107 protein-coding genes, 1 tRNA gene and 9 pseudogenes (1 of these 117 running past the window's edge) are annotated in these 113,015 nt (G+C 59.5%); 58 read left to right on the top strand and 59 right to left on the bottom strand.

Annotated features, from left to right (window positions below; translation table 11 throughout):
• The 6 genes from E8E78_RS16570 to E8E78_RS16545 all read left to right on the top strand — a co-directional run.
• Positions 1–254: the 3' portion of a TonB-dependent receptor gene (locus tag E8E78_RS16570; RefSeq protein ID WP_061202318.1), read on the top strand. It extends 2,212 nt beyond the left edge of the window; the window shows 254 of its 2,466 coding nt (coding positions 2,213–2,466); its start codon lies beyond the left edge, outside the window; it ends in the stop codon at positions 252–254.
• A gap of 27 nt (positions 255–281) precedes the next feature.
• Complete coding sequence (locus E8E78_RS16565) at positions 282–2,174, top strand: phytase (RefSeq protein ID WP_280311670.1); 1,893 nt, start codon at positions 282–284, stop codon at positions 2,172–2,174.
• A 67-nt stretch (positions 2,175–2,241) separates the two neighbouring features.
• Positions 2,242–2,952 carry a protein TolQ gene (gene tolQ, locus E8E78_RS16560; protein ID WP_049274897.1) on the top strand — a complete coding sequence of 237 codons (711 nt, stop codon included), beginning with the start codon at positions 2,242–2,244 and terminating at the stop codon, positions 2,950–2,952.
• Between the two features lie 13 nt (positions 2,953–2,965).
• Positions 2,966–3,409: a protein TolR gene (tolR, locus tag E8E78_RS16555; protein ID WP_049274896.1), complete on the top strand. Its 444-nt coding sequence runs from the start codon at positions 2,966–2,968 to the stop codon at positions 3,407–3,409.
• A 2-nt stretch (positions 3,410–3,411) separates the two neighbouring features.
• Positions 3,412–4,167 carry an energy transducer TonB gene (locus tag E8E78_RS16550; protein WP_041167761.1) on the top strand — a complete coding sequence of 252 codons (756 nt, stop codon included), beginning with the start codon at positions 3,412–3,414 and terminating at the stop codon, positions 4,165–4,167.
• Between the two features lie 125 nt (positions 4,168–4,292).
• Complete coding sequence (locus tag E8E78_RS16545; protein WP_061202320.1) at positions 4,293–4,754, top strand: hypothetical protein; 462 nt, start codon at positions 4,293–4,295, stop codon at positions 4,752–4,754.
• Between the two features lie 73 nt (positions 4,755–4,827).
• Here E8E78_RS16545 and E8E78_RS16540 read toward each other — a convergent pair whose 3' ends face one another.
• Genes E8E78_RS16540 through E8E78_RS16530 form a run of 3 tightly spaced genes read right to left on the bottom strand, consistent with a single transcriptional unit; the run spans position 4,828 to position 7,759 of the window.
• Complete coding sequence (locus E8E78_RS16540) at positions 4,828–5,787, bottom strand: lysylphosphatidylglycerol synthase domain-containing protein (RefSeq protein WP_280311669.1); 960 nt, start codon at positions 5,785–5,787, stop codon at positions 4,828–4,830.
• The gene (clsB, locus tag E8E78_RS16535) at positions 5,787–6,989 is read right to left on the bottom strand and encodes a cardiolipin synthase ClsB (RefSeq protein WP_049277927.1); all 1,203 of its coding nucleotides are present in this window, start codon (positions 6,987–6,989) and stop codon (positions 5,787–5,789) included. Before clsB (E8E78_RS16535) ends, E8E78_RS16540 begins: the two co-directional genes overlap by 1 nt.
• The gene (locus tag E8E78_RS16530) at positions 6,986–7,759 is read right to left on the bottom strand and encodes an endonuclease/exonuclease/phosphatase family protein (protein WP_049277928.1); all 774 of its coding nucleotides are present in this window, start codon (positions 7,757–7,759) and stop codon (positions 6,986–6,988) included. The genes clsB (E8E78_RS16535) and E8E78_RS16530 overlap by 4 nt, the downstream gene beginning before the upstream one ends.
• A 376-nt stretch (positions 7,760–8,135) precedes the next feature.
• Here E8E78_RS16530 and E8E78_RS16525 point away from each other — a divergent pair, with 376 nt between their 5' ends.
• The 7 genes from E8E78_RS16525 (at position 8,136) to E8E78_RS16495 (ending at position 15,054) form a co-directional block, all read left to right on the top strand.
• Positions 8,136–8,987, top strand: a complete 852-nt coding sequence (locus E8E78_RS16525; RefSeq protein WP_016500104.1) for an STAS domain-containing protein — start codon at positions 8,136–8,138, stop codon at positions 8,985–8,987.
• A 4-nt stretch (positions 8,988–8,991) separates the two neighbouring features.
• A complete protein-coding gene (locus E8E78_RS16520; RefSeq protein WP_016500103.1) occupies positions 8,992–9,354 on the top strand; it encodes an STAS domain-containing protein in 363 nt (120 codons plus the stop codon).
• Positions 9,351–9,755, top strand: a complete 405-nt coding sequence (locus E8E78_RS16515; RefSeq protein WP_016500102.1) for an anti-sigma regulatory factor — start codon at positions 9,351–9,353, stop codon at positions 9,753–9,755. Before E8E78_RS16520 ends, E8E78_RS16515 begins: the two co-directional genes overlap by 4 nt.
• Positions 9,746–10,762: an ATP-binding protein gene (locus tag E8E78_RS16510; protein ID WP_280311668.1), complete on the top strand. Its 1,017-nt coding sequence runs from the start codon at positions 9,746–9,748 to the stop codon at positions 10,760–10,762. The genes E8E78_RS16515 and E8E78_RS16510 overlap by 10 nt, the downstream gene beginning before the upstream one ends.
• On the top strand, positions 10,755–11,627 hold the full coding sequence (locus tag E8E78_RS16505) for an ATP-binding protein (protein ID WP_049277932.1): 873 nt from the start codon (positions 10,755–10,757) through the stop codon (positions 11,625–11,627). The genes E8E78_RS16510 and E8E78_RS16505 overlap by 8 nt, the downstream gene beginning before the upstream one ends.
• The gene (locus E8E78_RS16500) at positions 11,617–13,563 is read left to right on the top strand and encodes a response regulator (protein WP_049277934.1); all 1,947 of its coding nucleotides are present in this window, start codon (positions 11,617–11,619) and stop codon (positions 13,561–13,563) included. The genes E8E78_RS16505 and E8E78_RS16500 overlap by 11 nt, the downstream gene beginning before the upstream one ends.
• 150 nt (positions 13,564–13,713) lie before the next feature.
• The gene (locus E8E78_RS16495) at positions 13,714–15,054 is read left to right on the top strand and encodes a cation:proton antiporter (RefSeq protein ID WP_280311667.1); all 1,341 of its coding nucleotides are present in this window, start codon (positions 13,714–13,716) and stop codon (positions 15,052–15,054) included.
• A 37-nt stretch (positions 15,055–15,091) separates the two neighbouring features.
• Here the strand turns inward: E8E78_RS16495 and E8E78_RS16490 are convergent, their stop codons facing one another.
• Positions 15,092–15,328 (bottom strand): hypothetical protein, encoded by a 237-nt coding sequence (locus E8E78_RS16490; RefSeq protein ID WP_049277938.1) that lies wholly within the window; start codon positions 15,326–15,328, stop codon positions 15,092–15,094.
• A 186-nt stretch (positions 15,329–15,514) separates the two neighbouring features.
• Between E8E78_RS16490 and E8E78_RS16485 the strand changes: the two genes are divergently transcribed.
• Positions 15,515–15,787 carry a PepSY domain-containing protein gene (locus E8E78_RS16485; RefSeq protein WP_016500096.1) on the top strand — a complete coding sequence of 91 codons (273 nt, stop codon included), beginning with the start codon at positions 15,515–15,517 and terminating at the stop codon, positions 15,785–15,787.
• 68 nt (positions 15,788–15,855) lie between these two features.
• Here the strand turns inward: E8E78_RS16485 and E8E78_RS16480 are convergent, their stop codons facing one another.
• Positions 15,856–16,320, bottom strand: a complete 465-nt coding sequence (locus tag E8E78_RS16480; protein ID WP_049277939.1) for a hemerythrin domain-containing protein — start codon at positions 16,318–16,320, stop codon at positions 15,856–15,858.
• A gap of 139 nt (positions 16,321–16,459) precedes the next feature.
• Positions 16,460–17,317, bottom strand: a complete 858-nt coding sequence (locus tag E8E78_RS16475; protein ID WP_049277941.1) for a glucose 1-dehydrogenase — start codon at positions 17,315–17,317, stop codon at positions 16,460–16,462.
• A gap of 195 nt (positions 17,318–17,512) precedes the next feature.
• On the opposite strand from E8E78_RS16475, the gene E8E78_RS16470 reads away from it, so the two are divergent.
• Positions 17,513–18,037, top strand: coding sequence for a hypothetical protein (locus E8E78_RS16470; RefSeq protein WP_049277943.1), 525 nt, complete (start codon positions 17,513–17,515; stop codon positions 18,035–18,037).
• Between the two features lie 55 nt (positions 18,038–18,092).
• Here E8E78_RS16470 and E8E78_RS16465 read toward each other — a convergent pair whose 3' ends face one another.
• From E8E78_RS16465 to E8E78_RS16445, 5 genes are all read right to left on the bottom strand, one after another.
• Entirely contained in the window at positions 18,093–18,632 is a 540-nt protein-coding gene (locus E8E78_RS16465) for a type 1 glutamine amidotransferase domain-containing protein (RefSeq protein ID WP_059395601.1), read from the bottom strand.
• A gap of 137 nt (positions 18,633–18,769) precedes the next feature.
• Positions 18,770–19,972: a zinc-dependent alcohol dehydrogenase gene (locus E8E78_RS16460; RefSeq protein WP_059395600.1), complete on the bottom strand. Its 1,203-nt coding sequence runs from the start codon at positions 19,970–19,972 to the stop codon at positions 18,770–18,772.
• A 157-nt stretch (positions 19,973–20,129) separates the two neighbouring features.
• Positions 20,130–22,328 (bottom strand): xanthine dehydrogenase family protein molybdopterin-binding subunit, encoded by a 2,199-nt coding sequence (locus E8E78_RS16455; RefSeq protein WP_280311666.1) that lies wholly within the window; start codon positions 22,326–22,328, stop codon positions 20,130–20,132.
• On the bottom strand, positions 22,325–23,326 hold the full coding sequence (locus E8E78_RS16450) for a xanthine dehydrogenase family protein subunit M (RefSeq protein WP_061202325.1): 1,002 nt from the start codon (positions 23,324–23,326) through the stop codon (positions 22,325–22,327). Before E8E78_RS16450 ends, E8E78_RS16455 begins: the two co-directional genes overlap by 4 nt.
• The gene (locus tag E8E78_RS16445) at positions 23,323–23,853 is read right to left on the bottom strand and encodes a (2Fe-2S)-binding protein (RefSeq protein ID WP_049273873.1); all 531 of its coding nucleotides are present in this window, start codon (positions 23,851–23,853) and stop codon (positions 23,323–23,325) included. Before E8E78_RS16445 ends, E8E78_RS16450 begins: the two co-directional genes overlap by 4 nt.
• 110 nt (positions 23,854–23,963) lie before the next feature.
• Here E8E78_RS16445 and E8E78_RS16440 point away from each other — a divergent pair, with 110 nt between their 5' ends.
• Complete coding sequence (locus tag E8E78_RS16440) at positions 23,964–24,359, top strand: hypothetical protein (RefSeq protein WP_230676136.1); 396 nt, start codon at positions 23,964–23,966, stop codon at positions 24,357–24,359.
• 127 nt (positions 24,360–24,486) lie between these two features.
• On the opposite strand, the gene E8E78_RS16435 is transcribed toward E8E78_RS16440, so the two are convergent.
• The 3 genes from E8E78_RS16435 to E8E78_RS16425 all read right to left on the bottom strand — a co-directional run bounded on the left by E8E78_RS16435 (position 24,487) and on the right by E8E78_RS16425 (position 28,406).
• Complete coding sequence (locus E8E78_RS16435) at positions 24,487–25,668, bottom strand: ATP-binding protein (protein ID WP_061202326.1); 1,182 nt, start codon at positions 25,666–25,668, stop codon at positions 24,487–24,489.
• Positions 25,658–26,473, bottom strand: coding sequence for an alpha/beta hydrolase (locus E8E78_RS16430; RefSeq protein ID WP_280311665.1), 816 nt, complete (start codon positions 26,471–26,473; stop codon positions 25,658–25,660). The genes E8E78_RS16435 and E8E78_RS16430 overlap by 11 nt, the downstream gene beginning before the upstream one ends.
• Before the next feature lie 145 nt (positions 26,474–26,618).
• Positions 26,619–28,406 carry a thiamine pyrophosphate-requiring protein gene (locus E8E78_RS16425; RefSeq protein ID WP_049273869.1) on the bottom strand — a complete coding sequence of 596 codons (1,788 nt, stop codon included), beginning with the start codon at positions 28,404–28,406 and terminating at the stop codon, positions 26,619–26,621.
• A 146-nt stretch (positions 28,407–28,552) separates the two neighbouring features.
• Here E8E78_RS16425 and E8E78_RS16420 point away from each other — a divergent pair, with 146 nt between their 5' ends.
• Complete coding sequence (locus tag E8E78_RS16420; RefSeq protein WP_059395610.1) at positions 28,553–29,077, top strand: cupin domain-containing protein; 525 nt, start codon at positions 28,553–28,555, stop codon at positions 29,075–29,077.
• A gap of 514 nt (positions 29,078–29,591) precedes the next feature.
• Here E8E78_RS16420 and E8E78_RS16415 read toward each other — a convergent pair.
• From E8E78_RS16415 to E8E78_RS16405, 4 genes and pseudogenes are all read right to left on the bottom strand, one after another.
• A complete protein-coding gene (locus E8E78_RS16415; protein ID WP_049276946.1) occupies positions 29,592–30,053 on the bottom strand; it encodes a type II toxin-antitoxin system YhaV family toxin in 462 nt (153 codons plus the stop codon).
• The gene (locus tag E8E78_RS16410) at positions 30,053–30,370 is read right to left on the bottom strand and encodes a type II toxin-antitoxin system PrlF family antitoxin (protein ID WP_151325686.1); all 318 of its coding nucleotides are present in this window, start codon (positions 30,368–30,370) and stop codon (positions 30,053–30,055) included. Before E8E78_RS16410 ends, E8E78_RS16415 begins: the two co-directional genes overlap by 1 nt.
• 197 nt (positions 30,371–30,567) lie before the next feature.
• A pseudogene (locus E8E78_RS29105) lies at positions 30,568–30,687 on the bottom strand (His-Xaa-Ser repeat protein HxsA); the annotation flags it as partial.
• Between the two features lie 6 nt (positions 30,688–30,693).
• A complete protein-coding gene (locus E8E78_RS16405; protein WP_280311664.1) occupies positions 30,694–31,611 on the bottom strand; it encodes a LysR family transcriptional regulator in 918 nt (305 codons plus the stop codon).
• Between the two features lie 109 nt (positions 31,612–31,720).
• On the opposite strand from E8E78_RS16405, the gene E8E78_RS16400 reads away from it, so the two are divergent.
• Both E8E78_RS16400 and E8E78_RS16395 read left to right on the top strand, forming a co-directional pair.
• Positions 31,721–32,473: an SDR family oxidoreductase gene (locus E8E78_RS16400; RefSeq protein WP_059395591.1), complete on the top strand. Its 753-nt coding sequence runs from the start codon at positions 31,721–31,723 to the stop codon at positions 32,471–32,473.
• 39 nt (positions 32,474–32,512) lie between these two features.
• A pseudogene (locus tag E8E78_RS16395) lies at positions 32,513–32,752 on the top strand (hypothetical protein); the annotation flags it as partial.
• 58 nt (positions 32,753–32,810) lie between these two features.
• On the opposite strand, the pseudogene E8E78_RS16390 reads toward E8E78_RS16395, so the two are convergent.
• The 3 genes and pseudogenes from E8E78_RS16390 to E8E78_RS16380 form a co-directional block, all read right to left on the bottom strand.
• Positions 32,811–33,193 (bottom strand): annotated as a pseudogene (locus E8E78_RS16390) (MerR family transcriptional regulator).
• Between the two features lie 166 nt (positions 33,194–33,359).
• Complete coding sequence (locus E8E78_RS16385) at positions 33,360–33,938, bottom strand: NAD(P)H-dependent oxidoreductase (protein WP_003253953.1); 579 nt, start codon at positions 33,936–33,938, stop codon at positions 33,360–33,362.
• A gap of 751 nt (positions 33,939–34,689) precedes the next feature.
• Complete coding sequence (locus E8E78_RS16380; protein ID WP_060492524.1) at positions 34,690–35,124, bottom strand: PRC-barrel domain-containing protein; 435 nt, start codon at positions 35,122–35,124, stop codon at positions 34,690–34,692.
• Between the two features lie 580 nt (positions 35,125–35,704).
• On the opposite strand from E8E78_RS16380, the gene E8E78_RS16375 reads away from it, so the two are divergent.
• Positions 35,705–36,220, top strand: coding sequence for an MgtC/SapB family protein (locus E8E78_RS16375; protein ID WP_060492525.1), 516 nt, complete (start codon positions 35,705–35,707; stop codon positions 36,218–36,220).
• Positions 36,221–36,260: 40 nt separating this feature from the next.
• On the opposite strand, the gene E8E78_RS16370 is transcribed toward E8E78_RS16375, so the two are convergent.
• From E8E78_RS16370 to E8E78_RS16360, 3 genes are all read right to left on the bottom strand, one after another.
• Entirely contained in the window at positions 36,261–40,370 is a 4,110-nt protein-coding gene (locus tag E8E78_RS16370; RefSeq protein ID WP_063426138.1) for a CheR family methyltransferase, read from the bottom strand.
• A 121-nt stretch (positions 40,371–40,491) separates the two neighbouring features.
• Positions 40,492–41,589 (bottom strand): mechanosensitive ion channel family protein, encoded by a 1,098-nt coding sequence (locus E8E78_RS16365; RefSeq protein WP_060492527.1) that lies wholly within the window; start codon positions 41,587–41,589, stop codon positions 40,492–40,494.
• A 71-nt stretch (positions 41,590–41,660) separates the two neighbouring features.
• Positions 41,661–42,161, bottom strand: coding sequence for a DUF4142 domain-containing protein (locus E8E78_RS16360; RefSeq protein WP_060492528.1), 501 nt, complete (start codon positions 42,159–42,161; stop codon positions 41,661–41,663).
• Positions 42,162–42,377: 216 nt separating this feature from the next.
• Between E8E78_RS16360 and E8E78_RS16355 the strand changes: the two genes are divergently transcribed.
• The 6 genes from E8E78_RS16355 (at position 42,378) to E8E78_RS16330 (ending at position 47,060) form a co-directional block, all read left to right on the top strand.
• Entirely contained in the window at positions 42,378–42,563 is a 186-nt protein-coding gene (locus E8E78_RS16355; protein WP_060492529.1) for a hypothetical protein, read from the top strand.
• A 14-nt stretch (positions 42,564–42,577) separates the two neighbouring features.
• Complete coding sequence (locus E8E78_RS16350) at positions 42,578–43,903, top strand: iron-containing redox enzyme family protein (protein ID WP_060492558.1); 1,326 nt, start codon at positions 42,578–42,580, stop codon at positions 43,901–43,903.
• The gene (locus E8E78_RS16345; RefSeq protein ID WP_060492530.1) at positions 43,903–44,856 is read left to right on the top strand and encodes a class I SAM-dependent methyltransferase; all 954 of its coding nucleotides are present in this window, start codon (positions 43,903–43,905) and stop codon (positions 44,854–44,856) included. Before E8E78_RS16350 ends, E8E78_RS16345 begins: the two co-directional genes overlap by 1 nt.
• A gap of 7 nt (positions 44,857–44,863) precedes the next feature.
• Positions 44,864–45,970 carry a carboxylate-amine ligase gene (locus tag E8E78_RS16340; RefSeq protein WP_060492531.1) on the top strand — a complete coding sequence of 369 codons (1,107 nt, stop codon included), beginning with the start codon at positions 44,864–44,866 and terminating at the stop codon, positions 45,968–45,970.
• 106 nt (positions 45,971–46,076) lie between these two features.
• Positions 46,077–46,214, top strand: coding sequence for a PSPA7_2676 family Cys-rich small protein (locus E8E78_RS16335; protein ID WP_169725120.1), 138 nt, complete (start codon positions 46,077–46,079; stop codon positions 46,212–46,214).
• Between the two features lie 9 nt (positions 46,215–46,223).
• Complete coding sequence (locus E8E78_RS16330) at positions 46,224–47,060, top strand: Ku protein (protein WP_060492532.1); 837 nt, start codon at positions 46,224–46,226, stop codon at positions 47,058–47,060.
• Between the two features lies 1 nt (position 47,061).
• On the opposite strand, the gene E8E78_RS16325 is transcribed toward E8E78_RS16330, so the two are convergent.
• From E8E78_RS16325 to E8E78_RS16300, 6 genes are read right to left on the bottom strand one after another with little or no spacing between them, the layout of a single operon-like run.
• Positions 47,062–47,724, bottom strand: a complete 663-nt coding sequence (locus E8E78_RS16325; RefSeq protein ID WP_060492533.1) for a glycosyltransferase — start codon at positions 47,722–47,724, stop codon at positions 47,062–47,064.
• Positions 47,721–48,320, bottom strand: a complete 600-nt coding sequence (locus tag E8E78_RS16320; RefSeq protein ID WP_060492534.1) for an SAM-dependent methyltransferase — start codon at positions 48,318–48,320, stop codon at positions 47,721–47,723. Before E8E78_RS16320 ends, E8E78_RS16325 begins: the two co-directional genes overlap by 4 nt.
• Positions 48,317–49,087 carry a PIG-L family deacetylase gene (locus E8E78_RS16315; RefSeq protein WP_060492535.1) on the bottom strand — a complete coding sequence of 257 codons (771 nt, stop codon included), beginning with the start codon at positions 49,085–49,087 and terminating at the stop codon, positions 48,317–48,319. Before E8E78_RS16315 ends, E8E78_RS16320 begins: the two co-directional genes overlap by 4 nt.
• Positions 49,084–50,109, bottom strand: coding sequence for a hypothetical protein (locus E8E78_RS16310; protein WP_060492536.1), 1,026 nt, complete (start codon positions 50,107–50,109; stop codon positions 49,084–49,086). Before E8E78_RS16310 ends, E8E78_RS16315 begins: the two co-directional genes overlap by 4 nt.
• Complete coding sequence (ligD, locus tag E8E78_RS16305) at positions 50,106–52,112, bottom strand: DNA ligase D (protein WP_244965062.1); 2,007 nt, start codon at positions 52,110–52,112, stop codon at positions 50,106–50,108. Before ligD ends, E8E78_RS16310 begins: the two co-directional genes overlap by 4 nt.
• Positions 52,031–52,570: a DNA polymerase ligase N-terminal domain-containing protein gene (locus tag E8E78_RS16300; RefSeq protein ID WP_244965061.1), complete on the bottom strand. Its 540-nt coding sequence runs from the start codon at positions 52,568–52,570 to the stop codon at positions 52,031–52,033. Before E8E78_RS16300 ends, ligD begins: the two co-directional genes overlap by 82 nt.
• 154 nt (positions 52,571–52,724) lie before the next feature.
• Between E8E78_RS16300 and E8E78_RS16295 the strand changes: the two genes are divergently transcribed.
• The gene (locus E8E78_RS16295; protein WP_060492538.1) at positions 52,725–53,186 is read left to right on the top strand and encodes a hypothetical protein; all 462 of its coding nucleotides are present in this window, start codon (positions 52,725–52,727) and stop codon (positions 53,184–53,186) included.
• Positions 53,183–53,413, top strand: a complete 231-nt coding sequence (locus E8E78_RS16290) for a metallothionein (protein WP_081238088.1) — start codon at positions 53,183–53,185, stop codon at positions 53,411–53,413. Before E8E78_RS16295 ends, E8E78_RS16290 begins: the two co-directional genes overlap by 4 nt.
• Before the next feature lie 81 nt (positions 53,414–53,494).
• Here E8E78_RS16290 and E8E78_RS16285 read toward each other — a convergent pair whose 3' ends face one another.
• Genes E8E78_RS16285 through E8E78_RS16265 form a run of 5 tightly spaced genes read right to left on the bottom strand, consistent with a single transcriptional unit; the run spans position 53,495 to position 57,799 of the window.
• Entirely contained in the window at positions 53,495–53,923 is a 429-nt protein-coding gene (locus E8E78_RS16285; RefSeq protein ID WP_060492539.1) for a hypothetical protein, read from the bottom strand.
• Positions 53,924–53,950: 27 nt separating this feature from the next.
• Positions 53,951–54,910: a lysylphosphatidylglycerol synthase domain-containing protein gene (locus E8E78_RS16280; protein ID WP_060492540.1), complete on the bottom strand. Its 960-nt coding sequence runs from the start codon at positions 54,908–54,910 to the stop codon at positions 53,951–53,953.
• Positions 54,910–56,112: a cardiolipin synthase ClsB gene (clsB, locus tag E8E78_RS16275; protein ID WP_063426153.1), complete on the bottom strand. Its 1,203-nt coding sequence runs from the start codon at positions 56,110–56,112 to the stop codon at positions 54,910–54,912. Before clsB (E8E78_RS16275) ends, E8E78_RS16280 begins: the two co-directional genes overlap by 1 nt.
• Positions 56,109–56,882, bottom strand: a complete 774-nt coding sequence (locus E8E78_RS16270) for an endonuclease/exonuclease/phosphatase family protein (protein ID WP_060492542.1) — start codon at positions 56,880–56,882, stop codon at positions 56,109–56,111. Before E8E78_RS16270 ends, clsB (E8E78_RS16275) begins: the two co-directional genes overlap by 4 nt.
• Positions 56,879–57,799, bottom strand: a complete 921-nt coding sequence (locus E8E78_RS16265; protein WP_060492543.1) for a DUF72 domain-containing protein — start codon at positions 57,797–57,799, stop codon at positions 56,879–56,881. The genes E8E78_RS16270 and E8E78_RS16265 overlap by 4 nt, the downstream gene beginning before the upstream one ends.
• Positions 57,800–57,965: 166 nt before the next feature.
• Here E8E78_RS16265 and E8E78_RS16260 point away from each other — a divergent pair, with 166 nt between their 5' ends.
• Positions 57,966–58,346 (top strand): low affinity iron permease family protein, encoded by a 381-nt coding sequence (locus E8E78_RS16260; protein ID WP_060492544.1) that lies wholly within the window; start codon positions 57,966–57,968, stop codon positions 58,344–58,346.
• A gap of 83 nt (positions 58,347–58,429) precedes the next feature.
• A pseudogene (locus tag E8E78_RS16255) lies at positions 58,430–58,587 on the top strand (DUF6021 family protein).
• Between the two features lie 48 nt (positions 58,588–58,635).
• Here E8E78_RS16255 and E8E78_RS16250 read toward each other — a convergent pair.
• The 4 genes from E8E78_RS16250 to E8E78_RS16235 all read right to left on the bottom strand — a co-directional run bounded on the left by E8E78_RS16250 (position 58,636) and on the right by E8E78_RS16235 (position 63,379).
• A complete protein-coding gene (locus E8E78_RS16250) occupies positions 58,636–61,080 on the bottom strand; it encodes a TonB-dependent receptor (protein WP_060492545.1) in 2,445 nt (814 codons plus the stop codon).
• A gap of 137 nt (positions 61,081–61,217) precedes the next feature.
• Entirely contained in the window at positions 61,218–62,174 is a 957-nt protein-coding gene (locus tag E8E78_RS16245; protein ID WP_060492546.1) for a FecR domain-containing protein, read from the bottom strand.
• Positions 62,171–62,677, bottom strand: coding sequence for a sigma-70 family RNA polymerase sigma factor (locus E8E78_RS16240; protein ID WP_060492547.1), 507 nt, complete (start codon positions 62,675–62,677; stop codon positions 62,171–62,173). Before E8E78_RS16240 ends, E8E78_RS16245 begins: the two co-directional genes overlap by 4 nt.
• 162 nt (positions 62,678–62,839) lie before the next feature.
• A complete protein-coding gene (locus tag E8E78_RS16235) occupies positions 62,840–63,379 on the bottom strand; it encodes a type 1 glutamine amidotransferase domain-containing protein (RefSeq protein WP_060492548.1) in 540 nt (179 codons plus the stop codon).
• A gap of 167 nt (positions 63,380–63,546) precedes the next feature.
• Between E8E78_RS16235 and E8E78_RS16230 the strand changes: the two genes are divergently transcribed.
• Together E8E78_RS16230 and xth are read left to right on the top strand one after the other, a co-directional pair.
• Positions 63,547–63,789, top strand: a complete 243-nt coding sequence (locus tag E8E78_RS16230; protein WP_060492549.1) for a hypothetical protein — start codon at positions 63,547–63,549, stop codon at positions 63,787–63,789.
• Positions 63,786–64,583, top strand: a complete 798-nt coding sequence (xth, locus tag E8E78_RS16225) for an exodeoxyribonuclease III (protein ID WP_060492550.1) — start codon at positions 63,786–63,788, stop codon at positions 64,581–64,583. The genes E8E78_RS16230 and xth overlap by 4 nt, the downstream gene beginning before the upstream one ends.
• 115 nt (positions 64,584–64,698) lie before the next feature.
• Here the strand turns inward: xth and E8E78_RS16220 are convergent, their stop codons facing one another.
• The 7 genes from E8E78_RS16220 to E8E78_RS16190 all read right to left on the bottom strand — a co-directional run bounded on the left by E8E78_RS16220 (position 64,699) and on the right by E8E78_RS16190 (position 71,019).
• Positions 64,699–67,242: an EAL domain-containing protein gene (locus tag E8E78_RS16220; RefSeq protein WP_060492551.1), complete on the bottom strand. Its 2,544-nt coding sequence runs from the start codon at positions 67,240–67,242 to the stop codon at positions 64,699–64,701.
• A 148-nt stretch (positions 67,243–67,390) separates the two neighbouring features.
• A complete protein-coding gene (locus E8E78_RS16215; RefSeq protein WP_060492552.1) occupies positions 67,391–67,639 on the bottom strand; it encodes a hypothetical protein in 249 nt (82 codons plus the stop codon).
• Between the two features lie 78 nt (positions 67,640–67,717).
• Entirely contained in the window at positions 67,718–68,182 is a 465-nt protein-coding gene (locus E8E78_RS16210; RefSeq protein WP_280311663.1) for a hemerythrin domain-containing protein, read from the bottom strand.
• Positions 68,183–68,325: 143 nt separating this feature from the next.
• Positions 68,326–68,769, bottom strand: coding sequence for a YetF domain-containing protein (locus E8E78_RS16205; RefSeq protein ID WP_060494708.1), 444 nt, complete (start codon positions 68,767–68,769; stop codon positions 68,326–68,328).
• A gap of 9 nt (positions 68,770–68,778) precedes the next feature.
• Positions 68,779–69,285: a hypothetical protein gene (locus tag E8E78_RS16200; protein ID WP_060494713.1), complete on the bottom strand. Its 507-nt coding sequence runs from the start codon at positions 69,283–69,285 to the stop codon at positions 68,779–68,781.
• Between the two features lie 10 nt (positions 69,286–69,295).
• Positions 69,296–69,799: a CinA family protein gene (locus E8E78_RS16195; RefSeq protein WP_060494709.1), complete on the bottom strand. Its 504-nt coding sequence runs from the start codon at positions 69,797–69,799 to the stop codon at positions 69,296–69,298.
• A gap of 362 nt (positions 69,800–70,161) precedes the next feature.
• Complete coding sequence (locus E8E78_RS16190) at positions 70,162–71,019, bottom strand: glucose 1-dehydrogenase (protein WP_054881852.1); 858 nt, start codon at positions 71,017–71,019, stop codon at positions 70,162–70,164.
• A 196-nt stretch (positions 71,020–71,215) separates the two neighbouring features.
• Between E8E78_RS16190 and E8E78_RS16185 the strand changes: the two genes are divergently transcribed.
• The 6 genes and pseudogenes from E8E78_RS16185 (at position 71,216) to E8E78_RS16160 (ending at position 74,796) form a co-directional block, all read left to right on the top strand.
• Positions 71,216–71,740 (top strand): hypothetical protein, encoded by a 525-nt coding sequence (locus E8E78_RS16185; protein ID WP_004573937.1) that lies wholly within the window; start codon positions 71,216–71,218, stop codon positions 71,738–71,740.
• A gap of 99 nt (positions 71,741–71,839) precedes the next feature.
• Positions 71,840–72,133 carry a DUF6555 family protein gene (locus E8E78_RS16180; protein WP_060494710.1) on the top strand — a complete coding sequence of 98 codons (294 nt, stop codon included), beginning with the start codon at positions 71,840–71,842 and terminating at the stop codon, positions 72,131–72,133.
• A gap of 38 nt (positions 72,134–72,171) precedes the next feature.
• Complete coding sequence (locus E8E78_RS16175; protein ID WP_169725122.1) at positions 72,172–72,330, top strand: hypothetical protein; 159 nt, start codon at positions 72,172–72,174, stop codon at positions 72,328–72,330.
• 29 nt (positions 72,331–72,359) lie between these two features.
• Positions 72,360–72,794 carry a hypothetical protein gene (locus E8E78_RS16170; protein ID WP_060494711.1) on the top strand — a complete coding sequence of 145 codons (435 nt, stop codon included), beginning with the start codon at positions 72,360–72,362 and terminating at the stop codon, positions 72,792–72,794.
• Between the two features lie 82 nt (positions 72,795–72,876).
• A complete protein-coding gene (locus E8E78_RS16165; RefSeq protein ID WP_280311662.1) occupies positions 72,877–73,311 on the top strand; it encodes a response regulator in 435 nt (144 codons plus the stop codon).
• A gap of 142 nt (positions 73,312–73,453) precedes the next feature.
• Positions 73,454–74,796: pseudogene (locus tag E8E78_RS16160) on the top strand (cation:proton antiporter).
• A gap of 59 nt (positions 74,797–74,855) precedes the next feature.
• On the opposite strand, the gene E8E78_RS16155 reads toward E8E78_RS16160, so the two are convergent.
• Positions 74,856–75,074 (bottom strand): general stress protein, encoded by a 219-nt coding sequence (locus E8E78_RS16155; protein ID WP_060494690.1) that lies wholly within the window; start codon positions 75,072–75,074, stop codon positions 74,856–74,858.
• Between the two features lie 276 nt (positions 75,075–75,350).
• On the opposite strand from E8E78_RS16155, the gene E8E78_RS16150 reads away from it, so the two are divergent.
• A complete protein-coding gene (locus tag E8E78_RS16150; protein ID WP_060494691.1) occupies positions 75,351–75,629 on the top strand; it encodes a hypothetical protein in 279 nt (92 codons plus the stop codon).
• 312 nt (positions 75,630–75,941) lie between these two features.
• On the opposite strand, the pseudogene E8E78_RS29100 reads toward E8E78_RS16150, so the two are convergent.
• From E8E78_RS29100 to E8E78_RS16135, 3 genes and pseudogenes are all read right to left on the bottom strand, one after another.
• Positions 75,942–76,220: pseudogene (locus E8E78_RS29100) on the bottom strand (short-chain dehydrogenase); the annotation flags it as partial.
• Positions 76,221–76,252: 32 nt separating this feature from the next.
• A complete protein-coding gene (locus tag E8E78_RS16140; RefSeq protein ID WP_014859183.1) occupies positions 76,253–76,486 on the bottom strand; it encodes a PLD nuclease N-terminal domain-containing protein in 234 nt (77 codons plus the stop codon).
• 13 nt (positions 76,487–76,499) lie between these two features.
• Positions 76,500–77,702 carry a zinc-dependent alcohol dehydrogenase gene (locus E8E78_RS16135; protein ID WP_060494693.1) on the bottom strand — a complete coding sequence of 401 codons (1,203 nt, stop codon included), beginning with the start codon at positions 77,700–77,702 and terminating at the stop codon, positions 76,500–76,502.
• 424 nt (positions 77,703–78,126) lie between these two features.
• Here E8E78_RS16135 and E8E78_RS16130 point away from each other — a divergent pair.
• The 6 genes and pseudogenes from E8E78_RS16130 to cydB all read left to right on the top strand — a co-directional run bounded on the left by E8E78_RS16130 (position 78,127) and on the right by cydB (position 86,375).
• Positions 78,127–82,249, top strand: a pseudogene (locus E8E78_RS16130) (CheR family methyltransferase).
• Between the two features lie 646 nt (positions 82,250–82,895).
• Positions 82,896–83,288 (top strand): NUDIX domain-containing protein, encoded by a 393-nt coding sequence (locus E8E78_RS16125; protein WP_081238041.1) that lies wholly within the window; start codon positions 82,896–82,898, stop codon positions 83,286–83,288.
• Positions 83,289–83,441: 153 nt separating this feature from the next.
• The gene (locus E8E78_RS16120; protein ID WP_063425418.1) at positions 83,442–83,732 is read left to right on the top strand and encodes a hypothetical protein; all 291 of its coding nucleotides are present in this window, start codon (positions 83,442–83,444) and stop codon (positions 83,730–83,732) included.
• 90 nt (positions 83,733–83,822) lie between these two features.
• Positions 83,823–84,011, top strand: a pseudogene (locus E8E78_RS16115) (hypothetical protein); the annotation flags it as partial.
• Entirely contained in the window at positions 84,004–85,380 is a 1,377-nt protein-coding gene (locus E8E78_RS16110) for a cytochrome ubiquinol oxidase subunit I (RefSeq protein WP_060494600.1), read from the top strand. The pseudogene E8E78_RS16115 and the gene E8E78_RS16110, both read left to right, overlap by 8 nt.
• A 29-nt stretch (positions 85,381–85,409) precedes the next feature.
• Positions 85,410–86,375: a cytochrome d ubiquinol oxidase subunit II gene (cydB, locus tag E8E78_RS16105; RefSeq protein WP_240979211.1), complete on the top strand. Its 966-nt coding sequence runs from the start codon at positions 85,410–85,412 to the stop codon at positions 86,373–86,375.
• 33 nt (positions 86,376–86,408) lie between these two features.
• Here cydB and E8E78_RS16100 read toward each other — a convergent pair whose 3' ends face one another.
• The 4 genes from E8E78_RS16100 to E8E78_RS16085 all read right to left on the bottom strand — a co-directional run bounded on the left by E8E78_RS16100 (position 86,409) and on the right by E8E78_RS16085 (position 92,016).
• On the bottom strand, positions 86,409–88,607 hold the full coding sequence (locus E8E78_RS16100) for a xanthine dehydrogenase family protein molybdopterin-binding subunit (protein WP_060494602.1): 2,199 nt from the start codon (positions 88,605–88,607) through the stop codon (positions 86,409–86,411).
• Positions 88,604–89,605 carry a xanthine dehydrogenase family protein subunit M gene (locus E8E78_RS16095; protein WP_179027780.1) on the bottom strand — a complete coding sequence of 334 codons (1,002 nt, stop codon included), beginning with the start codon at positions 89,603–89,605 and terminating at the stop codon, positions 88,604–88,606. Before E8E78_RS16095 ends, E8E78_RS16100 begins: the two co-directional genes overlap by 4 nt.
• Positions 89,602–90,129, bottom strand: coding sequence for a (2Fe-2S)-binding protein (locus E8E78_RS16090; RefSeq protein ID WP_060494604.1), 528 nt, complete (start codon positions 90,127–90,129; stop codon positions 89,602–89,604). The genes E8E78_RS16095 and E8E78_RS16090 overlap by 4 nt, the downstream gene beginning before the upstream one ends.
• Before the next feature lie 99 nt (positions 90,130–90,228).
• Positions 90,229–92,016: a thiamine pyrophosphate-requiring protein gene (locus E8E78_RS16085; RefSeq protein WP_060494605.1), complete on the bottom strand. Its 1,788-nt coding sequence runs from the start codon at positions 92,014–92,016 to the stop codon at positions 90,229–90,231.
• A gap of 147 nt (positions 92,017–92,163) precedes the next feature.
• On the opposite strand from E8E78_RS16085, the pseudogene E8E78_RS16080 reads away from it, so the two are divergent.
• Positions 92,164–92,688, top strand: a pseudogene (locus E8E78_RS16080) (cupin).
• 42 nt (positions 92,689–92,730) lie between these two features.
• Here the strand turns inward: E8E78_RS16080 and E8E78_RS16075 are convergent.
• Complete coding sequence (locus E8E78_RS16075; protein WP_060494608.1) at positions 92,731–93,111, bottom strand: hypothetical protein; 381 nt, start codon at positions 93,109–93,111, stop codon at positions 92,731–92,733.
• A 762-nt stretch (positions 93,112–93,873) separates the two neighbouring features.
• Between E8E78_RS16075 and E8E78_RS16070 the strand changes: the two genes are divergently transcribed.
• Both E8E78_RS16070 and E8E78_RS16065 read left to right on the top strand, forming a co-directional pair.
• Positions 93,874–94,227 carry a hypothetical protein gene (locus E8E78_RS16070; protein ID WP_081238043.1) on the top strand — a complete coding sequence of 118 codons (354 nt, stop codon included), beginning with the start codon at positions 93,874–93,876 and terminating at the stop codon, positions 94,225–94,227.
• A 648-nt stretch (positions 94,228–94,875) separates the two neighbouring features.
• Entirely contained in the window at positions 94,876–95,166 is a 291-nt protein-coding gene (locus E8E78_RS16065) for a hypothetical protein (protein WP_060494606.1), read from the top strand.
• Positions 95,167–95,200: 34 nt separating this feature from the next.
• On the opposite strand, the gene E8E78_RS16060 is transcribed toward E8E78_RS16065, so the two are convergent.
• Both E8E78_RS16060 and E8E78_RS16055 read right to left on the bottom strand, forming a co-directional pair.
• Complete coding sequence (locus E8E78_RS16060; RefSeq protein WP_060494607.1) at positions 95,201–95,428, bottom strand: hypothetical protein; 228 nt, start codon at positions 95,426–95,428, stop codon at positions 95,201–95,203.
• Positions 95,429–95,525: 97 nt separating this feature from the next.
• Entirely contained in the window at positions 95,526–96,452 is a 927-nt protein-coding gene (locus E8E78_RS16055; RefSeq protein WP_063425424.1) for a bestrophin family ion channel, read from the bottom strand.
• 791 nt (positions 96,453–97,243) lie between these two features.
• On the opposite strand from E8E78_RS16055, the gene E8E78_RS16050 reads away from it, so the two are divergent.
• From E8E78_RS16050 to E8E78_RS16015, 8 genes are all read left to right on the top strand, one after another.
• Positions 97,244–97,335, top strand: a tRNA-OTHER gene (locus tag E8E78_RS16050).
• A gap of 871 nt (positions 97,336–98,206) precedes the next feature.
• Positions 98,207–98,941, top strand: coding sequence for a hypothetical protein (locus E8E78_RS16045; RefSeq protein ID WP_280311661.1), 735 nt, complete (start codon positions 98,207–98,209; stop codon positions 98,939–98,941).
• Complete coding sequence (locus tag E8E78_RS16040) at positions 98,838–101,996, top strand: hypothetical protein (protein WP_280311660.1); 3,159 nt, start codon at positions 98,838–98,840, stop codon at positions 101,994–101,996. The genes E8E78_RS16045 and E8E78_RS16040 overlap by 104 nt, the downstream gene beginning before the upstream one ends.
• A gap of 379 nt (positions 101,997–102,375) precedes the next feature.
• Positions 102,376–102,537: a hypothetical protein gene (locus E8E78_RS16035; RefSeq protein WP_155737851.1), complete on the top strand. Its 162-nt coding sequence runs from the start codon at positions 102,376–102,378 to the stop codon at positions 102,535–102,537.
• Between the two features lie 287 nt (positions 102,538–102,824).
• Positions 102,825–103,877: an MBL fold metallo-hydrolase gene (locus tag E8E78_RS16030; protein WP_063425428.1), complete on the top strand. Its 1,053-nt coding sequence runs from the start codon at positions 102,825–102,827 to the stop codon at positions 103,875–103,877.
• Complete coding sequence (locus E8E78_RS16025) at positions 103,861–105,168, top strand: ABC-three component system protein (protein ID WP_232876971.1); 1,308 nt, start codon at positions 103,861–103,863, stop codon at positions 105,166–105,168. Before E8E78_RS16030 ends, E8E78_RS16025 begins: the two co-directional genes overlap by 17 nt.
• Complete coding sequence (locus E8E78_RS16020) at positions 105,152–105,691, top strand: hypothetical protein (RefSeq protein ID WP_063425432.1); 540 nt, start codon at positions 105,152–105,154, stop codon at positions 105,689–105,691. Before E8E78_RS16025 ends, E8E78_RS16020 begins: the two co-directional genes overlap by 17 nt.
• Positions 105,681–108,812 (top strand): AAA family ATPase, encoded by a 3,132-nt coding sequence (locus E8E78_RS16015; protein ID WP_179027777.1) that lies wholly within the window; start codon positions 105,681–105,683, stop codon positions 108,810–108,812. The genes E8E78_RS16020 and E8E78_RS16015 overlap by 11 nt, the downstream gene beginning before the upstream one ends.
• Positions 108,813–108,869: 57 nt before the next feature.
• Here the strand turns inward: E8E78_RS16015 and mobH are convergent, their stop codons facing one another.
• Positions 108,870–110,624: a MobH family relaxase gene (mobH, locus tag E8E78_RS16010; protein ID WP_179027776.1), complete on the bottom strand. Its 1,755-nt coding sequence runs from the start codon at positions 110,622–110,624 to the stop codon at positions 108,870–108,872.
• A gap of 221 nt (positions 110,625–110,845) precedes the next feature.
• Between mobH and E8E78_RS16005 the strand changes: the two genes are divergently transcribed.
• Complete coding sequence (locus E8E78_RS16005) at positions 110,846–111,040, top strand: hypothetical protein (protein ID WP_081238047.1); 195 nt, start codon at positions 110,846–110,848, stop codon at positions 111,038–111,040.
• 128 nt (positions 111,041–111,168) lie between these two features.
• A complete protein-coding gene (locus E8E78_RS16000) occupies positions 111,169–111,534 on the top strand; it encodes a histone-like nucleoid-structuring protein, MvaT/MvaU family (protein ID WP_063425438.1) in 366 nt (121 codons plus the stop codon).
• An 86-nt stretch (positions 111,535–111,620) separates the two neighbouring features.
• Here E8E78_RS16000 and E8E78_RS15995 read toward each other — a convergent pair whose 3' ends face one another.
• Positions 111,621–112,559, bottom strand: coding sequence for a zincin-like metallopeptidase domain-containing protein (locus E8E78_RS15995; protein WP_179027775.1), 939 nt, complete (start codon positions 112,557–112,559; stop codon positions 111,621–111,623).
• Between the last annotated feature and the right edge of the window lie 456 nt (positions 112,560–113,015).

The following is a 113,015-nucleotide window of genomic DNA, read 5'->3' as shown; positions in this document are numbered from 1 at the left end:
CCAACTACAAGTCGGGCTACCTGCTGGAGCTGGGGGCCATCGACGACAAGGCCCACGACCAGTATGCCGATGACCAGCTGCACGTCGACTTCAAGGCAGGCTACTTCCTGACCCCCGAGCTGCAGTTGACCTTCGAGGCGCAGAACATCACCGACGAGTCCTATTACGTGTACAGCGGCCACCGTCGCTACAACGCCCAGTACGAAGAATACGGCCCGACCTACAAGGTCGGCCTGACGCTCACCCACTTCTGACCGCACCCTCAGGGATATTGCCTGCTCATGCGTATGTTCACTTTGTCCATGCTGGGGCTATACGTCGCCTTGGCCCACGCCGGTGCCAACGCGGCGCCGAGCTTAACACTCGACCGCAACGTCATCGACAGCGAAACCAGCCAGTGGCTTGCTCCAACGCCGGCGGTCAAGCAGGCCGAACGCCTGCAACTGACCGCCAGGGCGCTGCAGCTGGTTGACCGCCAGGGCCGCGTACTTGGCGAGTTGCCGGGGCGCTTCGAAACCCTTGACCACCGCACCGATGGCACCGGCCTGATGGTCGCCACCGTCGACAAGAAGCGTCAACAGGCGTTGCTGGCCCGCTTCGATGCACAAAGCGGTTGGGGCGCCCCGCGCTACCTGCCCAATACCCGCTATGCCATCGAGGGCCTGTGCCTGTACCGCGACAGCGCCGCCAACGACTTCCTGTTCCTGGTTGGCGAGGAGGGCATCGGTGAGCAGTGGCTGGTCGCCGAGCATGGCCAGCCGCTGGCCGAGGCACGCCAGGTGCGCGCCCTGAGCCTGCCGCCGCAGAGCGCGTTCTGCCAGGCGGATGATGCAAGCCATAGCCTGTACGTAAACGAAGAAAACGTCGGCCTGTGGCGCTACGAAGCTGCTGCCGAAGCACCCCTGGTGCGCGAGCCGGTGGACCTGGTGGCACCGTTCGGAAGCCTGGCCAAAGCTGCCGCGGGCGTGGCCCTGGTGCCCGGGGGCCTGATGCTGCTGGACCCGGTCGCCAACGCCTTGCACCTGTACCAGCACCGCGCCGGGCAATGGCTGCGTGATGGAGCCCTGAGCTTGCAAGGGCTGAAAGAGCCGGAGCAGATCAGCGCCCGTGTGAACGACAAGGGCCTGGAACTGCTGCTGGCCGACGACCAGGGTACGCACCTGGCGACGCTGGGCTGGAAGCCAACGCCAGCGCCGATTGCGCCTGCGGTGGTACAGATCAAGGCGCAGGTGCAGACCGATGGCGTGCCCAGCCTTGGCGATGCGGCGGACGACCCGGCGATCTGGGTCAACACGCGCCAGCCCGAACTGAGTCGGGTACTGGGTACCGACAAGAAAGGTGGGCTGCTGGCCTACGACCTGCACGGCAAGCAGCTGCAGGACTTGCGTGTGGGCCGCCTGAACAATGTGGACGTGCGCAAGGGGTTCCAGCTTGGCGAACGTAAGGTCGACCTGGCTGTGGCCAGCAACCGTGACCGCAACAGCCTGCACCTGTTTGCCATCGACCCGGCCAGCGGCCAGTTGAGCGACATCGGCCAGGTGCCGACGGAGCTCAAGGAAATCTACGGCCTTTGCCTTTTCAAGGATGCCGATGCGGCCATTTACGCCATCGCCAATGACAAGGATGGCCGCTTCGTTCAATACAGCCTCGACGGCAGTAGCGGCCAGGCAGGTGGCACCTTGGTGCGCAGTTTCAGCACCGCGACCCAGTCGGAAGGTTGCGTGGCCGACGACCGCAACCAGCGCCTGTTCATCGGCGAAGAAGACCTTGCGGTCTGGGCCCTGGACGCCCGTGGCGATGGCCCGACCCGTCTGGACAACGTGATCGGCGTGGGCGGCCTGGTCAAGGACGACATCGAAGGCCTGGCGCTGTACCACGGCAAGGGGGGCGATTACCTGGTGATCTCCAGCCAGGGCAACGACAGCTATGTGGTGGTCGACGCCAAACCACCTTACCGGGTGCGCGGCAGCTTCCAGGTAAGCCTGGACGCCCAGCGCGGTATCGATGGCGCCTCGGAGACCGACGGCCTCGACGTGACCTCGGCCAACCTCGGTGGGCCCTGGGCAAAGGGCCTGCTGGTCGTGCAGGACGGTCGCAAGCGCATGCCCGAAGGCAACCAGAACTACAAGTACGTGCCGTGGGCGGCAGTGGCCGAAGCCTTGGGCCTGGAGTAACGGCCGCCTGTCATGCCACCGCAACCTGATTGCCTTTGACTAAAACTCACATTGAAAGGACACCCCCATGCAAACCCCAACTCCGCTCGAACACACCACCGTCTGGGGCCTGGTCAGCGAAGCCAGCCTGGTGGTCCAGGCCGTCATGCTGTGCCTGGCCCTGGCCTCGCTGCTCAGCTGGTACCTGATCATCCAGCGTGGCAGCCGTCTGCGGCGTAGCGAAGCGCACAGCCGGGCATTTCTCAAGCAGTTCCGCGAAAGCGAAGTCGGCCAGCTGTATCAGGGCATCAAGGCGCAACAGCCTCACGCCGATGCCGGGCTGCAGCAGCTTTTCGTTTCCGGCTACCAGGCGTTCCAGCAGCTGCAATCTAGCCAGCAGCCCGACAGCGTGCTGGAAGGCGTCGAACGCAGCCTGCTGGTGACCATCGCCGAGCAGGAAGAGCGCCTGGAGCAGGGCTTGCCGTTCCTGGCTACGGTCGGCTCGGTCAGCCCCTACATCGGCCTGTTCGGAACCGTGTGGGGCATCATGAATTCGTTCCTGGGTTTGTCCCAGGTGCAGCAGGCGACCCTGTCGACCGTGGCCCCCGGTATTGCCGAAGCGCTGATCGCCACCGCCATAGGCCTGTTTGCGGCGATTCCGGCAGTGATGGCCTACAACCGTTACTCGGCGCGCAGCCAGACCTTGATCAGCCGCTACTACGCCTTTGGCAACGAACTGCAAGGCCGCCTGCAACGGCGTTTGCAGGGCCACGCCAGCAACCTGGCGGCAGCGGCCTGAGGAGGAACACGCGATGCTCGCCAGACCCGTCCGCAAGCATGGCCTGAAGGCCGAAATGAACGTGGTGCCGTACATCGATGTGATGCTGGTGCTGCTGGTGATCTTCATGGTCACTGCACCGATGCTGGTGCAGGGCGTGCAGATCGAGCTGCCCAAGGTGGCCGCCGAGGCGCTGCCGGCACCCGGCCAGCAGCGCATCGTCACGCTCTCGGTGAAGGCCGATGGCAGCTACTACTGGAGCCTGGGCAGCGAGGTCGACACCCGTAGCCAGACCGACAGCGCCGTCGACACTGCACAGATGCGCGACAAGATTGCAGCTATCGTCGCCCAGGACCCGCAGACCCAGGTGTACCTGCGCGCCGACCGCAACACCGAATACGCCGCAGTGGTGGCCGGTATCGCCGAGTTGCAACGCGGCGGGGTCAGCCGCCTGGGCCTGATCACCGAGGCGCCGTGACCATGAGCAACCTGACTTTTGACCCTGCCAGCTGGCGCGACCACGGTGTGGCGTTTGGCGTGGCGTGCGCCTTGCACGCGGGGTTGGCTTACCTGCTGTTCAACCTGTCGCATACGCCAGAGCTTGCGGCTGTACCAGCGGCCGTGATCCACACCCAGCTGGTGAGCTTGCCGGCACCCGTAGTGGTGCCTGAGCTGCCAGCGCCTGAGCCCGAGATCCAGCCTGTTGTCGAGAAACCTTCGTCGCCGCCACCAAAAGCCCAGGCACCGGTCGTGGATGAGGCTGCGTTGGCCCTCAGGCGTGTGCAGCAGCAAAAGCGCGACCTGCAACACAAGCGCGATCAACAACAGCGCCAGGAACAGGAGCAGGCCCGCAAGCAGCGCGAAGAGGCTGAGCGGCGCGAGCAGCAACTGGCGCAGCAAGAGCAGGCACGCCAGCAGCAGGCGCGAGAGGCTGCTGCCCAGGCCCGTGCGGCAGCCGAGGCGGCCAGCCGGCAGTACCTGCCCATCGCCAAGGAGGCCCCGGATTACCCGCAACGGGCGCTGGATCGCAATATCGAGGGGGAATGCACGGTCGCCTACACAGTCACGCCGCAAGGCCAGGTCAGTGACCCGCAGGTGGTCGGCCAGTGCCATCCGTTGTTCGTCAAACCGTCGCTGGCAGCGGCGAAGCGCTTCCGTTACCAGCCCCGCGTGGTGAACGGGCAGGCGGTGGCGGTGGCCAACGTGAAAAATACCTTCACCTACAAGATTCGATGAATCCCGGCGGGACGGGGCAGGTGCGTGGCGTTCATGAAGTGCGCGGTGGGCTTTGTTCAAGAAACTCTGAATCATTTTCCGTTGGCGGGAGTCGACCGAGTGAAGCCCACAGACGGAGAACGTTCATGTCCAAACCCGATGACCCAAGACCCCAAGGCGAGATCGACGACACCGAAGACCGCATGGGCTCAGTCCACGAGCTGGATTTCAGCGAGCGCCGCGATGAGCGCCAGGGCCGTATTGGCGACGAGCGTCCGGCTCGCGAGGTAAACGAGGAATTCCCGCCCCGGCGTGTCGCTGAAAGTGGCATGACCGGTGGCGAGGCCCTCAGCGACAGCCTGCACGAAGACAATGTCACCCTCGACGACATGAGCCCGGATACGTTGTTCGATGAGAGCGGCGCCCGTGATCCCTACGAGCCGGGAACGGATGATGGCCCGGCGGACAAGACCTTGCGCGAGGTAGGGGCCAACGAGATCGGTGGCGGCATCGGCCTGGACGAGGCTGAACTGGCTCGCTCCGCGCCATTGGATGGCGAACCCTGGACCGATGATGTGGCCTCTGAAGACGACCGCAGAGAGCCCTGATACACGAGCAACGCTGTTTCTGCTTGCACCGTGGGTGCTCGTGCCGTTGTCCGGCACGGGCACCCACGGTCCATCAGCGTTTCTCGGCAGCCAGCCCGGCCTGCCGGCGCAACGCCTTGGCACGCTTTTCGAGGATCAGGTAGGTGACCACCGCCAACAGCAGCGGGATCAGGTAGTACAAGGTCCGATAGCCTAGCAGTGCCGCGACCAGGGTGCCCTGGCCGATCTGGCCGTGGAGCAGGGCAAGGAACACGGTCTCCAGCACGCCAAGGCCGGCGGGAATATGCGCCACTACGCCAGCCACGCAACTGATCAGCAATACCCCCAACACGGAGGGATACATCAGCTCCGGCGGCAGCAGCAGGTGGATCAGTGCCGCCATCAGCGCCCAGTTGCTTGCGCCCAGCGCCACCTGGCACAGCGCAAGGCGCAGGCTCGGCAGGGTTACATCATGGCCGCGCAGGCTCCACGTGCGCCGCTTGGCGAAGGCGCATGCGAGCAGGTAAGCCACCGCGACCGCCACCATCAACATGCCAATCAGGCGCAAGCCGCCAGAACCCACCGCCCAGCTTTCGGGCAGCTTGACCAGGCCCAAGGCGAACACCGTGCCGGCCAGCAGCAAATAGCCCATCCAGTTGGTCAACAGGCCCAAGGTGAGGATGCGGGTGATGGTCGCGGTATCCAGCCCCAGCCTGCCGTACAGGCGGTAACGCAGGGCCACGCCACCGACCCAGGTGGTGAAGCTGAGGTTGAATGCGTAGCAGACAAATGCCACTGGCAGCACCTGACGGGCAGGCAGGCGGTGGCCGGTGTACGCACGGGCGAGCAAGTCGTAGCTGGCGAACACCAGGTAGCTGCACAGCGCCAGCAACAGGCCGAGGGCCAGGGTTGAGGGCCGGTATGCCAGCAGCGACTGGCGCACCTCGTTCCAGTCCAGATTGCGCGCCAGGGTGAACAGCAGCACCGGGATCAGTATCAGGAACAGCACGGTCAGAAGGCGTTTGCCCCAGGTCTTCCAATGTGGATTGGCCATCAGGTTTGGCCCTCGTGGTAGTCGGCCGGGATTTCGCTGTCTGCCTGCAGCGACTGCAGGTGTTGCCGGTGTGCAGGGAACCAGCCGGCGATGCGCGGAAAATAACGGGTTAGGTGGAAACCCAGGAAGATCAAGGGTGCACGCCACCAGTAGCCACGCACCGCACGTTCCAGCGTTACGGTCTTGCAATGCTCCTGGCTCAGCTCGCTCAAGTGGGTGTAAAGGCCATGGTTGAAAGCGCGGTCACGGATTACCAGGTTGGCCTCGAGGTTGAACGACAGGCTCAGCGGGTCGAGGTTGCTTGAGCCCACGGTGGACCAGTCGTCGTCCACCAGCGCCACCTTGCCGTGCAGCGGGCGCTTGCAGTACTCGTGGATGCGCACGTCGTCACGCAGCAGGTAGTTGTAGAGCAGGCGCGAGAGCGCGCGGACCCAGCGCATGTCCGGTTGCCCCTGGAGGATCAAGGTCACCTCGACCCCGCGCCGGGCAGCGTTGCGCAGTTCGCGCAGCAGGCGATAGCCGGGAAAGAAGTAGGCGTTGGCAACCACGATGCGCCGCTTGGCCTGGCGGATGGCTTGCAGGTAACAGACCTCGATATCGTTACGATGGCGACCATTGTCGCGCTCCACCAGCACGGCGCTGGACGGGCCGGCAGCGGCGTTGGTCGGCTCCACTGGGGCCACGCTTTCCAGAACCGGCGCAAGCATTCTGCAGCAGGAGGCGTGCACCTGGGCCACCACCGGGCCGACGACTTCCACCGCATAGTCCTGCTTGGCCTGGGGCCCGAAGTCGCCAAGGTGGTCGGCGCTGTAGTTGATACCGCCGATGAACGCGCGCTGCCCGTCGATCACCACAATCTTGCGGTGCAGGCGTCGGAACAGGTTGGTGCGCATGCCCGCCAGCCGTGGCTGCGGATCGAACGCGTGAAAGCGCACGCCGGCTGCGGTCATGGATGAAATGAAATCGTCGGGAAGGTCTGCTGTGCCGTAGCCGTCAACCGCCACCTCGACCCGCACGCCACGCTGGGCGGCTTCGATCAGTGACTGGCGCAAGGCCTGGCCGACCTTGTCGTCGAAGATGATGAAGGTTTCCAGGAGGATTTCTTCGCGAGCCTCGGCCATGGCCTCGAACACGCGGGGATAGTACTGCTCGCCATTGATCAGCAGTTCGACGTGGTTGCCGTCGCTCCAGGTCTGCTTCATAGCGTCACCTCGGCTACCAGTGGGGCATGGTCGGAGAGGTGCGACCAGGGGTAGCTGGACAACACCCGCGCCTTGCAGGTTTGCGCATTGCGCAGGTAAATACGGTCCAGGCGCAGCAGGGGCAGGCGGGCCGGAAAGCTGCGCGCCGGTTTGCCGAATGCTTCGATCAAGTGCTCCGAAAGCCGCGCATCGGCTTTCAGGCGCCAGTCGTTGAAGTCGCCGGCGACGATGACCGGCTCCTCTGGCGGCAGGCTCTCGAGCAATGCCATGAGCAGGCTGACCTGACGCTGGCGATGGTTTTCGCGCAGGCCCAGGTGTACGCAAATGGCATGTAGCTGTTCATGGCCCGGCACTTCGAGCTGACAGTGCAGCAGGCCGCGCTCCTCGTCGCCATGGACCGAGACGTCCAGGTTGTCGTAGGTGCGGATCGGGAATTTGGACAGCAGCGCATTGCCATGGTCGCCATGGGGGTAGGCAGCGTTGAGCCCGTAGGCGAACTGTGGCCACATGCTGTCGGCGAGAAATTCGTATTGCGGGGTTTGCGGCCAGGCGGAGTGGCGCTCGGCATGGTGTTGGTGGCTGCCATGCACCTCTTGCAGGAACACCAGATCGGCGCCGGTGGCACGCACCGCCTCGCGCAGCTCTGGCAGGATGAAGCGGCGGTTGAGCGGCGTGAATCCCTTGTGAACGTTGAGTGTGAGCACCGTCAGGCGGTGCACGGCGGTGACCTTGTCGATAATGCAGTTGGGGGTGGGCAAAGTCCCGTTCATGGCTGCGCCCCCAGCACCTTGCGGTAGGGCTTGTTGCGGGGTGGGCCATGGCGCCAACCGGAAATACCAATGCAGATTTCGCTCACGAGGGCTCCCTTTCATTCGTGCACTCATCATTAGCGACCCGCGCAGTGGCGACAGGGTTCAGCAGGGTTGACGAGTGGAAGCGTGATTAAAGGAGCTTCACGGGGACCATGTCAGGTTAGGGTGTGAAGCCCACATACCCCATGAACTTGGCCTACAGTTAACGGCACAAAAGATGGCGCAATCAATTATCGCTAAGTGCCACAACTATTTTCATCGGTAGGTGTCATTTTCCAAGCTGGCAAAAACATCGATGAGCCGGCCAGGCCTTTTTTTCAGGAGCAAACCGTACATGGCAGCACTGCAGAACAGCTCGTTGGAAGCAATCGTCGGTAATCAGCCGCAGTTGTTGGCGCAATGGCTCAGCGCACTGGAAGCCAACGGGGCGACCCGCAATATCCGTGAGCATGACTTGCGCCAGGAAACCCGAGACTTCCTGCAGCTGGTGATCGACGCGCTGCGCAAGGAGGCAGGTACGCAGATTGGCGTAGAAGAATGGGAAGAAACGCGCCATTTCCTCGAAAAACTCTCTGCCAGCCGTGCGCAGGTTGGGCAGGAATCGCACCAGACAGCCAATTTCATCTTCGCCCTCAAAGGCCCGCTATTTACACTGCTTCAGGCCCATTACCGCGAACAGCCCGCGTTGTTGGCCGAACAGCTGTGGGAAATCTCCCAACTGCTCGACGCATTCGGCCTGCACACCATCCGTACTTATCAGAAAAACCGCGAAGCCGTCATCAAGCGCCAGCAGGAAGAACTGCTTGAGCTGTCCACCCCGGTGGTCAAACTCTGGGAGGGCGTACTGGCCCTGCCGTTGATCGGCACACTCGACTCGCAACGCAGCCAGACAGTGATGGAATCGCTGCTGCAGCGCATCGTCGATACCGGCTCCGAAATTGCCATCATCGATATCACCGGTGTGCCGACTGTAGATACCCTGGTCGCCCAGCACCTGCTCAAGACCGTGACGGCCATCCGCCTGATGGGCGCCGATTGCATCATCAGCGGTGTTCGCCCGCAGATTGCCCAGACCATCGTGCACCTGGGCCTTGACCTGGGCACGCTGACCACCAAGTCCAACCTTGCGGACGCCTTGAAGCTGGCGCTTTCGCGTCTGGGTACCAGCACTGGCGAGAAGGTGTGAGGCGATGGAGCGTATTCCCATTCTGCAAATGGGTGAATTCCTGCTGGTAACCATTCAGGTCGACATGCACGACCAACTGGCGCTGCGCCTGCAGGACGATCTTACCGACCGAATCGACCAGACGTCTGCCCGCGGCGTGCTGATCGATATTTCCGCGCTGGATATGGTCGACTCGTTCATTGGCCGCATGATCGCCAGTATTTCCGGCCTTTCACGGATAATGGATGCCGAGACGGTGCTGGTCGGCATGCAACCCGCGGTGGCCATCACCCTGGTGGAACTTGGCCTGACCTTGCCTGGGGTAAGCACGGCACTCAATGTCGACCGCGGCATGCATCTGTTGCGCCAGCGAGTAGGCCACTCATGAGCATCCGCCAAAGCGGCAGCCAACCGGTTCGCCTGGAGCAGGACGTGGTACTGGCCCGTCAGCTGACCCGCAAGATTGCCAGCGACTGCGGCATGCGGTTGGTCGACCTCACCAAACTGGTCACGGCTGTCAGTGAGCTGGCACGTAACACCGTGGTATACGGTGGTGGCGGTGATATGGACTGGGAAGTCATCGAGGAAGCCGGGCGGGTTGGCCTACGCCTGGTGTTTCGTGACGAGGGGCCGGGTATCGCCGACGTCAAACTGGCCCTCACCGATGGCTGGACGTCCGGCGGCGGGCTGGGCCTGGGGTTGACCGGCGCGCGCCGACTGGTAGACGAATTCGAACTGGACACTACCCCCGGGCAAGGTACCCGGGTAACGATCACACGATGGGCCTGAACCTGGCAGCGAGTTTGACCCAGGTGCTGCGCCTTGATGACCCCAGCCAGGTCGGCCATGCCCGGCGTGTTGCCCAGAGGCTGGCCGAGCAGCTTGGTTTCAATGCTGCCGACGCCGGCCGGGCGGCCATTGTCGCCACCGAGCTTGCCAGCAATGTGCTCAAACACGCCGAGCATGGTGAATTGCATCTTCGCGTTCTTGCGCATGACGCCCACCCGGGTATGGAACTGGTGGCGGTGGACCGTGCACAAGGGTTCGACCTGGCCAACTGCCTGGCCGATGGCTACTCCACCGGCGGCACCCAAGGCATCGGGCTGGGGGCGGTCAACCGCCTGGCGCAGGTATTCGATGTGCATGCGGACGCGAAGGGCGCTGTGGTACTGGCGCGCCTCTACCGGCAGGGCCATACGGGCAGGGACATACGCATCGGCGTGACCCAGCATTCGCTGCACGATGACCCGGCCTGCGGTGATAGCTGGCATGTGACGCTGGCCGAACAACGTATCAGCGCCGTACTGATCGATGGGCTTGGCCATGGCGAGGAGGCCGAGCGTGCGGCCAACGCGGGTATCCAGGCCTTTACCCTGGCGCCCTTCAGCGCGCCGGAGCACTTGCTTGGCGAGATGCATCATGCAATGGCCGGCACCCGCGGCGGTGCGGTTGCCATCGCCCGGTACGAAGGTGCTGCTGACCACCTGTCGTTCATCGGCATCGGCAATATCGGCGCAACCCTGGTCGGCACCGAACGGCCGCGCGGCCTGGCCTCGCACCCGGGCATCGTCGGCGGGCAATACCGCAAGGGCCAGGTGTTCGACTACGCTCACGTGAAAGGAAATCTGTTGATCATGTTCAGTGACGGCCTGCAGTCGCGTTGGAGCCTGCAAACCTACCCCGGCCTTGTGCACCGCCACCCGGCGGTCATCGCTGCCGTGTTGCATCGCGATTTCTGCCGTGGGCGGGACGACGTGACGGTGTTGGTCATCGACCTGGAGACCGTGCATGGCTGAATCATCCAGCAATAGCGTCGAGCAGGCCGACCTCATCGCCCGCCTGCAGGCGGAAAACCAGGCGCTGCGCGCCGAACTGGAGGACACCAACCAGGGGGTGCTGGCGCTGTATGCCGAGCTGGACACCCAGGCTGAGCAACTGCGCCAGGCTTCGGACCTGAAAAGCCGCTTCCTTTCCTACATGAGCCACGAGTTCCGTACACCGCTGGGTTCGATCCTGAGCATCACCAGCCTGCTCGCCGACGAGGTGGACGGGCCGTTGAGCAAGGAGCAGCAGTTGCAGGTGGCGTTCATCAGCACTGCAACGCGAGAGCTGGGCGACATGGTCGACGACCTGCTTGACCTTGCCAAGATCGAAGCTGGCCGCATTAGCATTTCGCCTGCCTGGTTCGATATGCTCGACCTGTTTGCGGCTTTGCGCGGCATGTTCCGCCCGATCGTCGACACCGGCGCGGTGGACCTGATCTTCGAAGAGCCGCAAGGCCTGCCGAAAATGTATACAGATGACAAGAAGCTGGCGCAGATCCTGCGCAACTTCATTTCCAACGCCCTGAAATTCACCACCCGTGGCGAGGTGCGTGTTTCGGCGCAGCTGTTGGGTAGCGACCAGGTGCGTTTTGCCGTGAGCGACACGGGTATCGGGATTGCCCCCGAGCTGCTCGGTGGTTTGTTCGAAGATTTCGCCCAGATTGACTCGCCGCTACAGAAACGCTTGCGTGGCACGGGGCTGGGGCTGTCGCTGTGCAAGCGTTTTGCGGCGCTGCTGGGCGGCGAGGTGGGGGTTGAAAGTACGCCCGGCAGCGGATCATCGTTCTTTGTCATCCTGCCTATGGCGCTGGCCCAGGAGAGCGCTGATGAACGCTGACATCCGCCTGCTGATCGTTGACGACAATGTCGCCACACGCTATGCGCTGCGCCGTCGCCTGGCATTGCATGGATACACCGTGACGGAGGCAGGCACCGGTGGCGAGGGGCTGGCGCTGATCGGTAGCGAGCATTTCGATGCCCTGATCCTGGACGTCAACCTGCCAGACATGAGCGGCTTCGATATCGTCCGTCTGCTGCGTGCCAAGCCCGAGACCGCCTTGCTGCCGGTGATCCACGTGTCGGCGGCGTCGATCCAGACGGGGGACATCATTACCGGGCTCGACGCAGGCGCCGATGCCTACCTGGTTCACCCCGTGGACGCCGATGTGCTGGTGGCCACGCTGCGTACTTTGCTGCGGGTGCGCGACACCGAGCGGGCCTTGCGGGACAGCGAGGCCAGTTTTCGGGAAATCTTCACCAATGTGTCAGCCCCGATCGCCGTAATCGACGACAGGCTGAAGGTGCATGAATGCAACCATGCCTTCGAGCAGCTGACCCAGGACAATCACAACCCCGAGGCGCTGCAGGAATGCTTTGCCGAAGACCAGCAAACCGTCATCGCCGAGTTGCGTCAGCACCTGCTGGCGGGGCAGCGCTGGCGTGGCACCTTGGCCATGCACGTGGGCGGCATGCCCAGGGATACCGAATGGCAGCTATCGCCCTACCGGGCGCCTGGGTTGTGCCTGGTGTTCGTCGAAGACGTCACCGAGCATCGCCACCGCGAGCGCTCGCACCTGGCGCGCCTTGAGGACGCCAACACCCAGTTGGCGCGGGAAACGGCCCAGCGCGAACAGACCGAGGCGCAGCTGCTGCAACTGCAGAAGATGGATGCCCTGGGCAGTCTTACTGGTGGCATCGCCCATGACTTCAACAACCTGTTGACCGGCATCATCACCAGCCTGGAGCTGATTCGCAAACGGGTGGCAGAGAGCCGTATCGAAAAGGTCCCTGCATACGCCGACGCGGCCCTGAGCTCTGCCATGAGCGCTGCCTCGCTGACCCATCGGCTGCTCGCCTTCGCACGGCAGCAGCCTCTGGACACGCGGCCGGTGGACATCAACGAGCGGGTACGCTCGCTGGAAGAACTGATCAACCGCACCATCGGTGAGAGAATCGTGCTGAAACTGGAGCTGTCCCGTGAGCCGACGATCGCACTGGTAGACCCGATCCAGCTGGAAAGCGCGGTGCTCAACCTGGTGATCAATGCCCGCGATGCCTTGGCCAAGGGCGGGCATATCTGGGTGAATACGGCGGCGAGCTTCTCACTCGGCGACCCCAACCTGCAGGACGGCCCTTATGTTGCGGTGACGGTACGCGATGATGGCTGTGGCATCGCGCCAGAGCTGCTGGAAAAGGTATTCGACCCGTTTTTCACCACCAAGCCGTTAGGGCAGGGTACCGGGCTTGGGCTGTCCACCATCTACGGTTTTGCTCGCCAGTCGGGCGGACACGTGGCGATCCACAGCGTGCCGGGGCGCGGCACTGAAGTCATCCTGATGCTGCCCGCCAGCAACCAGCAGGAATCCTGCGAGCAGCGCATGCCGCAAGTCGATCAGCGAGGGGCCGGTGAACATGTGCTGGTGGTGGAGGACATGGCCTCGGTACGCTTGTCAGTGGCAGAAGTGCTGACCGATGCCGGGTACCGGTGCACCTTGGCCGAAACCATCGAGCAGGCACTTGATCAGCTGCGTGAAGAGGCCGGCATCCAGTTGCTGCTCACCGATGTCGGCCTGCCTGGGATCAGTGGGCGCGAGCTTGCCGATATGGCGCGGGCCTACCGCCCTGGGTTACCGGTGCTGTTCATGACCGGCTATGCGGAGACGGCCCTGGACCGCCAGGCGTTTCTGGGCAGTGGAATGGACATGCTGATCAAGCCGTTCCAGATCAGCGAACTGCTCGCCAAGGTACGGCGGGCACTTGATCAGGCGACATGAAGGGCGCGGCTGACTGTTTCGGCGTTGCACCGACTGTGTGAGCTCAGGCCGCGAATACCGGCCAGCCCGAGTCGGGTTATCGCAGTGGAACGAGGCGTCGTAACCGCAAGTCAAAAGCTGATCGACAACTCTACCAGGCCACCTGCGCAGATGACCTTCATCGTCTGGTTCGCCATGCTGGGCATGGTCTTGCTGCTGCTCGCGCTTTCATCCTCCTATCTACGCTGGATGCCGGTGACATCTTCTGTGGTGTGCCTTGCCCTGGGCATCGGGCTCGGATCGTCCGGGCTGGGCTTTCTTCATCTGGATGTCAGCAAGTCCAGTGAGTGGATGGAGCACCTGACCGAGGTCGCAGTGCTTTTCTCGCTGTTCTTCAGCGGTTTGAAGCTGCGCCTGCCCTTGCGTGATCGCCGATGGTTGGCCGCGTTTTACCTGGCAGGGCCTGTGATGATGTGCATCGGTGGCGTAACACTGGTGTTGCACTACGGCCTGCATCTCGAATGGGGTGTTTCGGTGCTGATCGGGGCGATCCTCGCACCCACAGACCCAGTGCTTGCGACACTGGTGCAGGTGGCCGATGCACAGGACGAAGACCCTGTGCGTTTCAGTTTGTCCGGGGAGGCTGGCCTGAACGATGGAGTGGCCTTTCCCTTTGTCATCCTTGGGTTGTTCCTGCAACAGAACACCGGGCAGGCCTGGCTCGCTGACTGGTTGATGAAGGACATGCTATGGGCAGTAACTGCTGGTTTGCTTCTTGGCTACTGGATGGGGCGCGGGCTGGGCAAACTAACGCTGTTCCTGCGGCTGCGCAACGACGACAGTACCGTATCGCCCAATGATTACTTGGCCTTGGCATTGATCGCGCTGGCCTATGTGCTTGCCGAATCGATTCAGGCGTACGGGTTTCTCGCGGTGTTTGCTGCCGGGCTGGGCTTGCGCCAGGCGGAGGTTCACACGTCCAGCGGCCCACAACAGCCGGCCGCCGAACACCTTGTGCAGCCGGTGGTAGGCCACCAGCATGTAGCGCCGGAGCTGGCCGTGACAGGTGATGTGAAAGGACTGGGCGATTCTCAGGTTGCAGCGGGGATCATGCTGGGGGACATGCTGGCCTTCGGAAGCCTGATCGAGCGGGCAATGGAGGTGTTCCTCGTGACCTTGCTGGGGGTGGTGCTGATAGAGCATTGGGACTGGCGGGCGTTACTGGTCGCCGGTGCGTTGTTCCTGCTGATTCGTCCCTTCAGCATTGCCCTGTTCCCCATTCGGGGACTGGTGGATATTCGGCAACGTGGGCTGCTTGGATGGTTTGGCATCCGCGGTATCGGCAGTTTCTACTACCTTTTCCATGCCCTTAACCATGGGCTTCTCCCAGGCTATGCGGTACTGAGCACCAACCTGGTGTTGTCAGTGGTGGCGTTGAGCATCCTGCTGCACGGGTTGAGCGTTCAGCCGCTGCTTGCCCGATACGAAGCATGGAAGAAGAGGGCTTCATGAGCACATGGACAGTGCCGGGTGGTCGCTGGCCGTAATATCAGCGAGCGCCACCGGCGTGAATCCACGCTGCATATGCCGACTTCAATGCTTGTGGGAGGTGAGGCAGTTGCCGCCTCATCGCTGTCCGCCCTTGGGGGGTGGGTACCCACTCCGTCAACCATGCGACCAGCAATACCCGGGTAACGGGGCAGGGCGCCACCTGGCGTTCGAGCTCATCGGCGATCTCGCCGAGCCATTCGAGCTCTGCGTCCAGTTGCAGGATCGGATCAGTCATGAAAGTCGCTCCCTGGATTCAAGCGGTACCTGACAAGAACAGAGTGTTGTTCTGACAGTAAGGTTCAGTGGCCCCGTAATTATCGACCAGCGCTGGAACAGAACTGCCTTGGAATAGCGCTCCGACTGAACCTGCATCGTGTCGGCCGGGTCGCATGTTCACATTCACAGCAAAAGGAAGTTGGCGATGAAAGCGATGACTCGACTGTTCACTGGCTTGGCATTGGTAGGTGCCATGGGGGCTTCTTGCGCGTGGGCTGATACGCCCGGTGCTGACTGGAAGGTCAGCAAGGATCAGGCTGAAGCCACATTGAAAGGCGCCGGCTACACGCAAATTACCAAGATCGAAGCCGACGACGGCCACTGGGAAGGTGAGGGCATGAAGGCTGACGGCAAGCAGTACGAATTCCAGGTTGATCCGCACGACGGCAAGATCATCAAGGATGAACTGGATAACTGATCGCCTGGGGGTCAAGGGTTGCCCGCGCTCGCCTAGCCAGATCGCTGATCCGGCTAGGCGTGTTGGATTCAAGCGGCGGGCCGCTCGCTCTTGAGCATTTTTTTCTGGGTCTCCATGGCGCGCCCCAGCGCCTCTAATTGATCTTTACCGAGCAGCTTCTTCGCGGTGGGGAAGAGCTCGCCTTCCTCTTCCTCGATGTGATGCTCAAGCAGCTCTTTCATCACCTTCACTCGACCTGCGAATTCGAGCGTGCCGGTCTCCGTGTGAAGCAGGTCAGGGAGTACCAGTGAGTCAACTGTCCGGTGTTCTTCTTTGGCCTCGTAATACATCTTGGCCTCCTCTTTACCACCGGCTTGCTTGATCGCTGGATAGAGAATGTCCTCCTCCAACGCAGTGTGGACTTGCAGTTCCCGCTCAATGCGGTGCAGCAAGTCAGCGCGTTTTTTTACAGCACGTTCAGTGGTCGATGAGAGTTCTTCCAGCAGTTTCTTGACCACTTTATGATCTTGAATCAGCAGATCGATGGCATTCATGGAGGTACCTCGTCACGGGCGGATAAATACTGGCTTCCCAGGAGTTGAGTGGCCGATAACGGCAGGGTTCAACGATGATGATGATTGGCGTAGGGCCAATCTGTTTTGAGGCCAGCCTCAGCTGGCCTCGGTAATGTCATCAGAGGATGGGTTTCCCCCCGGTTACTCCGTACCGTGAGCCCGAGATGTAACTCGCCTCATCAGAGCCCAACAAGACGTAGATCGGGGCTACTTCCACCGGTTGCCCTGGCCGCCCCATCGGGTAGCTCGAACCGAATTTTCTGACGGCTTCATCGGGCATGGTGGCAGGAATCAGCGGCGTCCAGATCGGGCCGGGTGCTACGCTGTTGACCCGAATGCCTTTCTTGCCCAGCAGTTGGGCAAGGCCTGCGGTGAAGTTGGCAATGGCCCCTTTGGTGGCGGCATACGCCAGCAGGCTGGGTGACGGGTCGTCAGAGTTGACCGAGCTGGTGTTGATGATCGAACCGCCTTTTGGCATCGAGGGCAACGCGCGCTGGCAGATGCGGAAAATGGCGGTGATGTTGGTATCGAAGGTCTTCACCCATTCATCATCGTCAATCTCGTCCAAGCCCTCATGAGCCATCTGGAACGCGGCGTTGTTGACCAGAATATCGATACGACCGAACTGGGCCACGGTCTTGTCGACGATGTCGTAGCAGTGCTGTTTCTGCGCAAGGTCGCCTGGCAGCAGCAGGCATTGGCGGCCAGCGGCTTCGACCCAGCGCGCCGTCTCCTGCGCATCTTCGTGCTCATTCAGATAGCCTATGGCAACGTCAGCCCCTTCGCGAGCGTAGGCAATCGCTACTGCACGCCCGATGCCGCTGTCGGCACCGGTGATCAAGGCGATTTTGCCTTCCAGGCGGTTGTGGCCAGTGTAGGTTTGCTCACCACAATCCGGATACGGTTCCATTTTGCGTTGTGAGCCCGGCACGCTTTGCGGTTGGGACGGGAATGGAGGGGTAGGGTAGTCGATCATGGAAGATGCTCCTGCAGTTGGGGACGGTCATTACCGTTCGAAGCGTGCGCGAAGCCAGCGTTGAGGTGGATCGTCGGTCTGCGCGACGAGCGGTTGGCAAGCGCATTCCCAATGAATTTTCAGCAAGCAGAGGGCTCTATCACTGACGGGTCTTGCGCTGTAATGGGCGAGGCATACGTATCCAGGAGTATCCACGTGCCTCGAATCATCACGCCCACCACGCCGGAACACGAAATCGACCAAAGGAATGCGAAGCTGTTCGGTACGCCGAAAGAGCGGCTGGATTTCTATCGGCGCGAAATCCAGTATGAAACCACCATTCTGGCCAACCGCACTGACGCTTATCTCGCTGCCCAGTCGTTCCTGGTGATCGCGTACGTATCGTCGATGAGCAACCTGAACCAGAGCTGGGGCGAAATGTTCACCTTGATGGTGCCGGCTTTTCTCGCACTGCTTGGCGTGCTGAGTACGTTGAATGCCTGGCCAGGCATCCGCGCCGCCTTCCGGATCATCGAACACTGGCAGATGAAACAGAGCCACTTGCTGCGCAGCGAGCCGATGATGGGCCTGGCCTATGACGAGTCGCCGTTGTTCTGCGAGGCAGAAACCTCTCAGGCGGGGCACCGCAAATCACTGCTGTTTTCCCTGCGCACGCCCTGGATCTTCCTGTGCTTCTGGATCATGCTGGGCAGCTATTCGGTTTATATCCAGCTGGCATGACCAGCGCCTTCTGGTCGGCGTCAAATGCGACCAGGGGCGCTGGAAAGAAGCACACTCAGCCTGCCAGTGCCTTGATCAATTGTTCATTGAAGGCGGGGATATCATCTGGCTGGCGGCTGGTGATCAGGTTGCCGTCCACCACTACCTGTTCATCTACCCACGTGCCACCCGCGTTGCGGATGTCGTCCTGCAGTGTCTTGTAGCTGGTCATGCGCTTGCCTTTGGCCAAGCCACTGGACACCAGCAACCAGGCACCGTGGCAGATGACGGCCAGCGGCTTGCCAGCCGCGTCATGGCTTTTTACCAGATTCTGCGCGGCAGAAATAATGCGGATGGTGTCGGAGTTCTGCACGCCGCCAGGCAGCACCAGGGCGTCGTAGAGGTCGAGGTCGGCGCCCTCGAACGTCGCATCTACGGTGAAGGCGTCGGCGGGCTTGTCATGGTTCCAGCCCATGACCGTACCTTCTTTTTCGCCCAGAATATCGACCACCGCACCGTTGTTTTCCAGTGCCTCGCGCGGGCCGGTCAGTTCCACCTGCTCGAAGCCATCAGTGACCAGAAACGCCACGCGTTTGCCGTTCAGTTGTGCACTCATCGTTTATCTCCTTTTACCGATAGACCTCAGATAGGGGCCGGCACGGCGAGGCAAAGTTCCAGCGCGGCGCTCAGCGGCTCACATCCGGTGTAGGCGTTGCGAGCGGGTGATGAAAAAACTTCGAGGCCATATCCCCTTCATATGTGGTCAGGGCCCAGGGTGCCCGCCGCAGCGCCTGGTACGAGGATGACCTTGCGGCAGTCGTCCTGCTTCTGATCGAACATCTTGTAGCCCATGGCCGCTTCTTCGAGTGCCAGGCGGTGGGTGACGATCAGTTCCGGTTGCAGGCGTCCTGCCTGTATGTGCTCCAGCAGCTCCGGTAGGTATTTCTGGACATGGGTCTGGCCCATCTTGAAAGTCAGACCTTTGTCGAAGGCGTCGCCAAACATGAAGGCATGGATGAAGCCGGCGTAAACACCCGGGACGCTGACAACACCGCCGCGACGCACAGCAGCAATGCTCTGGCGCAGCGCCTTGCCGCTGCTACCTTCGATCTTCAGTGCCGTCATTACTGTTTCGGCAGTGCTGCCTTTGGCTTCAAAGCCAACCGCATCGATTACCGCATCAACGCCACGCATGCCTGACGTGTGACGGATGATGCTGTCAGCGGGATCGTCGTCCTGCTCAAAGTTGATGGGGACAACACCGTAGGCTTTCTGGGCATACGCCAGGCGGTAATCGTTGTCATCGACCATGAAGATGGTCTGGGCACCGAGCATTCGTGCACAGGCGGCACTCAGCAACCCCACTGGCCCTGCGCCGTAGATGGCAACCGATGAACCCTGGCCAATCTCGGCATTGATGACCGCCTGCCACGCGGTCGGCAGAATATCGGACAGGAAAAGGACCTTGTCATCGGCCAGGTCGGTGGGGACCTTGAACGGGCCGACGTTACCTTTGGGTACCCTGACGTAGTCAGCTTGACCGCCAGGGATGCCGCCATACAGATGGCTGTATCCAAACAGTGCCGCGCCCGGAGGAATGGCCTTCTTGTTGATCATTGAGCCGCGCCCGGTGTTGGTGGTTTCGCAGGCGGCAAACAGATCGCGCTGACAGAAGAAACAACTGCCGCAGGCGATAACAAAAGGAATGACTACCCGGTCGCCAATCTGCAGGTTAGTGACTGCACTTCCGGTGTCCTCGACGATTCCCATGAACTCATGGCCGAAGATATCCCCGGCCTCGGTTTCTGGAATCTTTCCTCGATACAGATGCAGGTCAGAACCGCAGATCGCCGTGGCGGTGACCCTGAGGATGATGTCGTCTGCTTCCTTGATAATGGGATCAGGGACGTTATCGACCCTGACGTCGTTTGCTCCGTGGTAGGTCAACGCTCTCATAGACGTCAGCTCCTGCAGCCGTAAGGTTTCTGGGCGGGTATGCAAGGGAAGCCATGTGGGGCATCAAAGTTCACACCAACAAGTCCGACGGCATGAAAGCTGAGGGGTTGGGTTCGATCCTGGCCGCCAGGACGCCTGGCTGCGAGCCCCCGCCGGATCACAGCACTTTGTCGAGCGTGATCGGTAACGCCCTTACACGCTTGCCCGTGGCATGGTAGACAGCGTTGGCCACCGCCGCAGCCACCCCGACCACGCCGATTTCACCCACGCCCTTGGAGCCTAGTTCATTGACGATGTCATCGTTCTCTTCAACGAAGATCACCTCGATATCCCCAATGTCTGCATTGACCGGGATGTGGTATTGCGCCAGGTCGTGGTTGACGATGCGGCCCAGCCGATGGTCGGTCAACGCCTCTTCGTGAAGGGCCATGCCCACACCCCACACCACGCCTCCCAGGATCTGGCTGGTTGCAGTCTTTGGGTTGACCACCCGTCCTGCCGCCACTGCGCTGACCACCCGGGTCACCCTGATGGTGCCAAGGTCCTCGTCAACGTGGACTTCCACGAACACCGCCGAATGAGTGGCGGTGGAGAACAGTTGGCGCCTGGCGCCTGGCTCGGCATCGATCTGCACTTCGAAACCAGCACCCGCGGCGCTGGCCACGATGTCCCCCAAGGCCAGGCGAAGGCTGCCGGCGTACAGGTAGCCATCAGCAAAAACGATCTGCTCCGTGGGGGTATTGGCGAGCTCTGGGTATGTGTTGCGCGCGTGTTCCAGCACTTTGCTGCGTAGCACAAGGCAGGCTTGACGCACGGCCGAACCCACTGACGACACGGTGAACGATCCGCCCTGAAGTGGCGCAGTGGGCAGCGAGGAGTCGCCCAGCACGAAGGTGATATCCTGCACCCTGACCCCGGCAGCGTCGGCGGCGATCTGAGTCATGACGGTGTAGGTGCCGGTTCCAATGTCGGTGGTGGCGCTGCTGACAGTGAGCTGGCCCTGTGCATCGATGCGGGCCTTGGCGCTGGCTTTCATCTGCATCGCTTCCCAGACGCCGCCAGCCATGCCCCAACCCACCAACTGATGGCCATTGCGCATTCTGCGAGGCTGGGGGTTGCGGTTTGCCCAGCCGAAACGGTCGGCGCCTTGCTGGTAACACGCCAGCAACTCCTTGCTGGAATAGGGCTTGCCCTCGTTGGCATTGTTGGCGGCGAAGTTGCGCCGGCGCAATTCGAGCGGGTCGATCTGCGCTGCGCAGGCGAGTTCATCCATGGCGCATTCCAGCGCTATCATCCCGGAGGCAGCGCCGGGCGCGCGCATGTCCAGCGGGGTGTACACATCCAGTGGGGCCAAGCGATAGCTGAGCGCAACGTTGTCACACTGGTAGAGCATGCCGCTCCATTCCACCAGATGCTCGGTGAAGTCCTCGAAGCGGGATGTCTGGCCAAGTGCATCGTGGGCAATCGCCAGCAGCCGGCCGTGCGCGTCTGCGCCCAGGCGCAGCCGCTGTTCGGTGCGGGGCCGGTAGCCGAAGGTGAACATCTGCTGGCGCGTCAGCGTGACGCGCACCGAGCGTTGCAGGTGCAATGCCGCCATCACTGCCAACGGCAGCTGGTACTGCGGGCGCAAGCCCGAGCCGAAGGCGCCACCGACAAATGCCGCACGCACCCTGATGTCGGCCTTTGGCAGGCCGAACACCTTGTGCAGATAGTCCTGGCAGTTTTGCGTACCCTGGGTCTTGTCGTGGATTTCCAGCGTGCCGTCCATTTTGTAGAGCACGGTCGACGCATGTGGCTCCATCGGGTTGTGATGCTCATTCGCGGTCAGGTAAGTGGCATCTACCTGCAGCGGTGCACCGGCGAAATGCGCGACAAAGTCGCCACGCGGTGCCGGTGTCTCGGCCGGTGCTTCATGCGATGGCGGGCTGGCACCCAGGTCTGTCTGGTGGGCCTCTTCTTCATACTCGATATTGATCAGCGACCCTGCATACCGCGCCAGTTGCAAGGTGTCAGCCACCACCAGGGCCAACGGTTGCCCGCTGTAGAGCACGCGGTCGTTGAACAGTGGCCGAAACGGCGACCCCTCGGCCGAGTCGGCGTCACTGTAGTCGTCGTCGTAACCGGAAATGTGCGGCCGGTGGCGATGGTCGAGCACGGCGATCACCCCGGGCACGCGGGTTGCCAGGGCACTGTCGATCTTGAGTACCCGGCCTCGGGCGATGGTACTGGACACGACACTGCCATGAAGCAGCCCGGCCTCGGGGTACTCACCCGCATAGCGTGCCTGCCCGGTGACCTTGGCCACGCCGTCCACGCGGTCCAGGGGCGTGCCGACCAACGGTGTGGTTCTGTTCATGGTCGTGCCCCCCTGCCTGCAGCGCCCAGCGCCGCCTCGCTCAATGCCCGCACACTTGCCCGCTGCGCGAGCGTTACCTTGAAACCGTTGTGGCTCAGGGGCTGTGCACCTTGCAGCAGCATTTGCGCGGCTTGGGTGAAAAGCGCTTCGCAAGGCACCTGGCCGATCAGCATGCGCTCCACATCCGGAACTCGCCAGGGCTTGTGGGCAACACCGCCCAGGGCCAGGCGAGCCTGCTGTATCACCTCGCCATCGAAGCGCAGGGCAGCGGCAACGGACACCAGCGCGAACGCATAGGATGCCCGGTCCCGAATTTTCAGGTAGCGGTAGTGGTGCTCAAATAGCGGGGGCGGCAGCTCGATGCCTGTCACCAGTTCATCGACTGCCAGTTGATTGTCGCGCTCGGGGGTGTCCTCGGGCAGGCGATGGAAATCTGCGAAGGGTATCTGGCGTTCACCGGACGGCCCCTGTACATGCACCACGGCTTCGAGCGCTGCTAATGCCACGCACATGTCCGAGGGGTGGGTCGCGACGCAGGCAGCGCTGGCGCCGAGAATGGCATGGATACGGTTCAGGCCATCACGCGCGGGGCATCCGCTGCCGGGTTCCCGTTTGTTGCAGGGGGTGCCGGTGTCATAGAAGTAGTAGCACCGGGTACGTTGCAGCAGGTTGCCACCGGTGCTGGCCATGTTTCTCAACTGCGGGGATGCCCCTGCCAGGATGGCTTCTGACAGCAGCGGATAGAGCTGCTGGATCATCGGATGCCAGGCCAGGTCGGCGTTACTAACCAATGCGCCGATCAGCACGCCGCCGTTGGCGGTGGCGTGGATACCGTTCAGCCCAAGGCCTGAGATGTCGATCAGCCGTTCGGGCCGAACCACGTTTTCCTTCATCAGGTCGACGAGGTTGGTACCACCGGCAATGAAGCGCGAGCTGGGGTCTGCCAGGCTGACTGCCTCGCTGACCGATGCAGGCTTGTGGTAGCTGAAAGGCGTCATGGGTTCGTCCCTCCCTGTGTGGCTTGGGGCCGGTCGTTCATTGACGGCAGGGCTTCCTCCACTGCAGCGACGATGTTGCTGTAGGCACCGCAGCGGCACAGGTTGCCGCTCATCTGTTCGCGAATGGCCTGTGGGGTGTTGGCATGGCCTTCGTTCGCCAGCCCCACTGCGGAGCAGATCTGGCCCGGGGTGCAGTAGCCGCACTGGAAGGCATCGTGCCGGATGAAGGCGCGTTGCAGGGGGTGCAGTTCGCCGCCGCTGGCCAGCCCTTCGATAGTCACCAGGTGGGCGCCTTCGCACATGACGGCGAGGGTGAGGCATGCATTGATGCGCTTGCCATCACGCAATACTGTGCAGGCCCCACACTGGCCGTGGTCGCAGCCTTTCTTGGTGCCTATCAGGTCCAACTGCTCACGCAGCAGGTCGAGCAACGTTGTCCAGGGAAGGACCAGCAGTGATCGGGGCTGACCATTGATGGTCAGGCCAATGCGGTGCTCTTCGGCACCCACGGGGGCGGTTGCGCTCATGGAAGGTCCTCACGGTCAGGGTTCGCACAGTTGGCTGTGTCTCTGTCTTGCGACCGGCCGGGCCGGAAAAACGTTCAGCCTACTTGCCAGGCTGCAGGGCAGCCCATGACATGCGTGACCGGGCAGGTGAGCTTGGCAGCAATGTGCGGGACTCGATGGGTGCTTCCGCGGATAACCTGCGTCACTCAGCGCACAAGGTCGCAGACCAGACCACGGCGCTGAAAGGGCAGTTCGACCAGATGCTCCACGAGCAACCGCTGGTATTGGCCGCCTTGGGGATAGCGCTGGGCGCGGCATTGGGGGCGGCGTTGCCCAGTACCCGCAAGGAAGATGAACTGATGGGCGCCAGTAGTGACCGGTTGACCGACGCGCTCAAGACCAAGGGTAGCGAGTTGAAGACGTCGGTCGAAGAATCGATGGATCAGGCGGGTGGCAACGCATCGGCGCGGGCAGGGGGCAAACCGGAAGGCACCGACCTTTCTGAAGGGCTTGGCTTCACGCCTTGAGCCTGACGGATGTTCACAGGCAGCTCCATGGGTGGGGCCGTCCCTCACGAGGATGGCCCTCACCGCCAAGCAGGGGCAGGACCGGCTTGCCGCTGGCAGCAATTGAGCTCGGGCGCCGCCAGCGCTATCACCCGGCGGTACCGGTACGGGTGAAACTCACGCAGAATGATGTACCCGTTTCGTTCGTGGAACTCACTGCCACATCGCCGCCATGGGCCCTGGCTATTTCCCGAACAATGAAAAGGCCAAGACCTACGCTTCTCAGGTCAGTGTCCAGCTCGCTCACTCTGGTCATTGGCTCAAAGAGGTTACCTAACGAAGATTCGGGTATGGCGGTACCCTCGTTATGCACCGAGAGCATGGCCGTCTCACCCTGCACGGTAGAAGTGACCGTGATGGGGTGGGCAGGGTCCCCGTAAGCCACGCTGTTGGCCACCAGGTTCCCGATGATCTGATGCATCCTGTCAGCGTCGACCTCTGCCATACCTGCGCCTTCCTGCTTGTGGATCACTTTTGCCTGCGGGAAGGCAACGCGTAGCTCCTTCACGCTTCGCTCAATGACCAGGTGGAGATCAACCTGCCTTCGGGTAATGCCGATTCCACGGCCTACCCTGGCCAATGCAAAATCCAGGAGATCCGCGATCATACGTTGAGCGCGCTCGGAGGATTGACTGATGTGGCCAAGTAATTCTGTATCTCTGGGTGTACGTTCGCCTCGGGCCAGCAAGTCTGCCGCCATCTTGATGGCGGTGAGGGGGTTCTTGAGGTCATGGCTTGCGATAGCGACCATTTGCTCCGCAAAAAAAGCCCGCTGCAGGGATTTTTCGTAGGCCAGGTCAAGCTCCACTTTTGCCTGCTGCAAAGCGGCCTCGGTGGTTGTTTTTTCCCATAACAGCTGTTCGGCACGCCGGCGCGCTTCCAGAATCTCGCGCTCATACTTGTCCCGATCAGTTGTCCCGAACAGCGCCAGTTCGTAATAAACGCCATTGACATGCTCGCGCCTCACGCCATTGAGCAGCGTGGTGACGGTGTGCCCACTGGCGTTTTTGAGCTCAAGTTTCACCTCCGCGACCGAACCCTGCATGCGCATCAGGGGAGCCCAGTGGGTCTGATGAAAGATCCTTCCACCCATAGTCAGCAGATCCTGAAACCGCCGCTGGGCAAGATCCTCCTGGCTGATGCCGATCCAGATGCTGAAAATCCGGTTACTGCGCAGAATGGTGCCGTCTTCGTCAGTGACGACCAGGCCACAGGGGGCACTGTCGAAAAGATCTTCGAATTCGGGCAGCAGAGGCTGATCAATCGACATTCTCGCCTACCCAGGGCTTTAGGAAATCGTCCATTGCTTCGGCACAGGCTGCTGGTGCGCTCATGTGCGGGCAATGGCCCACGTTGTCTACGAGATGGAAAACACTGTTGGGCAAGGTCGCATGCATGTACCGGCCCACTTCCAGAGGAGCGATCAGGTCATCGGAAGATTGCAGAATGAGCGTTGGAGTATCCAGGCCGGCGATGTCTTCGCGGTTATCGGATAAAAAGGTCACGCGTGCAAATTGCTTGGCGATCTCCGGTTCTGTGCGGCAGAAGCTGTTGGTAAGTTCATCGCCTAGTGCTGGCTGCCCTGGTGAACCCATGATGGCACGTGCCATTGCACTGGACCATCCCAGGTAGTTGCTGTCCAGGGTGTGGAGCAGCGAGTGGATGTCTTCGAGCGTGAAACCTCCCACGTAACCCTCGCAATCGATATAGCAAGGAGAGGGCCCAACCATGACGTGCGCGGCGATGCGGTCCGGGTGAAGACGGTCGGCCAGTGCGCCGATCATTGCACTCACCGAGTGACCGACAACAATCACCTGGCCGCGCCCAAAGTGATCTATGACATCGTTAAGGTCTCGTGCGTACCCAGCCAGCGAACCGTATTTTGCGCTCTCATATGCACCCAGATCCGATCTGCCTGCGCCGACCAGGTCATACAGCACCACGCGGAAACGGCTGGTGAAGTGCTGGAACAGATAGTGCCACATGGTCTGATCGCAGCCGAAGCCATGAGAGAACACCAGTGTCGAAGTGCCTTCGCCATGGACTTGAACGTTGTTCCGGCGCTGAATGTCCATGTATCACTTCTCCGATCAGCCAAGACGTTTTGGCGCAGGGGAGAATAGTGCCGCTCGGACTATCGAAAGGGCAAGATGTCGAGTGCCTCTGCTGACACGCCTGGCAGGGCAGGAGCCCGTTGCAGGCGAACAGCAGAGGTGGCTGTCACTTCTTGCCAGGCAGCACCGAGCTGAGCACCTGCTTGGCTGTCTGCACGATGATGCCCGCCTGGTCGGGGTCGCCCTTGAGCAAGGTAGTGGCAAACTTCTTCGCCTGCTCCAGCTTGATGTGGGGTGGCAGGGGCGGCACGTTCGGGTCGGTCTTGAACTCGATGAGGACTGGCCGATCAGCAGCCAGCGCGCGCTCCCAGGCAGCGGCAACGTCCTCTTCGCGATCTACGTAGATACCTTGCAGGCCAATGGAAATGGCGAACAAATGGTAGGGCACGTCAGGGATCGACTGCGAAGCTTCGAACTTGGGGTCGCCCTCCATCACCCGTTGCTCCCAAGTGACCTGGTTGAGGTCTTCATTGTTGAACACGGCACAGATCCATTGTGGGTTGTCCCACTGCTGCCAGTACTTGGCCACGGTGATCAGTTCGGCGAGGTTGTTCATCTGCATCGCCCCATCGCCCACCAAAGCAACCACTGCCCGTTGCGGGTGGGCGAATTTGGCTGCAATGGCATAGGGCACGGCTGCGCCCATGCAAGCCAGGCCGCCTGACAGTGAACACTGCATACCCTGGCGAATCTGCAGGTCGCGGGCAAACCAGTTGGCACAGGAGCCGGAATCGCTGGTGATGATGGCGTGGTCGGGCAGGCGAGGGGACAGCTCATGGACCACGCGTTGCGGGTTGATCGGGTCAGCCTTGACCAGTGCGCGCTTGGCCACGGTCTTGTCCCACTGCGCACGCCAGGTCTCCACCTTGTCGCGCCAGCGCCGGTCTGTCTTGTGCTCGAGCAACGGCAGCAGTGCGCGCAGGGTTTCGCTGGCGTCGCCTACCAGGTTGACCTCCATCGGGTAGCGCAGGCTGAGCATGTCGGGTTGCAGGTCTATCTGCACGCCGCGCGCCTGGCCTTCCTTAGGCAGAAACTCGGAATAGGGAAAGCCTGAGCCAATCATCAGCAAGGTGTCGCACTCGGTCATCAGCTGATAACTGGGTTCGGTGCCGAGCAGGCCGATCGAACCGGTGACCCACGGGAGGTCGTCCGGCAACACAGCCTTGCCCAGCAACGCTTTGGCCACCCCGGCGCCGAGTTTTTCGGCAATTGCAATCACCTGCTCTGTTGCCTGCAGTGCGCCGGCACCTACCAGTATCGCCACCTTTTGCCCGGCGTTGAGTACATCGGCGGCGCGCTGCAGGTCTTCGTCGAACGGCAACACCCTGGGCTTGCTGTAGCCGATGCCGGAATGCACCGTACCGTGAGCCCTCGGCGGTTCGTTGTAGGGCAGGTCCTGCAGATCATTGGGCAGGATGATGGCGGTAACGCGGCGCTCGCCGACGGCCGTGCGCACCGCACGGTCGAGCAGGTGGCGCACCTGCTCCGGTGTCGATGCTTGCTGGACGAACGCACCGGCCACGTCCTTGAACATCGACAGCAGGTCCAGCTCCTGCTGGTAGTGCCCGCCCAGTGCCGCACGGGCCTGTTGACCGACAATGGCCAGCACCGGCTGGTGGTCCATGCGTGCGTCGTACAGGCCGGTGAGCAGGTGCGAGGCGCCCGGGCCGGAGGTGGCCATGCAAACACCGAGTTCGCCGGTGAACTTGGCATGTGCGCTGGCCATGAAGGCGGCCATTTCCTCATGGCGGGCCTGGATGAATTCAATCTTGCCCTTGGCCCGGCTCAGCGCGCCGAACACCCCGTTGATGCCGTCGCCGGGGTAACCGAAGATGCGCCGTACTCCCCATTGATACAAACGTTCCACCAGAAAGTCGCCTACCGTGCCGGTCATTGCCTGCTCCCGTTCTGTCATCGATAGGTGTCTGGACTTGGCACGTGTCGGGAAAGTTTCAACGGTATGTTCACCCGTCTGCCGGCTGGAACCTCGCAACAGCCGACGGGTTCGAAGGTGAACCGATGACCGCCAGGGTGCGCATCATGACGCTCATGAATACCGAAGATGCCAGCGTGCAGGCCTTGTATTTCGAAGACGACGGCGCCACGCCGAACAGCCGTTTTCCCGTGCTGTTCTACCGGTTGAAGCTCGATCCGTCGGGGGACAATGCCAGCGCATTCGAAGCGCTGTTTGCGGCTCACCAATGGACCCCGCTGTGGCGCGACGGAATCTTCGATTATCACCACTTTCACCCTAACGCTCATGAGGCGCTGGGCATTGCCTGTGGGCATGCGCGATTGACGCTGGGCGGGGAATTAGGGCAGAGCGTTAGCGTGGAGCGGGGCGATGTACTGGTGCTGCCAGCTGGTACGGGCCATCGCTGCATCGAGTGCAGCGATGAGTTTCTGGTGGTCGGCGCCTATCCCTACGGGCAGGAAAACTACGACATCCAGCGTCCCGACAGGGCAGCGCACCCGCGTGCCGTTGCGCGCATCGCCAAAGTAACGCTACCTCAGCAAGATCCGGTCGGCGGCATGCGGGGTGCGTTGATGACGCATTGGCGCTGAGTGCGCTGCAGTCAGGCCGAGTGGTCCATTGCCATCGGCCATTTCACCTAACTGCCGGAACCTGCGCCGGATCCACTACCCGATGAGCCTCCGCTACCACTGCCCGAGCCTGTACCGCTGCCACCAGAGCCATTACCCCCGGTGCCCGAACCACTGTTGGTACCGTCTCCGCCCGTGTTGTCCGTCCCATTTTCATCAGTACCGCCATTACCCGTACCCATGCCATCGCCTGGTGTACCTGAGCCCGTGGCACCGCCTTGGCCGTTCATTTGACCATTGTCGTGCGGTTGCACGCCCGGGGCGCGCTGATCGTTCAGGTCTGTGGCCGCCAGGGCAAGTGGTGCAGCCAAGCCCAGGCACAGGGTAAGCACAAACGCAGAGGGTTTTGTGGGTGTCATGGTGAAACTCCTTTCAGGGTTGTTCACCTACTGTTCGGCCAGCCGCTCGCGGGAGGGTGCCTGCTGAGCGACGGAAGGCGGTGTCAAACGTGTAATCCATCACCCCGTCGCGCAGCTTATGCGTTGGGCTCGTCCCAGCCGCAACGCGTTGCAGAAATTAGCGTATCCCAGTCATCAGGAGGGTTACCGCGGCCCAGCATCTTCTCGAATACGGCGTAGGGATCGGATTTGCTGCCTGCAGACCGGAGGGTATTTTCGTCGTTGACCCATGCATAGACGATGACCTTGGATCTTGAGTCGTAGCGAAAGAACAGCCGAAAGCGCCTACCGATCTTTGCCCGCCGCCAATGTCGGTAGGCGGTGCCCAGCGTGTTGCCTTGGCGGAACTCATCACGGCCCGGGTCGGCAGGCACAGCCTCCATGATCAGATGGCTCAATGCCCGAAACAGCTTTACGTTGGCATTGCTCTCAAACCCTTGCGGGTCGTTCTGCTCGGCTCGGGCGGCGGCTTCTTGTAACTTGCGTAGCTGTAAAGTCACACCTTCATGGAACAACAGTGTCCAGCCATGTCGCAGCATCAGATCGCGACCTCACCATCGATCTCTTCGTCCAGGTTCACGGAGTGGTTTGCGTTGGCGAGCATGGTTTGCGCCAAGTCTTCCGGCAGAGTCGTGAGGTTACGGCCGCTACGGATATCAGCCTCCAGCAAACCCAGGAATGCACCGATGGCAGGGTCTTCATGGATGGTTTCAACGCGGCTGACCACGATTTCACCGCCGCGCACGTCGAATGCGATCTTGCCACCTGCGTCAAGGCCCAGTAGCTGGCGAACGGATTTGGGCAGTGTGACCTGGCCCTTCGAGGTCAACGTGGCGATTTCGTGGATAGCAGGCATGAGCGTTCTCCCGGATGCTTGATTGAATGGTAAGGAATAATCCTTACGCGGTCAATTTCGACTTCCTGGCTGATCGCGCATAGGTGGGTCAAATGCTCATTAGCTCCGTAGGATGAATTACACCTCCGTGGACACGATCGCAGGCTGCGGTGTTGGCGGGCGCTTTTCTGGCGCACATGTTCCATCTGTGCCCTTTGAAAGGCCATCAAGGCACAACGTGTCGCCTTGCCCATCACTCCATCAATAGGGCCTTGTTGATAGTGGCGCACTATCAGCGCGGTTTGCACACAGGTGACCAAGTTGCTTTTCTGCTCATTGGCCGGTTATCGAGGCCAGCGCCATGATGGTTCTGACAGCTGCTCGAAGAAGAAGTCTGAGAGTGCCTTGATCTTCACAGGGCGAGTACGCGCCGAGGGTGTCACGAAATAGAGACCACCACGCATCATGCTCCACTCCGGCAACAATGCGATCAGTCGGCCGTCGGCCAGGTATTCGCTGGCGATAAACTCCGGAAGCTCGGCAATGGCCAGCCCCTCGAGCAAAGCTGGCAATAAGGCATCTGAGTTGGTGACACGAAGTTGGCCGGTAGGCACCACATCTTCTTCGGTACCGTCCACGTGGGTGAATCGCCACACTTGGCTGCGGGCGCGATAAGCATAGCTCAAGCAGGGCCGTGCGGTTAGTTCACGTGGATGGCTCGGGTATCCGTGTGCGCTTAGATAGGCAGGTGAAGCCACAAGGTATTGGGTGACGGCACAGAGTCGACGCGCGACTAGAGACGAGTCAGGCAGCACGGCAATGCGCAGTGCCGCATCAAAGCCCTCGGCGATCAGGTCTACGGACGCATCGGACAGGTGCAGGTCTATCGACAGCTCTGGGTACATGCGCATCAGTTGAGGAATGAGTGGCGCTACCCAGCGCAAACCGAACGACATCGGTACCGCGAGTCTTACCTGGCCTCGTGGCTGCACCGACAGTTCCTGGGCCTCACTTTCAACTTCCTCGGCCTGCCGATAAATGTCGCCGGCCTTGGCGGCCATGCTCGCGCCAAACTCTGTAAGCGCCAACTGGCGTGAGGTGCGGTTGAACAAGCGTCCACCCAGCCGCTCTTCAAGGCGCGCAACCGCTCGAGATACCGTGGGCACGGAAACCCCCATAACCCGAGATGCCGCAGCGAACGATCCCTTTTCGGCCACCTTGGCAAACATGGCCAACCCTTCGAAATCCGGAAGTTTTCTCATTTCATTTCTGCAACGATATATTTCAGGCAATTCAATTTTGAAAAATAGATGCCGTCGATAAGCTTCTCCCACACCGCAGCAACTTACTTAACGTAACGGGAGAAACACCATGACTGGCAAGCTCGAAGGCAAAATCGCATTGGTCACCGGCGGCACAACTGGCATCGGCCTCGCCACTGCCAAACGCTTCGCTGAAGAAGGCGCCCACGTCTACATCACCGGTCGCCGCCAGATCGAACTCGATGCGGCAGTGGCCGCTGTCGGGAACGCCACCGGCGTGCAAGTCGACTCCACCAAGCTCGACCAACTGGACGCGCTCTACAGTCAGATTGGCTCCGCGCATGGCCGCATTGATGTGCTCTTCGCTAACGCCGGCGGTGGTTCGATGCTGCCCCTGGGCGAAATCACCGAGCAGCACTTCGATGACACCTTCGACCGCAACGTCAAAGGCGTGCTGTTCACCGTACAAAAAGCCCTGCCCTTGCTGGCCCCCAAAGCCTCGGTGATCCTCACCGGCTCTACTGCGGGCACCTCCGGCACTGCCGCGTTCAGTGTTTACGCCGCTTCCAAAGCAGCCGTACGTGCTTTCGCTCGCAACTGGATTCTGGATTTGAAAGACCGTCAGGTACGGGTCAACACCATCAGCCCAGGTGCAACACGTACCCCAGGCCTGGTCGACCTCGCGGGGCCAGATGCTGCACAGCAACAAGGTTTGCTCGACTACCTGGCTTCGCTGATTCCAATGGGTCGTGTCGGTGAGGCGGATGAAATCGCCAGTGCCGCGCTGTTCCTGGCATCGGATGACGCGAGCTTCGTCAATGGTATCGAATTGTTCGTTGACGGCGGCCAAGCTCAGGTTTGATGGCCAAAAGCGGCGCAGTGAAGTCGCCTACTTTGACAATTGTTCTGGCTCAAGTCAGTCCGTCTGGGCATCCTCGGCATGCTGACGTTGCTGACCACGTCGGTGACGGTGTACGGCAGCATGTACCTGTTGGATATCGAGCTGAACATCGGTACCACACTGGTGACGTTCCTGGTGGTGGGCGTCGTGGATTACGCCGTTCACCTGCTGTCACGGATCAAGATGCTGGTGCAGAAGGGCATCGAGATCGACGAGGCCATCCTGGCGGCCATGCAGGGCGCCTGCGTGCTGAAAACGGCACGGGGCGCCATGGCCGTTCAGGGGCGGAGGAGCGGATTCAGCGGGCTTTTTCCAGGTGTTCGAACTGGCATTGCATCTGAGCATCTTTGAGGCTCAGCTCAAACTCAACCAAGCCGTCATGCACTTGCTGCAAGGCCTGGATTTGCCCCATCAATTCCTGCTTTTTGTTATCGATGGCCTGCATGGCCAGATCCCAGGGCAACTCCTGGCCGCGATGATCCTGCAGAATGGCCTGCATTTCCTTGAGCTTGAAACCGAGTTGCTGAGCGCATTTGATGAAGGTCAGCAGTTCTACGCTTTGCTGGCTGTAGATGCGGTACTTGCCTTCGCGTTGCGGGGGGGCAACAGGCCGATTTCTTCGTAATGTCGAATGCTTTTGACGGTGGTGCCCGACAGCTGGGCAGCTTTGCCGATGTACATGAAAATCCCTTTTTATGACGCATCAGAAGCGAAAAGATGTCGCGTGCTCGTACAGGCGCGCGACATCTTTGCACAAGCGTCAGGGTGTGGGAAGCCAAGTTGGACAAGGTGTCACAGCAGGGAGGCCCGGCTGGGCAGCGCAGGGGCACGGCCCGACCGGGGCCGATCAACGGCTGGCGACTGCCTGGACTTGCTTGAGCCAGGCTTCACGCTGTTCCGGCTTGGAGCCCAATACCGGACCGAAGGTCAGGGTTTTCAGGGGTTTTATGCCGCAGAACTCCAGGGTGGTCTTGCGCATTTGGTGCAGGCCCGGCATGCGATACACCCACCGGTAGTACCACGGCGGCGTGTCCATGGTCACCAAAAGGTGAGCCGTGCGGCCCTTGAGCAGCTTATCCGGGAAGGGCGAGCCCTTGCGGTACTTGAAGGCAAAGCCGGGCAGAAACACGCGGTCGAAGAACCCCTTGAGCAACGCCGGAATGCCGCCCCACCAGATCGGGTACACCAATGTCAGGTGTTCGGCCCAGGTAATGTCGTTCTGTGCGTTGATCAAATCGGGCTCAAGCAACTGGATCTGGTTATAGCCATCGTGCAAGACCGGATCGAAATCCAGGGTGTCCAGGCGCAGAAGGCGCACCTCATGGCCTGCTTGCGTGGCGGCCTCGACATAACGTTCGGACACAGCGCCGCAAAAGCTGTCGTTCGAAGGGTGGCCGAGGATTACGAGCATGCGTTTGCGCTTCATGACAAACTCCAGGTAATGAAGTGCCAAGGGTAAAGTCTGCCCCTTACGGTAGAGTCAAGCCTTGCCGGTCAGTGGTAGAGACAAACAGTCCAGCAGCGCTCGGCTGGCGCCCGGCAAACCGTCGAAGAGCGGGCGCAGAAACGCAATGTGCGTTGAGCCCTCACTCGCACTTGCAAGCTCCAACCGGCTTGAAGGGCTTGCGGCTCAAGATAGACGGCGAGGGCACTGTTGGCGTTGACGGCGACATAAGCGTGGCTGAGGGTGTCGTTGAACGTCAGGGGGGCGAGCCCTGTCAAGGCATGCTCGACCGGCATCACCAACACTGACGGGTCGCGATCACGCAGGGGGCATGCCGACCTGGGTGGAAGAGGTCAACCCGCAATCGCTGCGAAGTGATCTAGCAAAAAACCAATCCGACCGTCGAAAGTGGGTTAGAGACTGTCAGGATCCCCAAAAAACATTTGGAAAGGCCTCTGGAACGGCATTTCTGGCTTCAAAAAGCAGAAATGTACCCCCAAAAATACCCGCGATACCCCCAGCAGGATGCACGATCGAGAATGGCGATTTCTGACAGCTGTCGAGATGGTGCAGCTTGGATTTCAGTGTAACTCCATGGCGGTGTGGTCGAAAGCAGGACAGTGCCTCGTCCGTATGGAAATTTTTCCACACGGCTGCTATCGACCCAAATCCGCCTGCCACGACCCTGTTGGTCAGGATAAGCTTGGCCGGAAGCCCGGCCAAGCAGGGCCCATCACAGCCGGGGATCGCTTTCCCACGTGGTGCCGTAGTAGTCGTGGATACCTCTGCCCCAAGTCGGATCGCTCATGTTTGGCCAGTTGTCCTTATCGAAGCCTGGGGCGTTCTTCAGGCGGTCCTTGTCGGCATCAAGGACGAAGCGCTTGTTCACCGTGTCCAGGCGCAAAGCAGCCCACGGCACGGCGAACAGCTTTTCACCCATCCCCAGGAAACCGCCAAACGACAGTACAGCGTACGCAACCTTGCCGCTGGCGGTGTCCAGCATGATTTCCTTGATGTCGCCCAAGTCTTCGTCTTGCGTGTTATACACGTCGTTGCCGATGAGGGTATCCGCGCCCATCAGCCGCGGCCCCGGGCCGCGGTCTCCCTCGGCAGTGAAATCGGTCCGTCCCTTGTACATACCGTACTTGTCGCGCTCTTCGAAATTCATAGTACGCTCCTGGCCAGCGGCCACAGGCAGTAGAGCCTCTCGACTCTTTGTTCAAGGCTGCTCGAGTGACGCCGGCGGGAATGTCGGCGTCATCTCACATTTTATAACCGCGCGATATCCCTCGAGCATTTAGTAAGGCTCGTACGAGAAGCGGGCGGGACAGCGAGCGACGGAATAGGACACTAAGCTACGACAGCCCGGATGCGTTCTGCGGCGCTCAGAATAGGAGAGTGGTCAGCATAACCAGCCGTTCGCTATTTGCGACCAGTGGTGGGACATGGAGTCGACTGAAGCGGCTGCGACTGGCCGTCAATTCGGTCTGAACGCCTTACCGACAGCACAGCACGCGCTGAGAATATCTACGGCGACCTGCGAAACTTGATGCTGACCGTCAATTGCAGAGACGAACAAGAGGTTTGCCCACGAATACTGCAAGGCGACCACTTGAGCGTTCGATGCAGCAAACGTGCAGTGCTCGCAGTCACACTCTGTAACTGCCTCCGGAAGACCCGGCCATGCCCATCGAGATCGTAAAAAGCGCCAGCAGAGGCCGAACGTGTAAACGGCACGGACCCCATCCATGGATCTGATCTGGCAAACAATCCAGGCCGAATTCGCCGATATCGGCGATGTGCGTGAGGTCGTGCGGATTCTTGTACGCCTCGTGATGGCTGCCGTACTAGGCGCGGTGCTGGGTTTCGAGCGCGAGCACAAGGGCAAATCTGCCGGGGTGCGCACGCACATGCTGGTTTCGCTCGGCGCGGCGCTGTTCGTACTGGCACCGAGCACGGCAGGTGCCGATGCGCAGGCGCTCAGCCGGGTGATTCAGGGCATCGTTGCCGGTATCGGATTTCTGGGCGCGGGCACCATTCTCAAAGGCAATGGCCAGGACACCAGTCATGTCAAAGGCCTTACCACAGCTGCCGGGTTATGGATGACGGCTGCCATCGGTACGGCAGCGGGGATGGGACGCGAAGCCACGGCGCTGGTCAGCACGGTGCTGGCGCTGTTGGTGCTGGGAACGATGCCTTTGCTGGTGGACAAGGTTGAAGGGCAGGACGAAGAAAAACAGAAGGAGGAGGGCAGGAAGCACTGAGGGGCGTGAGTCGCCCCCGGTAAAGCCCATCTTCTCCTATTCAAACCGACGCTGAGCCATTCAGGCGCTCGATCGCGTCAATCAAGTCGTCATAACCCACCGGCTTGTTCAAGTGGCGGTCAAAACCGGACTGGCGAGACTTGTGTTGGTCCGCGCTTGCCCCATAGCCAGTCAACGCAATGGCAGGGATGTAGCGCAGATGCTCCAGGCCGCGCAGCGCCCGGATCAGAGCATGGCCATCCATGCCAGGCATGCCGATGTCGGAAATGATCACGTCGTAACGCGCATCTGCCGCCGACTGCAGCGCCAGTTTCGGGTCGCTGTACGCATCGACGTCGGCATCTTCCATCAACAGCAATTGTTCCATCACTTCCAGCACATCGACCGAGTCATCCACCAGCAGGATGCGAACCCCTTTCAGGCGACCTTCTGAGGGCAGCACTTCGCCCTGAGCCTGGGGTTGCTGGGTATACACGCACAAAGGCAGGGTAATGATGAACGTACAACCCTGGCCTATTCCGGGAGACTCCACGCTTACCGCTCCGCCATGGGCTTCTACCAATTGACGAACCAGGGAAAGGCCAATACCTAGCCCCTCTCGCCCATGGCCGGTGGGTGCAGCCTGGTTGAACAGCTCAAAAATATCTTCCAGGGAGTTTTGGGCGAGGCCTATGCCCTGATCGATGACTTCAAGTCGCGCCTGCTCATCCTGTCGAGCAAGTCTCAACAGAATTTCGCCATCGGCAGGGCTGAACTTCAGTGCGTTGTTCAGCAGGTTCCAGATGATCTGCTCGACACGGGTGCTGTCGGCCTCCACATAGACCGGTTCGCCATCGGCCGGCAGCGTCAGCCGAACACTTCGGCCGCGCTGCTCATTGCAGGCTACGGAGCAGATACCCTGCAGCACGGCGCACAAATCGACCGGCTGGGTCTTCAGTTTGAGTTTGCCCGTGCGGATGCGCGCTACATCGAGCAAGTCATCGATGATCCGCGCCTGGCTGGTGACCGCTTCGCGAATGACGTTGACCGCTTTGCTCGCCATGCCGGTACTTGTGACCGATGGTATACGTCGCAAGATATCGGCATTGAGCTGAATCAGGTTCAACGGGTGCTTGAGCTCGTGGGACATCACCGCGAAGAACTCATCCTTCATGTGGCTGGAGCTTTGTGACTCGGCCAGGCGCTTGCTTTGTTCGTCCTGCAGGCGCTTGTGGCCGGTCAGATCACGGGCGATCTTCACGTAACCGCGCAGGCTGCTGCCCTTGAGGCGTGAAACTTCACCACTGCAATAAAAGCGGCTGCCGTCCTTGCGCACATGCCAGCGTTCGTCCTGGCCGCGGCCATGCAGGCGGGCAGCGCGCAATTCGCGTTCCGGCTCGCCGTTTTCGCGGTCCTGCTCGGTGAAAATCAGCGCATAGTGAATGCCCAGCACTTCATCCTTGGCGTAGCCGAAGATCAGCGCAGCGCCCGTGTTCCAGTCGATGATCAGGCCTTGTTCGTCAAGCAGGATGATGGCGAAGTCATGGGTGCTCTCTGCGACCAGGCGCATGCGCTCCTCGCCTTGACGCAAGCGTTCTTCGGCTGCGCGACTCTTGGTGATGTCGATAAACGTCAGCACGGTGCCATCGACATTCTGCTCGCTGGCCCGGTACGGTAGCAGGCGCGCCAGGTACCAATGCTGGTCCTGGCCGATCACTTCACGCTCGATCGTGGTTTCGCGTTCGATCACGGCGCGCGCATCGTCCGCCAGGCCTGGGTATTCCAGACGATGGGTGATGTCGAGCAGCGAGCGGCCGGTGTCGACCGGCAGTATGCTGAAAATGGCGGTGGCCCCAGGGGTGAACCAGCGAATGTGCAAGTTGCGGTCGACAAACACGGTGGCGATCTGGGTGGAGGCGATCAGGTTGCTCAGGTAGTCGTTGATCTTGTCGGTTTCATCGACCTTGGTCTTGAGCTCGTAGTTGACCGTCAGCAGTTCTTCGTTGATGGATTGCAGCTCTTCCTTGCTGGTTTCCAGCTCTTCGCTGGCCAGGCGCAGCTCCTCGTTGATCGCCTGCATTTCTTCGTTCGAGGCCATCAGCTCCTGGCTGGAGATATCCGACTGCTCGATGGTTTCCTGCAACTGCTGACGGGTGCGCTGCAGTTCGCGCTCCAGGGTGTTCAACACCATGCCTTCGGTTTGCTGGATAGCAGGCGGGGTATGGGGATCAGCTTCGCGAACCTGAAAAACCACCAGCAGGCATTCGCTGCCACTGGGTTCGTCCTGGTGGGGCTGGACCTGTAACTGGACTTCGACGCGTTGATCGTCGACGGTGGTGATCACTGCGCCAGAGCTGACCGGCTGACCGGTGTTCTGGGCCTGCAACAGGGTACTGCGCAGGGCAGGGCGCAGCGGCGTGAGTACCAGGTTGAGCAGGCTGGGGCTGACTTCGCCACCGGCGTGGCGCAGGAAGCGGCCGACACCATCGCTCATGTGCAAGATGTTGCCGTCAGTATCGACGATCAGGCTGGGCGGTGTGCGTCTGGACAATGCACGGTGATGGATTTCAGCATAGGACAGCTTGCGCAGGGGCTTGGGTTTGGTGCGTACTGCTTGCGTGTCGGGCGCTTGAAGCCGCCCTGGGCGGCTCGCCGGTTCTACTTCCCTGGCGCGGAAGATGCGATGGCGCTTGTCCACGGCAATAAACAGGTCGGCCGCCACGTCCGCTGATTCCGAACTGCCCAGGAACAGGTAACCTCCTTTGCGCAGGGCGAAGTGGAACAGCCGCAGGATCTCCCGTTGCACTTCCCGGTCCAGGTAGATGAGCAAGTTACGGCATACCACCAGGTCCAACTGAGAGAACGGTGGATCGGACAACAGGTTGTGCCGGGCGAACAGGACTTTTTCGCGAATGTCCTTGCGTACCTTGTAATGCTGGTCTTCCTTGATGAAAAACTGACGCAACCTGGCCGTGGGTACATCGGTGGCGATGGCATCGGGGTAGACGCCCAGCCGGCCGACATTGATCGCGTGTTCGTCGAGATCGGTGGCGAACACCTGGACTTTGGTGCTGCGCTGCTCCATGGCCAATTGCTCGGTCGCCATCATCGCCAGGCTGTAGGCTTCTTCGCCGGATGAGCAACCTGCCGACCAGATGCGCACTTCGCGCTGAAGCTCTTCGTTGTCGTCATTGGCAAGGCCCGGCATCACATGCTGCTGCAATGCTTCGAAGGCTTCGCGGTCACGGAAGAAATTGGTGACCCCTATCAACATGTCAGCCAGCAATGCACGGCATTCCTCAGGATGCTGCTCGAGGTATTCGCGGTAACCGGCCAGGTCGGTCTGTGCAGTGACATGCAGGCGCCGTTCAAGTCGGCGCAGGACCGTCGCGCGCTTGTAGTGCTGAAAGTCGTGACCGGTGCTGGCATGCAGGCGGGCAAGGATGTCGTCGAGCAGTGGGTCGCATTGAGCCGGGTCGCCTGAACGCTCGCCCAGAGGCGGTGGGAGGCTGTCATCCTCGATTTCAGGAAGTTTCACGTTCTGTGCCGAGCGCCACAGCTCCAGCAGCTTGCCCGGAATCTCGGTTACCGGCAGGATCAGGTCGACCATGCCGGTGGCGATGGCAGCCTTGGGCATGTCGGGGTACTGGGCGTCATCGGGGGACTGCACCAGGGTTACGCCACCCTGTTCCTTGATGCGTGACAGGCCCACTGCACCATCGCTGCCGCTGCCCGAAAGCACCACGCAGAACGCATGGTCCTTGTGCACGTCGGCCAGGTCGCGGAAGAACAGGTCGATGGCAACATGGTCGCCGCGGCTGCGCCTGGCCGGGCTGACCCGCAGGTAGCCGTCATTGGTGGACAGGCGGTTGGCCGGTGAAATCACATAGACGTGATCACGCTCGATCGGTACCGGCTCGCTCACCTGGCACACCGGCATGCGCGTGACACGCTGAATCAGGCGGTCGGCCTGGCTCTGGTGGTCCGGCGACAAGTGCAACACTACAACGAACGCCATGCCGCAGTGCTCGGGGGCGTGCTGGAAAAACGCCTGGACCGCCTCCAGCCCGCCAGCCGATGCGCCGATGCCCACCACTGGAAAGTCCAGGTGGCTAGGGCTGAGCGCAGGGTTGTGCGGCGACGCGATGGAAGTCTTGCTGGACGATTTCATTGGCACGAGCCTTGTGCGAACCGGGAGTGAGCTTTGGCACCGATTATAGGCCCGACACCCTTCAGACGACGAGCGGGGTTCACGTTAGGACAGCCCTCGTTGGCCAAAGTGCCGCTATTTATCAGTGAGCCGGTGGCTCAGCGGGCGGCTGCGGCAGCGCGGTGACCTTGATGGCACGTACCGGCACGGCAAACTTGGCTCCGATCCGGGTGAAGCGCTCTAGCAGGTGGAAGTTGATGGCCTGCTGGATATCCATGTAAAGGTTGTAGCCAGGGTCCCGCACGATATAAACGCACTCGAACTCCAGCGCCTCTTTACCAAAGCCGCGCAGGTGAGCGCGGTCGAAGCGGACCTGCTGCTGGGCCTTGATTGCCTCCTCGACGATGGCGGGTGCCTTTTTGACCGCATCAGTGGGGGTGTCATAGGACAAGCCGAACTCGAACACGATGCGTCGTTCCTGCAAGCGCTTGTAGTTCTGGATCGTGCTGCTGATCATGCTGGCATTGGCCATGACGATCTGCTCACCGCCCAGGCTGCGGATGCGTGTAGTCTTCAGCCCGACATGTTCCACTGTGCCGGCCAGTGGGCCGATGACGATGAAGTCGCCGACTTCGAAGGGTTTATCGACGGCGATCGACAATGAAGCGAACAGGTCACCCAGAATGTTCTGCACGGCCAGGGCGACGGCAATGCCGCCCACACCCAGGCTGGCCACGAAGGCGGTGATATTGACGCCCAGATTGGACAGCATGGCCAGCAACACCACCGACCACAACAGCACGCGCGCGCCCCAGGCCGAAAGCGTGGCCAGCGCACTGCCTTGGTAAAGGCCGTCGGCGCTGTGCCGGCTGAAGTAGCGGGTCAGGCCCAGCGCGATGGCGCGATTGACCCAGAGGCCGATCTGCAGGGCAGCGACCACGAACCACAAGCTACTGACCCGGCCCAGCCAGCGCTCGGGCAGGTCCAGCATGCTCAAACCCACCAGCAGCGAAGCGAGCAGCAGCAGGCTGTTGCTGGTGCCGGCCAGTACCTTGGCCAGCACCTGACTCATTGCCCCGTCATGTTCGGACCAGCGCTGCACCCGGCGCATCAACAGGCCGATGACAGCTCTGGCAATCAGGAACGTCAGCACAGCAACGCACAGCGCCACCAGCAGGTTGAGGATGGAAATGCCGAAGAATGTGGTGTCGGTGAACAGTTCGATGATTCGATCATTCATGGGGAGCCCACCTCCAGATGGCTCAAGGCAGGGCCGCAGGGCGGCCCCTGGATAGCGTGGTGACGTGTGGGTTACTTGCCGTGGGTGGCTTGCAGCGCCTTGGCCTGTTCCAGATGGTGTTGCAGCGTTGGCAGCTTGTCGCTGGCGAAGGCCTTCAGCTCCGGCTTGTCGGAGGAGGCGGCCTCTTTCTTGAACAGTTCCACGGCCTTTTCGTGCGCGTCGATCTGATTATTGACGTATGACCGGTCGAAAGACTCCTCGCGCCATTCGAGGATCATCTTCTTGACCTTGTCGGTCAGCGCCGCTTCGTCGGGCACGCTGATGTCCAGCTTGCGGGCGATATCAGCGAGTTCCTGGTTGGCTTTGGTATGGTCCGTGACCATTTGCTGGGCGAATTGCTTGATGTCTGCGCTCTGGCTCTTTTCCTGTGCCAGGTTGCCGGTGACCACTTCGGCGATACCGGCTTCAGTGGCCGCATCGACGAAATCGTCCGAAGACGCTGCCTGTACTTGCAACGAAGCCAGGCCCATCAACAGGGTTACCCCGGCGATTTTCAAGAATGGTTTGTTCATCTGTCACTCCTTCGCTTGGTGGCTGCGACCTCTGTGTCGCACTCGGTTGAGCGGTGGGAGCAGGTGAAGGTTTAGTTTTTCTCGAATTCAGGGCCGCCGTGAGGGCGCAACCGGCGTTTCGGGCACCGCTCATCCGCTATGTCGGAATCAGAACGAATTCACGGGTACCGGTCGGACTCGTTGCTGTAAGTCTTCACAAAAACGAGAGCTCATCAGATGAAAAACAACCTGTTTGTCGTGCTGCTGTTGTCTGCCAGTTTTTCGCTGCTCGGAGGTTGCTTCGACCGCGACAAGGATCATCCGGCGAAGGATGCTGACCCAAGTAAACCGTCGCTTCAGATGCAGCAACCCACACCGTCCGTAACCAATCCTCCAGCTGAGACCAAACCGCAGAATCAATGATCGAGGTACAAGGCATGGTGGCAATGACACAGGCAGGTACCACGACCCACAAGGCCAGCGCAGGGCTTGAACGCCGCTATCGAGCGCTACTTGAGGGCCCTGAACCGACGGGCGAGGCCTGGCTGGAGGAGCAATTGCGTCATGCCCGTCTGCTTGTCGACGATCTGCCAGAGGATCCGGGGCTACTTGCGCAATGGGCCGATGCCCATGCAGGTTGTGTCGCCAAAGCGCATGCGGCCTATCTGGAACACCGGCGTCAGGGTGGGGCCCGCCGTTATTTTGCCAACCGTTCCCATGCCTTGTGGTTCCTGCAACAAGTCGCGCCGACCAAGGCGGTCGACGGTGCATGGCTGCACGGGGCCCTGTGGCACTGGCAGGACCCGCGCTTCCATGGGCTGATCCGCACCTTTCTCGAAGAGCTCGGGGACGGCGACCCACGCTGCAATCACGTGCTGATCTACCAGCGTTTGCTCAGCCGTCTGGGTTGCTCGCAGGAGCGGCCGCTTGATCCTGCTCGTTACCTGCAGGGCGCGCTGCAACTGGCGCTCGGCCAGCACTGCGAGCGTTTTCTTCCAGAAGTGATCGGTTACAACCTGGGTTACGAACAGCCCCCCTTGCATCTGCTGATCACCACCCACGAGCTGGCCGAGCTGGGTATCGACGCCCATTACTTCCAGTTGCATGTGACCATCGATAATGCCGCCAGCGGCCATGCGCGCCGCGCCATAGAGAGCTTCACCGAGCTGATGCGGGATGAGCGACCCGCGTTTTACGAGCGTGTCAGGCATGGTTACCGTCTTAATGACCTGGGGATCGACACGCCGTCGTTGATCGCCTCGTTCGACCTGCGGGCCGAATTGCTCGGCGCGCTGGAGCGCAAGCGCATCTATGGCCAGTGCATGCATTCGGACCGTTGTCGCCTGCAAGGACGCACCATCAACCAGTGGCTTGCCGAACCCGGCGCGATGCCTGATTTTCTGGAGGCGCTACAGGTTCAGGGTTGGATCAAGCGCGACACCGATCCCCGACAAAGCCGCTTCTGGTCGCTGATAGAAGGCCCTGTAGCGGCCATGTTCGGTGTGTTCGATGCTTATGAAAAGCAGCTTTGGCATGACTGGATCGCCGGAGACTGGCAAGGCGCAGAAATCCGTCGGGTGCCGCCAGGGCAGTGGGAGCACGCCTTGCAGTTGGCAGATGAAACACCCCTTGCGCCGCCTGCTGCAGACATGGCTGCGCTGATCGAAGCAATGGCTGGCAATCGGCATGCTACCCCGCAGGGCCTGCACGCCACCCGCGCGTTCATTCAGGCCACCGGCTTGATGCAAGGAGGGCTCTACTGATGCTGCTCGACCAGGACCAGATCCGTGCCGATGAGGCCTTGTTGCAGTTGGGGCGTCGACTGCGTGCCGACGGCTATCGTTTCACCTGTGTGACGCCGGCGACCCAGGCCAGGGTCAATGCCCGGGCCGATGCGCAGCAGGCGCGTACCTTGCGTGATGTGTTCGGCTGGAGTCGACCGTTTGCCGCGTCGCTGCTTAGCCCTGACGAACTGGAGCAGCTGCGCCTCGCTGGCGTGCTGGAGGCCCAAGGTGCGCTGTGGCGCAGCACTGTGCGCTGGTCCAGCCTGGACGATCTGTTGCTGGTACATGCTGCCTGGCCAACGGACAGCCGCGACGCGGTGTTCTTTGGCCCGGACAGCTACCGTTTCGCCCAGCTGATACACGATCATTTGAGAAGCACGCCCGAGCGCGTGCAGCATGCCGTAGACATCGGCTGTGGCAGCGGTGTAGGGGCGTTGCTGATCGCTCGCGCCGCCCAACACGCTCAGGTTTGCGCAGTGGACATCAACCCTATGGCATTGCGCTACACCGCCATCAATGCCGCCTTGGCCGGTGTGGCCAATGTTTCGGTCGAGCGCAGTGACCTGCTCAATGACATCGCAGGTACGTTCGACCTGATCGTCGCCAACCCGCCGTACATGCTCGACGCCGGACAGCGCGCCTACCGCCACGGCGGCGGCGCACTGGGGGCCGAGCTGTCGCTGCGCATCGTGGAGCAAGCCCGGGAGCGCCTGTCGCCAGGGGGCACGTTGCTGCTCTACACCGGTGTCGCCATCGTCGAGGGGCGCGACGCGCTGCTCGAAGCCATGCGGTTGCGCCTGGCAGGGCCTGCGTTCAGTTGGTTCTATCGCGAGCTGGACCCGGATGTATTCGGTGAGCAATTGCTTGAACCCGGTTACGAGCAGGTCGAGCGCATTGCCGCCGTGGCCCTGACCGTCACCCGTCGCGGCTGATAGCGTCGTGGCGCGGCAGTGCACGTTTGGCATCGAGGAAGAATACCTGCTGGTGAAGCTGGCCACCGGGCAGGTCATGGCGGCTCCGTCAGCAGCCGTGGCCAGCTGTTGTCGGGATGCGCTGGGCCCGTGGTTCGCCGAGGAAATGTTCCACAGCCAGATAGAGCTCGCTTCGCCCATATTCGACGCACTGCACCAGGCGCGTGATTTCTTTGGCGAGCGGCGTCAGCGCCTGGCCCAGGCACTGGCCGACGAGGGCGCCGGGCTGTACGGCGCGGCGAGCCACCCCAGCGCCCAGTGGCTGCGCCAACGCCCACGTGGCACCCCGCACTATCGCCAGTTGTTCGACGATTATCAGCTGGTGGCCCAGCGCAGCCTGTTGAATGGCTTGCACGTGCACGTTGGCGTACCGGTGGGCATCGATCGGATGCGGGTGATCAATCGGGTGCTCTACTGGCTGCCCTTGTTGTTGGCGCTCAGTACCTCGTCTGCGTATTGGGGCGGGGAGGATACCGGCTACATGAGCTACCGCCGCGTGGTGTGCGGGGAATGGCCGCACATGGGGCTGCCTGAGCCGTTGCCGGACTGGAGCGCGTACCAGCGCTACCGGGCATTGCTGCAACGGACCGGCAGCTTGGCCAAGGACGGCGACTTCTGGTGGGCGATCAGGCCCTCGCGGCGGTTCCCTACGGTCGAGCTGCGTATCTGCGATGGCTGCCCGCGGCTGGAAGATGCACTGGCCGTCGCCGGCCTGTTTCGCCACCTTGTCGAGCTGGCGCTGGCCCGCCACGATGACCCCGCCAGCCGCGAGATGCGCTGGGTCACCCAAGAGAACTACTGGCGCGCCCTGCGTCAGGGCCGCCTGGCCACCTTCATCGGTGTCCACGAGCAACAGCCGGTAAGCGCCGAAGGTTGGCTCATGCAGTTGCAGCTGCAATGCCCGCCGGACACTGCAGATGCCGAGCGTTCATTCATTCAGGCCCGGCACATCCTGCGCGAGGGCAGCAGTGCCGATCGCCAGCGGCAGGCCTTCGCGTTGGCCCGTGAACAGGGCCTGGATAACCGCCAGGCGATGCGCGCAGTGGTCGGGCAGGTGATGAGCGATCATCGGTAGGCCGGTGGCGAGCCGCTGCCCTTGGAAATCCGGATAAACCTTCGCGGCGCCTTGGAGTCAGTTTCAGTAAGGGCCCGGATACTCCAGAGGGCCAGGGAGGTGGCTGATGAAACTCTACTGCCTGCTGCGTGGCTGCCAATGGCGCAGCCTGCTGGTGTGTGAAGTCGCCGGGTTTCACTGCCAGTGTTGCGAACGCTGTGGCGCGCTGCGCTACAGCCAGCCCGGCCAACCCTTCAATACGTAGGAGCGGACCATGGCCCGGTCAATCTGGAAAGGCGCGATCAGCTTCGGTCTGGTGCACATCCCCGTCTCGCTGAATACCGCCGTGCGCAGCGAGCGTGTGGACTTCGACTGGCTGGACAAGCGCAGCATGGAGCCGGTTGGCTACAAGCGAGTAAACAAGGTGACCGGCAAGGACATCGACAAGGAGCACATCGTCAAGGGCGTGGAGTACGAGAAGGGCCGTTATGTGGTGATCAGCGAGGAAGAAATCCGCAAGGCCAGGCCCGAGGCGACCCAGACAATCGATATCTTCTCGTTCGTCGATGCCGGCGACATCCCGCTGCAACAGTTTGACACTCCCTACTACCTGAGCCCCGACCGTCGTGGCGGCAAGGTCTACGCCTTGCTGCGCGAGACCCTGCACAGCACCGGCAAGGTGGCCCTGGCCACTGTGGTGCTGCACACCCGCCAGCACCTGGCCCTGCTGCGCCCGCTGGAAGACGCGCTGGTGTTGATCACCCTGCGCTGGCCGGAAGAGGTGCGCGGGCTGGATACGCTGGAGCTGGACAAGAGCGTGACCGAGAGCAAGGTCGACAAGCGTGAGCTGGACATGGCCCGGCGCCTGGTGGAGGACATGAGCGGGCAATGGACGCCGGATGATTACCATGATGCGTTTCGCCAGACCATCCTCGACCTAGTGGAAGAGAAAGCCAGCAAAGGCAAGATCGAGACCGTGGACAAAGGCGAGGGCGCGACGGCTGAGAAGGGCGCCGACATCATCGACCTCACTGAACTGCTTAAACGTAGCCTCGGCGGAAAGACCAAAGCGAAGAAGCCGGCAGCCAAGCGACCGCGCAAGGCGTCATGAGTTATGCAAACGGCCCCTCCAGCGCCTTGAGATAGTCCCCAAAGCCCTCGCGCGCACGGCTGTCCACCCGGCTGCTGGTGGCCACGCTGTGCGCTGCGGTCCAGACGATCTGTGCGCCGCTGGCTTCGAGGGCGAGCACCAGATGCACATCTTCATGCGCCGGCAATGGCTGGAAGCCGCCCACGCGCTGGTAGGCCTTGGTGCATACACCGAGGTTGGCGCCATGGATATGTCGATGCCCGTCTCGTGCCTGATAACGGCTGCGGTACAACTGGCGTAACGCTGCGTTCTGCCACGGCTGCCAGCGTTCGATGTGCACCGTGCCGCACACCGCGTCCGCGCGCCATTGCAGTTGTGACACCAGCCAATGCCCAGGCACGCGGCTGTCGGCGTCGGTGAAGGCCAGCCACTGGGCACCGCGCTCGATCATCCACTCCGCGCCCAGCCGCCGGGCGATGCCGACGTTGCCGGCCTCCAGTTCCAGGGTATGCACGCCATGGCGGCGGGCGATGCGCGCGCTGGCGTCGACACAGCGGTCGAGCACCACCAGGACCTCCACTGCCAAGCCCGCCGCTTCCGCTTGCGCCACCGCCAGCTTGACGGCGGCCAGACAGTGCCCGAGGCGACGAGCTTCGTTGTGGGCGGGTATGATGACGGCGATCATGGGCAGGTCTCGTCAAGGTCCACCACGCTGGGCTGACACGACCAGTATTCGAGCAGGAAGTCTGCCTCCTCGTGGCGCAGCACTGGATAAAGTGGCAGATGCCTGGCCAGCAGGGCATGCACCTCGCGGCCATCCTGCGGGCAACCGGCGATGGGATGGCGCCAGTGGCAGGCCAGCAAACCACCGTCATACGCCAGGCTGGCCACCGATTGCTCGATCACCTGCAGCCAGTCGGTGGGGTCCAGGTAGTAGCCGATTTCGCTGAGCACGATCAGGTCGAACTGCCCGCCCGGCCAGTCGCCCGGCAGGTGGCCCTGTTCGACATGGGCGTGGCTCACACCTGCAAGCCGCTGACGGGCAAGGGCCACGGCGGTCGCGTCGATGTCCTGGCACGACAGGCTGGCGCAGCGTTCGGCCAGCAGGATGCTTAGCTCGCCATTGGCGCAGGCTGGCTCGAATACGCGTTCATAGCATTGGCGCGGCAGGCTGGCCAGGGTCAGCTCGCGCTTGCGCCGTTCGTACCAGCGGGTACGAAAGGCCCAGGGGTCATCGCTGCCGGCATACAAGTCGGCGAAGTACTGTGCGTCCAGGCTCATGTTGCCTCCGTTGACAGGAATATCAGCTCGAACGGTTGCAACAGGCAAGCCTGCAGCTGTTCTGACACAACCGGTGGCCGATCACCATCGGGCTGCAACTGGCTGGCATGTGCGGCAAGGGCTTGGCGCTTGAGCGCCAGATGCTCATCGCACAGCTGCAGGCGGTGAGCCCGGGGCCAGGGCAGGCGCGGGTCATCGGGGCTTGCCCAGTGCCAGGCCCAGACCGGGACCTCAGCCAGTTGTACACGCCTGGCCTGGGCAGCCTGGGCACAGGCGCGACCTGCTGCTTCGTGGTCGCAATGGCCGTCGCCGCGCCATGTGGTCAGCAGCAGGTCGCCAGGTTTGAGCAACTGGTTCAGGTGATTGACCAGGAAGGCTTCATCATGGGGCAGCGCGCCATCCTTGAGGTTGAGTCGTCGCCAGTCCAAACGGTTGAGGTCCAGCCCAAGCAGTTGCAGGGCATGGCGGCTTTCCAGTAGGCGCTGATGACGCAGGCGGCGCTCGGGCCATTGCGAGGAATGCGGGTGGCTGCCCTCGCCATTGGTAGCAGAAATCAGCAGCACGTCCTGTTCTCGTCCCTGGAAGCTGGCCAGCAGCCCGCCGGCCATGAAGATTTCGTCGTCCGGGTGCGGAGCCAGCAGCACCAGGCGCCTTCCGGGGGGGCACAACTGCTCGGGCAGCGTCCAGCTGGCGCGGGCCAACTGAGCAGAATGCTGCCAAGCGCCCCATGGCGTTCCTTGCGCAGCCTGTATCAAGTTCTGGCTCATAGTTGCCATGCTCCCGCCGGCAGGCCGGTCAGTTGCCGGCCCAACTCGGCCAGGTCGCGTTCGGCATGGCTCTGGCGTATGTATACCGGCAGGTCGGCACTGAGCCGGGCGAAATGGCTGCTGCAACAGAACGGCGTGGCACCGAGCGCCCGGCCGACATGCTGAATGACCTGCTCGACCGCCTGCTCGACCTGGGCGCGGGTGCGCCGCACCTCGAAGCTGGCGTCGTCCTGAGGGTGGAGGTCGATCCAGGTGGCGCATTCGCGAAGGGCGGCACGGGCACCGTACAAGGCAGCATCGACTGCGCCCAGATGCGCATCGGCATGCGGGTCGCGCCGGGGTTTACGGCAATGTTCGCGAAGGTAGTCCGCCAGGGCCTCGGCGGCGCCATACCAGCAAGCGGCGATACCCGCGCCGCCTTGCCAGAAGCCGGGCCGGGACAGGTACTGGCCGGGCGAACCGATGGCCAGCCCTGGCGAGTCGTCGAATTCGATGACGACACTGCGGGTGGCGGCCATGCCTACGGCCTGCCAATGCTCGGCCAGGATGCGCTGGCTGGGATGAGGCAGTTCGATGGCCACCAACTGAGGCTGGTCGTCTTCCCAGGCCGTGAGCAGGGCACGGTCGACCTGCAACGCGCCCGAACACCAAGCCTTGCGGCCTTGCAGGCGCACGCGTTCACCGTCCCGCTCGACGATGTATGCCCGGGCATCTGGCGGCTCGGCGGCCCACACGCCCCAAATGCCGTTGGAGGCATGCTGGGCGGCACCGCATTCGGCGAGGATCGCCAAGGCGTCGGTATGGCCTTCATAGAGTTTGGCCAGGCTTAGATCGCAACCGGCGACCCGCGCCAGGACGCGCCAGCGTTCGAGCGTGCAGCCCTGGCCGGGCAACGGGAGCACGTCGAGCCGTTCGCCCTGCAAGGCCTGCATCAGTTCTATTAGCGAAGCGTCGCGTTCGATGGCCTGCGAACGGTGAGCAAAACGGTGTAACAACGAATCGAAGTGGGTCAGTTCCATCATGCAATACCCAACTGCTTGCGCATACGCAACGTGATCGACTGGCGTGTCTTGCCCATTTCGGCCCACGGGTCTTCGACCTGTGCAAGCCGCGTGTGAAGGTTGCCGATGTTCCACTGGTTGGCACCCTTGAGCTGGCTCAGTTCCTCACGCCAGATCGGCACCGACACCGGCAGGACCTCGCGGGCCCGCAGCGAGTAGGCGGCAACGGTGGTGGCACCCTTGCCGTTACGCAGATAGTCGATAAAGATCCGCCCGACCCGGTTCTTCGGCCCGGACACGGCGCTGAGACGATCAGGGAACAGCCCGGCCATGTGGTTGACCAAGGCATGGCTAAAGTCCTTCACCTCGTCCCAGCCAGCGCGTCGGGTCAAGGGTACGACGAGGTGCATGCCCTTGCCGCCGCTGGTCTTGAGAAACACCTTCAGGCCCAGTTCGTCGAGCAGGGTAAGGATCAACTGGGTGGCCTCAAGCATGGCTTTCCAGGGCAGCGCCGGGTCAGGGTCCAGGTCGAGGACAAAGCGGTCGGGTTTATCGAAATCCTTGGTGGTGGCATTCCAGGTGTGCAGCTCAAGCGTGTTCATCTGCACCGCGCCCAGCAGGCTGTCGGCGCGGTTGAGCACCATGGCCGCCTGGCCGGCCTGGGCCTTGTTGTAGCTGAGCACCTTGGGAATATGCAGCTGGCCGGCGTTTTTCTGGAAGAACAGTTCGCCGTCCAGACCATCCGGGGCCCGGACGAGGGCTACAGGCCGGTCCTTCAGCTGTGGCAGCAGCCAGTCGGCGACCTGAGCGTAGTAGTGAGCGACCTCGCGCTTGGTGGTACCCGTGGTTGCGTCGACCACGCGGTCGGGGTGGGTCAGGCGCAGGGTGCCCAGGTTCTCGGGTTCTGTCTGTGCTGCGCGCTTGGTGGGCATTGCTCGCTCCAGGTCGATGGCGGTGGCAGGTTTATCGTCACGCAGGCCGTGGAACACCGAGTGGCGAACGATGCCTTCACGGGTCATCTGGGCATAGGCGACCTCTGCCAGCAGCTGTGGTTTGAGCCAATGCACGCCGCGGGCTTCGGCACCGGTGGGTGGTTTCGGCAAGGGCGATCTGTCGGTTTGCAACGGCTTGAGGCGGGCGTGAATGCTATCCAGGGTGGTAGCGCTGAAACCGGTGCCGACCTTGCCGGCGTAGCGCAACTGGCCGCTGCCGTGGTCGTGCAGGGCCAGCAGCAGGGCGCCGAAGCCGTTGCGGCTGCCTTTGGGGTCGGTGTAGCCTACGATCACGAATTCCTGGCGCTGCTTGCACCTGAGCTTGATCCAGTCGCTACTGCGCCGGCCAACGTAGGGGCTATCGGCACGCTTGCCGATCAGGCCTTCGAGTTCCAGCCGGCAGGCGCTATCGAGCAGTGACTCGACGGGTTCCTCAAAATCGGCGGAATACCTGAGTACCTGCGATGCATGGCCTTCCAGTAACCGGGCCAGGCTGTCGCGACGCCGTTTTAGCGGCAGTGCACGCAGGTCCTCGCCACCCAGCCAGGGCAGGTCAAACAGGTAGTAGGTGATGCGCTCGTCATGCTCGGTGTCGAAGGCGTTCTGCAAGGCCTGGAAGTCGGCCACGCCGTTGTCGTCGACCACTACCATCTCGCCGTCCAGCCATGCCGAGTCCAGGCCCAGGGCCTTGAGCGCCTCGACCTGCCGGGGCATCTTCGCACTCCAGTCGTGGCCATTACGGGTAAACAGGCGTATGTCGTCACCGTCGATACGCGCCAGGATGCGGTAGCCGTCGAATTTGACTTCGTAGCGCCAATCGCCGCTTGGCGGGGAGTCGACCAACGTGGCCAGTTGCGGCTGGAGCGTATCCGGCAGGGGTTTGCGGCCGACTCGCTTGTGCCTGGCGGTGGTCGCCTTGGCCGGGCTGCGCGGGGGCAGGGTACGTTCGCTCAGCACGCTGTCCGGCAGGGCCTCGACAATGCTGTAGTCCGTTTCACTGCGTGCCTGCCCATCATGAGACTTGACCAGCATCCACTGCTCTTTCTTGCCGGCCAGGTGAGTACGGAACAGGTTCCAGACCCCTGACAGTTTTTCGCCCTGCAGGCGAAAGCGCAGCTTGCCCTTTGCATAGGCTTCGCGTGGGTCGCCTTCGGGCTCCAGACACCCCTGTCCCAGACGATCACATCGCCTGCGCCGTAGTGGCCTTCAGGGATGCGCCCTTCGAAATCGGCGTAGTCCAGTGGGTGATCCTCCACATGCACTGCCAGGCGCCGAACCTTGGGATCCAGTGAGGGGCCCTTGGGGATGGCCCAGCTCTTGAGGGTGCCGTCGAGCTCCAGGCGAAAATCGTAATGCAGGTGGCTGGCATCGTGCTTCTGGATGCAGTACTGCAGCGCATGGGCCGAGCGGGGACAGGCGCGTTTACCAGCCGGCTCGGGCGTGGCATTGAAGTCGCGCTTGCGCTGGTACTCCTGCAGGGGTTTGGCCATGACGGGCTCCGGAAGGGTTCGCGGGTCTCAGGATTGGGAGGCGGCGGTGGCGCGAGGAGTTCAAAAAATGCGAGGGGTGAGGGCTGGCAGAAACTCTGAATCATTTGCCGCCGGGGAGAGTCGACCGAGTGAAGCCCACAGACGGAGAACGTTCATGTCCACACCCGATGACCCAAGACCGCCCATTGAGATCGACGACACCGAGGACCGCATGGGCAGCGTCCACGAGCTGGATTTCAGCGAACGCCGCGATGAACGCCAGGGGCGTGTCGGCGACGAGCGTCCGGCGCGGGAGATCGCCGAGGATTACCCGCCCCGGCGTGTCGCCGAAAGCGGCATGACCGGCGGCGAGGCGCTGAGCGACAGCCTGCACGAGGACAATGTCACCCTCGATGACCTGAGCCCCGATACGCTGCTCGATGAGACCGGTGCCCGCGATCCGCATGAGCCTGGCAGCGGCGGCCCGGCGGACAAGACCTTGCGCCAGGTGGAGGCCCACGAGATCGGTGCCGGTTCCGGCCTGGACGAGGCCGAACTGGCCCGCTCCGCGCCGCTGGACGGCGAGCTGTGGACCGATGAGGTGGTACCCGATGATGAAGGGAGAGAGCCGAAATGAATGAGCAACGTTGTTCCTGCACCCATTGTTCTTGCACCGTGGATGCCAATGCTGTGGTCCAGGATGGCAAGGCCTATTGCTGCGAGGCCTGTGCGAAGGGCCATCGCAATGGCGAACCCTGTCGAATGAGCGACTGCAAGTGTGGTGAGTTGGCTGAGTCGAAAGAGTCCAATGTCGATAATGCACTGGAGGAAACATTCCCGGCGAGCGATCCGATTTCGCCATGAGGCCAGTTGCTGCCAGATGTGAGACGGGAGTTGGGATCATGTGGAAACTCACCCGTCACGCATCTGGTTTGAGTTACGCCCTCAATGGGTCTGCCAGACACCGTTATTGCGTTCGCAATCGCTGCGGGCCTGGCCCAGGCTAGGGGTGTCGTAGTAGTAGGTGATGATCCGCGCATCCTTGGGTAGTGCAGGGCGGGTGGCAGGTTCATCACGCCCAGCGGCATCGGGGTTGGCCAGTGTCTCCTGCGTCAGTGGCGCGATACAGCTGCCAACGCTGCCGTCGGGGCAACGCTCAACCCGACGCTTCTCGTTGTTCAACATCTCTTTGCTTTCGTTGCTGCACGACCAGGCAATCGCCTCAGCGGGAATGTTGCCGTAGCTGTAACAGGTGTGTTGCTGCACGGGTTTGACCGCCTCGCTGGATGAGCGGGTAACCACGTCGCAACCTTCGGCCAACACCTGCCCGCAGCTCAGGGTGCCCAGCATTGCCATGTACAGAGCGAATCGCATGATATACCTCCCGGGCACCAAGGCCCGTCAGCGCTTGTCGAGGGCTGCCCCGACCTGCTTGCGCAGGGCCTTGGCGCGCTTCTCGAGAACCAGGTAGGTCACCACCGCCAACAGCAGCGGGATCAGGTAGTACAACGTTCGATAGCCCAGCAGCGCCGCGACCAGGGTGCCTTGGCCTAGCTGGCCGTGGAGCAGCGCCAGGAATACGGCCTCCAGTACGCCGAGCCCGGCGGGAATATGGGCGACCACCCCGGCCACGCAACTGATCAGCAACACACCCAGCACCGAGGGATAGAACAGCTCAGCGGGCAACAGCAGGTGAATCAGCGCTGCCATCAGCGCCCAGTTGCTTGCGCCCAGCGCGACCTGGCAGAGCGCCATACGCAGGCTTGGCAGGGTGACTTCGTGCCCGCGCAGCGCCCACGTGCGCCGCGTGGCGAAGGCGCAGGCGCACAGGTAAGCCAACGCTATCGCCACCATCAATACGCCGATCAGGCGCAGGCCGCTGGCACCCACCGCCCAGCTTTCCGGCAGCTTCACGAAGCCCAGGGCGAATACCGAGCCGGCCAGCAGCAGGTAGCCCATCCAGTTGGTCAGTAGCCCCAAGGTGAGGATGCGGGTGATGGTCGGGGTATCCAGGCCCAGCCGGCTGTACAGGCGATAACGCAGGGCCACGCCACCGACCCAGGTGGTGAAGTTGAGGTTGAACGCATAGCAGACGAATGCTACCGGCAGCACTTGACGGGCCGGCAGGCGGTGGCCGGTGTAGGCGCGGGCGAGCAGGTCGTAACTGGCGAATACCAAGTAGCTGCACAGGGCCAGCAGCAACCCCAAGGCCAGGGTCGAGGGCCGGTACGCCAGCAGCGATTGGCGGACTTCGTTCCAGTCCAGGTTGCGCGCGAGGGAGAACAGCAGCACTGGTATCAACACCAGAAACAGCACGGTCAGAAAGCGTTTGCCCCATGTCTTCCAGCGGGTAGTGGCCATCAGGTCTTGCCCCCGTGGTAATCGGCCGGGGCCTCGCCGTCGGCTTGCAGCGACTGCAGGCGCTGCCGGTGCGCCGGAAACCAGCCGGCGATCTGCGGGAAATAGCGCGTGATGTGAAAGCCCAGGAAGATCAGCGGAGCACGCCACCAGTAGCCGCGCACCATGCGCTCCAGCGTCACGGTCTTGCAGTGCTCCCGGCTCAGTTCGGTCAAGTGCTGGTACAGTTGTTCGTTGAACGCGGGGTCGCGTATCAGCAGGTTGGCCTCAAGGTTAAACGACAGGCTCAGTGGATCGAGGTTGCTTGAGCCTACGGTGGACCAGTCGTTGTCCACCAACGCAACCTTGCCGTGAAGCGGCCGCTGGCAGTACTCATGGATGCGCACGTCGTCGCGCAACAGGTAGTTGTAGAGCAGCCGCGAGAGCGCGCGTACCCAGCGCATATCCGGTTGCCCCTGGAGGATCAGCGTCACCTCGACCCCGCGCCGGGCGGCGTTGCGCAGTTCGCGCAGCAAGCGGTAGCCGGGGAAGAAGTAGGCGTTGGCCACGACGATTCGTTGCCTTGCTTCACGGAAAACCTGAAGGTAGCAGGCTTCGATATCGTTGCGATGGCGCTGGTTGTCGCGTTCCACCAGCACGGCGCTGGCCGGGCCTGAAGCGATGCCGCCCGGCGCAATCCTGCTGGCGGCATCCAGCACCGGTGCGAGCATGCGGCAGGAAGAAGCATGCACCTGGGCCACCACTGGGCCGACGACCTCCACGGCGTAGTCCTGCTTGGCCTGTGGGCCGAAGTCACCCAGGTGGTCGGCACTGTAATTGATGCCGCCGATGAAGGCGCGTTGACCGTCGATCACCAGGATCTTGCGGTGCAAGCGGCGAAACAGATTGGTGCGCATGCCCACCAGCCGTGGTTGCGGATCGAACGAATGGAAACGCACCCCGGCCTCGGTCATCGATGAGATGAAATCGTCAGGCAGGTCGGCGGTGCCGTAGCCGTCCACCGCCACCTCGACCCGCACCCCGCGTCGCGCGGCATCGATCAGGGCCTGGCGCAGGGGCTGGCCGACTTTGTCGTCGTAGATGATGAAGGTTTCCAGGAGGATTTCCTCGCGTGCCTGGGCCATGGCCTCGAATACGCGGGGGTAATACTGCTCGCCGTTTATCAGCAACTCGACGCGGTTGCCGTCGCACCAAGGCAGCTTCATAGCGTCACCTGCGCCACCAGCGGGGCATGGTCGGAGAGGTGTGACCACGGGTATCTGGACAACACCCGTGCTTCGCAAGCTTGTGCGTTACGCAGGTAGATGCGGTCCAGCCGCAACATCGGCAAGCGCGCGGGAAAGCTGCGTGCCGGCTTGCCGAAAGCCTCCACCAGGTGGCCCGACAGCCTCGCATCTGCTTTCAGGCGCCAATCGTTGAAGTCGCCAGCGACGATGACCGGCTCATCCGGCGGCAGGCTGTCAAGCAATGCCTGCAGCAGGCCGACCTGCCGCTGACGATGCGCTTCACGCAGGCCCAGGTGTACGCAGACTGTGTGCACCTGTTCATGGCCCGGCACTTCCAGCTGGCAATGCAACAGGCCCCGTTCTTCGTTGCCATGGACCGAAACATCCAGGTTGTCATGGGCACGGATGGGAAACTTGGACAGCAGGGCGTTGCCATGGTCGCCATGGGGGTAGACCGCATTGCGGCCATAGGCGAACTGCGGCCACATGCTGTCGGCGAGGAATTCGTACTGGGGTGTCTTTGGCCACTTGGGATGGCGCTCGGCATGGTGTTGATGACTGCCGTGCACCTCCTGGAGAAACACCAAGTCGGCGCCGGTCGAGCGTACCGCCTCGCGCAGTTCCGGCAAAATGAAGCGGCGGTTGAACAGGGTGAAGCCTTTGTGCACGTTAAGGGTCAGTACCGTCAGGCGATGTACGGCGGTGACCTTGTCGATGATGCAGCGGGGGGCGGGCAGTGTCGGGTTCATAGCGGCTCCTGCGGCTCGACGCCTGGTTCGGTCGCCAGCTCGCCGTCAAGGCCTAGCTTGTCCAGCAGGCGGCGGGCATCGTAAGGGGCATGGACTTTCTGGTCGTTGTCGAAGTAGCAGTAGACGTCACGGGAGGTGCGTTTTGCCGGGGCGCGACGCACCACACGCTGAGCATCCTCAGGCTGACCGCCCGCAGCCCAGGCCTGGATGCGCAGGCGCCAGCGGCGCAGTGCCCTGGCCGTGTAGCCGCTGCTGTACAGTTCGACATCGCCATGCAGGCGCAGGTACATGAAATCGGCCGTGACCTCTTCGACATAGGGCCATTTGCCGGCGCTGTCGGCGACCACCAACGCAACCTTGTGCTTGCGTAGCAGGTTGATGAAGGTGTCGCAGAGGAAGCTGGGGTGGCGGATTTCCACGGCGTGGCGCAGGCGCGCATTACCCGGCACGGCCACGCCGCCGTTGCCTTGCAGGCGTTCTGCGGCGTGGCGCGCAATGCTGCGGGCGGCTTTGCGGTCGCGTGGCAGCTTGGCCAGAAAGTCGCCGAAGCGCTGCGCGTCGAATTTCAGGTTGGGGGGAAACTGCCACAGGAAGGGGCCGAGTTTGTCGCCCAGCAGCAAGGGGCCCGATGCGAAGAAGTTGGCAAGCGCCTCGTCGATTTCGCGGAGCCTGCGTACATGAGTGATGTAGCGCGGCGCCTTGACTGAGAAAACGAAGCCCTGCGGTGCCTCGTCACGCCACTTGCCATAGCGCTCGGGCGTTTGCAGGGCGTAGAACGAACCGTTGATTTCGATACTGTTGACTGCCCGTGAGGCAAACGCCAGCTCGTCGTCCTGGCGCAGCCCCTCGGGGTAGAAGTCCTTGCGCCATGGGCCATAGCGCCAACCGGAAATTCCAATGCGGATCTCGCTCACCATAGCCCCCTGAGCTCCTGTGCTTAACAGTAGCGACAGGCAGCAGGACGAGATTGTTCACCGGGATTGACGAGTGGATGGCTATGCAAAATTGGGAACTTTGCCGGTGTTGCAATCCTCCACCGGATGCCAGGGTTGCACCGCGGTACACCACGAAGGAGGCTCAGCGATGAAATTTGATCGTTTTGCACAATGGCTAGCCAACCACAGCGGGCGGCCGTTGACCTTCTTTATTGCCTTGATGTTGATCATAGCCTGGGGCGTAAGTGGGCCCTTGTTTCATTTCAACGACACGTGGCAGCTGGTCATCAACACGTCGACCACAATCATCACGTTCCTGATGGTGTTCCTGATCCAGAATACCCAAAACCGTGATAGCGACGAGTTGCACATCAAACTGGACGAACTGTTGCGCACTACCCAACGGGCGCACAAGGCATTGCTCGACCTTGAGGACATGGGGCCTGCTGAACTCCATGCGCTTCGAAAGCGGTACCAGCAACTGGGGGAGCACGACGAAGCGGGCCCAGGCAGGGACGATCCCCATTGAAATGTTCAGGAACAAGCCATGGCGTTGTCTAGGCAGGGGCAAGGCCGTGACGGTGACACACACACACACTCGGAGAACGGATGATGAACAAACCCGACGAGCAGCGGCAAAAAGGCCTTCCGATCATGCAACGAAGGATGAGGACCTGGGGTTCGACCCGGACTCTCCGGACTTGGACGACCCTCAATTGGACCCACAAGGCCCGGCGAAAGCACCCAGGGATGTAGAAAAGAAACCGTGAGCCTGGCTAGCGTGCCCGGCTGTGTGAGAGCCGGGGGCAGCGCAGCTGTCAGAATGTGTACTTCAGCGACAGCATCAGGTTGCGTTGCTCTCCGTAAACGCTGCTCGGCACCGTGACAGAGTTGCTGAGCGCGTTGTAATACTTCTTGTCGAACGCATTGTTGAGATTGACGCGCGCATCGATGTGTTCGGTCGGCTTGAACCCCAACATGAAGTCCACCAGTGTGTAGCCATCCTGCTCGATCATGTAGGTGGTGTTTTTGTTGTAGATTCGATTCTGGTGATAAAGGGAGGCCCCCACACGCCATTGGTTGAATTGCCCTGGCAGGGTGTAGGACGTGCTCATCTTGAACAGATGGCGGGGAATATCGGTGTCGAAGAGGCGGCCCTCGTTTTCCTTCTTGGCATCCTTGACATACTTGGCTTCGGCAAAGGTATAACCCGCAGCCAGTTGCCAATCAGGCGTCAATTGGCCCTGAACCTCCAGTTCTATGCCCTTGCTGCGCACTTTGCCTGCCGCTTCGTAGCACGGGGTAGTGGGAGCCGTAGGGCAACCGTCGGTAAATGACTTCGCGCGGTCCTCCTGGTCGATCTGAAAGAGGGCGGCCGATGCGTTCAGTGCCCCGTCGAAGTACTCACCCTTGATGCCCAGTTCATAGTTTTTCCCGGTGATCGGCGCAATGATATTGTCGGAGGCATCCCGGTAGTTCTGGGGTTTGAAGATGTCGGTGTAGCTGACATACACACTGTGATGCTCGTTGATGTCATAGATCAGGCCGGCGTACCTGGTGACATGCCGAGTGACTTTGAGCTCGCTCGGGGCGGTGCCTTTGTAGGGCGAGGAGGTGGTGTTGTCGTACCAGTCCAGGCGGCTGCCCAGGATCAGCTTCAGCGGGTCGGCCAGGCTCAGGCGTGTGGTGGCATAAACGCTGTTGAGCTTGGCATTGGTGTTCTGCCAGCCGTATTTGTCCTGGCTCGGCGGTTTTGGCGTGGCGCCAGCGTCCCAGTTGTAAAGGTCGATGTTGCTGTTGAGCAAGATGTTGTAGGGCACGTCCCCGTTGAACACCACCCGCCGGTGACTGGCGCCGACCACCAGTTCGTGGTCTCGGTCCATCAGGCGAAACGGGCCGCTGGCGTAGGCATCGAAGCTGTTCTGGGTTTCCCGATAGTGGCCCGCGCCGACGAACTGGTTATAGGCCTGGGTGGTGGTGTTAGCGACCAGATAGGTGCCCAGCATGTCCAGGTCGGCCCAGGTCTTGGTAGCCGAGATGTTGAGCTTCCAGCCGTTGTCCAGCAGGTGTTCCAGTGCCGCGTAGGCAGAGGTGCTGGTCTTGTCCCAATACTCCCAGTCACTGCTCAGCGACGTAGAGCGTGACAAATGCAGGTCACTGCCGTCGAAGCCCACTGGCAGGCCGGTCCAGCCGTTGCCATTGTTGTTGTCTTGCTGGCGCGATGCACTCAGGGTCAAGGTGGTGCTGTCGTCCAGGTCGGCCTCAAGGATGCCATAGAACAGGTTGCGTTCGTTTTCCAGGGTGTCCCGGTAGCTGTTGCCGGTCTGATACGCCGTCACCATTCTGCCGCGAACGGTTCCACTGTCGTTGAGCGCCCCGGAGACATCGACCTCGGTGCGGTATCGGTCCCAACTGCCCATGCTGCCTTCGATGCTGGCCTGGAATTCCCGCGTCGGCCGCTTGCGGATCAGGTTGATCGATGCAGCAGGGTTGCCCGCACCCTGCATCAGGCCGGTGGCACCGCGCACGACTTCGACCCGGTCATACATGGCCATGTCGGCCGACAGCAGGTCCTGGGACACCTGTGAGCTGTCCAGGCTGGTGGGCAGGCCGTCATACATGATGTTGTCGAGGGAAAACCCCCGGGCGTAGTACGAGGATCGTTCGGGGCCCGTCCGGCGCAGGGTGAGCCCAGGGGTGTTCTGCACCACCTCGTTGAGGTTGGCGAGGTTCTGGTCCTCGATGCGTTGGCGCGTGATGATCGTGACTGATTGTGGTGTCTCGCGCAGGGACAATGGCAGTTTGGTGGCCGTCTGCGCTGAACGTGTGGTGTATGAACCGGTACCTTCGGTGGTGCCAGCCAGCAGTGCGCCGGTTACGGTAGTCGCCCCCAGTTCCAGGGCACCTTCGCTGTCCGCTGCCACTTCTATTATGTAGCTGTCCGCACGCTTGAGCACGCGCAGGCCGGTGCCGGCCAGCAGTTGGGCGAGGCCGTCACTCACTGAGTAGGTGCCGCTGAGCCCCGGGCTATGCTTGCCGGCGGTCAATTGTGCGTCTGCGGACAGCAAGATGCCGGACTGGCTCGCGAAACGGTTCAGCGCCTGATCAAGGCCCCCAGCCGGGATGGCGTACTGGCGTGTCTGTTCGCTTGCGTAGGCCAGTGCTGCAGGCACGGCAAGCAGTAAAGGGGCGCCGCCGAGCAAGCTGGCAAGCAGGATGTGGTGGGTCAGCCGTGAACGGGTTGGCGTGGGCAGGTGCGACACTCTGAACGATCCTCTTGAGAAGGCTTGTTGATGGGTTTCAAGAGGTATCCCGTACAACTCGACCAAAACGACAACACTGCACAAACTCTTTTTTGCCATTCAGGCCGGAAGCAGACGGCCAGCAGCCTTCTGCGTTTCTAAGCCGGGCTGACGTTGACCCAGAAGCGCGTCAATCTGTGTATTTTTACGGGTAGCGACTGCTGAACGGCCATTAGCACGCGGTCGGTGTCTGCCAGGGGAAACACCCCCGTCAGTGGCAACTGCGCTACAGCGGGGTCGCAGCGAAGCACGCCGGGACGATGGCGAGCCAGTTCGGCGACGAAATGCCCCAGCGGCATGCGTTCGGCGATCAAGCGGCCGTCTAGCCAGGCGATGGTGTTGAGGTTGGCTGGCCCGAGGTCGCCGAGGCGATTGGCGGAAAACCAACGACTTTGTCCTGCCTGCAGGCGGCTGGCGGGCGCCTGCCGCGGACGCAACTTCAGCTCGCCTTCAAACAGCTCGACATGGCTGCCACCCTCACGCTGGTACACGGAAAAGCGTGTGCCCAACGCCTGGATTTCCCCCTCTGCAGTTTCAATAATCAGCGGGCGCTGCGCCGGGTCATGACCACTTTCAAGCAGCAGTTCTCCAGCAATCAGGCAAATGCGCCGCTCTGACGTGTTGAAGCGGATATCAACCGCAGTGCCGCTGTTCAGGCTAAGCCGGCTGCCATCGACCAGCGAGCGTCGCAAACATTCGCCAGTGCCGCTGCGCAGGTCTGCCATGGTTTCGCGCCAAGGGGAATGCGAATGCACCAGATAGCCGCTCCCGCCGGCCAACAGCAACATGCCAAGCAGCTTGAGCGTCTGCCGACGACGCGCATCGGGCAGCTCGCGCAGCACCCCTAGTGCTGTATCCGCAGGGACACCGCTCAGGGTACTTTGCAGGCGCTCCAGGCGTCGCCATGCACGATCGTGCTCCGGGTCCGCGGCGCGCCATTCAAGAAAGCGCTGCTGTTGTGCCGCTTCGAACTCACCGCTCCAGTGCAGCATGAGCCAATGACTGGCCTGCTCGAAGATTGCGGGGGAGAGCGGTGCTTCGCTGGCGTTTTTCATTCAGCGTACAGGACCTGATAGCAAGCAGTGATGGCGCGGAGCATGTACTTTTGTACCGAGCTGACGCTGACGTCCAGCCGAGCTGCGATCTGTGTGTAGGTCAGCCCTTCAAATTGCGACAGCAGAAATGCCTCGCGTACCTTTGCAGGCATGTTGTCGAGCATGGCGTCGATCTGCATCAGGGTTTCGATCACGATTGCGCGGGTTTCCAGTGACGGCGTCTCTGGCTCGGGCAGGGCTGCGAGGCTCTCCAGATAAGCTTGGTGGATACGCTGGCGACGCCACTGGTCTATGACCAGGTTGCGGGCGATCTGCACCAGGAATCGACGGCCGTCACGCTGTTCCGGCAGGCGGCGGGTTACCAGCAGGCGCAGGAAGGTGTCTTGAGCGATGTCCGCCGCCCGCTCGCGATCACCCAGGCGGTGGCGCAGCCAGCCTTGCAGCCAGCCGTGGTGATCGCGATACAGGCTGTCAATGGGTTGCAGTGGGGTGTCGATGGGCACTTCACCTTTCCGCTAATCAGATGCATATGGGAATTAATCGCGATTGCAAGGTGGTGTGCCGGTTTTGCAAACCGTTGCAGCAAAAGTCAGGTCAATGCGTGCAAACGGAGTTGGTGTGTTGAACTGGCAAACCAGGTGTTTGCCAGTTCACAGGTCAGGGAGCTAGCCCGCAAGGGCCTTGACCAATTGCTCGCTGAAGGCGGGGATATCATCCGGCTTGCGGCTTGTTATCAGGTTGCCGTCCACCACTACCTCTTCATCGACCCAGTGGCCACCTGCATTGCGGATATCATCCTGCAAGGTCTTGTAGCTGGTCATCCGTTTGCCCTTGGCCAGTCCACTCGATACCAGCAGCCAGGCGCCGTGGCAGATTACCGCCAGTGGCTTGCTGGCCGAATTGTGGCTTTTGACCAGTTTCTGGGCGCCAGGTATCAGGCGGATGGTGTCGGAATTCTGTACCCCACCCGGTAGCACGATGGCATCGTAAAGGTCGAGGTGGGCGCTGTCGAACGTCGCGTCCACCGCAAACTCATCGGCCGGCTTGTCATGGTTCCAGCCGCGGACAGTACCTTCCTTGTCACTCAGGATGTCGATCACGGCCCCGTTTTTCTGCAAGGCTTCGCGAGGTCCGGTCAACTCCACTTGTTCGAAGCCATCGGTGACCAGAAAGGCAACGCGCTTGCCACTCAGTTTTGCACTCATCGTTCAATCTCCGTTTTTGCCAGGTGTGGATGTGGGACGTCTCGGACGGGGTGAGAAGTTCCAATGCACTCCTTCAGTGGTATGGGATGCTGACCGACTGGCCGTTGCGGTTGAACATTGCGCAGCACTAGGGCTCTCACTAGCAGGGATAGAACGAGGCGGCCGTCATGAACATCGAACGCAGCATTCCTGAACTTGAAGCCTGGTACGCGCAGTACGACGACATCAGCTACCGGCGCGAATCGCCGGACGCCTACCACCATGAACTGGTTCGCACCGCCGAGGCATTACGGGACGATGGTGCGATTGACTGGGATGACTGGTTGAGGCTGAAGGCACTGGCCGATGAGGCACATATCCGGGCACTGGAAGATGCCGTGCAGGCTCACGTGAGCGACCCTGACGCATGAAAGCGCTGAAGATCGCCACCTTCAACATCAATGGCATCCGCAGCCGCCTGCCCGCACTGTTGGCCTGGCTGGAGCGGGAGCAACCGGACATTGCCTGCTTGCAGGAGTTGAAGGCGGCCGATCAGCAGTTTCCTCGCCAGGCCATCGAAGCTGCAGGTTATGGTTGCCTGTACCAAGGGCAACCCTCCTGGAACGGCGTGGCGATCCTGGCGCGTGATAGCGAGCCGCTGGAGGTGCGTCGCGGGCTGCCCGGCATGCAGGACGATCAGCAGAGCCGCTATCTGGAAGCTGCGGCGCATGGTGTACTGGTGGGCTGCCTTTACCTGCCCAATGGCAACCCGCAACCCGGCCCCAAGTTCGATTACAAACTGCGCTGGTTCGAGTGCCTGATCAAGCATGCCCAAACACTGCATGGCAGCAGCCATCCTGCGGTGTTGGCGGGCGATTTCAATGTTGTGCCCACCGATCTGGACATCTATAACCCGCGCTCATGGCTCAAGGACGCGCTGCTGCAACCTGAATCGCGGGCGTGTTTCCAACAGTTGCTGGCGCAGGGCTGGGTCGACGCTGTTCGTCACCTGTATCCCGAGCAGCGCATCTACACGTTCTGGGACTATTTTCGCAATCACTGGGCGCGCAATGCCGGGCTCCGTATTGATCACCTGCTGCTCAACCCTGATCTCAGCCCTTATCTGAGGCGGGCGGGCGTGGATGCCTGGGTGCGCAACGAAGCCAAGGCCAGTGATCATGCGCCGGTCTGGATCCAGTTGGGCGGGCGCCGCCAGCAACGCTAGCTGTCAGCGGGGATGATCCGTGGAACGGGTGAATTAGACCGGCGTCTGGACTTGGCACCCATCGGGAAAGTTACACGCACATCCCCTCATCGCGTTCTCCGAGACGTGAATTCGCTCATGAGATCTGCTCCCTCATCATTCCTATCAGCGCTTCGTTTTCCAGCGGTTTGCTGAGCAGAAAACCTTGCACTTCATGGCATTGGTCATCGCTAAGGAGGGCCAGTTGCTCTGCGGTCTCGACACCTTCGGCAGTTACCGTCATACCCATTGCGTTGCCAAGATTGATGATGGCCTGGACCACGCTGCGGTCGCTGCCGCTCTTACCCAGATGCTGAACGAAGCGCTTGTCAATCTTGATGCTGTCGAACGGGTAGGTACGCAGGTAACCCAGAGAGGAGTAACCGGTCCCAAAGTCGTCCATGTTCAGGCGCACGCCCAGCTCCTTCAGTGCATGCATGGTATGCAGAGCGCCTTCAACGTCGTTGAGCATGACGTTTTCAGTGATTTCCAGTTCCAGTCGATGGGCCGGCAGGCCGGTGGTGCGCAATGCGTCGCCGACGTCGCGAACTACATCGCTGCGGCTGAACTGGGCCGGCGACATGTTTACCGATACGATTACCGCCTGTGGCCAGCCGCGCGCCTTATTGCAGGCTTCCTGTAACACCCAGTTGCCAAGCAGCACGATCAGGTCAGACTCTTCGGCCAGCGGGATGAACCTATCCGGGTGTAGCAGGCCCAGGCGTGGGTGTCGCCAACGCACGAGGGCCTCAGCCGATGCGAGCGACACCCCGTCGACCTTGAAGCGCGGCTGGAAGTGCAGCACAAGCTCGCCACGTGGTATGCCATCGCGTAGTTCGCTTTCCAGGACACGCTTGTCCATCAATGCTGCATTCAGTTGCGCTGAAAAAAAGCGCCAGGTGTTTTTGCCCGCCTGCTTGGCGCTGTAAAGAGCCACGTCAGCGTAGCGGATCAAATCGGTTGGCGTACCGGGATATTCGGCCGACATCACGACACCAAGACTCACACCCACTTGAACACTATGCCCCTCGACCTGCATGGGTCGTCTGATTGCCTCGATCAAGCGGATGCAGAATCGGTCCATGTCCTTGCGATCCCCTGGCCGGGTCACTACGACGATGAACTCGTCGCCTCCCAAGCGGGCAACCAGGTCACTGTCGCGGGTAACCTGACCAAGGCGGCCGGCCACCTCGAGCAACACCGCATCGCCTGCCGGATGCCCAAGGCTGTCGTTGATCGGCTTGAAATTATCAAGATCCAGTATCAGCAGCGCTACCTGGAGTGGCCCAGTGCTACTCATGGTTTGTTCGAGGAACCGAAACAGCTTATTGCGATTCGGCAGCCCGGTAAGGGCATCGTGCAAAGAGAGATGCTGAATCTGGGCATGTGCGGCTACTTCGTCGGTGATGTCGCTACAAGTGCCACGAAACCCGGTACAGACGCTCTGATCCACGATTGCGCGGGAAGCGATTCTGCAAATACGCTGTTGGCCCAGATGATCCTGATACTGGCAGCGTAGGGTACCGGAAGAGCTTGTCGCAGCCAGACTATGAAGCCAGGTCTGGAAATGGCTGGTATCACACGACAGCAGCTCGGTAATCGGGCGCTGTTGCCATACTTCTACAGGATGCCCGGTAAGTTCGCTAAAACGGTCCGACAGGTAGGTTAGCCGTAGGAGCACATCCGTTTCCCAGATCCAGTCCGATGCGGCTTCGGCCACAGCCTTGAAGCGCTCTTCGCTCGATTGCAGGGCAGCCCTGGATGTCATGAGCGCATGGTGGCTACGATCGATCCTCGTGCTGGCCCGCATCGCATAGCGTGCAAACAGTGCAATGGTCAGCGCAATCAGGAGCACGGCGATAGCGAGGGGCGTAATTACTGTCTTGATCAATTGGGTGCCAGGCTGCGGTAAATCCCAGCTCAGGGCGAGACCGATGCCTTGGAGGGCGAGAACACCACGCCCTTTACGCTGCTCGGTCGAATCGCTTACAGCCACGCCGGACAACCCCGCCAACTCGCCCAGCACCAACAGCACCTTCGGTGAGAGAACGCGAATGAACACCATCACTGCTGTGGGTTTCGGCAGGTGGTGGGGTTGGGCCTGTGGACGTATCAGTGCAGCGCTGTACAACGCCGGCAGGCCACGAAATACGATATATCCTGAAGTCGCCTGGTCATGCTGGGCGGCTTGGCGAGCAAGGTGCAAGATCTTGTCAGCACTGGAGGTGAGCTGCTCAAGCCCCTGCTGGCTGAGCTGACCTTCCAGCATGGCGTAGCGGGTACCCTCATCATCGAGCACGTATACTCCCTCATACCCATCGGCGGTGAAGAGCGTGGCGCCTACGTTGTCCTCGATGTATGCCCAATGCGTGTCGACCTGCCTCCCCAGGTGATCATAGGCGGCCTGCCAATCAGTGTGGGTCAGCAGGAACGTCCTGTCGCTCTTCTGCAGTTGTTTGATAGCCGAATCAGCATGAAAACGGCTTTGCTCCATTTGTTGGACGTCGAGCGCCCCGGCGAGGCGGTAGAGGGAGAACAGCCCCAGCAACAGGGCTAACAACAAGATCAAGGAGAACACCATGATGAGTTGCCCCACCACGTGACTACGGGTCGACATATCATTGTCAGCAAGCACGTCCATTGATTCACCGTCGCGGTCGAAGTCTCCCAGGGTTGACCGGTGAGCTGGCATGGAGGTCGATGGAACTGACGACCGGTGGTGGGCGAAAGGCGCCGTAGATAGACGAATACGGGCAGCATCGCTGGGCCACCTGCTTGTCAGAGCGTTATCACCCGGCAATTTCCAGTTGCGTGTTCTTCCGCCACCCCCGCAAATTCATCGCGCAGAGGCAGAACTGCAGGATTATCAGTGCCCAGGCATGTGCTTGCCAGCCCCACACGGCCCACAGCACGTTGCTTGCGATGAAACAGCAGAATCCTGTCTTCCTTCTGCCCGGACGGCCCGAACCGATGCACCAGGCTGCCACCACGGTCATCACCATGGCAGGCCATTCAAGTAACCCAATCCAATATTCCATGAAACCTTCCAACTGATGATGGGGAATCTGAAGCTGATCACCTGCCAGCGTTCAGGGCGCTGGCAGGTGCTCACTTGCTTAAGTCGCTCGCTGCTCGCCCTCGAGGATCTTTTTCTGCATTTCCATGGTTTGCCCAAGCTCCTCGAGGGTGTCCTTGCTGAGCAGTTTCTTCGCGGTGGGGAAGAGATCGCCTTCTTCTTCCTCGATGTGATGCTCCAACAACTCTTTCATGACCTTGACCCGCCCGGCGAATTCGACGGTGCCGGTTTCGGTATGCATAAGGTCGGGCAGGACGAGGGCGTCGACAGTCCGGTGTTCTTCCTTGGCCTCGTAGTACATCTTCGCTTCTTCCTTGCCACCCGCTTCCTTGATGGCCGGATAGAGAATTTCTTCTTCGAGCGCGGTGTGAATCTGTAGCTCCTGCTCAATTTTGTGGAGTAACTCAGCCCGTTTCTTTACCGCTCGCTCCGTAGTGGTCGACAGCTCTTCGAGCAGCTTTTTCACCAGCTTGTGGTCTTGGATCAGTAAGTCGATAGCGTTCATTGGCGTTACCTCATCACGGAATCAGCTAGCACTTGCTCGTGGTTGAGTACGCACGGAGTGACACGGTTCAATGCTTACGATGGCTGGCATCATCGCGTGTGTGTGCGAGGCGGTAGTCGTTGCTTTACTGTTGCCCCCAGGCCTCATTCGGCAGGAATGATCGAAATCTTTCCATTGCGTTCGACGATGGCGAACTTGACCTGCTCAATGTGCTCAATGCCCTGGCTGTCCCGCGCTGACTCAAGGATATCGTCCTCCGTGAGGCGTGCCCGACGCATGCGGCGATGCAGAAAGCGCCCATTCTCGACAACCAGGGTAGCGTGCCCATCCAGAAACCTGGCCAAAGACTTGGAGTTGAGCTTCGCGAGCGAAAGGCCGACGTCCAGAACGATCAGCGTGGTAATTACCAGCATGGCATTGGTGAATGAAAAATCGTCGCCCAGAAGCGCTTGCTGGGTGGCTTCTCCGATGATCAGCAACAACACGAAGTCGAAGGTCGTCAAATCAGCCAGCGAGCGCCGCCCGGCTACGCGAAACAGCAGCATGAGGGCAACGTACATCCCGGCTGCGCGGAGGATCGAATCCATGACGCACTCCTAGGGGTAAAGGAATGTGGAGAAGTGAACGGCGCTTTCAGGGCCAGCCCTGACGTTGCCCTCCAGAGTGCCTACGTGCTCACTTCGAAGGGTCAGGTACAAGGTGGCCACGCCATCTTGCCTGGTACCCAACTGGAACAGCATGGCCTGGCCGTGCGACAGCGACCGTTGTGGCTCCGGTTGTAACGTCTCGATACTGGCGTCACGGAGCAATGATCCCTCGAGTTGCACCTCCACCGGCTGACCAGGGATGCCCTGAACCGTGATGAAAAGACTGTCTGTCGTGCCGCTTCGGCTGAGGCGCTGGTACTCGACCCGTACCCGGCCATCCTGGCTTACCACCTGGGCATCGCTCAACGGGCCATTACCGAACAGGCCTGCCAAGGCAAGCAATACGATGGCCACGAGCACGTACCACCCCACGCGCTCAAAGCGCCAGACGCGCTGCTGCATCGGCATGTCTTCTTGAACAGGTTGATGCCTGGATATCAGTTCATCTTCCGACATGACCACCCCCTCAGGCGCGCTCACCGCGTAACCAGCGCTGGTGATAGTGGGAGAGCCGGGCCAATCCGAACAGGGCGCCTTGGCGCATGACTTCAGACCGCTCGCCGAAGAAACGCTGAGTGCGCGTGAAAACGGCTATTGGCTCGCCGGCGAAAGCCCAGGCAAAGCACATCGTCCCCGGTGGTATCCCGGATTCGGGCGCCGGCCCGGCTACCCCGGTGGTGGCGATCACCACATTCGCATCGCTGTCTCTCAAGGCGCCCAAGGCCATTTCCCAGGCTACTGCTTCGCTGGTCAGGCCGTATCGTTCGATGGTTTCGGGGCTGACCCTCAGCAGGCGTTTCTTGGCGCCAGGTGAGTAGACGACGTAGCCGCTTTCCAGCACCTCTCCTGTACCAGGTACGGCCGCCAACAAAGCCACAAGGCAGCCCGCAGTGCACGATTCCGCTGTGGTCAAAATCAATTTGTTGTTTTTGAGATAGCCGAGGGCGGCCAGTACAGGGTCGTTTTCCATTTCAGAGTCTATTCGCTTGTTTTGCAGTGGACGCGGTCCTGAGGTAATTGGTTCATCGCCCCTGTTGCCCGCCCATCTCCTGAAGTGACACTGACCTGAACTTTGTCCCGTAGATTGGCTTCCTTTGTTTAAATGCGAAGGGAGGAAAAAGCATGAAAAAAGAGACCCAGACGCAAAAGCCAGCGGCGCAGACGAGGCCGCATGGGGAGGAGGAGCGAGACAACGATGCTCATCGTCCGGATGGATCCACCGGTACAGCCCATGACTCGACAGCGCAGAAAACGGCTCGTGATCACGATCAGCACAAACGCTGAAACCGCCACCCAAAAAGGAGGCTCGCCATCAAGGCGAGCCTCTTTTCGCTAAAGGATCGGTTTGCCGCCAGTCACTGCGTAACGTGAGCCACTGATGTAACTGGCTTCGTCGGAGCCCAGCAGCACATAGATTGGCGCGACCTCGACCGGTTGCCCCGGGCGCCCCATCGGGTAGCTGGAACCAAAGTTCTTGACGGCCTCGTCCGGCATGGTTGCCGGAATCAAAGGCGTCCAGATCGGGCCTGGCGCGACGCTGTTGACCCTGATGCCTTTCTTGCCTAGCAACTGAGCCAGGCCAGCAGTGAAGTTGGCAATGGCCCCTTTGGTCGTGGCATAGGCCAGCAGGCTGGGGGATGGATCGTCGGAATTGACCGAGCTGGTATTGATGATCGAACTGCCCTTGGGCATGGAAGGCAGTGCTGCCTGGCAAATCCTGAAGATCGCGGTGATGTTGGTATCGAACGTCTTCACCCATTCGTCATCGTCGATTTCTTCCAGGGTCTCGTGGGACATCTGGAACGCCGCGTTGTTGACCAGGATGTCGATACGCCCGAACTGGCTAACGGTTTTTTCGACGATGTCGTAGCAGTGCTGTTTCTGCGCCAGGTCTCCGGGCAACAACAGGCATTGACGGCCTGCAGACTCAACCCAGCGCGCGGTTTCTTGCGCATCTTCATGCTCATTCAGATAAGCGATGGCGACGTCGGCCCCTTCGCGGGCATAGGCAATCGCGACTGCCCGCCCGATACCGCTGTCTGCTCCGGTGATAAGTGCAATCTTGCCTTCGAGTCGATTGTGGCCGGTATACGACTGCTCACCACAATCCGGATAGGGCTCCATCTTGCGCTGTGAGCCTGGTACATTTTGAGGTTGCGAAGGGAAGGGCGGGGTAGGGAAGTCGCGCATGGTAGAAGCTCCTGCAGTTGAGAACGTTCATACCGATTCGAAAGGCCTGGCCACCTCGTGTTGATTTCAATCTGCAGTTGGTACGACGAGCGGTGCGGGATATCAATCCAGCTGAATTCCATGCCCCATCGCCTGTTCTACCGGACTCAGCTCCAGGCTCATGTCGTCGCTCGGGGCCCAACTCCCGGAGTAGCGAGTGCCTCGAATCATTACCCCAGCGACCCCCGAACACGAGATCAGCGAGCACAATGCCAGGATGTTTGGCTCTCCCAAGGAGCGTCTGGATTTTTACCGGCGTGAAATCCAGTACGAAACCAGCATCCTGGCCAACCGCACCGATGCCTACCTGGCGGCGCAGTCATTTCTGGTCATCGCCTTCGTCTCCTCAATGGGAAATCTGAATCAAGGATGGGGCGAGATGTTCACCCTGATCGTACCGGCGTTCCTCGCCTTGCTCGGGGTACTGAGCTCACTCAACGCTTGGCCTGGCATCCGGGCGGCATACAACATCATCGATCACTGGCAGCTCAAGCAAAGTCACCTGCTGCGCAGCGAGCCGTTGATGGGGTTGGCCTACGACGAGTCGCCGTTGTTTTGTGAGGCTGAGACATCGCGTGCAGGTCATCGCAAATCACTGCTGTTTTCGCTGCGCACACCGTGGATCTTTCTAGTGTTCTGGGTGCTCCTGGGTAGCTACTCGGTGTACATCCAACTCGCCTGACTGCTCGGGCATGGGTTGGCTGCAGATCATCCTGCCAATCCGATGGAATTATCTCTTCCAGGAATCGCTCAATAGCGTATCAACCAAGGAGCGGATCTTGTGCCATCACTTCAATTGTACGTAATCGAGTATGACCTGCACGGTAAGCATCGGACGTTCATCATCCGCCTGGAAAAAATGGACAACGCCGTGGCTTGGCACTGGGCCAGCTGCGATGCCGGCGTTGGCATCATCCCGAGATTGAGTCAGCAGAAAATCAAGCTGGTCAGTCGACCGATGGCCGAGCGCTACGGCATCGCCAATGTGAAGTGGCGGCTCGCCGGCGATGGCCCGGAATTCGTAGCGCAACCTATCGACGTCAAAAAGTTCTCGGGCGTTGCTGCGGGTACTTGAAGCCCCGCGCCCCGATCCATCTGCTTTGAGGTATTGCCATGCAGCCGAAAACCGAAGGCTCCGAAGAAAAAGGGCCCAGCGATGTGCCCTTCATCAATGATCCCCAAAAGCCCACGTCGCCACCTTTGAATGACGCGGATGCCACGGAGGCAGCAGAGGCAGAGGAAGACATCCAGAATGATGGCGAATCCATTTAGCGATCTGCTGACTCGCGTCGTAGTAAAGGTTGAAGACTATAACCGCCTGTGACCTCGGCATTGAGGTCACGGATGCCCTTGGCGTGTTCAGATGGTTGCTGGCCAGCTTTCTCATGGGCAAGCGCATCCGATCCACCGTAGCAGTGGAGGCGTACCGGGTTCTTGTTGATCAGGAGGGTCTGGATACGCCGCTTAAGCTTGCCCAGACTTCTCATTCGGCACTGGTCAGACTCCTCGGTCAGGCTGGCTATGGGCGCTATGATGAATCCACTGCCCGACGACTGCATGATCGTGGCAACAAGGTAGAAGTGGAACTGGCTGCTCAACTTGAGGTAATGCAGCAAGGATCAAATGCTGAGGGATTCAAGCGCTGGCTACTGAGTTTCGAGGGCGTAGGGCCAAAGACCGTGGAGATTTTCATGCGTGAAGGCTTGGCCCAATTGAAGAAGTTGGAAGGCCATTGAGCATGGGTGGCCTTTAGCCCTCATCGACGCATGTGCGGATGAGTGAAATACTCGAAAATCCAACCATGGGATGGAGAAGGTGATGAAGCTCGGCATCGAGGGTTTGTCGTTGTCAGGTAAGACGGTAATTGTAGTAGAGGACGATCCAACGCTACAGACCCTCCTGGTGGACATCCTGGTCGAGTTGGGCGCCATCTGCGATGGGTTCGATAACTCAGAAGATGCCTTGATTCATTTGATGGGACTCAAGAGCGGCTGCTCGTTGATCGTTGTCGACCATGGTGTTCCGGGAAGCATCAAAGGTATGGAGTTCATCTCCATGGCCCACGAAAGGTGGTCTGGACTACCCGCCATTCTGACCTCTGGCCACCAGCTTGATGCTTCTCAGGTCACACCTCCCGTTACCTACCTCTTCAAACCGTGGTCGATAGACGAGCTCGCTCAAGCTATTGTCCAGGCGCTTCCCCCTGCAAATGTACCTTCAACTCTCCCGCCGCTCGACCAGCAAGGTCTCTAGCGCAGTTTGACCGCAGCGGAGCGCTGAAAATCTTTTTTACGTTTACCTCAGGTATTGGCTGAACCCACCAAGCGCAGCGGAACGACGTGGCGTGCCGAAAAGTCAAAAAATACTCGGAAACTTTCCCTGGGCGTCTGCGGAAATGACCTTCATCGTCTGGTTCGCCATGCTGGGCGCAGTCTTGCTGCTGCTCGCACTCTCATCCTCCTACCTGCGCTGGATCCCTGTGACCTCGTCTGTAGTGTGTCTTGCCCTGGGTATCGGGCTGGGTACATCGGGGCTGGGTATTCTTCAACTGGACTTGAGCCAGTCGAGCGGGTGGATGGAGCACCTCACAGAGGTTGCGGTGTTGTTTTCGCTGTTCTTTAGTGGCTTGAAATTGCGCCTGCCCTTGCACAACCGCCGTTGGTGCAGCGCCTTTTTTCTGGCGGGGCCGGTGATGTTGATCTGCATCGCAGGGGTAACGCTGGTGCTGCATTACGGCTTGAACCTGGGGTGGGGCATTTCGCTACTGATCGGGGCGATCCTCGCACCCACTGACCCCGTGCTCGCAACCTTGGTGCAGGTGGTTGATGCCCAGGACGATGATATTGTGCGTTTCAGCTTGTCGGGTGAGGCAGGGCTCAACGACGGCGTGGCGTTTCCCTTCGTCATTCTCGGGCTGCTCCTGCAACAGGACAATGACCAGGCCTGGTTCAGTGACTGGCTGCTGAAGGACATGCTGTGGGCAGTAACCGCAGGCCTGTTGCTTGGCTACTGGACGGGCGCGGCCTGGGCAAGCTCACACTGTTCTTGCGTCTGCGCAACGACGACAGCACCGTCTCGCCCAATGACTATCTGGCCCTTGCGCTGATTGCGTTGGCATACGTGAGCGCCGAGTCGATACAGTCCTATGGGTTTCTCGCGGTATTCGCTGCGGGCCTCGGTTTAAGGCAGGCGGAGGTTCAGACCGCCAATAGCCCAGAAGAACCGGCTGCTGAACATCTGGTACAGCCTGTGGTAGGTCACCAGGACGTGGCGCCGGAGCTAGCCGTCAAAGGCGATGTGAAAGGGCTCGACGACTCGCAGGTTGCAGCGGGGATCATGTTGGGTGACATGTTGGCTTTCGGTAGCCTGATCGAACGGGCAATGGAAGTGTTTCTGGTGACCCTGCTAGGGGTAGTGCTCATTGAGCATTGGGACTGGCAGGCAGTGCTGGTTGCCGGTGCTTTGTTTTTTGTCATTCGCCCCATCAGCATCCTGCTGTTCCCCGCTCGAGGAATGCTGGATATTCGCCATCGCGGGCTTTTAGGGTGGTTTGGTATCCGAGGTATTGGCAGCTTCTACTACCTGTTCTATGCCCTCAATCATGGGCTGCTTCCCACTTTGGCCGCGCAGAGCACCAACCTGGTGCTGTCAGCGGTGGCGTTGAGCATTCTGCTGCATGGGTTGAGTGTCCAGCCGCTTCTTGCCAGATACGAAGCGTGGAAGGAGAGGGTTTCCTGATGGCCGTTCAGTAGAAAAGCGCCAGGGCAGCTCTTGCCCTGGCGCTTGATCACCGCCAGTTAGCGGTTTTCGCTACCGCGCCCGCCGCCGTGGCTGTTTTGGCCACCTTTACGGCCAGCCTCTGAAGCACGCTCACGGTCGTTGGCAAAATTGCCACCTGAACTCTGCCCGCCTTTGCGACCTGCCTCCGACGCTTTTTCGCGATCATTGGCAAAATTGCCAGGATTGTTCTGAGCAGTACCACCTTGATGGCCACGATTGGTTGGGTTGTTAGCCATGATCTTTCACCTCATGTCGTCACACAGGAAAGTCTGTGTTCAACTCGGACGTCGCGGAGCGGGGTGTTTACTCCTTGGGTTTTGGCCAAGGCCGACGGGTTGCGCGAAAGAACCGGCGCAGGCGCCTGTGGCGCCCTTAAGCTTTGCTCGCGAACGTTTGGGAAGGATCAAGCTTGCATCCAGTCGTGCAGAGCACAATCAACGCCGTTGACACCGCTCTACTGAGCCTCTGCAATCTTCGTGACTCAACCCTCCATCAGAGTGTGAGGCCTCCAGATGCGAACATTCGAGAAAAACCTCTCCGCCGCCCAATTGCTGAAGCTCAACTGTTTGGCAGCCTGGTACTGTGTGCTGGAAAGCAGGGCCTTGAGAATGGACTCGCCTGACGACTATCACGAGGAACTACTTCGCCAGGCCGATGAGATGGATCGTCGAGGGATTATCTGCTGGCAGGAATGGCGCGATCTTCGCCTGGAGGCTGACGCTGCTTACCTGAGAGCGGTAGCAGGGGAGGACTATCGTCCGGTTAATCCCACGAACTCGTCAGCAGAGTAGGGGGCGAACGTGATCTCGCAACGAAACCACGCTCATTCCTCTGAAAGCAGACCTTCCCTATCTATCCCCGCGTCGTGAGTGTGTGAGTGTAAAACCCACAAAAATTCCCAGCGCCGCTGCGACGATCAGCAGCGGCGTTATGTCTTTTGGCTTCCTCCTGCCTCCGTCGATACCCTTCCTGCCACTTGGAGGCTCAAAGAGGTTGCCTGATGATGCTTCGGCTTTTGGAGCGCAATTTATCCAAGCGCCACTGTCAGGCGCTTCTTGTTCCGTACCCGATGCACCGGGGGCAATCGGAACAATGGTGTCGCTGGCCTCGATCCGTGAGAGCTCAAGGGTGGTGCCATCGACCAGGGTCATCGTCAGGCCTTCTATCGTGCCTGCCACCCGGTTTGGAAAAACGGGTTCACCTGCGGCATCCAGGCTGTCGTAGATGAAGCGCGTACCTTCAAGCCAGCCCACGGCGGTGAGAAGTTCAGGGCCGAGATAATACTTTCCGTCTTGGAAGAAGCCTGGAAACTGATGAGCGCGCTCCACGTTCTCCACGCGATAGCGTTCGCCTGATTTCATGCCTGTCGCTTGATCGATCATGTTGAAACCCCTGAAAGTGGAGCTCGGAAATATCAACCTTTGCTGTGCTCGTCAGAAGTGGGCCCCGTACCTCGCTTGATACCCCGCGGGCCAGCAACACCCCAGATACCCAGGCCAACCAGCGGTAGCGCGACGATCAGCAGGGCCCAGGCCGCTTTGACTGCATCTGACTTGTCGCTTCTGAAAACGCTGACGATGGCCCACAGATCGATGAGTAAAAGGATTGCCGCCACGGCAATCCAGAAGTAGCTGGCGAGCCCGTTCATGACTTTGCTTCCTCTATACGTAGTCAGGTCCCAAGGTGCCGGGTGCTGCGCCTGGCACGAGGATGACCTTGCGGCAGTTGTCCTGCTTCTGATCGAACATCTTGTAGCCCATGGCCGCTTCTTCGAGGGCCAGGCGGTGAGTGACGATCAATTCCGGTTGTAGACGGCCTGCTTCAATGTGTTCCAGTAGTTCAGGCAGGTATTTCTGGACATGGGTCTGGCCCATCTTGAAGGTAAGACCCTTGTCGAACGCGTCGCCGAACATGAAGCCGTGAATGAAGCCCGCGTACACACCGGGGACACTCACGACGCCGCCACGCCGCACGGCCGCAATGCTCTGGCGCAACGCCTTGCCACTGCTGCCTTCAATTTTCAGCGCCGTCATCACCGTTTCGGCAGTGCTGCCCTTGGCCTCGAAGCCGACAGCGTCGATCACCGCATCCACACCGCGCATGCCTGGTGTCTGACGGATGATGCTGTCTGCGGGATCATCGTCCCGCTCGAAGTTGATGGGTACAACATCGTAAGCTTGCTGGGCATACGCCAGGCGGTAATCGCTGTCATCGACCATGAAAATGGTCTGCGCACCGAGCATTCGCGCACAGGCGGCACTCAGCAAGCCTACTGGTCCGGCGCCGTAGACCGCCAACGTTGAACCTGGGCCGATCTCGGCGTTGATGACTGCCTGCCAAGCGGTCGGCAGAATGTCCGAGAGAAACAGTACCTTGTCATCGGCCAACTCGGTGGGCACTTTGAACGGGCCGACGTTACCCTTGGGAACCCTTACGTAGTCAGCCTGGCCACCAGGAATACCACCATAGAGATGGCTGTACCCGAACAGCGCGGCGCCCGGGGGAATCCCTTTCTTGTTGATGATCGAGCCCCGCCCCGTGTTGGTGGTTTCGCAGGCAGCGAAAAGGTCGCGCTGGCAAAAGAAGCAGCTACCACAAGCGATCACAAAAGGGATCACTACGCGGTCACCGACCTGGAGATTGGTGACTGCACTCCCGGTGTCTTCCACGATACCCATGAACTCATGGCCAAAGATATCGCCCGCTTCGGTTTCTGGAATTTTGCCTCGATAGAGGTGCAAATCGGAGCCGCAAATGGCGGTGGCAGTCACCTTGAGGATGATGTCGTCTTCTCGCTCGATGATGGGATCAGGGACGTTATCGACCCTGACGTCGTTTGCTCCGTGGTAAGTCAGTGCTCTCATGCTCCTCGCTCCTGCGTCACAAAAAACGTGGGGGTATGCAGGGGAAGCTTCCATGCCATGCAAAGTTCAAAACAACAGCTTCAGTGGTGACGCTTGAGGAGGGGAAGGCTGTTTTCGAAACAGGAATGAACGAGGTGTGGCGACGAGCAAGGAATTGCGGGCGTCGAAACGCTTAGGACCTGCAGTTCTAAGCGTTGTATAGTACGGATCGGAGCACGAAGGGAGTCTCGGCAGTGCGAAGGTAAACGCTATACTTCGAGAAGACGTTATTTATGATCAGGATGATGGCATTCATGATCAGCGCATTTTCGTTACGGATTACGCGCCAAAATTGACCATTTTGCTGGCGGGTGAAGCCTCCAGGAGCATCACTCCTCGACCCAGCCACTCACCCTATCAGCTCAGACAAGATCTTGATATCATAATGAAACCGACAACTAAAGTTCCCACCTCTCTGCCGGAGCGAGAGGGCATCCTCCCTAGCCATCTGCGTTTCCCGGTGGTGGGTATAGGTGCGTCGGCGGGCGGTCTCGCCGCGTTGAAAACATTTTTCGAGCAAATGCCCAGTGATAGCGGTATGGCCTTTGTCATCATCCTGCATCTATCACCTGATCATGAAAGCGTAGCTGACAAGATCCTCCAGGCTTGCACAGACATGCCCGTCATGCAGGTAACCGATACCGCTCCCATCGAGCAAAATCGGGTTTATGTCATCTCTCCTGCTAGTCAATTGGCCATGAATGATGGCTATCTGAAGGTCACACCTGCTAATCGTCCGGCGGGAAGCCACGTCGCCATCGATCTTTTCTTCCGTGATCTGGCAGATGTTCACAAGGAATTCGCATTTTGTCTTGTGCTCACCGGCACGGGTAGCGACGGGGCCGTGGGTCTTTCTCGTATTAAAGAGCAGGGTGGGATCACCATCGTGCAAAGTCCCGACGACGCAGAATTCGATGGGATGCCTTTGGCAGCGATAGCAACGGGTATGGTCGACGCCGTCTTACCTGTAGCAGAAATCCCTCACAAACTTCTCGAGATATGGCGCAATACCAGAGCCATCAAAATCCCGGCACCTCATGATATGAAAGTCGCCTCGTCCTCTCCAGAGCTAGAGCGTGAGGTTGCCGCGGGTTCTACTGGATATCCTGCTGCTCTTGCGAACCCGCACCGGGCATGATTTCAAGCACTACAAGCGGGCGACGGTGCTGCGCCGTATCGAGCGGCGCATGCAGGTAACGGCTCAACCCGATCTTCCTGCGTACTACCAGTACCTGGAGAACTCGCCCGATGAAGCCAAGCAGTTGCTGGGGGACATGCTGATTGGAGTGACCAACTTCTTCCGCGACCGAGAAGCCTTCGAGGCGCTTGAGCGCCACGTGCTGGGCCCTCTGATGTCAACAGGCGATGACGAAGCTCGCCCCGATGAGGTGCGCATCTGGTCTGCTGGATGCTCGACAGGCGAGGAGGCGTATAGCCTGACGATCCTGTGTACCGAGCACCAGAAGCTTGAGGCCAACCCGGTCAAAATCCAGGTTTTTGCCACGGACATTGATGAGCGTGCCATTGCGGTAGGCCGGGCTGGCGCTTACCCGGAAGCGATCATCACCGACGTGCCACCCACGCGTCTGCGGCAGTATTTCCTCAAGGAAGGTGAGCACTACCGCGTCCGCAAGGAAGTCCGCGAAAAGGTCTTGTTTGCCAAACACAGCCTATTGTCCGACCCGCCATTCTCTCAGATCGACCTCATTGTCTGCCGCAACCTGCTGATCTACCTGGATCGGGACATCCAGCGAGAAATGTTGCAGATGGTCCACTTTGCCCTCAAGCCGGGCGGTTATCTTTTCATGGGCTCGTCCGAGTCTGCTGATGCCTGCCCGGACCTGTTCACGCCGGTCGACAAGCGTAACCGGATTTTCCGTGCACGAGCGGGCGCCAACATCAATCGCCGGGCGCCTTCTATGCCCCGGGGTGGCTTTGCGCTGTCCAGTCTTGCCGCGCCGCCACCCATGCTGCCGCCTACGCGTAAATTTTCCTATGCCGATATCCATCAGCGGGCGATGGCTGAGCAGATGCCGCCGAGCATGATTGTCGATCCCAATGGCGACATCCTGCACATGAACGAGGGTGCTGGCAGATTCCTGCGTTACGTTACTGGGGAAGTGGGACGAAACGTACTGGTGCTGATCATGCCGCAGTTGCGCCTGGAGCTTCGCACCACGCTGTACCAGGCCCAGCAAAGTGGTAAAGCCACGCTGTCCCGCAAGATCCGGGTGAACGATCCTGAAGGCGACTACCTGGTCGATATCACGGCGCGTCCCTTCAAAGACGAAGCCACCGATCAGGATGTGCGTACAATCGTGTTCAACGTCACGTCCATCGAACCCGGCGCCGATCTGCTCGACCTGGATTTGCAAACCGAGAACAAGGTGCTGGCCAGTCTGGAAAACGAGCTGCAGCGAACCAAGACCCACCTGCAGGAAACCATCGAGCAATCGGAGGTTTCGAGCGAGGAGCTGAAGGCGTCCAACGAAGAAATGCAGGCCATCAACGAGGAGTTGCGCTCCGCGACGGAAGAGCTGGAAACCAGCAAGGAAGAACTTCAGTCGATCAACGAAGAGCTGCTCACGGTCAATTACGAGCTCAAGACCAAGGTCGAAGAAACCGACAAGATCAACGACTACCTGGCGAACCTCATTGCCTCCACGGATATCGCCACGGTGTTCGTTGACCGCAACATGCATATCCGCTGGTTCACACCGCGCGCCAAGGACATTTTCAGCATGCTGCCGGTGGATACCGGGCGCTCGCTGCTGGATATCACCCATCGCTTCAATTATCCAGAATTGGCCGAAGACGCGTCGTCCGTGTATGAATCGCTGACCATGCTGGAGCGGGAAGTCAGCAGCGCCGAAGGCCGCTGGTACATTGCCCGGCTCCTGCCGTACCGCTCCAGCGAAGACCATATCGATGGTACGGTGCTGACCTTCATCGATATCACCAAGCGGCGTGAGGCCGAAGAAGATCTGCGCCTGGGCCAGGAACGCATGCGCCTGGTCGCCGAAAGCACCCACGATTTCGCCATCATCATCCTGGATGAACACGGCAAGATCACGGACTGGAACACCGGCGCTCAGCTGATCTTTGGCTACACCGCTGAAGAGGTTATCGGTTCCTCCTACGAGCTGATTTTCTCCGCTGAAGATCGTAGCGCGGGTGTTGCCCAGAACGAGATGCGCAATGCCCGTGAGCATGGGCGCGGAGAGGATGAGCGCTGGCACGTGCGCAAGGACGGTAGCCGGTTCTTCTGCAGCGGAGAAATCGCCTTGCTCCGAGCTGAAAGTGCTCTGGGGTACGTGAAAATTGCTCGTGACCTGACGGGGCATAAACGGCTGCACGATGAGCAGAGCAGAAAGCTTGCCGAGACACAGAGCACGATCCACATGAAGGATGAGTTCTTTGCCGTCATGTCCCATGAGCTCAAGCACCCGCTTAACCTGATTCAACTGAACGCAGAAATTCTTCGAAGGCTCCCTTCCGTTCGCAACACCGAGAACGCCAGCAAGGCGGTCGGCGCCATCGGCGAGGCTGTTACCAGCCAGGCCCGTATTATTGATGACCTGCTCGATGTGGCGCGCATTCGTACGGGCAAGCTGAAGTTGAAGACCCGCCTGCTCGACATCGGTGCCATGCTGAATGAAATCCACTCAATCGTTATCGACGAGTATCCCAACGCAGAGATCACCCTAGAGAAACCGAGCGCGGAAGTGCCGGCGATGATTATCGACGGCGACCCGACCCGCCTGGAACAGGTGATCTGGAACCTTCTGCAAAATGCGCTGAAGTTCAGCGGTGAAGCGGCCAAGGTACGTATTGTGCTCAGCAAGGCGGACAAGCACGCCCACATCGATATCATCGACAACGGTGTCGGATTGCCTACTGCCGAACTTGAAAACGTATTCGACCTGTTCAAGCAGGCCAAACCCAAGCATGCCACCCACCAGCGAGACGGCCTGGGTATCGGCCTGTCGCTGGTTCGCCAGCTGGTCCAGGCGCATGGGGGCTCCGTCGTTGCCCGATCTGCGGGGATCGGTCATGGCTGTACGTTCAGTGTCTCGCTGCCACTCTCTCAGGAGCTGATTAAAGAGCCGAAGGATGGGGATGAAGCCGGCGAGTCCCAAGGGCGACTGAAGGGTCTCAAAGTTTTGCTGGTCGATGACTCGCCAGCAGTCCTGGATGTGATGCGCATGCTGCTTGAAATGGAGAGTGCCCAGGTCAAGAGCTACAGCGATCCTGCCCAGGCGCTTGAGCATTCACTCCAGGAGCGCTTCGATGTCATTCTTACCGACATCGGAATGCCGGAGATGGATGGGCATGAACTGATAAGTGCCCTTAGGGCCGGCAAGGTTCATAAGTACACGCCTGCGATTGCATTGAGCGGTTATGGCGTGGCGAAGGACATGCAGTTCGACCGACACCTCACCAAGCCCGTGCAGTATGGCGACCTGGTCGGAACTATCGAGTCGTTGTGTAAAAGCGCATTGTCCTGACGTGTGGCCGGCAGGAGGGTGGCGACTGATCATCAGCCTGAAGTGAGTCAGTTTCGGTAGCTCTTCCGCTCACTGAATGTCAACAGCGGTCGTTATTCTCAGATAAACCGACCGCTGTTCTCAGAGCCGAAATCCGCTTGATTTCACTTCTATCTTTCCAGTAACCAAGCCCACCCGGCGGCGGTTGGGTCACCGGGTCTTTCGGCGTCGTCCAACGCTTTCAAGGCATTGAACTGGACTGCGCACTTATGCGCAGTTTCTCAAGATCCGTGCAACAGCTGTCTGATAGCCCCCTTTCATAGGCTCTCAGCGATGTCATAGCCTGGCTGCAAGCGTTCAGCTGTGCCGTTATTCGAATCGAGTCCGCCTTGGTCATTTACAAATGTCCTTAGAGGCTTAAACGGTCAGGATCCGGCCCAGTTCACATGCCGGACAAATTTCACGCTCTCTAGACCATACACCGACCGGCGGTTACCGCGCTACCGGGATTTGCTGCAGTGCCGCGCTCTGCTGATCCGAGGCAAATTGACGGCTGAAACGCCCATGAAATTGAACGAGTCGCAGCAGGAAACGTCTTCAGGGAAGAAGCCCATTACTCTGTATCGCGAGAGGCTGGGTGTTGATGGGTGATGATACGAGTGCATGTATGCGGGACAAACGAAAAGGCAGAATCAAATCCAGGGCAACGATAATCTGCCTGCGAAGCGGCAGGGTACTGCTTGTCCGGAAGAAAGGCGGCAAATGGAATTTCCCAGGTGGTTCGATTGAGCCTGGTGAGAGCCCTCATACAGCTGCAGCAAGAGAGCTACGTGAAGAGACATCGATTGAAGGGTATGGCCTGCTGTCTCTGTGTTCAATCAAAGTGGATTCAGTTGTGCATCACATCTTCACCACCCGATTCCACGAAAATGAGAAGCCTGTTGCCGACCATGAAATCGTCGCGTGTAAATGGGTGCTTCGCGAAAAGCTTACACCTCAATTGCTGACGTCCGCAGCAGCCGGCCTCTTGGCAACGCGGCTGCCTGCTCTGACCGCCTGATGAAAGTTGCAAAGTTGTACAAGAAAATTTGTTTGTATCAAAAATTAGACCGGTTGTCTGATGCCTGTATTCGCAGAGCCTAAGTCATTGAACTGCCTCTTGGCTTTGCTATGGTGAGGTTTCCGCATCAGACTAAAGTCGTAGGAGGGCGGCATGCGTATTCGAGGTGACGTGTTTTGGAATTGGGCGGATCCAGTGCTTCATCATCGTATCCATGACGAGGAGCTCGATGACGGCACCACGATTGATGTCCAGGTCAGGCTCTCACGCACCGGCCAGACGCAAATGTTCATCGGAGTGTATGCTGGCTGTGGAATGGCTTTGCATGAAGAAGCGTTCGATTCCCGCCCGGGCGAATCGATGACTCGGGCTCTGGCCTGGGGTGTTGGTAGAGCTAGGCGTCTGGCTACAGATCAACGGCGGGAAGCGATGAAGATGGCCTAGGACACTGTGTAATTCGAAGTTGGTCGTATGCCGCTCATGTTGATCATTCATCTCTCTGATGTGCGGGGCGCCAGCAGCGTGATCTTCGGTGCGTACGACATTCGCGAAGGCTGCGCAGCGGGTTACTACCCGCAAAGCAACCCGTTGAAGACGCTCTGGCACCGCGCCGAGCACGTCAAGGTGCCTGCGGCCAGGTCGGTTCCGGTTACGCTGGACCGCGCGCAGTCGTTGGCGGCTGATCCGCAAAGCGGCTTGCCAGCGGAATATCCGCTTGGTTGAGTTCGGCGGTGCGGCGACAGCGCTTCTGGCTGCGCGGCTTCAGTTCGCCATCACTATCAGCTTTCATATCGTCCTGGCGGCGTTCAGCATTGGCCTGGCCCAGTGGTTGATGGTGCTTGAAGCACTGTGGTTGTACCGTCGTGATCAGCAGCTGATGGCCATCTACCGTTTCTGGCTGAAGGTGTTTGCGTTGACGGTGGCTGTCGGTACCGCATCGGGGCTGGTGATGGAGTATCAGTTCGGGCTCAACTGGTCGGGGTTGTCCTCGGCGGCCGGGGAGGTGATCGGGCCCTTGATGTTCTATGAAGTACTGGTAGCGTTTTTCCTGGAGGCGGGATTCCTTGGGGTCATGCTGTTCGGCCTCAACAAGGTCGGTCCGAGGCTGCACTTCATGGCCACCTGCGCAGTGGCTGTCGGGGCATTGGTCAGCGCTTTCTGGATCCTCAGTGCCAACTCATGGATGCAGACCCCCGCAGGCTACTCGATCGATGCCCACGGCCGCTTCGTCGCCGAAGACTGGTGGGCGATCATCTTCAATCCGTCATTTCCTTACCGTCTGGCGCATATGCTGGTGGCTGCGTTGCTGGGTACCGCCACAATGGTTGCGGGAGCGGGCGGTTGGCAACTGCTGCGCGCGCCTTCAAACCAGCGCGCACGGCAGCAGTATTCGATGGCGCTGTGGGCCATTGCAGTGCTGGCGCCCTTGCAGGTGGCGATAGGCGACCTGCATGGACAGCACACGCTCGAGACGCAACCGATCAAGGTCGCGGCCATCGAGGGCTCTTGGCACCGCCCGGCGAAAGGTGCCGGTGAGCCGATGAGGCTGTTCGCCGTGCCTGACATGGCGTTGCAGCAAAACCGCCTTGAAGTGGCCATCCCGCGGGTGGGGTCGCTGTACCTGACTCACGACCTTGTTGGCACGATCGCCGCGCTCGATGAATTTGCACGCGAAGACCTGCCACCGGTGCCGGTAGTGTTCTTTGCCTTTCGCATCATGGTTGGCCTGGGGTTGCTGATGGTCATGCAGGGCATTGCTGGCTTGGTGGTGCGCTGGCGTGGGCGGCTAACGAGTGCGCGGTGGCTGCAATGCGTCAGTGTAGGGTTGGCGCCTGCGGGCTTTGTAGCCATGCTCAGTGGCTGGGTAGTGACCGAAGTCGGCCGTCAACCGTTTACCGTTTATGGCCTGTTGCGCACGGCCGACAGCGTGTCGCCGGTGGCCACCTCGACCGTTTTGGCTGCCACGGTGGCGATCCTGGCGTTCTACGTGATCACCTTCGGTATCGGGTTGTGGTTGTTGTTGCATGTGCTGCGCCGGGCGCCCGCGCTGGACGAGGCGGGCCCTGAGCCGCGAGTCGGGGAACAACCATGAGCCTCCTGGGTGTCGACCTGCTGACCCTGTTGAGCGCCGCAGCGCTGGCGTTCTCGGTGCTTGTCTATGTGTTGCTCGATGGTACCGATCTGGGTGTTGGCATGCTCATGGCTGCTCATCGTCGCGCCGAAGAGCGCGAGGTGCTGGTGCTCACGATTCTGCCGATCTGGGATGCCAATGAGACTTGGCTGGTATTGGGCGGTGGAGGGCTGCTGGCGCTATTCCCGACAGCCTACGCGGTGTTGTTGCCAGCGCTTTATGTGCCGTTGCTGTTGATGTTCATGGGCTTGATCCTGCGTGCAGCAGGCCTTGAGTTTCGTGAGCACTTGACCCGCAAACGCTGGTCGGATGCCGCAACGCTGGGTGGCTCGCTGCTTGCCACGCTGTGCCAGGGGCTGGTGTTGGGCACGTTGATCCAGGGTGTCCCACACTATCAGGGTCAATACAGTGGCGACGGCAAAGAATGGCTGGCGCCTTTTCCTTTGTTTTGCGCGTTGGCGCTGGTTGTCAGCTATCTGTGGCTGGGCGCTTGCTGGCTGTACTGGCGAACTGAAGGAACACTGCAAGTGCGCGCAAAGCACCAGGCTCGGCTGTTATGCGGGGTTGCCGTACTGGTGCTGGTCGCTGTGCTGCTCCTGACCATGGCGCTGGATGCACGCTACTGGCAGCGGCTGAGCCAGGGCTGGGTCGTGCTTACGGCCGGTGCGGCCTTGGCAGTGCTACTCGCGGGATTTTCCCTGGCCTGGGGCAGGACGCGGGATTGGTTGCCGTTGTCGTTTGCCCTGGGCGTCATCTGCTTCGCGTTCACGCTCATGCTGATCGCGCTCTTCCCCTTGGCAGTTCCGCCGGCGCTGACCCTTGTCGAGGCCAGCGCCTCAAGATCCACCCAGCTGTTCATGCTGATCGGCTTCGCAGCCGTGGTGCCGCTGACGCTGGCTTATAACACCTGGGGCTTCCGGGTGTTCGCCGGCAAGCTCCGAGCGCGTCGTCGTTAGCGCAAAGCGGGTGGGGACTTGGCCCCCGCCCGATCAGAGCACTTTGTCGAGCGTGATCGGAAAATCCCTTACACGCTTGCCCGTGGCATGGTAGACCGCGTTGGCCACCGCAGCGGCCACCCCGACGACGCCGATTTCACCCACCCCCTTGGAGCCCAGTTCATTGACAATGTCGTCGTGCTCCTCAACGAAGATCACTTCGATATCCCCGCAGTCTGCATTGACCGGGATGTGGTACTCCGCAAGATTGTGATTGACGATGCGGCCTAGCCGATGGTCGGTCAACGCTGCTTCGTGCAGGGCCATGCCCACCCCCCAAACTACGCCCCCCAGGATCTGGCTGCGTGCGGTTTTCGGGTTGATCACACGTCCTGCCGCCACAGCGCTGACCACCCGAGTTACATCGATCGTGCCAAGGTCCTCGTCGACGTGGACTTCCACGAATACCGCCGAATGGGTGGCGGTGGAGAACGGCTGGCGCCTGGCGCCGGGCTCTGCGTCGATCTGCACGTCGAACTTACCGTCGGGGGCGATCGCCACGATGTCCGCCAAGGCCCAGCGATGGCTGCCCGCGTGCAGGTAGCCATCGATGAAAGAAATCTGCTGCCGGGGTGTGTTGGCCACCTGGGGGTACATTTTGCGCGCATGTTCCAGCACCCGGGTGCGCAGGACATGGCAGGCTTGGCGCACGGCCGAGCCCACCGACGACACCGTGAACGATCCGCCCTGAAGCGGGGCGGTGGGCAGTGAGGAGTCACCCAGCATGAAGGTGACATCCTGCACCTTGACGCCAGCTGCGTCGGCGGCGATCTGAGTCATGACCGTATAAGTGCCGGTTCCGATATCGGTGGTGGCACTGCTGACGGTGAGTTTACCTTGGCTATCGATGCGCGCTTTGGCGCTGGCCTTCATCTGCATGGCTTCCCAGACGCCGCCAGCCATCCCCCAGCCGATCAACCGTTTGCCACTGCGCATGCTGCGCGGTTGCGGATTGCGGCCCTGCCAGCCAAAGCGTTCGGCACCTTGCTGATAGCACGCCAGTAACTCCTTGCTGGAGTAAGGCTTGCCCTCGTTGGCATTGTTGTCGGTGAAATTGCGGCGGCGCAGGTCTACCGGGTCGATCTGCGCTGCACAGGCGAGCTCATCCATCGCGCATTCCAGTGCAATCATCCCGGACGCGGCCCCAGGCGCCCGCATGTCCAGCGGGGTGTAGACATCGAGCGAGGCCAGGCGATAACTGAGCGCCACGTTGTCGCACTGGTAAAGCATGCCGCTCCATTCCACCAGCTGCTCGGTGAAGTCCTCGAAGCGGGAGGTCTGGCCAAGCGCATCGTGAGCGATCGCCAGCAAGCGCCCGTTTGTGTCTGCACCCAGGCGCAAACGTTGCTCGGTGCGGGGTCGGTAACCAAAGGTGAACATCTGCTGGCGGGTCAGGGTCACGCGCACCGAGCGCTTGAGGTGCAACGCCGCCAGCACTGCCAGCGGCAACTGGTACTGCGGGCGCAAGCCCGAGCCGAAGGCGCCGCCGACGAATGCCGCCCGCACACGAATGTTTGCCTTGGGCAGGCCGAACACCTTGTGCAGGTAGTCCTGGCAGTTCTGCGTGCCTTGGGTCTTGTCGTGGATTTCCAGGGTGCCGTCGGGCTTGTAGTGAACGGTCGACGCATGGGGCTCCATCGGGTTGTGGTGTTCGTTGGCCGTCAGATACGTGGCATCCACCTGTACCGGCGCCTCGGCAAACTGCCCGGCGAAGTCGCCACGCGGCGCCGGTGTTTCGGCGGGTGCGGCATGCGATTGTTGGCATGCGCCCAGGTCTGTCTGGTGAGCCTTCTCGGCATATTTGATTTTGATCAGCGAGCCTGCATAGCGGGCCAGTTCGAGGGTTTCGGCGATCACCAGCGCCAACGGTTGGCCGCTGTAGAGCACGCGATCATTGAACAAGGGCCGAAAAGGCGCCCCCTCGGCAGAGTCGGCATCGCTGTAGTCGTCGTCATAACTGGATATAGGCGGACGATGGCCATGGTCGAGCACGGCGATGACCCCGGGCACGCACATGGCCTGCGTACTGTCGATGTCGAGTACCCGACCGCGGGCAATGGTACTGGACACGACGCTGCCGTGTAGCAGGCCCGCCTGGGGATATTCGCCCGCATAGCGGGCCTGTCCGGTGACTTTCGTCACACCGTCCACGCGGTCCAGGGGCGTGCCGACTACTGGTGTGCTGTTGATCATGGTCGTAGCCTCCCGTTGGCGGCACCGCGCGCCGCGTCATCCAATGCCCGCACGATTGCTCGCTGAGCGAGCGTTACCTTGAAGCCGTTGTGGCTCAGGGGTTGTGCACCTTGCAGCATCGTTTGTGCAGCGCGGGTGAAGAGCGCTTCAGAAGGCACCTGGCCGGCCAGCATGCACTCCACAACCGAATCCCGCCACGGCTTGTGGGCTACGCCGCCCAGTGCCAGGCGCGCCTGCTGGATCACATCGCCATCGAAGTTCAAGGCTGCAGCGACTGACACCAGCGCGAACGCGTAGGAGGCGCGGTCGCGTATTTTCAGATAACGGTAATAGTGTTCGAACAGCGGGGGCGGCAGTTCGATGCCTGTTACCAGCTCATTGAATGCCAGTTGATTGTCGCGCTCGGGGGTGTCCCCGGGCAGTCGATGGAAATCCGCGAAAGGTATCTGCCGTTCGCCGGACGGCCCCTGTACGTGGACCACGGCTTCAAGCGCTGCCAATGCCACGCACATGTCCGAGGGATGGATCGCGACACAGGCGTCGCTGGCACCGAGAATGGCATGGATGCGGTTCATGCCTGCACGCGCAGGGCATCCGCTTCCCGGTTCGCGCTTGTTGCACGGGGTGCCGGTGTCGTAGAAATAGTAGCAGCGGGTACGTTGCAACAAGTTGCCACCGGTACTGGCCATGTTCCTCAACTGCGGCGGTGCCCCAGCCAGGATCGCGTCTGACAGCAGTGGATAATGCTGCTCGATCATCGAGTGCCAGGCCAGGTCGGCATTGCTCACCCGTGCACCGATCAATACGCCGCCGCCGGGGGTGGAGTGAATACCGTCCAGCCCAAGGCCGGAGATGTCGATCAGGCGCTCTGGGCGCACCACGTTTTCCTTCATAAGGTCGATCAGGTTGGTGCCCCCGGCGATGAAGTGCGAGCAGGCGTCAGCTAGGTTCACCGCTTCGCTGACCGAGGCGGGCTTGTGGTAGCTGAAGGGCGTCATGGGTTCGGCCCTCGTTGCGGCTGGGCCCCGTCGGTCATCAACGGCAGGGCTTCTTCCACTGCTGCGACGATGTTGCCGTAGGCGCCACAGCGGCAAAGATTGCCGCTCATCTGCTCGCGAATGGCCTCGCGGGTGTCGGCACGTCCCTCGTGAACCAGCCCCACCGCAGAGCAGATCTGCCCCGGGGTGCAGTAGCCGCACTGGAACGCATCGTGGGTGATGAAGGCGCGCTGCATGGGGTGCAAAACGTCGCCGCTGGCCAGCCCTTCGATGGTCAGCAGGTCGGCCCCGTCGCACATGATAGCCAAGGTCAGGCAGGCATTGATGCGCTTGCCATCGCGCAGCAACGTGCACGCGCCGCACTGGCCATGGTCGCAACCTTTCTTGGTGCCGACCAGGTCCAGTTGCTCACGCAGCAGGTCAAGCAAGGTGACCCAGGGATGCACTTGCAGGGTTCGGGGCTGACCATTGAGGGTCAGGCAGATGGGGTGCTGTGCAGCCCCGTTGTAGGCGATCGCGCTCATGGTAGGTCCTCACGGTCAGGGTTTGCGCAGTCTGCTGCGTCTCTGTTTTTGCGACCGGGCCGGCTGATCAAACGTTCAGCCGGCTCGCCGAGGTGCCTGTCACTTCTTGCCAGGCAGCACCGAGCCGAGCACCTGCTTGGCTGTTTGCATAATGATGCCCGCCTGGTCGGGGTCGCCCTTGAGCAAGCTGCTGGCAAACTTCTTTGCCTGTTCCAACTTGATGTGGGGTGGCAAGGGCGGCACGTTCGGGTCGGTCTTGAACTCGATCAGTACTGGCCGATCGGCAGCCAGCGCACGCTCCCACGCAGCGGCAACGTCCTCTTCGCGATCTACGTAGATACCTTGCAGGCCAATGGAAATGGCAAACAGATGGTAGGGCACGTCAGGGATCGACTGCGAAGCTTCGAACTTGGGGTCGCCCTCCATGACCCGTTGCTCCCAGGTTACTTGGTTGAGGTCTTCATTGTTGAACACGGCACAGATCCATTGCGGGTTGTCCCACTGCTGCCAGTATTTGGCCACGGTGATCAGTTCGGCGAGGTTGTTCATCTGCATCGCCCCATCGCCCACCAAAGCAACTACAGCCCGTTGCGGGTGGGCGAATTTGGCTGCAATCGCATAGGGCACGGCGGCGCCCATGCAGGCCAGGCCGCCGGACAGCGAGCACTGCATCCCCTGGCGAATCTGCAGGTCGCGGGCAAACCAGTTGGCACAGGAGCCGGAGTCGCTGGTGATGATGGCGTGGTCGGGCAGGCGAGGGGAAAGCTCATGGACCACGCGTTGCGGGTTGATCGGGTCGGCCTTGACCAGGGCGCGCTTGGCCACGGTCTTGTCCCACTGTGCACGCCAGGTTTCTACCTTGTCGCGCCAGCGTCGGTCGGTCTTGTGGTCAAGTAACGGCAACAGTGCGTGCAATGTTTCGCTGGCGTCGCCGACGAGGTTGACCTCCATCGGGTAGCGCAGGCTTAGCATGTCGGGTTGCAGGTCGATCTGCACGCCTCGTGCCTGGCCTTCCTTGGGTAGAAACTCGGAATAGGGAAAGCCGGAGCCGATCATCAGCAGGGTGTCGCATTCGCTCATCAGCTGATAACTGGGCTCGGTGCCGAGCAGGCCGATCGATCCAGTGACCCATGGGAGGTCGTCCGGCAGCACCGCCTTACCCAGCAGCGCTTTGGCCACCCCGGCGCCAAGTGTTTCGGCAATTGCAATGACCTGCTCTGTCGCCTGCAGCGCGCCGGCACCCACCAGTATCGCCACCTTGCGACCGGCGTTCAGTAGTTCGGCCGCGCGCTGCAAGTCCTCCTCGAAGGGCAGCACCCTGGGCTTGCTGAAGCCCATGCCGGAATGCACCGTACCGTGGGCCCTGGGTGGTTCGTTGTAGGGTAGGTCCTGCAAGTCGTTGGGCAGGATGATGGCGGTGACGCGGCGTTCGCCGACGGCGGTGCGCACCGCACGGTCGAGCAGATGGCGTACCTGCTCCGGCGTCGATGCCTGCTGGACGAACGCACCGGCGACGTCCTTGAACATCGACAGCAGGTCCAGTTCCTGCTGGTAGTGCCCACCCAGTGCCGCACGGGCCTGCTGACCGACGATGGCCAGCACCGGCTGGTGGTCCATGCGTGCATCGTACAGGCCGGTAAGCAAGTGCGAGGCGCCCGGGCCGGAGGTGGCCATGCACACACCGAGCTCGCCTGTGAACTTGGCATGGGCGCTGGCCATGAAGGCGGCCATCTCCTCATGGCGGGCCTGGATGAACTCTATCTTGCCTTTGGCCCGGCTCAGCGCGCCGAATACACCATTGATGCCGTCGCCAGGGTAACCGAAGATGCGCCGTACGCCCCATTGATACAAACGCTCTACCAGAAAGTCGCCTACCGTGCCGGTCATTGCCTGCTCCCGTTCTGTTATCGATAGGCTTCTGGACTTGGCACGTGCCGGGAAAGTTTCAACGGTATGTGCACCCGTCTGCCGGCTGGAACCAGGCAACCGCCGACGGGTTCGAAGTTGCACCGATAACCCCTCAGGGTGCGCATCATGACGCTCATGAATACACAAGATGCCAGCGTGCAGACCTTGTATTTCTAAGACGACGGCGCGACGCCGAACAGCCGTTTTCCCGTACTGCTTTATCGGTTGAAACTTGACCCGTCGGAGGACAATGCCAGCGCATTCGAGGTGATGTTTGCGGCTCACCAATGGACCCCGCTCTGGCGCTCAGGGATTTTCGACTATCACCACTTTCATCCAAACGCTCACGAGGCACTCGGGATTGCCTGTGGACGGGCCCGTTTGACGCTTGGCGGTGAATACGGGCAAAGCGTGAGCGTGGAGCGGGGAGATGTGCTGGTGCTGCCAGCAGGTACGGGCCATCGCTGCATCGAGTGCAGCGATAACTTCCTGGTGGTCGGCGCCTATCCTCTTGGGCAGGAAGACTACGACATTCAGCGGCCCGACAGAGCAGCACACCCGCGCAATCTCGCGCGCATCGCCCAGGTGCTGTGCCCTGAACAAGACCCGGTCTGCGGTATTCGGGGCATGCTGCTGACGCAATGGCGTTGAGTGTGAGGCGAGTGAGCCTCACGCTGCGCCGACCTTCTCCGATTACCCCTGTTTTTGCAGGGCTTCGACCAACTGGGCCTTGTTCATGCTCGAGCGCCCCTTGATGTCTTTGCTGCGCGCCTCCTTCATAAGGCTTTGCTTGCTTTGTGATTCCAGCGACGCGCGCGAAGTGCGTGAGTGCCCTTGACGAGACTCGGCGGCGCGTTTGGCTGAATCCGTGCGTGCGGTCTTCTTCTCGCGTGACGCAGTCCTCCTCCCCGAGCCTCCCGGCTTTTCACCACCACCGGATTGCTTGTTCACGGTGGCCCAGGCGCGCGCTTCGGCTTCGTCCTTGCCCACGCCCTTGTCCTCGTACGATTGCTCGATGTGCTCGGCCTTGCGTTTCTGCTTGTCCGTATATTTGTCCTTGTCACCGCGTGGCATGGCATCCACTCCTGAGTGTGTTGCTTGATCAATGGCGAAACTGAAACGCTGGGCCATGAGCGGGAGATCCTCCGCCATTTGGCCATTCCACCTAGCTGCCCGATCCTGAACCTGATCCACTACCGGTTGAGCCACCACTACCACTCGCCGGTCCTGCACCGCTACCATCCCCCCCATTATCACCGGAGCCCGAGTCAGTATCGGTGCCGTCACCGCCCGTGTTGTCCGTTCCATTGTCATGGGTACCGCCATTACCCGTGCCCATTCCATCTGCTGGTATTCCAGAGCCTGTCGCATCGCCTTGGCCGTTCATGGACCCATTGCTGTGAGGTTGCGTGCCCGGGGCGCGCTGATCGTTCAGGTCTGTGGCAGCCAGGGCAAATGGCGCCGCGCAACCCAAGCACATTGCGAGCAGCAACGCGCACGGTTTCTCTGCTTTCATGGTGAAACTCCCTCTCTGGTTGTTCACCCTGTGTTCGGCCTGCTGTTTACCGAAGGGTGCCCGCAGAGCGACGGAAGGTTCTGATGCAGAAAGGCCGGCTGTCACGGTCAGGCCGATCGCGATCGAGGGCATTGGGAGGATCAAGAGCGCTTACCTGTCGAAGTGGATGAACCGACGCCCCTTTCTGAGGAAAGGCGTTCAACCGAAGGTCCGGCTTCGACAGGCTGCCACGCCACTCGTCTAGCTGCAGGCACTCTCAAGCATCGCCCGCTTTCCAAGTTTAGGTGCAGGTACCATCTGCCTCTGAACGGAGAAAGGACATGGTCATTGATGAAAATGCTCCCGGTAAGGTATCGCAGCAGGTGATCGGCGATAAACACGGTGATGAAACATCGCAGCGTCGCGGGACAGAAGAGGTTGAGGTCCCGTTGCCGCCTGAGGATGAGTCCCCTGTAGAAGAAGAGATGGATGATGTGGATGCAAACAACTCAGTATCCAGTGAACACCCAAACCCTAGCGGTGCGAGTAGTAGGCGGGATGTGCGCCGGGATAATCAACTAAAGGAAGGGGCTCCCATACCTGATGATCCGCGTATCAACCCCGGTCTGGGCAATGACAAGGAAAGCCAGCGTTCCCCTGGAGTTCCGGCGAGCGACCCTGAATCAGGGGCGTAGCATGCCTGGAAGTTCCGGGAAGCCAACCTCCCCGCTGATTGCGGGCGTGGGACCCTCGCTATGCTGATGCCAGCCATGCAAGGTATTTTTTTGTCGGTCAGGTCGAGGACGACATGCCAAATCAAAACATGGATCAAGCCGAGCAGTTGGTGGCTGAGGTGCTCGCTGCGGCCTGCCTGGCCATCGAAAAGGACGCAGGCTCAGTAAATGATCTAAGTGTCATACGACATTTACTGCGTTGTGCCTTTGAAGCACTTCGCTCTCGGCACATCTCAGTGCACAGTCAAGTGGGAGTGAGGGAGTTTCAGCTTCCGAGCGACAAGGTTGCTATCGCGGATCCGGGCACTGGCTGGAGAGTTGTGATGAGGAAGCGCGGACGGCAAGTCGTGCTGGATCGGGCTCGCCTTCAATCTCACTGTGCATTCATGACCATGGGCCGCTGGTGCAGATCAGCGCTGAGAAGCAATCTTCAAAGGGTCTTTAGAATCCTGGGACATCCTGAATTCCGTTGACGCATTTGGAATGCCTCCCACGTCACATCCCATCACAGTATCTATCCATAATCCGCTCGGCGGGGCTGTCTCTTCTGCTCCGCTGCGCTAAGGTTCAGAAACCCCATATATAAGACTAAAGTCGTAGGAGGGCGGCATGCGGATTCGCGGTGACATTTTCTGGAAATGGGCAGACCCGGCGCTACATCACAGGACGCACTATGAGAGCTTGGATGACGGCACTACGATGGATGTCCAAGTGCGCCTTTCGCGCACAGGTGACACGCAAATGTTCATAGGCGTGTATGCCGGCACCGGTATGCCACTGCACGAAGAAGCCTTCGACACGCGGCCAGGAGAGTCGATGACGCGTGCCTTGGCCTGGGGGGTTGGCCGTGCAAGGTGCCTCGCTGCTGAGCGTCACCAGCCGAAACAACGGATTGCTTAAAACATCGCTGGAAACCGTGGGTTGCAGTTTCCGTTCAGCGATCCACGGCTTGATGCGTCCAGGCGGCATAAGCCGCTTTGAGAGAGTGAGGCAGATGAGGTAAACCGGGTTTCGATTCGCCCGCCACCTTCAACCATTCGCTCAACCATGCGATGACCAGGGGGCGCGTTACAGGGCTAGGTCCCACCTGGCGCTCCAATTCAGCAGCAATCTGATCCAGAGAGACGAGCTCAGCGTCCAGTCGGGCTATCTGATCAGCCATGGTGTTGTCCTCCTAGTCCGGCTGCTTATGTGGCTAGCCGCAGTCTCTGGTTACTATCTTGAGCGAGCTTGCAAACTGTCAAGCCGTTGGCCGTGCCTCACGAGGCAGAACGGTGCCTTTCGGTGGCCAGGCTTGGCGTCAATGACAAGGCCCCACGCTCCCGAGAGTTAAACATCGACTGAAGATTCTTTTCGATATTTCGGCAGAGGTCATCGGTACGAATGCTGTGTTGGCTACGCCCGAATGGTGCTTGCAAGTCGGTGCCGATTCGCTCCATGGCCAGCAACATGCAACCTACCACCGTGGAGACGACCGGTGTGAACCAGCCCAAAGAGGGCACCAGGCTGAGCGGCATGATCACGCAAAAGAGGGTGCTGAATATCCTGGGGAAGTAGGTGTAAGGGTAGGGAAGCGGCGTATTGGCAATCCGCTCCATTCCGCCTTGCCAGTTCGAAATATCGACCAACGTGGACTCAAGGCGGGCTAGGCGGATGCTGTCGAGGCGGCCCTCCTGAAACTCCCTAGCGATGATTTCTGCAGAGCCGCTGAGGATGTCGTTTGGCAAATTGCTTGCTGTGGTGAGCAACTGCAGGTCGTGGTTGGACAGCAGCGGCGTTAAAGCAGAGATGTCCCGTTTTCCTTGCAGATGCATTCGCAAGGCCTGGAGGTAGGCCACGTGACGCTGAATGAGCCTAGCCTTGACTGGATTGGCAAGCTGCTCATCGTCGATCAGCGTCAGTACCTGGCGGCCATAGCTTCTCGAGCTGTTGACCATCGAACCCCATAATGTCCGTGCCTCCCACCATCGGTTGTAAGCGCTGGAGTTACGAAAACTGATCAGCACTACCAGGGCTGAGCACAACAGTGACAGGGGCATCAACGGCAGCTCAAACCCATATCCCGCCGCGAGCATCGCATCCAGGGTGACTGCGACGTCCCACAGCAATAGCCAGAACAGCGCCCAACCAACATACGTGATTGTCCGGGCCAGGCATTTCCATTTGTTCGCCAGTGCAGCTTCCATATCGCATCTCTCCTCATCAACTGGGCGCTGGGGCTTATTGCCTGATCAAGGAGATTACGGCGCGATCCTTAACAGGAACTTAATGCCTATCCGCACTTACACGCCGGAAATACGCGAGGCATCTGTAATGTCAGGGAGTAGAAGGGTGGTATTGCAGCCCGGCCGAAGCCGGGCCTTTCAGCTCAACGCCGGTCATCAGAAAGTGGCGTCGGTTCATCCGCTTCGGGAGGCAACCGTTCTTGGTCCTCCCAATCCTCTGGGCTATCCATGCCTGGCTTCCTTAGCGGATCGTACTTCTTAGGGTCATCGGGGTTCAGGGTAGGATTATTTACATCAGGACCAGGCATCGATGGATCTGAGACTTGCGGTTGATCTTGAAAATTCGAGTCAATAGACATAGCGACCTCTCCGATAGAGTCCAGTTTTTCCGGGCCGTACGCTTTGGAAACTACCTAATTCATCGAGGTGCGCTCGAGCAGATGAATGGGCAACAAAATGCCCCACTCAAGGGGCGGACCCAACACCTCGGGGAAGAATGATCGGGTGATTGCGACGGCTATCAGTGTTGAGCGTCAGCTCTGGGCCGACGGCTGCTTTCCACGAAAGATATCTCAGAGTCGGTAGCGGACCCTCATGAGCGACCTGATATCTCCAGGTGCTAGCACGGGACCGTCGAAAGGTACTTCAAATTACGGTGGGGGCAGTGCTGCGGCGCGAAGCTTGGTGGGGGGCGTCTACCGCTAGATGTTGTGTTGCCGGAAATTTTTAGGCCACCTTGTCCGCATTGATACGGGGACGGCGATCAGCGTAAGTGGCCTCCTGCCCGTTCTCTCCTTGCATGGGGTGCAAGGGGTCGAGTGTTCGAATCACTCCGTCCCGACCAAAAAACTCCAAAAAATCCAGTCACTTAGCGGTGACTGAATTTTTTTATGCCTGTCTGCTTTATCTTGGTTAGCGATTTTGCCCCACTTTTTGCCCCACCGAATTTTCAGCTGCCCACTGTCCATGAATGTTGAATCGGACGATCCCTGGCACTACATCCACTCATGCAGAAGGCGAGTAGCTTAGAGGGGGATGAGATGGTGCGAATCCCTACGCTTCCGCCACCAATTCTCATTAAAGCCCTGATTATTCGGGGCTTTTTTGTATTTAGCCGCTTTTGGTCCCCCATCTGGTCCCCCATTTTTTGTTCGGCTTCCTCTGGTCTTCTGCGGATTCTGGTGGACGTGTTGCTTTAATGCGAGCCTCATGACGCCCGTCAGGACGGGGGCTGTTTGTCGCAAACGGCGCAGGTGGGAGATATGCTTGGCCCTTACCGACAGCTTTCGTCCCACAGGAGATGGTACGCAGCGCCTAGTCATTTCCCGGCCGCACTCTTCTGGCACGATGTCTTCATATCCCCGCTTTTTTAAACGCAAAGGCGGCGCTAAGGCACTGCTGAGGCGGTGCCTTATCTCGGAACTCTAGCAGCTCAGTCTCGCTGAGCGGTGAGCCCTGGCGATCTTCCGCCGCCTTAAGCGGTGATACAAGTAACTGTCTTTGTTGCGCCAGCGCCGGCTCTCTCGTGGGGAATAGCGGCCTAAGGGACCGCGATGCTATGCAACCCCGCCACGCCTCTCAAGGCACGAGGAAGACGCTAACCCTGGCGATTCGGCGCCCAGCCGGTGACCAGGGGACTTACGGGCAGAAGAAGATTCCTTCATCTAGCTGCGCGCACGAAATTCAAATGCGCCCCTGCCCCCTGGAGTGGTAGCGTGACCGGCTATTTCAGTGGTGTAAGGAAGCATGGGGTGGATACGGCTCGTCTCATTCAAGATCTCGAGAAAAAGATCGACTTTTACGAACGTCCGAACCGGGGCGCCCCCGACGTCGTCACACCCCTGCATGGCTATATCGCTGGGTTGCTGGAGGCCGGCACTGTTTATCCTCGCGTACTGAACCGCGCCACGGTGCTCGGCCTTTTGCAAGGACAGGCGACCTGGTTGCATGACGAGGAGGGCTGGCAGCCGTTGAAAGACCCTGTGCCGCTGGCCGAACTTGAGCAGCAGCGTGTGGTGACCTTCAAAAGTGGGCTGCTGGAGGTGGTCAGGCCGGTTCCCGTCGCCGACGACATGCCGCAAAAGCTGAAGCAACAGCTTGCGACAGTGGCTTCTCTTTATGACATCAAACACGGTGGCGACGGATGGGTGGCGCCGCATGCGCGCGTCGATGAGTGCTTTGTCACCGAAGTGGGCCACCTGCAAGCATGCCACAAGTTGTCTGCGTCACACGGTGGGTACAAGATTTCCTTCGAGGATGAAGACCTTGTCGGGGTCGGCACGCTGCTGTGGGAGCAGGGCCTCAAGGGCGAAGCCGGAGGTTGCGTTCGAGGAATGGTGGTTAAAAATGGTGCTGGCTTGCGGGCGGCCGTATGTTTTTCACCTGAAATTCCGCTCCGCACATGCGCGCGAGGATTTTCTAGCCTGTGCATTTCAGTACGTGATGGCTGATGACTCCCTGCAGGACACTTGGGAGCAATGCGCAGCGGATATCGCGTTGTCCGCGAATGGCATGAATGCCATCGTGCGACCTGCACGGCGGGATTCAGATGAGGTGCTTACCGGCTCCGTTGCGAGCGTGCAGGAGGCCTATTGCCCAGCACTGGAGTTGTCCCAACTGGACGACGTGATCGAGTGTTATCGGCGCCTGCCGAACGAGCGTGTTTTTGATTGTTTCCAGTGGTGGAAAGAGGCGAGGAACTATTACGACTACGAAACGACTCATCATCTCGTGGCAGGCATCGTGAAGTATGAATGCGAAGAGGGTGCACGGCGCGACAGTTTTCCTTACACGCGCCTTTTGTTGCAGCACTCGACACAGGCGCCGCATCTGGCAGAGATACTGTTCAGGAAAATTCACTCTTCACGATATGCGTGCTTTCTGTTGCGCAACAGGGCGACCAGTCACATCGGATTAATCCAGATCCATGAGTGGTTGCACCGTGGCTCTCAGCGATTGTCAGACCGTTACGACTACGACAGGGCGTGGCAGCAACTGGTATTCGCCCAGGCCCTGGAGGTTTATGCCATCGACCACGATGAGCCGATTGACGCCGAGGTGGCCATGGACACCGTACTGGCGATCGCCGAGGTGTTCGCCTGGATGGCGGAGCGTGAGACCGCATCTCATGCCGAGGGCAAGGGGCTGCTGGCGGGCTTGAAGCAGGCAGTCGAGCGTATGGAGTATCGTGGACCTGAAGACGGCAGGGCCTCGCGTCTGTTCAAAGACCATTGCCATCTGGCTGCTGATTTTTTGGTGGCCAGGCGCAAGCGACTGGTGGGAGGATATGACGAGCTACCAGTTGCTGAGTGGATGTTTTCGTTCTGGTGCATCGAGGTGTTGTCAGAGGGGTACACAGGTAGCGATGCGCGCAAAAAAGCGGGTGTCGAACAGGTTGCCACGGTATTGGCAAAGGACTACCTGAGGCATCTGAAGCAGCGCTTCACTAGCGCTTGTATCGGCATGGATGACGGTTCCGTGTTCGACAGCTTTGACTGGAGTGGGCTGCTGCGCTGTTGCAATGAGCGCCTGCGTCGGAGAGTGATTCATGCCTTTGATGATCTACTCGCACATGACACTGGGGCCACTGAAGAAAGTCACAGGGGGCTATTTGGCGCGGTAAGGACTCATTTGCGTTTTTTACTACGGCTTGTCGTCGATACTGAACTTAAATGCAAGAAAGATGTTTTCGATGCCTTGCTGTGCTTGATTCAGGATTTTGGATTTGCCGCCGATCGCTTGGCGGGGGTATTCGAAGTCTTCAACGATAGTGTTGGTCACAGCAAGGTCCAGCTTTGGGCGCGGGTGTGCCAGGCAAGCAACGTGTTCACGGAGGATGACTTCACGAAGTTCCTCGGTGTACTGCAGGAGCGGCCAACGCCCCTTGGCGGGTGGCTTGAGCTGTATGAGGCGACGCGATCGTCTGCAAGAAAGTCGCGTATTCTCGTGCAGTTGGCCACGCTGGACTTCGAGGCTGAAAGGATTGTCTGGATTCCAGAGATTTCCCGTGTGGCAGTGATGGCGGCCAACGCCGGCCAGTTAAAGCTTGCACAGCGTCTGGTGAAGTATGGCGCTTCCTGTAAGCGCAGCCATTCCTCTGTCTCATTTGAGCCGCTGGACGAGTTGATTGCGCTTAAAGCGATTGCCGACGACGTGGCCCTCAACGATAAGGAACGGATTGCCAAGCTAGACGCGTTCCTCGACGCCACAACGGAGGTCAGTGATGAGGTCTCTCGGTATGCCCGGCAGTTAAAGGCGAACTGTTATCTAAGGGTCGATGCCCAGCGTGCGTTCTACCTGTTCGATGCCCTGCTGAAGGAGCTGCGGCAGATCGCCTATGCGACAGGAAGGCTCAAGGCGAGTCGTGCCCTCGCAGAACGAGAGGGGGTGAACAAGGTAGGTAGCGAGAGCTGGCAACGCTATGTGCAGTGGCGCGAGGTCTATCAAGCTGTTGAGTCGCAGCACGTGGGTGTCTTGGATTTCGAGGAGGCACTGGGGTTGCTGTTGGAATGCAAGCAGTGGCAAGAGTTTGATTGTCTCTGGTGTGAAGTGCCGGAGCGCTTTCTGTTGTCATGCGAGCTTACGCATGTCCGTTGTGCGTACCTTCAAGAACAAGGGCGGGTGGAGGAGGCGCTGACGTATTTACATGAGGTCGAAAAGCTGCATATCGAACTACCTGCCGAGCAGAAGCAGGCATTCGAAGCGCTGGAAAGGGATCTCAGCAAGAACAACGCCTTGCGCTTGAAACGTTCTCCTTATGTGATTGACCTGTACATCAAGCCCAACCACACGCAGGCAAGGGTCATGTGGCAGGAAATCCGCGCATTGCCACCGCTCGAGCAAAGCCTGGTGTTTGGTCAGGCAGGGCAGGGCGATACTTTGGAAGCTTTCCTTGCAAACAATCTGTACGGAGTGGCCCAGGAGCTTCTGACGCGAAAGAACAACTTGTACCGCCCCACGGACGGTAACGCACCAATGTCGATAGACCAGGAAAACATGATCAATGACTGGTTGACTTCGCTGCTGGGCCATCGTTTGGATTACTTGAGCTGGACGGTGAAAGACCAAGCGAGGGTGGGCAGTTCTGCCTCGAAAAAAGGAGTAGGGGAAATTGATGGAGGCATCTACGTAGGCACGAATTGCATTTCGATTGTCGAGGCCTTCCGCCTGCGCCGTTTTGAGCGCAAGACTGTCGAAGACCATCTTAACAAGGTCGCAGGATACAACTCGTTGGGGGTTACCTCTATTGCCATTGTCGTCTACTCGACCGGCGACTTCCGGTGTTTGTGTTCTGAGTACGAGCGGTGGGTCAATGAAACCATTTATGCTGGGTTTGACAGTCGGGGTACCCTCACGCTGGATAAAGAGCATCCTCATTTGAGGGGCTACCGGGAGACGCGGCCGGTGAACGGCTCGTCTGTCCATATTTACCACTATCTTCTGGATCTTCGTCTGGACTCGGCTGACGACAGCCATGAAGCGCCGGCCGCTACCCCACAGGGGTAGGTTGATCGCCTGGGGCTGGTCATGCCATCTGGAAAGATGGGAGGCCCCAGAGTGGCTCCACAAAGGCTGAATTCTTTACGCTTCCTTTCTCCCTAGCTTTACGCCGTGTGCGGATTCTAGCGCCGTTTTTTCCGCTCCCACCCGCACTCGAGATGAACGAGACGCTACCCGTGAGCCAGATCGCAACAGTTGAAACCCTCACCCAAGCCGACAGCCCGCCCGCCTCGCAATGCTGACCGTCACTATCGGTATGGTCTACGGCGGCACCAGCCCGCTCTACCCCTGAAGAAACTATTCAACGCCCATTTCGGCATGCAGGGCATGTCGAAGTCGTACTCGGGATTCTGTCGCTGGGTCTGGGTGGTGTTGATCAAGTGGTGTGCTGTTCACCCTGATCGAGATCTTCCCGGGGATCGCCGTGTACTTCGTGGCGATCATCGGCCTAGCCGGTGATTTCGCGCTCAAGCTGAAGCTGCCGTTCCTGACCTGGATGGTTTTGTTCGGTCTGACCATGCTGTGTCGTGATCCCTGGCAACGTTGATGAAGTATTGAAACCACTGATCGGTGTGCGGTAGTCGTTACACTAAATGCGCAACGTCGCGGCTTTGAGATTAGGTCAGTATTTCTAACTGCGGAAATACCGATCGATAACTGCGTCGAGGAAGTGCTACATGTCCATCCGATTCGCCTCACATACGGAGCCGTATCCCTAGCGCTGGAGCAAACGCGGGGAGGAGGGGGCAACTTTGTAATGATCTGTCCAGCCTTGGAAGTTTTCCGCGCACCGCCTATGCTACTGTCATTTTGACAGCCTGGCAGGGAGTTTTGATGGCTATCGTTGTCCGCGTTCTCAAAGCGAGGCATGGAGACTGCATCCTGGTCAGCCATGAGGGGCCTGGCGGGGTGTTCAATCTGCTGATAGATGGCGGCACGTCTACCACCTTCAGGCATGGGCCCCGGCAGCGTTATGCCGGAGCGCTATGCAACTCCCTTGATGAGCTGAAAGCCAAAGGGCAGCGCATCGATCTCGCGATTCTCACCCACATTGATGACGATCATATCAATGGGCTCATCAAAGCCTTTGAGAAGCCAGGTTATCTAGGCGATATGGTCAAGTCCATTTGGTTTAACTCTTCGCGATTGATTACACGCCATTTTGACGTGCCTGAAATACCCGAAAATAACATTGAGCTGCTTGACGATGATCCGCAAACAACAGTCAAGCAAGGGAAAGATCTTGAGGAATTGCTTGATAAGATGGGCTGTTCTCGGGCTCCCATTATTATGGAAGGGCAGACACATCAAACGGGCCCCTTCACACTCAAGGTGTTATCGCCTGGCAGGAAACAGCTTGAAAAACTGTTGCATGTATGGCCCCCTGAAGTGGATGCTGGAAAGACATCGGCGCACGAAACTGACTATCATTTAACGCTTCAAGATATCTGGTCAGACGATAAATTTCAATCTGATACCTCTGTTTGCAACGGCAGCTCTATAGCATTCATACTCGAAGCTGATGACCGGCGTATGCTTTTTCTGGGTGATGCACACGATGGCGTAGTGTGCGAAAGCTTGCGGGCTAGTGGCTACAGCGAAACCAATAAGATTCAACTGGATCTTGTTAAGCTGTCGCATCATGGAAGTCAATACAATACCAGTAGTGATTTGTTGGGATTGCTGTATTCGCCGATTTACATCGTATCTACTGATGGGTCTAGGCATGGTCTTCCTAATAAAAGGACGGTGGCCAGAATTATCAAGTATACGCAGGGTAAAGTGTATTTCAATTATCATCATGTGGTTGCCCCTTTGCTGCTGGCTCATGAGATTGAAGAATACTCTTCTCGTCTAGAAGTGCTCGAAGATGAAATTAGATACTAATAAAACAGTTTCGGAAATTATGCAGTCGTACTGCGTGATGGTTAACGGCGGAAGCGGTGTTTTGATGAATGCCATGACGCTGGAGTTTTCCTACGTGCTCACGGCTAGGCACACGGTGTTTGAGGAACCCGCTAAAAACGTGGTGACCGATCATAATCAGAACGCCATTGAAGTGCTGGGGGTCATGGTTTTTCCCAAGGTGGGCCAGCAGGAACCTTTAGATTGTGCAATATTAAAAATCGCACATCAGGCAGGACTATCTCAAAAATCTTGGACTGCTGCTAACTTGCCTCCCATGGCCAATCTTACTTTTGTGGGTCTTCCAAACGCGGAAAGGGCTAGTGCAACACCAATCAAGCATCGGACTGGCCAAGCAGCCAGCGTGGTCAATGACCTTATAACCTTGGAACTGGCGGGAATTCCGAGTAAGGAGGTCATTCAGGGGATGTCTGGGGGGGGCGTTTACCACATTGATGATGATTGTCCGTATCTGGTGGGCGTGGAGTTTGAAATGGAGGCCACTTGTCTGGATCACCAGTATGGTCGCGTCGAGTGTCATGGGCTCGCTCGTTACAATCAACTCCTCACCCTTCATTCTAGTGCGCCAATGGTTCCTCCACATCTGGAGTGCTTTTCGAGGATGCGAGATCGGATTTTCGCGTTTAATGTGTATGATCCAATTAATGTTCAGAACTTAAAATCTGCATTGCTTGCTTTTGCAGATTCATTGATCAAGGGCGGAATGCCTCCACCCTACGAAATCATGACGCGCTATGATACCCAGTTATTGCTAGATTCAGGAGAATCCAGCGTGCTGGAAGCCCGGGAGTTGTGGGTTGCATATCTGGAATTTGTTGTGATATCCGCAATAATGGACGGTACTGGAAGTGCAGATAATAGCTACATCAGTGGAATTGATAAGAAGCGTCGTCTGTTGTACACCGCCGACTCCACCAACTGGCTTCGCCGATTGGATGAGATTCTTAAGATAGCTCGTAAATTACTCGACAAAGATGGCACCCTCGTAGTCGCCTCGCCTGATATTGCCGCAAAGCCTGTTCCTAAAGATTTCATGCTTAAGAATGTTATTGGCAACATAGCAGTCGTCCCAGGTAAGCCATTTTCTATCGATGAAGTTGAGAGTGAGATTTATACTAGTTATAAGCTGACTCATCTTGAGGGGTTGCGCAACAGCTGCGTCATCGAAAGAGAGGATGAGTACCGAAATTTGGCTCCAGGGAATATTCAGTTGCTGGAGCTCAGGAAGAATCTGGATGAAATTATTAATTAAAGATTGCAATTTCGATTTTCTCGCCGCCGAGTTCGATGGCATGGCATTTCATATGTTTCGGTCTGATGATGCGTTATCCTATATTTCGTGTATTGCCTGCTTGTGTCATGAGCCGTCAGCTATCGTGAGAAACTGGCGTGTAATCCAAAATCTTGTATCGGTCCACCACCAACCTCCCGGGAATCTTGCTGCCTGGAACGTCTATATCGCTTTTGTGACGATTGGCACTGTGCCGATTTGGGATAAATACCAGATCGAGAATAACAAATATGCTTCTCGGAAAATAATAATCGATGGGCTTTCTAAATGGCCAACCCTTGAGCAATTGACTGATCATTTGGAAGAGCAGCTCTTAGGGGCAGACTTAACGCTGGATCCCCGTGTTGCGGAATCCCGGGAGCCGTTACTGTCACTGGAGAAGTTCGTACGTGGCGCGCCGTTAGATCAAAAGACGGAGTCCAAGGAAAAACGCGCGTCAATGATTAACGAAATCATAGAATCTCTGAAGAAAAATGAAAATTAAAAAAGTTGAAATTGAGGCGTTTCGCGCTTATAAACTAAAGTCAGAAGGCACATTTGATTTCACAAATTCCGATGATCTGCCCTCTAATTTCGTGGCGATATTTGCTCCTAATGGATTCGGTAAAAGCTCGTTTTATGATGCAGTCGAATGGGCGGTCACGAATCATTTGGAGCGTTTAGGTGGAGACTACAATAGAGCTAATTATGAGGGTGCTGCGCGCGCGACTAAGGATGCAGGCAAAGGACAGGAGATCCTCCGAAACAAATATATCGATGACGACGAAATTAAAACTCGGGTGGTTGTTTCAACAACACTTCCACTTCCTTTTGCGCGAGAGTTTGGGAGAATACGTGCAAACGGGCGTGACTTACGTTTTGGAGAAAGAGGTCGCGAGAACGAATATTTTCGGCGCGTCATCTTGAGCCAAGATGAGATCGACAGGTTTCTTCGAGAGGCGAAGCCGCAAGAACGCTACACGAAGTTTATGGAAAGCTTCGGTGGGGAGACTGAGAAAGTACGTAAGGAATTAACGGTACTCATCCAAGACAACCGAGTTGAGCTTCAGGCTTTGGATTTGCAGCGCGAGGATATTATTGCTGAGCTCAATCAGCCTGTTGATCTCTCCATCTTTGATGGTTTCAATGCGGTGGCCACACAACTCAATGCTGCTGGTGAAAACATCGCGTTGGCGGACGAGAATTTTTCCGCTCAAACAGAGCATGCGTTGAGTGCACATCTTGTATCCCGGCAGCATGAATTGAGCGTAGAGCGCGAAGCAAATATTCGGTCGATTGAAGCTCTTACAGATAGACTGATAAAACTCCCTGAGATTGAACTCCACAGCCAATTCATCATTGGCCAAAAGGCGATTTCTGGCCGGCTTGATCATGGCGTAAAAGATGCTGATCGCTATGAAGAACTTCTGAGTGCTCATGAACAAAGTTCAAGTGATGTTCAGGCAGCAAGTCAGCGTTCCGCGGATATTGCTAGTGTAATTAATCATTCTGTTGGGTTCTTCCAGTCTGAGTCACGCCTCAATGATATCGCTAAACGCCAACTGATACTGGGAGAGAGCCGTCCAGGCCATGCCGCAGAACTTTCGGGATTAGCAAAATCCTTAGATGATATTAACCAGGACCTCAAGGCGGCTGATGATCGCTCTGCCTTTCTAAGGAACTCTATTGATAATGCTGGACCGGTATATGCTGAGCTAAAATCCAATCGCGCGCGCATTGACGTGATCACTCAGCAAATGGCTGAAAAAGAAGTTGCGGCTCGCCTGGATGCAGCAAAGTTGGAGCACCTTCAACTCGATCTGAAACAGATCTCTGGTTTCAAACTTACTGATAACTTTATTCTGTCTACAGCTGAAGGTGCTAAATATCTAGGTCAGGACAAAATTGAGCGCTTGACCAAGTGTTTTGGTGAGTTGGAATCCATTGACCTCCATGACAAAACTGTGCACGCAACTCAGACAGCCTTGGCTGACCAGATGGGCGTGCACGAACGTTTGATCTCAACCGGCCTGGACTACCTTAGTGCATGGCCGTCCAATATCTGCCCGCTATGTAGCGCAACCCACTACGATGCAGAAAAACTCAGAGAGAAAGTTAGGTCTCAGACGTTGCTGTCGCGGCTGAGCCAGGAAAACGCGGACCTGCTCGCACAGTCCGAAGCACGTCGTAAGAATCTGCTGGAAGAAGTAAAATCTATCACGCGAATTGCGGAAGAGGCACATGGCCAGCATTTGGCTGATCTTCGCGGAAAAATCAAAGAATTGAGTGCAAGGCTGGAGCTCATTGATCGAGACAAGTCTGATCTAGAGGTGGAGAAGCGTGCCTTAGAAGATAGATTCAATATCCTTGATAAAATTGTGTGGAGTCTCACCCAAGATGAGCTTATAACCCGTGCCCACGCCGAAATTGCTCAGCTTTCTGTCAAGCGCTCCGGATTTGTGAATCGTCAAGCTGAGTTGTCTGAAGAAATTTCACAGCTTACTCGTAGAATTTCACAAATTGATGCCGATTTGCAGGCGCTTACAACTGAAGCCGGTACCCTCAAGTCGCAAACATCTTACCAATTGGTCTCTAAGTATCTGGTCAATAATGGTGTCAGTTCAGCCCAGTTGTCTGAGCACTGCCAATCCGAGAAGAGTAAAGCTGAAGCGCAACTTGCTAGCGCCAAGGCCGAAGTTAATGAGCTTGCAGCTCAGTGCACTGCACTCCAGCAAAAGATGGTGTCCGATGGCACATGGGTGAATTTTGCTCAACTTCGATCTCAGAAGGAAGGGGTCGATCTGCAGTTGGCACGCGCTCAGTCCGCTATTAACGCGTTCTATGAAAGTCTTGCTACCTTCGTCGTTGTTCACTTGCAGGAAAGTTTAGATCAAGTCCAAGCGCTGATTAATAGCGAGCTGCAAGCCCGTCGCGTGCGCTCCGAGCAACTTGAATCCACGGAAAACAGTTTCAAGCTGCTTTTGGAACTGATGACTTCCTTCAAACCCTACCTCAAGCGCTTATCCCTTCAAAGTGAGTTGGCTGATCTGGAATTGCGGCTAGATCAGCGTAATCAGGTGGACGCGCTTCTGTGTGCAGAGCGGGAGTCTGTTATCGAGCAACTGAAGACATTGATTAAAAATTTCTTTTACGAAGATCTTATAAATACTATCTACAGGAAGATTGACCCACACCCCTCATTCAAAAAGGTGGAGTTCAAACCGGATTTTGAGTCTTCTAGCCCCGGATTGAATATTGTCGTGAGTGACGAGAACGGAATTTTAATTTCGCCAATTCTGTATTTCAGTGCTGCTCAGTCAAATATCCTCAGTCTTAGTGTGTTTTTGGCCAGCGCGCTTCACGCCAAGGATGATCATGGGAATCCGATCGATGTCGTTATGATTGATGATCCTATTCAATCAATGGACTCCATCAATATTCTCTCGACCATCGATCTGTTACGGAGCATCTGCCTCCAGTTCGATAAGCAAGTTATTATTTCTACTCACGACGAAAATTTCTTTGGGCTTTTGCAGCGGAAAATTCCTGCGGAGATTTTGGGTGCGAAGTTCATGCAGTTGGAGAAGTTTGGTGTGGTGGTTCCGGTTGAGCCATTCCTTAACTAGCATGTCGTCACGGAAGAGATGGATTTGCCCCTTTCGTGACGCACTACCCAGCGGCGGTTATTTAAGGCGGTGGTGTTCATTTGACTGAACTTGCACTGGATGCAGTGTGAGGAATTTGTTGCTGGCTGGAGGGGTGCTACAAATTATATTGACGTTTCGAATCAGATAGCCGTTGAGTAAACTGGTTTTGCGCGGACCTTGGACACTGCAGGTCCAGATGTTTCGCCCATTTGGCAGTTTTAGATGGATGCCCATTTTTTCAAAATGGCGTTGAATGCTCCGCCAATCTTTTTTCATTCCGTGGCCATTGGCGCTCTCCGGATGCTCAGTGATGTACAGCTGGAAAATACCAGGGGTGACTAAGAAGAGCATTCCATTCACTGTGTGAACCTTGGCCTTGCTGTCGTTGACCACCAAGCGATGAGTATGGATTCCGTCGCGCAGCCACTCAAGAAAGGCAAGCCCCGCGGCTTCCTGGGGGGCCGCAGCGGCGGATTGAAGGCTTCCCGTACTTGATCCAGTATCCAGCTCGCTTGGCACTTGCAACATGTCCAGCAAATCGTCGAGATAGTCAAAATCCTGGTTCGGGTGCTCGGGTACGGGCTGCTTCCCTTCCGGCGTTGGTTGCGGTAGATCCAAAGCAGACTCGCAGGTTTCACCGGTCGGCAGGGAACCGTCTGTTATCGGCTCTACCTTGCCCCTAAAGCAGTCTGGCCGAGGGTCATCGGCCCAGATAAGACTTGGCTGCAGACGAAGAAAGGTAAAGCGCTGTTGCCAGTTATCGTCTGCGACGGTCGCGCGCCATACCGCTTTGCCTTCGGGTGTTGCATCCACCAATCCATGGGACTGCAACTCATCGAACAGGGCGATATTGGAGGAGGGGATGCCATCCACTGCCTGAGCCAACAGGTGGGCGCGCAGTTTGTCGGTGGCGATCTTGCTGACCAGCCACAGATGGTCTTCGGTGAGCCAGCCGGACGCGCCGGGCTGGTTGAATTTGAACTCGTTTTTGACCAGGTGACGCAGGCCCGTGAGCAGGTGATGCTGCAACGAGTTTTTGGGGGCCAGCAGGGCCTTGGTGGGGTTGGCGCCGATATTCTGCGCGGTGGAGACCCGGTCAGCTTGCAGCACTATTTCCCCGATGGTACCGGCATGCTCGTAGTGGTTGGTCAGCAGAAACAGTAGGTGGTCCCACAGGATTGGATAGCTGCTGAGCCAGTCGAGCTGGCGGGATGTCAAAACTTGTGTGTACAGCAGCCCGGTGGCGGCGCCGTGAAGCTTGTAGTCGCGGCCGACTATGTAGCGAAAGCGGTAGGGCTGGGTCAATGGACCGTGCCAGGGGTGCCAGACCTCACCATTCTGATACTCCACCTGCAGGTCGACGGCAATCTTGCCAATGTCGTGGAGCAGGGCGCCGTAGGCAATCGCTGCGCTCCAGGCGTCGGCCTGCGCGGCTTGGTCTTCTGGGGCAGCACCGCTGGGCAGCAGATACGACTGGCGCAGCTTCAGGCTGCAGGCCACCAGTTCTAGTCCATGGTCCAGCATGCCGCCCGGGTAGGCATGGTGGTGGCTTTCGCTGGCAGGGAGTTGCTGTACATAGCTGGCGTAACGGCGGATCGGGTCGAGGTAGAGCTGATTGAACTGCGGCTCGGAGAGCGCTGTGTATTGCCAGATGCGCTCCAGCAGCTTTTTGCGGTGGTCGGCACCGAGCAGGGATTCAGAGGAGAGCGGGAGGATAAACCCCTCGGGCGCTGCAGCGAGCGTGGGCTCCGCGGCATTGCCTTTTTGATGTTTGAACCACCAGCGCTTCATCGCGGTACCTGCCTTGCATTTAGGAGGTCCTTTTGCTTTTTCGGATAGGCCTCTTACCCTTGTGCCCCCTTCCATTGCCACCGTTACCCTTTACCGCCTTGGCCTTTTTCGCGAGTGCGAAAATTCGAAGCCTGGCGCATCAGGTTACCTGTGATATCGGAATGGCCTGTCCTTTTTTCGGGAGGTAGACTGTTCGGCACTATTTGGGGGAAGGTAGCCTGATGACGTTGAACGATGCCATTTTAATCGTGCTACTGGCCGACCGGATTCATGGGACCGATGCTGCCATTCGATCAACAGCCAAGCGCTGTGCGAAACAGCTGCCACGTAGTCAGCGCGATATGCTTTTCAAAATCGGCAACAGTGCTGCACCTCGTGAACTAGTGGGCCACCTTTGCCAGTTCTTGCCGGACTGATTAGTCACATAGATATGTGCACATATTGAAGGATGAAAAGTTAGCTGAAGAGCCAATTCACGCTCGGCTAGTACTTGTGCCTCAGGTAATATAACCACACATGCCCCCAACCCTAGGAAAGATTTCACATGTCCAAACTTGCCGAATTCAAAGCACTGGAAGCTCAACTGGCTGCTCAACTTCAACAGCTGGACGCGATGAAAAACGATTCCGGCCTGAAGCAGGAAATCGAGTTTGAACAAAAGCTCAAGGCTCTGCTGGATGAGTACGGCATGAGCCTGCGCCAGGTCATCACCATTCTGGACCCGTCCAAGGGCGTGAGCGTAGCCACCTCCAGCGCCGCCACCGGCGCTCAGCGCAAGCCGCGTGAGGTCAAACGCTACAAGCACCCCCACAGCGGCGAGATCGTCGAAACCAAGGGCGGCAATCACAAGATCCTCAAGCAGTGGAAGCAGGAGCACGGCTCGGATGTCGTCGAGAGCTGGGTGCAGTAATCGCGTGCTCAATTGCAGCGACAGATGCTCGGCGTTGCAGGCAAAACAAAGGCCCCGGTAGGGGCCTTTGTATTTGAAGTGAAAAGTCACGACGTGAGACGTTCAGTCGTCTCGCGGGACTGATCCAACTGCAGCGCCAAGAGGTACTCGGACGCTTCGCGGGCCAGCCCACTGGCGCGGAAGATAGCCCGCTTGTCTTCCTTGAGAATTTTCAACCAGGACGCCAGGTACTCCTCGTGGCGCAACTCGCCCTGCGTGCCGGTGAGGGCGCAGAGAAATGCTGCACCCATCTCCGCGACCAATTCCTCGAAGGCGTAGGCTGCAGAGCCAAACGCGTGCCCGCCCGTGATGCCTTCTCGGTTGAGGCGAGCGTGGTGACCCGACCAGTGCGTCAGTTCGTGTAACGCGGTTGCGTAGTAGCTGCCGACGTCCACGAACTGGGCCTTGGTGGGCAATTGGATGAGATCCCGGATCGGTAGATAGAACGCGTCATCCCCGTAGCGATGTTCGATACGTGCGCCGCTGGCGGCCAACAGTCGCTCCGCAGGTGCATATTCGATGAACATCACCGGATCTTCACCGTCGTCGTGGTGCTGCTCGTCGTTGGGTAGTCCCTCGGTCTGCTCGATGTTGAACAGGCAATGGGTCCGTAGCAGAGCGAACTGCACCATCTTGACGTTACCTTGCTCATCAAGGACGACCTGACCGTCTTCGTCGTGCGCTTCCTTGCTCATGGGTTTGTACAGCACCGCGAGGGTCGATTGTTCGCCCTTGCGTATGTGACCACCGGCTTTGCGAGCCTGGTTGTAGGTGAGCCAGCGATCTTGGCGGTACCCGCGCAGGCGGGCTTCGGCCCACAGCAGCGGAATGTTGATGCCGGCGTAGAGGCGCCGGGTGATCGCGTTAATGGGGAAAGGTGCGTCAGCACTGGAGCCTGAAGTGGTCCAGGGTTTGATCCAGGGGATGACCCCTTGGCTTAGGGCACTGACAATCTTGTTGGTGACGTCCAGGTAGATATCGGACATGACGTTCTCCAGTCAAAGAAGGGGAACGCTGCCCGGCCGGGAAGGGTTCCCGGTGGGGTAAGTGGACAGGGGTAGGGTGGGTGTTCAGGTCGATGAGATGTCCACACCGATCTCATGTGGCAATCTGATGTGCAGGAAAACAGGGCCGGTCTTTGGCGTGATGTGAGTTACCAGTAGCTGAGTGGCAGCCGTCGATGAGCGTGAGTCGTTCTTGGAAGCTTGACCAAGTGGTAACTCAAGCGACTGGCGCAGACGGCGACCACTTACTGAAACCAAGGCGATTCCCAAGACGGCTTGCAAGCGCAGCCCTGATTGCTCGACTGCGTCAGTAGCCGTACCCACCTCAGCGATGAATTGCCATACGCCTGGGCTCAGGACAACGGCAGGTAAGGAGCGGTTCTTCCTGGACACTGGTGCCTCCCGGGAGCTGATCCTGCGATGGCTTCACGAACAACT

This window comes from Pseudomonas sp. BN505 (genome assembly GCF_029873175.1).
Classification (GTDB): Bacteria; Pseudomonadota; Gammaproteobacteria; order Pseudomonadales; family Pseudomonadaceae; genus Aquipseudomonas; species Aquipseudomonas putida.
This window is presented reverse-complemented; position numbering and strand designations above follow the sequence as displayed.

Coding starts and splice junctions, on each gene's coding strand:
- E8E78_RS16565 (WP_280311670.1), top strand. CDS start 282: ATGCGTATGTTCACTTTGTCCATGCTGGGGCTATACGTCGCCTTGGCC.
- tolQ (WP_049274897.1), top strand. CDS start 2,242: ATGCAAACCCCAACTCCGCTCGAACACACCACCGTCTGGGGCCTGGTC.
- tolR (WP_049274896.1), top strand. CDS start 2,966: ATGCTCGCCAGACCCGTCCGCAAGCATGGCCTGAAGGCCGAAATGAAC.
- E8E78_RS16550 (WP_041167761.1), top strand. CDS start 3,412: ATGAGCAACCTGACTTTTGACCCTGCCAGCTGGCGCGACCACGGTGTG.
- E8E78_RS16545 (WP_061202320.1), top strand. CDS start 4,293: ATGTCCAAACCCGATGACCCAAGACCCCAAGGCGAGATCGACGACACC.
- E8E78_RS16540 (WP_280311669.1), bottom strand. CDS start 5,787: ATGGCCAATCCACATTGGAAGACCTGGGGCAAACGCCTTCTGACCGTG.
- clsB (WP_049277927.1), bottom strand. CDS start 6,989: ATGAAGCAGACCTGGAGCGACGGCAACCACGTCGAACTGCTGATCAAT.
- E8E78_RS16530 (WP_049277928.1), bottom strand. CDS start 7,759: ATGAACGGGACTTTGCCCACCCCCAACTGCATTATCGACAAGGTCACC.
- E8E78_RS16525 (WP_016500104.1), top strand. CDS start 8,136: ATGGCAGCACTGCAGAACAGCTCGTTGGAAGCAATCGTCGGTAATCAG.
- E8E78_RS16520 (WP_016500103.1), top strand. CDS start 8,992: ATGGAGCGTATTCCCATTCTGCAAATGGGTGAATTCCTGCTGGTAACC.
- E8E78_RS16515 (WP_016500102.1), top strand. CDS start 9,351: ATGAGCATCCGCCAAAGCGGCAGCCAACCGGTTCGCCTGGAGCAGGAC.
- E8E78_RS16510 (WP_280311668.1), top strand. CDS start 9,746: ATGGGCCTGAACCTGGCAGCGAGTTTGACCCAGGTGCTGCGCCTTGAT.
- E8E78_RS16505 (WP_049277932.1), top strand. CDS start 10,755: ATGGCTGAATCATCCAGCAATAGCGTCGAGCAGGCCGACCTCATCGCC.
- E8E78_RS16500 (WP_049277934.1), top strand. CDS start 11,617: ATGAACGCTGACATCCGCCTGCTGATCGTTGACGACAATGTCGCCACA.
- E8E78_RS16495 (WP_280311667.1), top strand. CDS start 13,714: ATGACCTTCATCGTCTGGTTCGCCATGCTGGGCATGGTCTTGCTGCTG.
- E8E78_RS16490 (WP_049277938.1), bottom strand. CDS start 15,328: ATGACTGATCCGATCCTGCAACTGGACGCAGAGCTCGAATGGCTCGGC.
- E8E78_RS16485 (WP_016500096.1), top strand. CDS start 15,515: ATGAAAGCGATGACTCGACTGTTCACTGGCTTGGCATTGGTAGGTGCC.
- E8E78_RS16480 (WP_049277939.1), bottom strand. CDS start 16,320: ATGAATGCCATCGATCTGCTGATTCAAGATCATAAAGTGGTCAAGAAA.
- E8E78_RS16475 (WP_049277941.1), bottom strand. CDS start 17,317: ATGATCGACTACCCTACCCCTCCATTCCCGTCCCAACCGCAAAGCGTG.
- E8E78_RS16465 (WP_059395601.1), bottom strand. CDS start 18,632: ATGAGTGCACAACTGAACGGCAAACGCGTGGCGTTTCTGGTCACTGAT.
- E8E78_RS16460 (WP_059395600.1), bottom strand. CDS start 19,972: ATGAGAGCGTTGACCTACCACGGAGCAAACGACGTCAGGGTCGATAAC.
- E8E78_RS16455 (WP_280311666.1), bottom strand. CDS start 22,328: ATGAACAGAACCACACCGTTGGTCGGCACGCCCCTGGACCGCGTGGAC.
- E8E78_RS16450 (WP_061202325.1), bottom strand. CDS start 23,326: ATGACGCCTTTCAGCTACCACAAGCCTGCATCGGTCAGCGAGGCAGTC.
- E8E78_RS16445 (WP_049273873.1), bottom strand. CDS start 23,853: ATGAGCGCAACCGCCCCCGTGGGTGCCGAAGAGCACCGCATTGGCCTG.
- E8E78_RS16440 (WP_230676136.1), top strand. CDS start 23,964: ATGCGTGACCGGGCAGGTGAGCTTGGCAGCAATGTGCGGGACTCGATG.
- E8E78_RS16435 (WP_061202326.1), bottom strand. CDS start 25,668: ATGTCGATTGATCAGCCTCTGCTGCCCGAATTCGAAGATCTTTTCGAC.
- E8E78_RS16430 (WP_280311665.1), bottom strand. CDS start 26,473: ATGGACATTCAGCGCCGGAACAACGTTCAAGTCCATGGCGAAGGCACT.
- E8E78_RS16425 (WP_049273869.1), bottom strand. CDS start 28,406: ATGACCGGCACGGTAGGCGACTTTCTGGTGGAACGTTTGTATCAATGG.
- E8E78_RS16420 (WP_059395610.1), top strand. CDS start 28,553: ATGACGCTCATGAATACCGAAGATGCCAGCGTGCAGGCCTTGTATTTC.
- E8E78_RS16415 (WP_049276946.1), bottom strand. CDS start 30,053: ATGCTGCGACATGGCTGGACACTGTTGTTCCATGAAGGTGTGACTTTA.
- E8E78_RS16410 (WP_151325686.1), bottom strand. CDS start 30,370: ATGCCTGCTATCCACGAAATCGCCACGTTGACCTCGAAGGGCCAGGTC.
- E8E78_RS16405 (WP_280311664.1), bottom strand. CDS start 31,611: ATGAGAAAACTTCCGGATTTCGAAGGGTTGGCCATGTTTGCCAAGGTG.
- E8E78_RS16400 (WP_059395591.1), top strand. CDS start 31,721: ATGACTGGCAAGCTCGAAGGCAAAATCGCATTGGTCACCGGCGGCACA.
- E8E78_RS16385 (WP_003253953.1), bottom strand. CDS start 33,938: ATGAAGCGCAAACGCATGCTCGTAATCCTCGGCCACCCTTCGAACGAC.
- E8E78_RS16380 (WP_060492524.1), bottom strand. CDS start 35,124: ATGAATTTCGAAGAGCGCGACAAGTACGGTATGTACAAGGGACGGACC.
- E8E78_RS16375 (WP_060492525.1), top strand. CDS start 35,705: ATGGATCTGATCTGGCAAACAATCCAGGCCGAATTCGCCGATATCGGC.
- E8E78_RS16370 (WP_063426138.1), bottom strand. CDS start 40,370: ATGAAATCGTCCAGCAAGACTTCCATCGCGTCGCCGCACAACCCTGCG.
- E8E78_RS16365 (WP_060492527.1), bottom strand. CDS start 41,589: ATGAATGATCGAATCATCGAACTGTTCACCGACACCACATTCTTCGGC.
- E8E78_RS16360 (WP_060492528.1), bottom strand. CDS start 42,161: ATGAACAAACCATTCTTGAAAATCGCCGGGGTAACCCTGTTGATGGGC.
- E8E78_RS16355 (WP_060492529.1), top strand. CDS start 42,378: ATGAAAAACAACCTGTTTGTCGTGCTGCTGTTGTCTGCCAGTTTTTCG.
- E8E78_RS16350 (WP_060492558.1), top strand. CDS start 42,578: ATGGTGGCAATGACACAGGCAGGTACCACGACCCACAAGGCCAGCGCA.
- E8E78_RS16345 (WP_060492530.1), top strand. CDS start 43,903: ATGCTGCTCGACCAGGACCAGATCCGTGCCGATGAGGCCTTGTTGCAG.
- E8E78_RS16335 (WP_169725120.1), top strand. CDS start 46,077: ATGAAACTCTACTGCCTGCTGCGTGGCTGCCAATGGCGCAGCCTGCTG.
- E8E78_RS16330 (WP_060492532.1), top strand. CDS start 46,224: ATGGCCCGGTCAATCTGGAAAGGCGCGATCAGCTTCGGTCTGGTGCAC.
- E8E78_RS16325 (WP_060492533.1), bottom strand. CDS start 47,724: ATGATCGCCGTCATCATACCCGCCCACAACGAAGCTCGTCGCCTCGGG.
- E8E78_RS16320 (WP_060492534.1), bottom strand. CDS start 48,320: ATGAGCCTGGACGCACAGTACTTCGCCGACTTGTATGCCGGCAGCGAT.
- E8E78_RS16315 (WP_060492535.1), bottom strand. CDS start 49,087: ATGAGCCAGAACTTGATACAGGCTGCGCAAGGAACGCCATGGGGCGCT.
- E8E78_RS16310 (WP_060492536.1), bottom strand. CDS start 50,109: ATGATGGAACTGACCCACTTCGATTCGTTGTTACACCGTTTTGCTCAC.
- ligD (WP_244965062.1), bottom strand. CDS start 52,112: ATGCTGGTCAAGTCTCATGATGGGCAGGCACGCAGTGAAACGGACTAC.
- E8E78_RS16300 (WP_244965061.1), bottom strand. CDS start 52,570: ATGGCCAAACCCCTGCAGGAGTACCAGCGCAAGCGCGACTTCAATGCC.
- E8E78_RS16295 (WP_060492538.1), top strand. CDS start 52,725: ATGTCCACACCCGATGACCCAAGACCGCCCATTGAGATCGACGACACC.
- E8E78_RS16290 (WP_081238088.1), top strand. CDS start 53,183: ATGAATGAGCAACGTTGTTCCTGCACCCATTGTTCTTGCACCGTGGAT.
- E8E78_RS16285 (WP_060492539.1), bottom strand. CDS start 53,923: ATGCGATTCGCTCTGTACATGGCAATGCTGGGCACCCTGAGCTGCGGG.
- E8E78_RS16280 (WP_060492540.1), bottom strand. CDS start 54,910: ATGGCCACTACCCGCTGGAAGACATGGGGCAAACGCTTTCTGACCGTG.
- clsB (WP_063426153.1), bottom strand. CDS start 56,112: ATGAAGCTGCCTTGGTGCGACGGCAACCGCGTCGAGTTGCTGATAAAC.
- E8E78_RS16270 (WP_060492542.1), bottom strand. CDS start 56,882: ATGAACCCGACACTGCCCGCCCCCCGCTGCATCATCGACAAGGTCACC.
- E8E78_RS16265 (WP_060492543.1), bottom strand. CDS start 57,799: ATGGTGAGCGAGATCCGCATTGGAATTTCCGGTTGGCGCTATGGCCCA.
- E8E78_RS16260 (WP_060492544.1), top strand. CDS start 57,966: ATGAAATTTGATCGTTTTGCACAATGGCTAGCCAACCACAGCGGGCGG.
- E8E78_RS16245 (WP_060492546.1), bottom strand. CDS start 62,174: ATGAAAAACGCCAGCGAAGCACCGCTCTCCCCCGCAATCTTCGAGCAG.
- E8E78_RS16235 (WP_060492548.1), bottom strand. CDS start 63,379: ATGAGTGCAAAACTGAGTGGCAAGCGCGTTGCCTTTCTGGTCACCGAT.
- E8E78_RS16230 (WP_060492549.1), top strand. CDS start 63,547: ATGAACATCGAACGCAGCATTCCTGAACTTGAAGCCTGGTACGCGCAG.
- xth (WP_060492550.1), top strand. CDS start 63,786: ATGAAAGCGCTGAAGATCGCCACCTTCAACATCAATGGCATCCGCAGC.
- E8E78_RS16220 (WP_060492551.1), bottom strand. CDS start 67,242: ATGGACGTGCTTGCTGACAATGATATGTCGACCCGTAGTCACGTGGTG.
- E8E78_RS16215 (WP_060492552.1), bottom strand. CDS start 67,639: ATGGAATATTGGATTGGGTTACTTGAATGGCCTGCCATGGTGATGACC.
- E8E78_RS16210 (WP_280311663.1), bottom strand. CDS start 68,182: ATGAACGCTATCGACTTACTGATCCAAGACCACAAGCTGGTGAAAAAG.
- E8E78_RS16205 (WP_060494708.1), bottom strand. CDS start 68,769: ATGGATTCGATCCTCCGCGCAGCCGGGATGTACGTTGCCCTCATGCTG.
- E8E78_RS16200 (WP_060494713.1), bottom strand. CDS start 69,285: ATGTCGGAAGATGAACTGATATCCAGGCATCAACCTGTTCAAGAAGAC.
- E8E78_RS16195 (WP_060494709.1), bottom strand. CDS start 69,799: ATGGAAAACGACCCTGTACTGGCCGCCCTCGGCTATCTCAAAAACAAC.
- E8E78_RS16190 (WP_054881852.1), bottom strand. CDS start 71,019: ATGCGCGACTTCCCTACCCCGCCCTTCCCTTCGCAACCTCAAAATGTA.
- E8E78_RS16175 (WP_169725122.1), top strand. CDS start 72,172: ATGCAGCCGAAAACCGAAGGCTCCGAAGAAAAAGGGCCCAGCGATGTG.
- E8E78_RS16165 (WP_280311662.1), top strand. CDS start 72,877: ATGAAGCTCGGCATCGAGGGTTTGTCGTTGTCAGGTAAGACGGTAATT.
- E8E78_RS16155 (WP_060494690.1), bottom strand. CDS start 75,074: ATGGCTAACAACCCAACCAATCGTGGCCATCAAGGTGGTACTGCTCAG.
- E8E78_RS16150 (WP_060494691.1), top strand. CDS start 75,351: ATGCGAACATTCGAGAAAAACCTCTCCGCCGCCCAATTGCTGAAGCTC.
- E8E78_RS16140 (WP_014859183.1), bottom strand. CDS start 76,486: ATGAACGGGCTCGCCAGCTACTTCTGGATTGCCGTGGCGGCAATCCTT.
- E8E78_RS16135 (WP_060494693.1), bottom strand. CDS start 77,702: ATGAGAGCACTGACTTACCACGGAGCAAACGACGTCAGGGTCGATAAC.
- E8E78_RS16125 (WP_081238041.1), top strand. CDS start 82,896: ATGCGGGACAAACGAAAAGGCAGAATCAAATCCAGGGCAACGATAATC.
- E8E78_RS16120 (WP_063425418.1), top strand. CDS start 83,442: ATGCGTATTCGAGGTGACGTGTTTTGGAATTGGGCGGATCCAGTGCTT.
- E8E78_RS16100 (WP_060494602.1), bottom strand. CDS start 88,607: ATGATCAACAGCACACCAGTAGTCGGCACGCCCCTGGACCGCGTGGAC.
- E8E78_RS16095 (WP_179027780.1), bottom strand. CDS start 89,605: ATGACGCCCTTCAGCTACCACAAGCCCGCCTCGGTCAGCGAAGCGGTG.
- E8E78_RS16090 (WP_060494604.1), bottom strand. CDS start 90,129: ATGAGCGCGATCGCCTACAACGGGGCTGCACAGCACCCCATCTGCCTG.
- E8E78_RS16085 (WP_060494605.1), bottom strand. CDS start 92,016: ATGACCGGCACGGTAGGCGACTTTCTGGTAGAGCGTTTGTATCAATGG.
- E8E78_RS16075 (WP_060494608.1), bottom strand. CDS start 93,111: ATGCCACGCGGTGACAAGGACAAATATACGGACAAGCAGAAACGCAAG.
- E8E78_RS16070 (WP_081238043.1), top strand. CDS start 93,874: ATGGTCATTGATGAAAATGCTCCCGGTAAGGTATCGCAGCAGGTGATC.
- E8E78_RS16065 (WP_060494606.1), top strand. CDS start 94,876: ATGCGGATTCGCGGTGACATTTTCTGGAAATGGGCAGACCCGGCGCTA.
- E8E78_RS16060 (WP_060494607.1), bottom strand. CDS start 95,428: ATGGCTGATCAGATAGCCCGACTGGACGCTGAGCTCGTCTCTCTGGAT.
- E8E78_RS16055 (WP_063425424.1), bottom strand. CDS start 96,452: ATGGAAGCTGCACTGGCGAACAAATGGAAATGCCTGGCCCGGACAATC.
- E8E78_RS16040 (WP_280311660.1), top strand. CDS start 98,838: ATGGTGCTGGCTTGCGGGCGGCCGTATGTTTTTCACCTGAAATTCCGC.
- E8E78_RS16030 (WP_063425428.1), top strand. CDS start 102,825: ATGGCTATCGTTGTCCGCGTTCTCAAAGCGAGGCATGGAGACTGCATC.
- E8E78_RS16025 (WP_232876971.1), top strand. CDS start 103,861: ATGAAATTAGATACTAATAAAACAGTTTCGGAAATTATGCAGTCGTAC.
- E8E78_RS16020 (WP_063425432.1), top strand. CDS start 105,152: ATGAAATTATTAATTAAAGATTGCAATTTCGATTTTCTCGCCGCCGAG.
- E8E78_RS16015 (WP_179027777.1), top strand. CDS start 105,681: ATGAAAATTAAAAAAGTTGAAATTGAGGCGTTTCGCGCTTATAAACTA.
- mobH (WP_179027776.1), bottom strand. CDS start 110,624: ATGAAGCGCTGGTGGTTCAAACATCAAAAAGGCAATGCCGCGGAGCCC.
- E8E78_RS16005 (WP_081238047.1), top strand. CDS start 110,846: ATGACGTTGAACGATGCCATTTTAATCGTGCTACTGGCCGACCGGATT.
- E8E78_RS16000 (WP_063425438.1), top strand. CDS start 111,169: ATGTCCAAACTTGCCGAATTCAAAGCACTGGAAGCTCAACTGGCTGCT.
- E8E78_RS15995 (WP_179027775.1), bottom strand. CDS start 112,559: ATGTCCGATATCTACCTGGACGTCACCAACAAGATTGTCAGTGCCCTA.